Source organism: Nonomuraea jabiensis, assembly GCF_014204795.1.
Lineage (GTDB): Bacteria > Actinomycetota > Actinomycetes > Streptosporangiales > Streptosporangiaceae > Nonomuraea > Nonomuraea jabiensis.
Map to the genome: position 1 here is coordinate 1767169 of NZ_JACHMB010000001.1, position 115049 is coordinate 1882217.

The window sequence follows — 115049 nt, forward strand, 5'->3', positions numbered from 1 at the left end:
CGCCGCGGTCCTGGGGATCAGGCAGGTGACCGTACGAGTCAGATTACATCGGGCGAGAAAGGCCCTTGAAGACGTCGCTTCGCTGACGGCACCCGTGTACGTGGAGGGACAGGCATGAGCAATTTCGAGGAGCGCCTTCTCAGTGCACTCAAGGAAGAGATCGCGACGAGAACGGCGGAGGACGGCGTGACGACGACGGTGACACCGGCCGGGCGGGACCGCTCCCGGCGGCGCTACGTGGGGCTGTCCGCCGCGCTGGCGGGGGTCGCGGCGGCCGCCACCGCGACGGCGGTGGTGCTGTCCGGGCTGGGCGGCAGCCCGGCGTACGCGGTGACCGAGGGGGACGACGGGGTGATCACCGTGCGGATCAACAGGTTCAACGACCCCGAGGGGCTGCAGGCCGACCTGGCCGAGGCGGGGATCACGGCGATCGTCGACTACCTGCCCGAGGGGCAGACCTGCAAGGAGCCGCGTGGCGCGAACGGGAACGGGAACGATCCGTGGGGATTCTCTTTGAACTTCGAGCGGTCGAGCAACGTGACCTCGTTCTTCTTCGAGAAGGGAAGGGTGCCGAAGGGTTCGACGCTGGTGATGGCCGTCTCGAAGAGCAAGGCCGGTGACGACCAGCCGCCGTTCGGGATGTCGCTCACCGTGGTGAAGGGGCCGGTCGCGCCCTGCGAGCCGATCGCGATGCCCGCCCCCGGCACCCAGGACGGCGGGGGCGGCTTCCACACCAGCACCGGGGACGAGGGCCAGGGTCCCAGCAACGACTCGGCGACCGAGTAACCGGGCCCCGGCCAGGCTGGGGACCTCCCGGAGGCCGCCCGGCCGCTTGAGGCCCGGCGGCCCTCCCGAGCAGACGGGGTCGCCGGGCCTTCAGGCGCGTGTCACGGGCCCGGGCTGGAGAACACCAGGACGGACGCCGTGAACCCGTGCACGTGGTTGTGGCCGGCCACCGGCCCGACCTCGCCGGCGGCGAAGAAGCCTGCCATGCCGATGGGCCCCAGCGTGTCACGCAGGGCGACCGGGTCGTGGTCGGCCGTGCCGAACATGGCCGAGCCCCGCCCGTTGCACGAGAACAGCAGCGCCCCGTCCACCTTGCCGAGCTGCTCCCGGTGGGCGTCCAGCAGGTCGTACAGGTCCTCGTCGGCGGTGGCCGCGTCGCGTACCTGGAAGCGCACGGTCCTGCCGATCTCCACGATGTCGCCGATGGCCACGGCCTCGCGTTCGGGATCGATGCCGATGACTCCCCGGATGAGGAAGTCGCCGCGTTCGTGGCGCTCGGCGTACTCGTCCATGGCCACGCCGATCTGCAGGCCGGAGGCCACCAGCTCGCGGTCGTCCTCGTCCAGCTCGCTGACGATGTCCTCCAGCCGGGCCAGCGCGGGCTGCCCGGCCAGCTCCAGCAGCAGGTTGTCCTCCGACGCGGTGACGACCATGCTGGGGCCGATCGGGCGGCAGCCCTGGCTGACGACGGTGCTGATCCTGACCGGGCCGCTGATCAGCACGCCGATCGCGCCCTCGGTGTAGACCTCGCCGTCGGCGAACAGCCGTACGGAGCCCCGTCCCTGCAACCCGTTGGCCAGCCCGCCGATCAACGGCAGGTCGCCGAGCACATCGACCGAGCGCTCGACGAAGGCGTCGGTCGGAAACGTGTACGGGTCGGCCAGCAGGATCGCCACATGGTCGTCGGCGCCCCGCTCGGGCAGCCCGACCACCACGAACCTGTCCTCGGCCGCCAGTGTCTCCAGCTGGAAGGTCGTCAGCCTGGCGCCGTCCAAGGTCGCCGCCCACGCGCTCACCGAGGGCAGCAGCTCGACCCCTTGTCCGTCGCCGATCACCCCCGTGGCGCTGCATCCGACCACGTGCGCGTCGGGCGCGAGCCTCATAGCGGCCTCACCGGCCCGCGCGACGTCCTCGGGATCATCGCCGCAGATGAAGAAACAGACCAGGTCGGCCCGGCCACTGAGCCTCGACAGGGCCTGACCGACGGCGGTCTCCGCGGCCCCCACCAGGTCGGAACCCACGGCGAGGCCGTCGGCGAAGCGGCTAGTCATAACGGCCACGAGTCTCGCCTCCCTCGACATGTCAAAGTTCCCTAGGCCCGATTCTCCCCACTAAAAGGACAAGCACGCGCACGAAACGTCACGCAATGGTCGAGATCCGAAATCTGCGCCAGATGCGAAACTCTCTGCCGCAATGCTCGCGGGGGACGTAGTCTCGATCCCGTGCATCAGCCACGTATTCTCCGCGAGTTGCGAGAGAGCGGCCACGTTCATCGCACCGTCAAAGCCGAAGTCCGGGAGAACCTGCTGGCCAAGCTGCGGGCAGGCGAGCCACGATTCCCCGGCATCGTGGGCTTCGACGACTCCGTCCTGCCGCACCTGGAGCGGGCCCTGCTCGCCGGGCACGACCTGGTCCTCCTCGGTGAGCGCGGCCAGGGCAAGACCCGGCTCATCCGTACCATCACGGGTTTGCTGGACGAATGGACCCCCGTCGTCGAAGGTTGCGAGATCAACGACCATCCGTACGCGCCGGCCTGCACGCGCTGCCAGGCCCTCGCGCGGGAGCTGGGGGACGAGCTGCCGGTCGCGTGGAAGCACCGCGACGAGCGCTACGGCGAGAAGCTCGCCACGCCCGACACCTCCGTGGGCGACCTGATCGGCGACGTCGACCCGATCAAGATCGCCGAGGGGCGCACCCTCGGCGACCCCGAGACCGTCCACTACGGCCTCGTCCCCCGCACCAACCGCGGTGTCTTCTCCGTCAACGAGCTGCCCGACCTGGCCGAACGCATCCAGGTGTCGCTGCTCAACGTGCTGGAGGAGCGCGACATCCAGGTACGCGGCTACAACCTGCGGCTCCCGCTCGACATCCTGCTCATCGCCAGCGCCAACCCCGAGGACTACACCAACAGGGGCCGGATCATCACCCCGCTGAAGGACCGCTTCGGTGCCGAGATCCGCACCCACTACCCGCTGACCGTCGAGGACGAGCTGACGCTCATCCGCCAGGAGTCCGTGCCGGACATCGGGGCCGACGTCCCCGAACACCTGATCGAGGTCATCGCCAGGTTCACCCGGCTGGTACGCGAGTCCACGGCGGTGGACGCCCGTTCCGGCGTGTCGGCGCGCTTCTCGATCGCGGCCGCCGAGACCGCCGCGGCCTCGGCCGTGCGCAGGGCGGCGCTGGCGGGCGAGGAGCAGGCCGTCACGCGCGTGGTCGACCTGGCCTCGGTGGTCCACAGCCTGCGGGGCAAGGTGGAGTTCGAGGTGAGCGAGGAGGGCAGGGAGACCGAGATCCTCGCCCACCTGCTGCGCCGGGCCACGGCGGAGACGTTCAGGACCCGGCTGGGCGGCATGGACCTGTCGGCGATCATCGACAAGTTCTCCGAGGGCACCCAGGTGGAGTCGGGCGAGCTGGTCCCCGCCGGCGAGCTGCTCCACCGGATGGGCCCGGTCACGGGCCTGGCGAAGGTCATGTCCAGGCTCGGCATGGGCGCGGGCGAGGAGTCGCCGGGGCACGCGGCAGCAGCCCTGGAGTTCGCGCTGGAGGGTCTTTACCTCATGCGGCGCCTGTCCAAGGAAGACCTTGACGGGGTGAGCGTCTACCGCACGTGAACATATCGGCGGTCTTCCGCGTCATAGTGGATAGCTGATCACGCCGACCGGGAGACCGCCCATGCGCCTGCTTGCCTGTGCCACCGCTCTTGCCATGGGTGTCCTCGCCGTGCCCGCCTCCGCCGAGGCCACCGCGGCCAAGGTCGTCTACGGGTACGCCTGGGCCGACGGGGCGGGGCACCTGCGGATCGTCCCCAAGTCGGCCACTTTCGTGCGCAAGGGCGAGTTCCGGAGCTACCGGCTCAAGCCGGTGGCCGGGGCCAAGGAGGTGCGGCTCGACTACACCGGCGCCTCCTTCCGCCGGGTCACGGTGGCGTGCGACCTGAAGGAGACCGAGGGCCAGGTGGCCCTCGACGCCAAGGGTCTGGGCCGGACGGCCTGCGAGCCCGGGGACCTGACCGACGGGCTGGCCCGCGGCCCCGTCCCGCTCCGCGTCGAATACCGGGGCACGGAAGCCGTCAGGATCAACGAGTTCCTGGTCACCGAGTGGCCGGGCACGCGTACCGCCCGCGGCACGCTCAAGCGCGTCAACGACACGACGGTCCTGTTCACGACCGGCGGGAAGACGGTCAAGCTCGGGTACACGCACGCCGCCGGCTTCTACCGGACCACCGCGCGCTGCCGGGACGGGTGGCTGGCGGGCAAGCCGGTCAACGCCGACAAGCACGGGCTCGGCAAGAAGTCGTGCACCTCGGTGGACCTGACCAAGGCGCTCAGGGCGGCCGAGCACCCCGTCCTGGTGAAGATCGACTACACGCCCGAGGCCGGGGGCCTCAACGAGGTGTGGGAGGTCTTCGGGGACGCGTAAACGGGCGGATGGGGTTAGCGTGGGTGGGTGATGGCCTTTCGCTATGGTGAGTACCACGACGGCCCCGATCCCCTCGCCCCGCCCTACGACGTGCGGGCGGCCCTCGACGAGATGGGCGACGCGATCCTGTCCGGCTCGACGCCGGTCCACGCCCTGCGCGACCTGCTGAAGCGCGGCCTGCCCGGCGCGCAGGACCGCCGCGGGCTCGACGACATGCTCAGGGAGGTGCGCCGGCGCCGGCGCGACCTGCGCGAGCGCGGGCGGCTCGACGGCACGCTGGAGAAGGCGCGGGCACTGCTCGACAAGGCGATCGGGCAGGAGCGGGCCGAGCTGTTCCCCGACCCGTCCGACGACGCGCGGCTGCGGGAGGCCGAGCTCGACGCGTTGCCGGAGGACACGGCCGGCGCGATCCAGGAGCTGAGCACGTACGAGTGGCGCTCGTCGGCGGCGCGCCAGACGTTCGAGGAGCTGCGCGACCTGCTGCGGCGCGAGGTCCTGGACAGCCAGTTCAGGGGCCTGCGGGACGCCCTGGCCAACCCCGACCCCGAGGCGATGGAACGCGTCCGCCAGATGATGGCGGACCTGAACGACATGCTGGACAAGGACTCCCGCGGCCAGCACACCCAGGCCGATTTTGACGCCTTTATGGGGAAATATGGCGATTTGTTCCCCGAAAAGCCGCGCAACCTGGAGGAGCTCGTCGACATCCTGGCCCGCCGCGCCGCCGCCACGCAGCGCATGCTGGCCTCGATGACCCCGCGCCAGCGCGAGGAGCTCGCCGGCCTGATCAACCAGACCCTCGACCAGGCCGGGCTCTCCGACGAGATGCGCCGCCTCGGCGAGGCCCTCTACGCCCGCCGGCCCGACCTGGCGTGGAACGCCCCCGAACGCCTCACCGGCGAAGAGCCCCTGGGCATGGGCGACGCGGTCACGGCCCTGGAGGAGCTGGCCGACCTCACCCAGCTGGAGACCGCCCTGCGCCAGGACTACCCGGGTGCCAGGCTGGACGACATCGACGAGTCCGCCGTACGCCGCGCGCTCGGCCGCTCGGCCGTGGACGACCTGGAGGCGCTCAAGCGCATCGAGCGCGAGCTGGAGGAGCAGGGCTACCTCCTGCGCCGCCGGGGCAAGCTGGAGCTCACCCCCAAGGCGGTGCGCCGCCTGGGCGAGACGGCGCTGCGCCGCGTGTTCTCCTCCCTCGACGCCGGCCGCCGCGGCGACCACGACCAGCACGACGCGGGCTCGGCCGGGGAGCTGACGGGTTCGACCCGGCCGTGGCGCTTCGGCGACGAGCAGCCCATCGACGTGGTCCGCACGCTGGTGAACGGCGTGCGCAGCGGCGGCGTCGCCGCCCCGGGCACCGCCCGTTCCGGCGGGCGCGTCGCGGTCCGCCTCTCGGTGGACGACTTCGAGGTGGCCGAGACCGAGCGCCGCACCGCCGCGGCCGTCTGCCTCCTGGTGGACCTGTCGTACTCGATGGCCCTGCGGGGCACCTGGGCCGCCGCCAAGCAGACGGCACTGGCGCTCCAGGCCCTGGTCGCGTCCAAGTTCCCGCAGGACGCCGTCCAGATCATTGGCTTCTCCAACTACGCCAGGGTGCTGCAGCCCGACGAGCTGGCGGGCCTCGACTGGGACATGGTCCAGGGCACCAACCTGCACCACGCCCTCCTGATCGCCGGCCGCCACCTCGACCGCCACCCCGACTTCGAGCCGGTCGTGCTGGTGGTCACGGACGGCGAGCCCACGGCCCACCTCATGCGCAACGGCAGGTCGGCGTTCGAGTGGCCGCCGTCACACGAGACGCTGGAGCTCACCCTGGCCGAGGTCGACAAGATGACCCGGCGGCGGGCGACGATCAACGTCTTCATGCTGGCGGCCGACGACCGGCTGAAGGAGTTCGTGGACGAGGTGGCCCGCAGGAACGGCGGCCGCGTCTTCTCGCCGAGCGCCGAGCGCCTGGGCGAGTACGTGGTCAGCGACTTCCTCCGCCTGCGCCGCGCCCGCTGAGTTGTCGGTGCCGGCGCTTCCTCCACCACTGGACCACCCGGATCCTGGCCGACCCCACCGTCTTCGTGCAGGCGGTCCTCGTCGAGGGCGAAGTGGCCGGAAACATCGTGGCCTGGTGGGAGGAGGATCGGCGCTTCATCGGCTACTGGTTCGGCCGCGAGTTCTGGGGCCGCGGCATCGGCACCCGCGCCGCGCGCCGGCGGCCTGATCGCGGCGCTCAGTCACGGCCGGGGCACCCGGCTTGAGCGAGGAGTATGGCAACGGCCGATCGGGCGGTATCTCCCTGTGCTTCTCCCATGCGACTCTGAACCTCGTTGGCGGAGGACGCTATGATCACGCACGCGAAGGAGCCGACAATGACCATCGGATGGGCCGCGCTGTCCCCCGCGGACATGCCGGCGATCGCCGATCTCGCCCGCCGGTGCGTGGCGCACGACGGCGGGCTCCCAGCGACCACGTCCCCGTCCTTCCTGGAGCGCAGGTACGTCGCGGGCACGGTGGTGGGCGCGTTCGCCGACGGGCGTTTGGTGGCCTGCGGGGCCGTGCGCGCCGTGGGCGACGTGTCGGCGGCGACCGGTCTGGTCGACCCGGGACACCGGGGGCAGGGACTGGGGTCGGGCCTCCTGGACCGGCTGATCAGGGAGGCGGGGCCGGTCCGGCTGGAGACCGAGTCGGTGACCCCGGAGGCCCACGCGCTCTTCCTCTCGCGCGGGTTCCGGCAGACGTTCGCCGAGGACGTCTACCGCCGCGACCTGGCCCACCCGCTCCCGGCCGTCCCCCTCCCGCAGGAGCTGAAGATCGAGGAATGGTCGCAGGACACCGAAGGGGCCTTCTACGCGGCCTACTCCGCGTCGTTCGCCGACCGTCCCGGCTTCCCCGGCTGGTCGCGGGAGGAGTGGGTCGACTGGCTGGTCGACGACGAGTTCCTGCCGGGCTGTTCGCTGGTGGCGCGCGCAGCGGGCGGGGCCGCCGGCTTCGTGACGTGCGCGGAGGGGTTCCTGATCCAGGTGGGCGCCGTGCCCGGGTGGCGGCGGCGCGGCCTGGCGAGGGCACTGGCGGCCGCCGCGCTCGACCGCATGCGCGCACGCGGGGCGACGGAGGCCTTCCTGGACGTCAACGTCAACAACCCGGCCTCGGCTGCCCTCTTCCGTGGCCTCGGGTTCGAGGTGATCGCCCGCCGGGCCCGCTATGAATGATCCGCCCGCCGGCGAACCTTCGGCACCGGCTGGGCGCGGCGGGCGGCCTCGGCCCCGAGCCGGCGCCTCAGCTGCCTGCCGTGGCCGAGAAAGGAACGGGTCCGCAGGCGGCGGTCCTCGGGCAGGCTCCAGTCGGGCAGCGCGCGGTCGATCGTGACGGTGAGCCGGTCGCCGCCAGGGGCGGTGGCGGTGCCGAGCAGCACGACGTTCTCCTGCCAGCGCATGCCGGGATCGTGCCGGTGGAAGGTCAGGCAGACCGGCCCGGGCACGGCGGCCACGCCGGCGGGCAGGTGCAGCTCGTACCCGGTCGCCATGCGGGAGAAGGCACGCGCGGGCACGGACACCGGCCGGCCGTCCGCCACCGCCGACACGATCGGCCGGCCCAGGTCGCCGGCCCGGCGGGCGTACGGGCGCCAGTCGGCGGGCGGCGCGGAGCGGCCGGGCAGGCGGGGACCCGACGGGGCCGGGTCCGAGGCGGGGGCCGTGGTGCCGGGCGGGCAGGTCCAGGTCAGCGGGTCGCGGGTCAGGTCGCCGCCCGGCCACCAGGCGATCCGCTCAGGGGTCACCTCGATGTAGATCCGCGCGAAGTACCAGGTCAAGCGCTTGGCCAGGAACCACGGCAGTCCCGCGAAGGCGTCCGGGATCTTGGCCTGGGACTCGCGGACGTACCGGTCGGTGTTGGCCTGCAGGTCGGCGTCGCGGACGGTGGCGCGGCCCTGCACCAGCACCACCGGATCGCCCTCGAACAGCAGCGCGACGCGCGGATCGCGGCGCGCCCGCTCGGCTTTGTCGGGATAGGTCAGGCCGGTGCTGACGTCGATGGTGCCGCGGGGCCCGGTGTACGGGGTGACGGGCCAGGTGATGGGCCGCCCGTCACGGGTGAGCGAGGTGTAGGCGCACACCACGGAGCTCCGGAACGTCGTGATCGGAAGCGTGAGGGTCATGGCCGCGCACGCTAATGACGGTGTCTTGAGCCGCTCTTGGAGCCGATCTTCCAGAGCCGCCCAAGACCGGGAGGCCACGATGACGGCATCGTGACAAACCAGAAGGAGCCCGACCATGCGCACCGCCTCCCACCCGAACCTGCCCCAGATCACGCTGCCCGGCCAGGCCGCCGCCGCGCCGGGGCCGCTCGACATGACCAACATGTACCTGGCGCACTACGGCTTCCGCCGCGACCTCGGCCACCTGATCACCGCGATCGGCCGGGTCCGCCTCGGCGACCGCCGGCGCATCACCGCCCTGCGCGAGCACCACGCGTGGGTGCTGTTCGTGCTGCACCATCACCACACCGCCGAGGACGAGACGGTCTGGCCGCGGCTGCGGGAGCGGGCGCCGCAGGCCATCGGCACGATCGACGCGCTGGAGGCCGAGCACGAGGCCTGCGACCGCTGGATCCGCGAGAGCACCGACGCCTTCCAGGCGTTCGACGCCGGCCCGTCCGAGGAGCGGCGCGAGCGGCTCATGGCCGCCCTGCGCGCGCTGGCCGACACCCTCGGCGCGCACCTGGCACACGAGGAGACCGACGGGATCCCGCTGATGATGGCCTACATCACGCCGGAGGAGGACGCGGAGGGGCACAAGGCGATCATGAAGCAGTACGGCCTCCGCAAGCTGATCACGCTGCTCGGCTGGATCACGTCCGAGCTGCCCGCCGAGGTCGAGGCCCACCTGCGCAGGACCTCGCCCAGGCCGCTGCTGCTGCTCAACACGCTGGCCGGCGGCCGCTACCGGCGGCGCGCGGCCTACCTGTGGGGCTGAGCCAGCCTACCTGTGAGGCTGAGCCAGCTCCCGCTCCACGCGTTCGGCGTGCTCGGCGTGCCGCCGCGCCGCCTCGGCGTCGCCCAGCGCCCCGGCCAGCTGCGCCAGCGAACGGCTGACCGGCCACATCAGCATGCTCAGCCCGGCGATCCCCATGCGGTCGCCGTACGCGGACGCCTCCTCGTACAGGTCGGCGCAGGCCCGCCGGTCGCCCAGCCCCGCCCAGACCTCGCAGCGGACGACCAGCCAGAACAGGTAGACGAACGTGCGCGGGATCGGTGGTTGCCGCTCCCACGGCCCGAGCACCTGCCGCGCCTCCTCCAGCCGGCCGCTGACCATCAGGTAGTGGGCGAGCCCGTCCCGGTTGAACTGGTCGAGCTGGTCGTGCGAGATGTCCCCCGGCGGCGGCACCGCGTCCGCCGCCCCGCGGCGCAGGCGCATGAGCGCGACCTGGTACGTGGCGCCGGCCGTGGTGGACTCCACGCCCCACATCGAGGTGGCGTGCTGCTCGGCGGCGGTGTCCGCGAGCAGCGACTCGGCCGCCTCCAGGTCGCCGCGGTTGGCGAGGAGGCCCAGCCGCAGCCAGGCCAGGATGATGCGCAGGTACGGCATGTGCGTACGCCCGATCAGCCGCTCCGCCTCGGCCAGCACGTCCAGGGCCTCCGGCACCCGGCACAGCTCCAGCAGCGTGCCGCCCTGGCAGGTGAGCCCGATCGTGCGCAGCTCGTCGTCGCCCGCCTCCAGCCCGGCGCGAGCCATCTCCTCCCCTGCCTCCAGCCGCTGACGCACCGAGTCCGGGTCGAGCATCGCGTAGTAGCGGGCGAACAGCACCCGGCCCAGCAGCGTCGCGTCGTTCTCCCGGCGGGCCAGCCGCGCCGCCTCGGCGCTCCACCGGTCCCGTTCCGCAGGCTCGCAGCCCGGCTGGTAGTACGCCTGGAGCGCCAGGCAGGCCAGCACCCGGGCCCGGGCCGACGGCTCCAGCCCCTCGTCGGCGGCCAGCTCCCTCAGGTCGGCCAGAAGATCGGCGTCGTAGTCGCCGTAGACCTTCCAGGGTTGCAGGATGCGTCCGCCGTACCCGGTGGCGGCCTCGATCCAGCGCCGCCGGTCGCCCTCCTGCTTGGCCAGGCGGCGGATCCGCGTCAGCTCGGCCTCCTGGCCCACCGAGTCGCCCGCCCCGAACCTGGCCTCGGCCAGCGCGAACAGCAGGTCCATCCGCTCGGCCGGGCCCAGCTCGGGGTCGTCCTCGGCCAGCCGGTCGGCCCGCTCCAGCAGCTCGACGGCCACGTCGTACGCGCGCAGCCGTTTGGCCTCCTCGGCCGCCCGCCACGCCGCCCGCCAGGCCCGCGCGGTGTGGCCCGCGGGAATCGCCTGGAACCAATGGTGGGCGGCGGTGGCCAGCCGGTCGGAGGCCGAGCCGCCGGTACGTGACTCGATCGCGGCGGCCACGGCGGCGTGCAGCCGGGCCCGCCGCAGCACCGGCACCACCTCGGTGAGCGCCTCCTGCACCAGCGCGTGCACGAACCGGAACCGGCCCGGCCGCCCCTCCGTGACCAGGGCGGCGGCCATGGCCGGCTCCAGCCGGTCCAGCGCCGCGTCCAGGTCGAGCCCGGCGGCCTCGGCCACGATCGTCACGTCGAACTCCCGCCCGGCCACCGCCGCCACCCGCAACAGCTCGGCGGACGGCTCGGGCAGCCGGTTCACCCGGCCGAGCACGACGTCCCGCACGCCCAGCGGCAGCGTGCCGCGGCCCGGCGAGCCGGCTTCGAGGTAACGCATCAGCTCCGCGACGAAGAACGGATTGCCGTTCGTGCGGTCCCTGAGCTCCCACACGTCCGTACCCGCCGGGGTCAGCTCGGCCAGGTCGGACGCCGAAAGGCCGGACAACGGCAGCCGCACCGCCTGCCGTCGCGACAGCGCCTCGAACGCCTCGGCCAGCGCGCCCTCCGGCGGCGGCCAGTCGCGAGCCGTGCCCACCACGGCCAGCCGGCCGTCCAGCACGTACTCGGCCAGGTAGCTCAGCAGCCGCAGCGAGGACCGGTCCGCCCAGTGCAGGTCGTCCAGCACCACCAGCACCGGCCGCTGGCCGGCGGTCAGCGCCCGTGCCGCCGCTCCGTAGGTCCGGAACCTCGCTCCCTCGGGGTCGCTCCCGGTCGCGGAGCCGACTCCGGGCAGGTTCGCGCGCACGTCGGCGGGCAGTGGCGGCAGCGTGTCGGCCAGCCGCTCCAGCACCGTCACCCACGGCCAGAACGCCGGCGCGCCCTCCGTCGCCGCGCACCGCCCCACCGCGACCGTGAAACCCCTGGCACGGGCCCGGCTCACCAGCTCCTCGGCCAGCCGCGTCTTGCCGATCCCCGGCTCCCCGGTGATCAGCGAGAACCCCGTCCGCCCCGCCGCCGCCGCTTCCAGCAGCCCGTCCAGCGCGGCCAGCTCCTCCTGCCGGCCGGTGATCCCCCGCTCGGCCACCTGCGGCTCGGGCGGCGGTGGCGGCCGGTGCGGGAACAGCGCGGGCGACTGGTCAAGAATGTCGCGTTCCAGCGCGCGCAACTCCTCGCCCGGATCGATGCCGAGCTCCTCGGCCAGGATCCGGCGGGCCGTGCGCAGCGTCTCCAGGGCCTCCCCCTGGCGTCCACTCCGGTACAGCGCCAGCGCCCGCAGCGCCCACAGCCGTTCGCGCAGGGGGTGCTCGCAGGTCAGGGCCTCCAGCTCGCCCAGCAACTCGCCGTGGCGGTCCTGCCGGATGACCGCGCTCACCCGCAGCTCGCGGGCCCGCTCCCGGGCCTCGGTGAGCCGCGCCCGGACGGCCGTCACATACGCCTGATCGTCCAGTTCCTGGTACGGCTCGCCGCGCCACAACGCCAGCGCCTCACCCGCCAGCCGCTCCGCCTCGGCGGGCTCGGCCGCCTGCTCGGCCTGCCCGACCAGGCGCAGGAACCGCGTCGAGTCCACCTGCTCCGGCTCGATCGCCAGCGTGTAACCCACCGGCCCGAACGTCAGCAACCGGCTCTGCTCCCTGGCCCGGCGACCGGGCTCCAGCAGGCGACGCAGGTTGGACACGTACGAGTGCAGCGACGCCATCGCCTCGGCCGGCGGCTCCTCGCCCCACAACCGGTCGATCAACGCACTCGGGGCCACCGGCCGGCCCTCCGCCAGCACCAGCGCGCTCATTAGCGCCCGCATCTTCAGCGAGCCGATCTGACAGAACCGCCCGTCGTCGCCGACGACCTCCAGCGGGCCCAGCACCCGGATGTCCACAGCCCTACCACTCTCACGAAGTCGCCTGATCTTACGACAAAGGGGGCTGGTGTGGTTGGTTCACCATGGCACGGCGGTCGGCTCGGGTGGCGGCCGGCCCGGCCCTGCCGGAAGTCGATCTCCGCTGTTTCCGCAAGGCGCTGGGCCAGGGACCGCACATCACCTGTTCCGCATCACGGGCCTCTAGTCTCGCGCAACCCCGTCTGGCCAGATCACGGTCACTTTCAGCCCGCGCGCACGCGCCTCAGCCACCACCTCGGCGGTCCCCCCGGATCCGGTGCCCGGCTGCCCATCCCATACGGCCACCATCTCATCCACAGAAGAGAGCATGGCCTCGTTGGCAGCCTCGTACGCCGCACGGCCGGCACGATCGAAATCCATGACACGCACGGCTTTGGCCGCCGCCGGCAGCGCGTCGAACTGTTCTGCGTGGTCCGGCTTGACCTTCACCTGCCGGTAATCACGAGAGGGCAGCACGACCTCCAGGACGGGGCGAGGGACATCGAGCAAGTCAGCCCAGGCTGCGGTGCGGGGCTTCAGCCATGCCATGGGATGCCCTGTTGTGCCCGGAGAAACGGCCGAGCACGGGTATCGTCAGCGGCAGGTCTTTTCATAGGCCAGTTCTGGGATGTGTTGTCGCCACTCGGCAGGGGACAGGCCGCCGTCCCGGTGACAGATCACGGCGGTGGCGGTGCCGGGATCGACGGTGATCTCACGTAAGGACCCGTCGGCGGATGAGACGAGCAGGGCGGTCCGGCTGAACGCCACGGCCGGTACCGACGGGGTGTAGTAGCTGATCGGTGCGGCCATCCGCTGATATCCCCGCCAGTCCCACAGCTGGATGCCAAGATCGCCTTCGTCGGCGACGGTCGCGAGTAGTTCGCCCGGCGGGTAAGGGACAAGAGCATTGATCGATGCAGTGTGTACGGTCTGCGGCGGGGCCAGGCGCCTGCGCAGCTCCCTGTCCCAGAACGTCAAATGCCCATCCCTGTCGCCGATCGCGGCCGTGTTCTCGATGAAGAGAATCTCTCCCTCGGCGCGGGCGTCCGATGGGTGCTGAAGTACCTCTCCGGTGGCCGTATCGACCAGGATGCGCCCTTTGCTGGATCTGTCCACGAACAACCGGCGTCCATCCGGCTCGAAGATCAGCGCCCCTGATCCCGCACCGGGGACGGTGCGGATCCACTTCCTGGCTTCCACGTCCCACAGTTCCAGGCCGTCGAGATCCAGGCCGTCGAGCGCCTCTTCGTTGTCCGGGTGCGCGCTGAGGGGGACGATCGCGACGGTTCTGCCGTCGGGGGAGAAGGCCACGCGCAAGACTCCGACGGCTGTCCCGCTCCGGACACGCAATGCGCCGACGTTGCGGCCGTTCGTGGTGTCCCACAAGGTCACCACGGGAGACCAGGGGTGGGTGAGCGCAAGCGTGCGCCCATCGGGGCTGAACATCGGGGAGTACGCCGTCTCCGTTGAGTCGTTTCCGGGGAGATCGTCGACGGGTAGCGGGTCGCTCACGGGTCTCCTCGCGGCGACATCCCAAAGGCGCACCTCCGGCCTGCCTTTTCGGCGACCCGCCGTCACCAGGAAGCGGCCGTCCGGGCTGAACACCCGCTTGCCGCTTCCCGGAGCGAGCACCTCCGGACGGGTGTAGGGGGAGATGTCCAGGACGTTCACCGTGCCGAACTGGCCGATCACCCCGAGGACCCGGGCATCCGGCGAGAAGCGGGCATCGGCTCCCACCACGTTGGAGAGAACCGAGGAGCTCATCAGCAGTGTGCCGTCGTCCACCCGCCACAGAAGCACCCACCCCCCACCCCTCGTCCCGGCCAGGAACCGGCCGTCGGGGCTGAACTCCACACGTTCCGCAGGCGGAAGCAGCGGGCTCAGGGCCTCCTTGCCCGAGGAGATATCCCACAGCCGGACACCGTCGCTGGTCGAGACGGCCAGGTGCTTCCCGTCTGGACTGAACACGCCTTCCGTGGCGGTTTGCGGTAGCCGGGTGGCCCGGAGCGGCTTGCGCTTCTCGATGTCCCAGAGCTCCACGGCCCGCCCCGAGCTCGCCCTGCTGCCGGAGGGCGACGGGGTGCCCGTCCGCTCCTTGGCTTTCGCCGGGATGACCAGGGCCAGCCGGCCGTCCGGGCTGATGGCACTGACCGGCTCGTCCAGCACGCGTGTTCGGTCCGCGATGCTCAAGGCTTCGTTCATCCCGTCGCGGACCCCGATGAGAAAGCGCCCGTCCGGGCTGAACTTCGTAGGGGCGAGGTGGGGGAACGCCACGCCGAGGTCCGTCAGGCCGCCGGCGCCGACGGTCCACAGCTGCGCGCTGGTCCCGTCGTCCACCGCCAGCGTACGGCCGTCAGGACTCCACACCACTTCCGAGACAGGTTGGCCCGTCCATCTTGCGCTCGCGACCTCTTTCTTCGTGGCCAGGTCGAGCACGCGCAGGGTGTCCCGCTCAACCGCCGTACCGGGGGTGTAGACGGCCAGCCTGGTGCCGTCCACGCTGAGCCCATGCACCAAGTCCGTCGCGTTGTACGGGGCGGTGAAGACGTCCACCAAGGGCGTCGCCATCGAGTCGATCAGCTCGCTCTTGACCTCGGTGACCTGGGCGATCCGCCAGGCCGCCGCGCTCAATCGGCGGGCCAGCTTCGGGTCGCTCATCCGCAGGGCAGCCGCGCGCCTGGCGACCAGCCGGGCCGTCGCCTCCGCCAGCCGGTCGTCGGCCAGGTCGGCCTGCCGGATGGCGACTCCCGCCGCGACCATGGAGGCGACCAGCAAGACCACCAGAACGGCCGAGACGGCGACCCGCCTCTGGGAGGTGCGCCGGGCCAGTGCCGCGCTCGCGTCAACGAAGCTCCGTTCCAGGGGCGTGAGGTCGTCGCGGTTCGGCGGCTCGATGAACAGCTTGTCGACGACGGCCAGCCGGGTGCCCCGGTAGAGGAGCCCGGTATCCCGGCCATGCGCCTCCCATGCCGTGGCCGCGTCGGTCAGCTGCCGATGCGTGCGCAGGCGATCGCGTCCTTCGTCCACCCATCCACGCAGTCGCGGCCACGACTCGATCAAGGCCTCGTGCGCGAGCTCCACGGTGTCCTGGTGCAGCGTGACCAGCCTGGCCCCGGCCAACTGCTCGATGACCAGCCCGGTGTCCGACTCCTCGTACGGATCCAGCTCCGCCCGCGCGGCGGGGCGGCGGGTGTCCTGGGCCTGCTCGCCCGGCTGGATCAGCCTGAGCAGGACCCGCCGGGCGATGCTCGCCTGCGCCGGCGAGAGGCCGGAATAGAGCTCCTCCGCCGTATGGCTGATCGCCCCGTGGACTCTGCCCACGCTCTCGTAGGCGTCCAAGGTCAGCATCTTCCCCGTACGGCGGCGCCAGACCTCCCGCAGCGCGTGCGACATCAGCGGAAGAGCCCCAGGCTCGTCGGCGACGTCGGCGACGATCTCGGCAGTCAGCGCTCGCTCCACGGTCAAGCCCTCGGCCATGGCCGGCCGGACGATCGCTTCTCTGAGCTCTTCCTGGTTCATCGGCCCCACCAGTAGGTTGGCCTCGCGCAGGGCTGCGGTGAGCTCGCGGTGCTCGGCGCATCTCCCGTAGAAGTCGGCGCGCACCGCTATGACCACTTTCATCTGGCTCTGCGGTTGCCGCGCGTTGAGCAGCAGGTCGATGAACTGCCGCCGCTCGCGCTGGTCCTGGCAGAGCGTGAACACCTCCTCGAACTGGTCGACCACGATCAGCATGTCGGAGTCGCCCTCGCCGGGGCGGAGCCGGTCGGCGTGCAGCATCGGGTGCTCGCCTGGTGTGAGTATCCGGCTCTGCCCGAGGGATTCGCCCGTGGGCGCCGTCTCCCCACGTGCGGCGGGCACGAGCCCGGCGCGCAACAGGGACGACTTGCCGCTGCCCGAAGGGCCGAACACCGCGGCGAAACGATGCCGTCGAAGCAGCTCGCGCAATTCCTCGACGAGGCGATCCCGTCCGAAGAACCGTCCGGAATCGTGCGTGTCATAGGGGGCCAGGCCCAGGTACGGCCCGGCGGCACCGTCATCGTCCACCGTCTCGCGGGCCAATTCATGAGCGACCTGCTGCCAGCGGCGCTCCCATTCGGAGACGTCTCCGCCGCATGTTTCCACGAAAGAGAGGACGACGGGCAGTGAAGCCAGACGCTCACCTGCCGCTGCCTGCGACAGCGTGGTGACCGAATAACCAGCACGCTTGGCCATGGCCCGATAGGTGAGGCCCGCTTCCTGGCGCAGCTTCCGTAACTCGGAGGCAAAGCGTTGCACCGGTCCCGCTGCCGGGTCCACCGGACTTTCACGACGGCCCACCACCGTTACGGGACTCCATTCACTGGACGACGAAGACGGTTCAGACGTGCTCGCTGATTACATCAACTGTTTGCCCTGGCTCGCGATCGCGTGCGTTGCGGGCCTGAATGCCTGTACGCATGAGCGACACACTCATGGCCGTTGGCAAGAGCCCGCCGGAAGGTCGGTCGATATCAGGAGCCGCCGCCACTGGCCGGGGAGGCGCGGAGCGGGATTCATGCGCCGAGAAAGCATTGTTTGCCTGCTCGATGAGGGGTGCCGAACAAACCCGTCGCCACGATCCTGGTGCCACAGGCCTCGGCGGGCAAGCGCCACGGGGGCCGCTTGCCACTGGGAACCGCCGGGACGGCCATCCGGCGTGGGACCTGTCCGGCCTGCTCAGAGATAGGGCTCAGCGACTGCCGGTGATCGCAGCCAGTCTCGCGATCCCGTCCCTGTTGATCGACCACCTGCGAAAGGACATTCATGCGCACGAGCTTCAAGACCGCCGAATTCGGAGGACAGATGAACGACAGAGCAACGCGTCACGGGTGGCGCGGGACGATAAGGCACAACGCCATGAGGCGCAGCATCTCCTTTCTGGGGCTCGTAACCGCCGCGACCGTGGCCTTGGCCACGCTGACCACCACGCCCGCCGTGGCCGCCCCGCCGACCGCCTGCACGAAATATGGCTGCAGCATCGTCTGGGGCTCCGGCTCTGGCCGATGGATAGCTGACGGCGACAAGATGGTGATCTGCGATGGGTACGCCGATGGATATTCGGTCATCGTCAGGGCCGACATCGATCTCAAGCCCCAGCCGGACAAGTGGCACACGAGCGGTGCCGACAAGTGCACCGAGCGTTCTTACGGCAATGTCGCCGAGGGTCTGGACATCGCCTTCTACACCTGCCTGGGAAAGCAGAGCACCAACTACATCCTCCCGGGTTCGTGCAGCCCTGTCGTCGCGCACGGTTCCACCTGACCGGTTGTTCGTCTTGCCCAGGCCGGGCGGACCGCACCCGAATAGCGCTGGCTTTGGCGGGCGGGCGGGAGGGAGGGAGGGAGGGCCCCTGTGTGTCAAGGCGAGCCCCACTTGTCGCTGTACTCCCTGGTTCTGATCCCTGCCCCGGCGACCCGGCGAGACGCTCAAGGCCTGCAAGAGGGTAGGGCGCCGGCTCAGTGTGCGTAGGCCCAAATCGTTCAAGCCGCGCTCACCGCGCTCACCGCGTCTGAACGGCCGTCACGCGCCTTCAGGCCTGTGACGGCCTTCCAGGAAAGAGCGGCACCGTAACGGTCGCCGCCCGATGTCGATGGAGAGATGAGCTGTGGCGGAAGTCCCGGACGAGGGCGACGGGAGCAGGCGGGCTCGGTTGCTCATGGAATCGGTGCATCTCGGGGAGTTGGAGAGCGCGACCGAAGCCCTGAGCGCCGAGCGGGAGGCCATCTCCGTCTACCGACGGCTGGCCGCGGCCTCCCCCGAGCTCTACCTGTCTGAGCTCGCCACCTGCCTGACCTGTCTCGGCGTGACCCTCTCCGAACTCGACCGGCATGGCGAGGCGTTGAACGCCGAACAGGAAGCGGTAGCCGTCTACCGGCGCCTGGCCGCGGCCGCCCCCGACCGTCACCTGGCCGACCTCGCCGATTCCCTCATCAACCTTGGGACGACTCTGGCGAAGCTGGACAGGCCGGCCGACGCCCTGAGCGCCGAGCAGGAAGCGGTAGCCATCTACCGGCGCCTGGCCGCGGCCTCTCCCGACCGTTACCTGGCCGACCTCGCAGAGGTGCTCGCCGACCTCGGCGTGACCCTGACCGAACGCGGCCTGCCGGCCGAAGCACTGCCCCTGGCGGAAGAGGCGGTCACCATTTACCGGAAGCCAGCTACGGCCTCCCCTGAGCGGCACCGCGCCGGCCTCGCCCGTTCCGTGGCCGGCCTCGACGCCGTCATCTCGGCGCTCGGCCGCGACGAGAAAGCACGCCGATCACGGCCGGCGCCTCCGCCGACTGCCGACGATGGCCCCTGAGCAGGTCCGGCACGCCCTGCTCACCGACCGGGGAACCCCGACTTCTTCATCCCGCCTACCCAGGGTCAGCCACTAGTTAGCCTCTGGTCCTTGATCCGACGTAGTACCGAGGCGAACTCGGGCAACGCGATATCGCTGCCGGCTGCGCTGAAGAGCCGTGTGGCCAGATGCTTTTGGGACCATCCGCGTACGCGCCGCTCATGCCTGAGCCGCTCTGCCCAAACAGGGAGCCCCGGGGCGGGCCTGGCTGGCTTATTGGCAGGCGAAGGGCTGATCAGGCGTCCAGCCGAATCTGTGCAAAAAACCTAAGCCGGACGGTGGTCCTCGTCTGGAGCGTGATCAGCAGCGAGGCGCGCCCCTCCCCGGCCTGGATGTTGAGGAGGGGGCGCGTCGCATTGTTCCCCGCCTGTCAGACCGACAACAGCTATGAGACCGCCCGAGGCCGCTATGCCATGGAGGGGGCCGGGTGGACCACTCGGCATGCCGCACCACCATGCAGCAAGGCGATGATCAGCCACTGCTGCTTCCGCGGAATTCTAGGGGCACGAGCCCCCATCCCACCGTTATCCAGAAGGCCAACGAAGTGCCTGCTCAGCCGGTAGGGCGGGCTCCAGCAGGTTGGCCACCCAATCGGTCAACGGGTAGGAGAGCGGGCCTTTCCCACCAGGCCGGCATCGGGTGTGGCGCGTTCAGGGGGCACCATGACCGGACGGTAACCGGCCGACCACCGGGGTCCGGGGGTCGGGAGAACCCCGGCAAGGGGGGCCGGGGAGCTTGGCTCCCCCGAAAGAGGAGCCCGGAGCCGACTCTGCGCGAAGCGCCCCCATGCGGAGGCCCGTGCAGTGGGGCGTCAGGCGTCGATGAGGCGGGTGTAGAAGTCGAGGGCCACGTCGAAGCCGTCGTGGCAGTTGCGGTGGGATCGGTAGCAGGGTCGCCAGGCCGAGCTGGCGCCGATTCCCGCCCTGGCGTCGCTGAGGGCCGAGGGGACGCGTTCCGGTTTGGGGATGAGGCCGTGGCCCAGGTAGCGGATGCCGGTCAGCTCGGTGTGGGCCCCGCGGCCGCCCGAGACGAACGTGCCCAGCCGCCAGCCGCTCTCCTCGTCCCAGACCAGGGCGGTCCCGTCCACGAGCTTCAGCGTCGCGTCACGCGGATCGCAGGGGCCTTCCCACCAGTCCGCCACCTCAGGTCCCAGTACGCCGATGACCTGCCGCACATAGCTGGTCGGCTGCTGCAGCCACTCGTCGGAGTACGGCTTGACATGCCTGATGGCCACGGACGGCACCCCCTTGTGCCCTAACGGTAAGAAAAAATGACAGGGACCAACCATACCCGCGGCGAACTTATTCCGTTGCGCAGCCGTCTAGTCATTACGGACGATATTCGGGTCCGATCCGGGGAAGGAGGGGTGCCCATGATAGCCACGGTTCTGCTCATCGTCCTGATGCTCGTCGCCGTCGCGGCCACAGAAATGATCATGTGGTGCTCCGTGAAGAGCAAAGAGAGTGTCGAGTCCGCCGCCGAGATCACCGGGGACTAGTCTCTCGGGCATGTCGTCCCTGCTTCTCTGGCTGCACATCGCCTTCGCGATCTTCACCATCGGCCCGGTAACCGCCGCGACGATGACCGCGCCGCGCGTCATCCGCAACAAGAACGTACCCGCGCTGCAGATCATCCAGCGCATGACGAGGATCTACAGCCTCGGCGCCCTGGGCGTGTTCGTGTTCGGGGTGGCGCTCGGCGTGGTGCTCGGCGGCGGGCTGCTCGGCAAGTGGTACATGACGGCCTCGATGACGCTGTTCATCGTGGCCGCCGTGCTGCTCGTCATCATCGACCGCGACCTGCGCACCGCCCTGCGGGCGCTCTCCAGCGAGAGCCCCGAGGACGACGCGAAGGTGCAGATCGGGAGGATCGCCGCGATCAGCGGGCTCGTGTCCGTGATCTGGCTGGTGATCCTGTTCCTGATGGTGGTCCCTGGCTGAGGCCACCGGCAACCGCTCGGGCGAACGACTGGCTGAGGTCGGCGGGCGGCCGCTCAGGTGCGCGTCTGGGTGAGATCGGCGGGCAGCCGCTCAGGCGAGCGCCTGGGTGAGGTCGGCGAGCAGGTCGTCGACGGTCTCGATGCCGACCGACAGCCGCACCAGGTCGGCGGGCACCTCCAGCGGCGATCCGGCCGCCGAAGCGTGCGTCATCCTGCCCGGGTGCTCGATCAGCGACTCCACCCCGCCCAGGGACTCCCCCAGCGTGAAGAGCTTCGCCCGGTTGCACACCTCCACGGCCGCCGCCTCGCCCCCGGCGACGCGGAACGACACCATGCCGCCGAACCGCCGCATCTGCTTGGCCGCCACCTCGTGCCCCGAGTGCTCGGGCAGCCCCGGGTAGAGGACCTGGGTCACCCGCGGGTGCGCGAGCAGCAGGTCGACGACGCGTTCGGCGTTGTCGCAGTGGCGGTCCATGCGTACGCCCAGAGTCTTGAGCCCGCGCAGCGTCAGCCACGCGTCGAACGGCCCGGCCACCGCGCCCATCGCGTTCTGGTGGTAGGCCAGCTCCTCCCCCAGCCCGCGGTCGACGGTGACCAGCGCCCCGCCGACCACGTCGGAGTGGCCGCCCACGTACTTGGTGGTCGAGTGCACGACGACGTCGGCCCCCAGCTGGAGCGGCTGCTGCAGGTACGGCGAGGCGAACGTGTTGTCGACGACCAGCAGTGACCCGTTGTCGTGGGCCAGCTGCGCCAGCGCGGCGATGTCGGCGACGCCGAGCAACGGGTTGGTGGGCGTCTCGACCCAGACGACCTTGGTCTTCTGCGTCATCGCCGCGGCGACGGCGTCGAGGTCGTGCAGCGGGACCGGGTCGTAGTGCAGGTCCCAGCGCTGGTGCACCTTGGCGAACAGCCGGTACGTCCCGCCGTACGCGTCGTTCGGGATGATGACGTGATCCTGCGGCTTGCACACCGTGCGCAGCAGGGTGTCCTCGGCGGCCAGCCCCGACGCGAACGCCAGGCCGCGAACCCCGCCCTCCACCGCCGCCAGCGCCTCTTCGAGCGCGGTCCTGGTGGGGTTGGCCGAACGGCTGTACTCGTATCCGGAACGCAGACCGCCCACGCCGTCCTGCTTGTAGGTGGAGGTCGCGTAAATCGGCGGCACCACCGCACCCGTCGTGGGGTCGGGCTCCTGACCAGCGTGGATGGCCAGCGTCTCAAAACCGTTGCTCATACCCGCCACGTTAATGGAAGTCGGCCCGCGATCCGTCCCCTCCGGATCGCGGGCCGCTCGCGGGCACCGTCCCCCAACGGCCCCCGCTATGGCTCGCGCACCATGCCCGCGCGAGCCAGGTCCTCAGGCCGCCTTCGACTCGTGGTCCTCCGAGCGAGGCCGGAGCCGTACGACGTCCGCCTCGATGAACCGGCCGCTGCCGCCCTGCGCGGGCTCCCCGTTGATGCGGGAGAGCAGCACCGGGTCGGCCAGCGCGAGCAGCACCCCCACCAGCAGCCCGACACCCAGCAGCACGAATCCGATGGCAACCATTTCCTTGTCCCCTTCCGACATGTCCCAGCATCGGCGAAGCGCCATGGCTCCCGCCTCCGCTGAAGGACCGGTCTCCGGCCGCCCGTCTCGGCCGAACGGCTGATACGAGATGTCCGACTTCCGGCCTAGGCTCGAAGCCGTGGTGGAGAGCAAGCGCATCGTTTACTGGATCCGGCGGCTGAGCGAGATCGCGATGCTCGGCTGGCTGGGCATGATGCTGCTGCTCGACCTCGTGCTCGCGGGCGTCACCGGAGGCGTCCAGTGGCTCGTGCCGTTCGGCGGCGCGGCCGGCATCGCGGCCGTGGTGCTGCGGCGCCGCTACCGGATCGAGGGGTTCAGCATCATGCTGGCCCTGTCGTTCAGCATGTCGATCGTCATCGGCAGCACCGAGATGAGGGCCGCGCCTGGCATGGCGGAGACGGGATCGCTGCTCATCCTGATCATCGGCGTGCTGCGGCACGTGGAGCCGGTGCGGCGGGCGGCGGTGCTCGCGTGCACGGGCCTGATCGTGCTGCTGGCCGAGGCCGTCGGGCGCGACTACAACAACTCGGGGCTGGCGTTCTCGTTCCTGCTGTTCGCGGGGTGGTCGACGGCGGCCGGGGTCGGCGGTTACCTCCGCTTCCAGCAGGAGCGCCGCACGGAGGCCGTCCATTCGGTACGGCGGGCGGAACGCCTCGAACTCGCCAGGGAGCTGCACGACCTGGTCGCCCACTACATCACGGGCATCGTGGTCCAGGCCCAGGCCGCGCGTACGGTCGCCGAGACCAAGCCGGAGGCGGTGGCGCCCGCGCTCGACGCGATCGCCACGGCCGGGTCGGAGGCGCTGACCTCGATGCGGCGCATGGTCACGGTGCTGCGCACCGAGGACGACGCGGCCCGCAAACCCGGCGTCACGCTGGCCGACCTGCGGATGCTGACCGAGCGGTTCTCCGCCGAAGGGCCCAAGGTGGCGTTCGAGATCGGGCAGGGGCTGGACGATCGCACGCTGCCGCCCGAGGTCATGACGACCCTGCACCGGGTGCTCCAGGAGTCGCTGACCAACATCCGCAAGCACGCCTCCCGTACCGCGTGGGTCGAGGCGGCGCTGCGGCGCTTCGAGAAGGTGGTGGTGCTGCGGGTGCGGAACTTCGGGTCGGGGTCAGATCCGAAGGTGTCGCGCCTCGGCGGCGGGTTCGGGCTGGTCGGGATGGCCGAGCGGGTGGAGGCGCTGGGCGGCAGGCTCTACGCGGGCCCGTCCGCCGAGGGCGCCTGGGAGGTGGTCGCCGAGTTCCCCCTCCCGTAGGGCCTGCTCGAACGCCTCATCGCCCAGAACGGCACGCAGCCTCCCGCTGATCCGCTCCACGTCGAGCCGCTCGCCCACCGGCAGGGGCGCCCCGACCGCCGCCCGCATGGCCGTGGCCGCCCCGATCAGCCTGGCCGCCTCCACGGGGCTGCCCTCCTGGTCGAGCGACAGCGCTCCCGCCAGGCCCTCGAGCGCCAGCGCGACCGCCCGGGGATCGCCGCTCGCCCGCGCGGCCTCGTACCCCTCGCGATGCCTGGCCAGCGCGAGCGCCGCGGCTCCGCGCTGTTCTGCCGCGAAGCCCAGCTCCGCCATGACGAACGCGATCCCGGGCGTCCCCCGCACCTGCCGCAGCCAGTCGAGCAGGGACAGCAGGTACGACTCCGCCTCCTCGTACCTGCCCTGCCGCCGGGCGCTCAGGGCCAGGCCGAGCACGGCGTTCTCCTCGGCGGACTTGTACGACTGCTCGACCGCCAGCCGCCTGGCGCGCTCGTGATGGTCGTCGGCCCGCTCGTAGTCGCCGGACAACATCGCGATCCGCCCCAGCGCGGCCACCCTGAACGACACCTCGAACCCCAGTTCCTCCGCCAGCCGCAGCGCCTCCTCCCGCAGCCGGGAGGCCCTGGCGTAGTCGCCGCGGATCTCCGCCGCCCGGTCGAGCACGTCCATGGCCTCGATCTGGCCCCACTCGTCCCCGAGCTCCCTGAAGATCGCCAGGCCCCGCTCGCCGTCGCGCTCCATCGCCGCCAGGTCGGCCCGGCCGACGGCCAGCTTCCCGCGCAGGCAGAGCGCCGCCGCCACCCCCCACCGATCGCCCAGCTCCCGGTAGGCCGCCAGCGCCCGCTCCGCCGCCACCTCGTGCGCCCGCCGGTCGCCGTAGGCCCACCGGACGTGGCTCAGGAACCAGTCGGCCAGCGCCGCACCCGCCGGGTCGAGCCCGGCCCACCGTACCGCCGAGACCGAGGCCGCCGAGGCCGGCGGGGCCGGCTCGCCGATCAGCAGCTCGATCCCGGCCAGCCAGACCGACGCCCGCGCCGCCTCCGCCCCCGAGGCGGCCTTCGTCCCCAGGCCCGCCGACAGGGCTGCCGACAGGGAGCGGTGGGCCTCGCGCAGGCGCCCGCGCAGGAACCAGTACCAGGCCAGGGCGTTGACCAGGCGCAGCGGCTCCGGTCCCGCGAGGGCGAGCCGGAGGTTGGCGCTCTCGGCGTCGAGCCGGGCGAGCCATTCCCGCTGCCCGGGCCCCTTGAGGTCCGCCCGTTCGGCCAGGGCCGTGTAGTGGCGGGCGTGGCGCTTCCTGATCGCGTCGTACTCGCCCGCCTCCCGCAGCCGCTCCACGCAGTACGCCGTCACGGACTCCAGCAGGCGGTAACGCGGCCCTGCCACGCGTACCACCAGCGACCGGTCCACCAGCCTGGCCACGGTGTCGAGCACGTCCACGCCGGGCTCGGCGCACACCTCCTCGGCCGCGTCCAGCGTGCACCCGTCGGCGTGCACGGCCAGCCGCCGCAGCACCACGCGCTCGGGTTCGCTCAGCAGCTCCCAGCTCCAGTCGATCATCGCCCGGAGCGTGCGCTGCCGTGCCGGGGCGTCCCGCATGCCCGCGCTGAGCAGCCTGAACCGGTCGTCCAGCCGGTCGGCCAGCTCCCGCACCCCGAGGGCGCGCACGCGGGTGGCGGCCAGTTCGAGCGCCAGCGGGATGCCGTCGAGGCGGCGGCAGATGGTGGCCACGGTCTCGCTCGGTGGGACGTTCGCCCGGGCCGTGAAGAGCCGTACGGCCTCGGGTTCGGGCAGGGGCGGCACCACGCGTACGGACTCGCCCGTCACGCCCAGCGGCTCCTGGCTCGTGGCCAGCACGCGCAGCCCGGGGGCGGCGCGCAGGAGGGCGGCGGCCAGCTCGGCCGCCTGTTCCACCAGGTGCTCGCAGTTGTCGAGGAAGAGCAGCAGGCGCTTGCCCGCCAGCGCCCCGGCCAGCCTGGGCGCGAGCGGGCCGGCGGCGTCGTCGCGCACGCCGAGCACGGCCGCGACCGCCTCGGCGGCCTCGGCCGCCCCCGCCAGCTCGGCCAGCCACACCCCGTCGGGGAAGTCCGGCCCCGCGTCGGCGGCGGCGGCCAGGGCGAGCCGGGTCTTGCCGACCCCACCCGGCCCGGTGAGCGTCACCAGGCGGGAGGCGGCCAGCAGCGTACGCACCTCGGCCAGCTCCCCCTCCCGGCCGACCAGGGCGGTGAGCGGCGCCGGCAGGTTGGTGGCCGGCGCCGCCGAGGAGGCGGGCGCCAGGGCGGGGTCCTGGCGCAGGATGGCCTGGTGGAGGCCGGCCAGCGCGGGTGACGGGTCGAGCCCCAGGTCCTCCCCCAGCCGCCTGCGCAGGCTCTCGTAGGCGGCCAGGGCCTCGCTCTGCCGCCCGCCCCGGTACAGCGCCTTCATGTGGGCGGCGACCAGCCGTTCGCGCAGCGGGTGGCGGGCCACCAGGTCGCCCAGGTCCACGGGTTCGCCGAGCTCGAGGCGTACCTCCGCCTGCTCCTCCAGCGCCGTGAGGCGCGTCTCCTCCAGGCGCGCGGCCTCCGGGAGCGCGAAGGCGGCGTCGGCGAAGTCGGCGTACGCGGGCCCGCGCCACAGCGCCAGCGCCTGCTCCAGCTCGGCCGCACGCGCGCGGGGATCGGGGGATCGGCGCTCCACGAGGGAGCGGAACCGCCGGGCGTCGCAGTCGTGGGCGGCCAGCCGGTAGCCGGCGGGCCCGTGCACGACCAGGCCGGGGTCGCCGAGCGCGCGGCGCAGCTGGGAGACGCGGGCCTGGAGGGTGCCGACCGGGTTGCGGCCGGCCGCGGCGCCCCAGAGGTCGTCGATCAGCCGGTCCGCCGAGACCGGCCCGCCCCCGTGCGCCAGCAGGTCGGCCAGGAGCGCGCGTACTTTGGGCTCGGCCACCGGGACGGGCGTGCCGTCCTCGGCCCGGACCTCCAGCGGTCCCAGCACCCCGAATCGCACCACGTCAGTACCCAACCCGTGGCGGGGCCGAAGGATTTCCGTAGCGGCGTGCCCGAGGGTGTCGGGCATGAGTCAAGTGACAGTCGTGGGAATGGGCCCGATGGGCTCGAAGATGGCCGAGACGTTCCTGGCCGCCGGGCACGAGGTGGCGGTCTGGAACCGTACGGCGAGCAAGACCGGACCGCTGGTCGCCCGGGGCGCCAGGCAGGCGGCGAGCGCCGCGGACGGCGACCTGCTGGTGGTCAGCCAGATCAGCTACCAGGCGATGTACGACAGCCTCGGCGACGCCAGGCTGGACGGGAAAGTGGTGGTCAACCTCAGCTCCGACACCCCGGAGGCGCTGCGCAGGGCGGCCAAGTGGGTGGAGGAGCGCGGCGGCACGCTGATCACGGCGGGCATCATGGTGCCGCCGCCGGGGATCGGGCAGCCGGGGGCGTACACCTTCTACAGCGGCCCCAAGGACGTGCTCGACCGGCACGCCGGGACGCTGGAGGCGCTGAGCGAGGTCACCTACGTCGGGGCGGACCAGGCGCTGGCGATGATGTACTACCAGGCCCAGCTCCTGATCTTCTGGTCGAGCCTGACCAGCTTCATGCACGCCATGGCGATGCTGAACACGGCCGGGACCGCGCCCGCGGAGTTCCTGCCGTTCGCCCGGGACCTGTTCACGCAGCTCGGGGGTGAGGGCCCCATGGGGTACGCCAAGATCCTGGCCGAGGAGTTCGCGGCCGGGAAGTATCCGGGCGAGCTGAACTCCCTGCACATGCAGGCCGTCGGCATCGGTCACGCCGTGGAGGCGCTGGCCGAGGCCGGGCTGGAGACCACGGTGCCGGGCGCGCTCAAGGCGCTGTTCGAGCGCGCCGACGCCGAGGGCCGGGGCCACGAGGGGCTCGGCACCGTGATCGAGTCGATCAGAAATCCCTAGTGATTGGCGAGGAAGGCGAGCAGGTCCTGGCGGGTGATCATGCCCGAGGGCTTGCCGTCCTCCAGCACGACGGCCGCATCGGCCTTCTCCAGCGCCTCGACCGCGCGGGCCACAGGTTCGCCGCTACCGATCATGGGTAGTGGCGCCGACATGTGATCGCCGATCGGGTCGTCGGAGGAGAGTCTGCCGTGGTAGAGGGCTTCGAGGAGGTCGCGTTCGACGATGGAGCCGACCACCTCGGCCGCCATGACCGGCGGCTCCTCCTTCATCACCGGGAGCTGGGACACCGAGTATTCCCGCATGATCGAGATGGCCGTGCCCACCGACTCGTGCGGATGCGCGTGCACGAACTCCGGCAGCCCCGCCCCCTTCCGCGCCAGCACGTCGGCGACCAGCCCCTCCTCGGAGGACGTGGTCAGGAAGCCGTAGTCGGCCATCCAGTCGTCGTTGAAGATCTTGGACAGGTAGCCGCGCCCGCCGTCGGGAAGCAGCACGACGATCACGTCGTCGGGCGCGGCCGTGGCCGCCACCCGCAGCGCCGCCACGACCGCCATCCCGCAGGAGCCGCCGACCAGCAGCCCCTCCTCGCGGGCGAGCCTGCGGGTCATGTTGAAGGAGTCCTTGTCGGACACCGCGATGATCTCGTCGCAGATCTTGGTGTCGTACGTGGCGGGCCAGATGTCCTCGCCGACCCCTTCCACCAGGTACGGACGGCCGCTGCCGCCGGAGTAGACCGAACCCTCCGGGTCGGCTCCGATGATCTTCACGCGGCCGCCGGAGACCTCCTTGAGATAGCGGCCGGTGCCGCTGATCGTGCCGCCGGTGCCGATGCCCGCGACGAAGTGCGTGATCCGGCCCTCGGTCTGCTCCCAGATCTCCGGACCCGTCGAGTGGTAGTGGGAGTCGGGGTTGTTGACGTTGGAGTACTGGTCGGGCTTCCAGGCGTTGGGCACCTCGCGGGCCAGCCGGTCGGAGACCGAGTAGTACGAGTCAGGATGGTCGGGCGAGACGGCGGTCGGGCAGACCACGACCTCGGCCCCATATGCCCGCAGGACCGCGATCTTGTCCTGGGCCACCTTGTCCGGCACCACGAACAGGCACCGGTAACCCTTCTGCTGGGCCACGATCGCCAGGCCCACCCCCGTGTTGCCGGAGGTCGGCTCGACGATCACGCCCCCCGGGCGCAGTTCGCCGGACGCCTCCGCGGCCTCGATCATCCGTACGGCGATGCGGTCCTTGACCGAGCCGCCCGGGTTGAAGTACTCGACCTTGGCCAGCACCTGTGCGGACAGGCCCGCGTTGACCTTGTGCAGCCTGACGAGCGGGGTGTTCCCCATGAGATCAACCAGGGAATCGTAAACGCGCACCGAGGTGTTCACCTTCTTTACCGAAGCTTGGTCAGCTTGCCAGTGGCCGAGATCCAGTGGGGGTGGCCGGCACTCGGCTAGTTTTCAAGCAAACGCTACCGCTGAGTTCGACTAGGAGGGCACGCAAGGTGGTCTGGCCAGCTGGTATGGCGCGCGCGGCACGCAAGATCGCCACGGCCGCGGCGTTCGGAGGTGGCGGTCTGACGGCCCTCGGCGTGACGGCGTACGGGCTGCTGGTCGCCGAAGGGCTGCTCGCGCGCAGGGCCATCGGGCAGCCGCACGGCCTGGACGGGCCGCCTTCCGACGGCACGTACGGTGACTTTCCCGGCGAGCCGCTCAAGCTCGCCATGCTCGGCGACTCCACCTCGGTCGGGCTCGGCATGACCGACCCCGCCCAGACCCCCGGCGGGCTGCTCGCGCACGGCCTGGCCTCGGTCGCCGAACGCCCGGTGCGCCTGATCGTCGTCGGCAAGTCGGGCGCGCCCTCGTCCGAACTGGGCGACCAGGTGGACAAGGCCCTGGCCATGGAGACCGACATCGCGGTGATCTTCGTGGGGGCCAACGACATCATCACGCAGACGCCGCCCGCCGTCGCCGTACGCCATCTGGCCAAGGCCGTGCGGCGGCTGCGGGACGCGGGGGTCGAGGTGGTCGTGGGCACGTGTCCCGACCTCGGCACGGTGCGGCCGATCGGGCAGCCGCTGCGCTGGGTGGCGCGGCGGTGGAGCCGCCAGCTCGCCGCGGCGCAGACGGTGGCGGTGGTGGACGCGGGCGGCCGTACGGTGGCGTTCGCCGACCTCCTGGGCCCCGAGTTCGCTACAAATCCGACAGAAATGTTCGGACCGGATCGTTTCCATCCATCTGCCCGAGGTTACGCGCAGGCCGCTAACGCAGTGCTACCGTCAGTGTGCGCTGCGTTGGGGCTGTGGCCTGAGCCGCGTCCCGCACGTGGCGAAGCACTACAACCGATCTACCTTGCGGCGGCTACGGCCGCGGAGGAGCCCGGCACCGAGGTCACCGCGACCCGGGTCGACGGACGGGCGACGGGCCTGCACGGCAAGTGGGCGACGTTGTTCCGCCGGCGGCTCGGCGAGACGTTCAACGACGCACGGCGTCTGACGTCCCGGCTCGGCGAGACGCTCGACGACGCCTGACGTCCCCCGTCAAGGCCCGCCGAGCCGAATGTCGGTTACTCTGCGCGCCTGCGTCGCCACTCCTCGTCCCCTTTGGAGTGGATTGCCCGTGCAGCGACCCCTCTGGAAACCGTCCGTCGCCCTCGCCGGAACCCTCGTCGGCGTCCTGTCCGCGGCCGCCTGCTCCGGCAGCGACGCGGCCACCACCCCGACCTTCCCGACCTGGCAGAACACCCAGGTCAACGCCGTCAGCCGGACGGCGGTGGCGGGCGGGGTCGTCGCCGCCACCTCCATGAAGCCCGACGGCTCGCTGGAGACCGTCGCGCTCGGCCTGCGGGACGGCAAGCGGCTGTGGGCCTACCCGGCCACGATGGCCGGCCGCCTGCCCGGCATGGGCGTCTCGGCCCCGGCGGTCGTCGAGACGTCCCCTGGCCAGGGCGTGGTCGTCGCGCTCGACCCGGCCAAGAGCGGCCGCTGGAACGCCACGCTCATCGCCCGCGACGCCCGCTCGGGGGCACAGAAGTGGACCAGGCCGGTGCACTCGACGTTCGGGCCGCAGCGGTGCGGGCCGTACGTCTGCGTGTCGGAGCACACGGCCCTGACCAAGGCCCGCATGGTGGTGCTCGACCCGTCCACCGGGAAGACCCTGTGGAAGCTGCCGGGGATCTCCGAGGTGGAGTGGTCGGACCCGGGCCGGGTCCTGCTGCTCAGGCTGGCCGCCAACCCCATGATCGAGTCGTACGAGCTCAAGACCGGCAAGCTGCAGTGGCAGCAGCCGATCGAGCAGGCGCTCGGGCCGGGGATCGACATGTCGGGCGGGTGGGCGTTCGGGGCGACCGGCGACAATCTGGTCGGCTACGTCGCCCCCTACACGAACCCCCAGACGAAGAAGGTCTCCACCTTCGGCCTCTTCTCCGTCAAGATCGCCGACGGGACGATCAACTGGATGCGACCCTCGGTCGTACGCGTCTATCCGAGCGGCAGCCCCGGCTACGCCCCCGTCGTACGGCCCGTCGACCGCCAGGGCGCCTACGGCGGCTTCGCCCGGCTGGACTCGGAGAGCGGCCGGGTGGTCGGGCAGGTCACCGCGGCCGACGTGCCCGGGTCCGGCTGGTGGCTGGCCTTCCCCGACCGGATGGACAAGCTCGGCTTCCTCAAGCACGACGCCAAGGGCACGGCGTTCGACCTGGTCTCGGGCAAGCCGGTGCCGGTGGAGGGGCAGGACGGCTGGTCCTTCTGCGTCACCGACCCCAAGCCGCTGCCGCTGCGCGGGCAGGCGCCGGGCTTCTACTCGACGGCGGCCGTCTGCGAGTACGACCTCGCCACCGGCAAGCAGGTCAAGGGCGCGGTCGTGCCGCCCCCCTGGTTCACCGGCAGCCAGGACGGGTGGCGGCTGTGGCGCGACGAGAAGGGGGCTGTCCACGCCATCAACGACCAAACCTCCACCGCGCCAGGTATGTACGGATAGGACCGGAATATAGTTCTATCTGTAGCACCGACAAAGGAGGGGCCATGCCCGAGGCAGTCATCGTCGCGACCGCGCGTTCCCCGATCGGCCGGGCCTTCAAGGGCTCGCTCCGGGACATCCGCCCCGACGACCTGACCGTGCAGATGATCCAGGCGGCGCTGGCCAAGGTGCCCCAGCTCGATCCCTCGTCCATCGACGACATCATGCTGGGGTGCGGGCTGCCCGGGGGCGAGCAGGGGTTCAACATGGCCCGGGTGGTGTCGGTGATGCTCGGGCTGGACAACGTGCCCGGCACGACCGTGACGCGCTACTGCTCCTCGTCGCTGCAGACCACGCGGATGGCCTTCCACGCGATCAAGGCGGGCGAGGGGGACGTGTTCGTGTCGGCCGGGGTGGAGACCGTGTCCCGGTTCGCGAAGGGCAACTCCGACTCGCTGCCCGACACGCACAACCCGGTCTTCCTGGACGCCCTGGCGCGTACCAAGTCCTTCGCCGAAGGCGGGAAGGTGTGGCACGACCCGCGCGAGGACGGCGCCATTCCTGACATCTACATCGCGATGGGGCAGACCGCCGAGAACCTCGCCCAGCTCAAGGGGGTCAGCCGCCAGGAGCAGGACGAGTTCGGGGTGCGCTCGCAGAACCTGGCCGAGAAGGCGCTGGCCGACGGGTTCTGGGCCAAGGACATCACGCCGGTGACGCTGCCGGACGGGACGGTGGTGGAGAAGGACGACGGGCCGCGGGCGGGGACGACGTACGAGAAGGTCGCCACCCTCCAGCCGGTCTTCCGGCCCGACGGGACCGTGACCGCCGGCAACTGCTGCCCGCTGAACGACGGGGCCGCGGCCGTGATCGTGATGAGCGACGTGAAGGCCGCCGAACTCGGGATCACGCCGCTGGCCCGGATCGTCTCGACCGGGGTCACCGGGCTGTCCCCGGAGATCATGGGGCTGGGGCCGGTGGAGGCCTCGAAGCAGGCGCTGGCGCGGGCGGGGATGGCGATCGAGGACGTGGACCTCGTGGAGATCAACGAGGCGTTCGCGGCGCAGGTGATCCCGTCGTATCGGGAGCTGGGGATTCCGCTGGACCGGCTCAACGTCAACGGCGGGGCGATCGCGGTGGGGCACCCGTTCGGGATGACGGGGGCGCGGATCACGTCCACGCTGATCAACAGCCTCCAGCACCACGACAAGAGCATCGGACTGGAAACCATGTGCGTGGGTGGTGGCCAGGGGATGGCGATGATCCTCGAGCGCCTCTGATCCTTCAATCCGTTTTTACGCGGTGCCCGGGCAACCACCCTCCGCACTCCGGCTGAGGGCCCTCCAGGGAAACGGCCGCTGACCCTTCACCGGCTGAGCGCCGCTACGCGAGCCCAAGGTTGCCCGGTCATCACTCCGTCCTGCCCGCGCCCACCTTTGCGCCGAGCAGCGCCCGCACGCGCACCAGCCAGCGCGCCCTGAGCGCCGTCCGCCTTGCGCCGGGCGCCACCGCACCCCACCCCGCCGACCCGGCGCCCAAACGACCCGCCGAGCCCACCACGCGCCCCGGGAGTGGGTCAGCCGTGGGTGTCGGGGCCGGCGTGGTGGGGGGTGATGCGGAGGAGGACGCGGCGGTCGCGAATCATGGCGGCGCGGTAGTCGTCCCAGTCCGGGTGTTCGCCGGAGATGTCGCGATAGTACGAGACCAGGCCCTCCATGGCCTCCGGGAGCGACTGGATGTCGGCCGTGCCGTCCACCTGGATCCATTCGCCGAAGAAGGCGTCCGTGAAGACGCACAGCGAGACGTGCGGGTCGCGGCGGGCGTTGCGGACCTTGGCGGCCGTCTCCCGGGTGCTGATGATGATCTGGCCGCCCGAGACGCCGGCGGTCACCGGGGACATCTGCGGGCGCCCATCGCGATGTCTGGTGAGCAGGACGGCGTGGTGGTGGGTGCGGAGGAAGGCCAGTGCCTTGTCGAGGTCCATCTCCTCATGATGACGCCATGAGGACGCGCCCGCGCTCAGGGCACGGGCGCGAGGATGGATGGGCTTAGATGAAGCCCATACGGTTACGGCGGTGCCGCTCGTGTTCGTGCACGATCGCGGCGGCGTAGCCGTGGGATAGCCCGTGCTCGTCGGCAAGCCAGTTGGCCCGCTCGTCACACCTCAGGAAAGCCGGGCCGTTGTCGATGGCTTGGAACCACTCGGGGAGTTCGCGCCCCGTTATGGACGGGACCCTTGCGATCAGCTTTGTCTGCGTCTCCGGTGAGTGGTTCAAGGACATGGGCACCTCCGCGGATAACGGTCCTTTCGCTCGACACTGCAACACTGACGTCCGAATGGCAACCCCCTAGCCAGGCATCATTTCGTGACGGCACGTAGATTTTCGGTCGCACACGGAGAGGGCCCCGCCTGAACGGCGAGGCCCCCGGGGGTGACGCGGACGTTAACGATCAGTCACTGTTGGTGAAATAGCTGACGAACCGGAGCACCTCGAGGTAGATCCAGACGAGGCTCAGCGTCAGACCGAACGCGCACTGCCACGCGAACTTCTCCGGCGCCCCCTGCCGCACGCCCTGCTCGATCGAGTCGAAGTCGAGCAGCAGGAAGAAGCAGCCGATCAGGATCATGACGATGCTGAACACCCAGCCGATCGGGCTGTCGGTGCGCAGGCCGAGGCCGCCGTCGACGAAGAAGCCGAGGACCAGGTTGACGAGCAGCAGCCCGAGCGCCGCGATGCCGGCCGCGAGGCCGAACTTCACGAGCTTGGGCGTGACGCGGATGATCCGCAACGAGTAGACCGTCAGCACCGCGCCGAACGCGAACGCCGTGCCGAGCACGGCCTGCAGCACGATGCCGCTGATCATGCCCTCGAAGACAGAGCTGATCTTGCCGAGGAACACGCCCTCGGCGACGGCGTACCCCAGGATGAGCGCCGGGTTGGTGCTCTGCGTGAACGAGGCGATCAGCCCGAGGATCAGCGCGACGATCGCGGCGCCAATGGCGATCCCGGGCGGGACGTTGAGGACCCAGGCCGCGGCGGCGGCCGCGACGAGAGCCCCGAGGGTGAGAAACCCGCGCACGACGACGTCGTCTAGCGTCATGGTGCGGTACGCGGGCCGAGTGGGTTGCGCGTACGACGGCGCGTCGTACATGTTCTGCAGCTGGCTGGGGGACGGGGCCGGGCCGGCCCAGCCCGCGGACTGCTGCCGCGACCTGCTGAAGACGGGGTTCTTGCTCTCCATCGATGCCTCCTGTGGCGCCGAGCCTACGGGGCGCGGCGACACCTTGGTCAACTGACGTGTTAGTCGGCAGCTACCCAACGAACATGCCAGGCCGAGAGTTCCCAAGGTCATCGAGCTCGTCCGTCAAGATCATCCCAGCCCCGGCACCAGGGCCTCGGCACGCCCTATTTACTGTGCGTCCACGAGAAAAGACCGGTAGTAATTGCGTAGTCAGGCATTCACAGAAAGAAACGTTCGAGAGAGGTCCGAAGAGGCAGAAAGACAGCCCGTTGTCAATATGGCCGAAGGAGAAAGTAAACGACGCCCACCCGAGCTTACTCGGCCGCTCCGCGTCGGGCTCAACCGGTCCGGCATCGGCGCCCAGAGCCCCGTCCACCAGGGGGGAAGCGCCTGGAGGAGGCGCCTCTGCGTAACAACTCGATATCGGCCGCAACAGGCCCGTCCGACGATCGCGGTAAACCTCCAGGTCAGGGACCCAAAGGCGATGAAGACGGCAAGTGCCCCCGGCGGGATTCGAACCCGCACGTCAACCCTTTTAAGGGGTTTGCCTCTGCCATTGGGCTACGGGGGCGCCGCAATCATACGAAACAGACCATGGTTCAGAGGAGCACAACTTCGCATCAGGCGTCACAACTGTGAAGTCTGCGGTGAAGTGAGAGGGCTCCGGGGACTCTGTCCAAGAAGAGTAGACCGTCCAGATGGTCGAGTTGGTGCTGAATGCAGCGGGCTTCGAAGGCGTCCGCTTCGATGGTGACGGGCTCCCCCGTACCTGGCAAATGCCCACGTACGGTGATACGGGTGGCACGGAGGACATCTGCCGTGAGCCCCGCGATGGACGTGCAGCCCTCGCGGCCCGGGTCCCAGTGGGACGCTCTGGCGAGGCGTGGATTGGCCAGGACGAGCTCTCCGGCCCATGAACGACTCCGGGGGTGGAGTCCGGCGTCAAAGGCGATCAGGCGCCAACTCAGGCCGATCTGGGGGGCGGCCAGCCCGGTCGTGGCGGGCTCCCGGCGGAGGGTGGCCAGGAGATCGGCGGCGGCGGCCACGATCTCGGGGGCGGTGGGGTCGACCGGTTCGGCGGCGGTGGACAGGAGCGGGTGCGGGGCGCCGAGGACCTCGCGGGGGATGCCCATGCGGCCGCCGAGTACGTCACGGCCGCCGGGCGCCCCCCAGGGCACGCCGCCCCACCCGTTCATATGTCCTCCGGCTCGTTCACAGCAGGTCCGGTTCGACGGGGCGGAAGGTGATCTCCGAGTCAAGGCTGGCGCCGACGGCCGCCAGCCTGCGCATGAGCGCCGCCACGTCCACCTCCTTCGGTAGCTCGACGTCCGCGATCAGCACGTAGAGACGGCCGGTGAGCCTGGTGCTCATCCCGGTGATGTTGCCCCGGTCCGCGGCGAGCACGGCGCTGATGGCCGAGATGATCCCGGGCCGGTCGGGCCCGTGCACGGTCAGCACGTAACCGAGACCGCCGCCCTCCTCGCAGAAGTGCCGCTGGGCCTCGATGGCCGAGGCGGTCACCACGAGATCGGGCGCGCACAGATGTTTCAGCAGCTCGGCCGAGTCGAGATCGCCCGACACCAGCAGCATCATCGCCACGTGACCGCCGAGCAAGGTCATCGTCGAGTCCTGGATGTTCGCCCCGCAGTCGGCGAGCGAACCGGTGACCGCGGCGATCACGCCGGGCCGGTCGACGCCGAGCACGGTCACCGCTGAGAGCCCCACCCGTGGCACCCCTTCCGCTTGCGACCAGGGGTGCCGAATACGCCCCGGCGAGGTTCGCCGGGGCGCTTGCCGTTCCTGGGCTAGCGACGGGTCGTCGCGACTGCGGCCCTGAAGTCCTCACGCGGGTGCTCCATCTCACCCAGCGAGATCGTCTCGCGCTTGAAGAACAGGGCCAGGGTCCAATCGACGACGACACGGACCTTGCGGTTCAGCGTCGGCACCCGCGACAGATGGTAGGTCCGGTGCATGAACCACGCAGGGAATCCGCGAAGCTTGACGCCATAGACATTGGCGACACCCTGATGCAGGCCCAAACCGGCAACCGATCCGACATACTTGTGGCGGTATTCGACCAGTTGCTGGCCCCGCAGGTGACGGACGATGTTGTCGGCCAGCACCTTGGCCTGGCGGACGGCGTGCTGGGCGTTCGGGGCGCAGTACTGGCCGGGGTTCGTGACGTCGGGCACCCCCGCGGCGTCGCCCGCCGCGAAGGCGTCGCTCGTGCCGGCGACGGTGAGCATGGCGGTGCACTTGATCCGGCCGCGCTCGTCGAGCGGCAGGTCGCTGTCGTTGACCACGGGGCTGGGCTTGACGCCCGCGGTCCACACGAGGGTCTCCGCGTCGAACTCCGAGCCGTCCGAGAGGATCACGTGCCCGTCGGTGCAGGACTCCAGGCGGGTCTCGAGCTTGACGTCGATGCCGCGCTCGCGCAGCTGCTCCAGGGTCCACCTGCCCATCTCGGGGCCGACCTCGGGCAGCACCCGGTTCGTGGCCTCCACGAGCACCCAGCGAAGGTCCGACGGCTTGATGTTGCGGTAGTAGCGCGTCGAGTCCTTGGCCATGTCCTCCAGCTCCGCGAGCGCCTCGACGCCCGCGAACCCGGCGCCGACCACGACGAACGTGAGCGCCTTGCGCCGCACCTCCGGGTCGTCGGTCGACTCGGCCACGTCGAGCAGGTGCAGCACGCGGTTGCGCAGGGCGATGGCCTCGCCCACGGCTTTGAAGCCGATGCCGATGTCGGTGAGGCCGGGGATCGGCAGCGTGCGCGAGATTGATCCGGCGGCCATCACGATCACGTCGTAGGCCACCTGGCGCGGCGCGCCCTCGGGCGGCTGGAACGTGACGGTGCGCTCGGAGTGGTCGACCTTGGTGACCCTGCCGTTGAGGATGCGCACCTTGGGCAGGATCCGCCGCAGCGGCGCCACCACGTGCCGGGGCGAGAGGTTACCCGCCGCCGCCTCAGGCAAGAAGGGCTGGTAGGTCATGTAGGACTGGGGGTCGATGATCGTGATGCGTGCCTCGCCGCCGCGCAGCTCCCGCTGGAGTCTGCGCTGCAGCCGGAGCGCTGTGTACAGGCCGACGTATCCACCGCCGACGATCAAGATGTGCTTGTTCATCCTGAGGCCCCATCCCTCGTGGAGTGCTTGTGAAAGCATTCACAAGCTTACGTCAAGCGCTCTTGATGAATCCAACCCGGGGGTGGTGGAACGCGTCACACAGCCAGTGACCTGGCCCTGGTGAAGACGTCGTCGAGCATCTGGGCGGTCACGCGGCCGGTGAACGTGTTCTGCTGGCTGGGGTGGTAGCAGCCGATCAGCGTGACGGGGGCGCCGGAGTGGCGGACCTCCACCTCGGCCCCGTGCCCGAACGGCGGCCTGGTGCGCGGCAGCTCGTAGCCGGCGTCCTTGAGCGCGGGCCACACGGCCTGCCAGGCGTACCCGCCGAGCGCCACGACCACCCGTACGTACGGCGCCACCAGCGCCACCTCCCTGGCCATCCACGGGAAGCAGGCGGCCTTCTCCGAGGGCAGCGGCTTGTTAGCGGGCGGCGCGCACCGCACGGAGGCCACCACCCGCGTGTCGATGAGCCGCTGCCCGTCCCCGGCGTGCGTGCTGGTCTCCTGCGTGGCCAGGCCGGTGCGGTGCAGCGAGGCGAACAGCCAGTCGCCGCTGCGGTCGCCGGTGAAGATCCGCCCGGTGCGGTTGCCCCCGTGGGCGGCCGGTGCCAGGCCGACCAGCAGGATCCGCGGGCGCTCGGCGCCCCAGCCGGGCACCGGGCGGCCCCAGTACGTCTCGTCCGCGAACGCGCGCCGCTTCACCTCGGCGACCTGCTCGCGCCACTCCACCAGGCGGGGACAGGCACGGCAGACGGACTGTCCGGCCGTGAGCTCCGCGAGGGTGTCACTGGTGGCGGCGAGGCGGCGCACGTCCGCGGGGTCGAGGGCGACCGGGGTGTCAGCGGTCGCCGGGTCTTCCGGCCAGCCGGTGCCAGGAGGTACGAAGCTCATGACACCGATGGTGCCCGATCATTTGGTGGGCTTCGGACTGGGTGTGGGGGTCGGGGTCGGGCACGCGGACGGCTTCACGGCGTCCTCGGTGTCCATCGTGGTCTCCTCGATCAGCGGCAGCGGGTAGCGGTTGAGTATGGGCTCGCCGCACGACCGGTCGACCGTGTAACCGAAGTCCTGAGGGTTGGTGGTCAGCGGCTTGCCGTCCTGGTCGTAGAGGTAGACGTCGGTCAGCGGGGTGCCGTCCTTGGCATACGGCTTGATGTTGTAGACGTCGTCGTTGGTCGACGCCATGTCCACGGTCATCGGCGGGTACGGGTTCGCCATGGCGACCCGCGCCCCTTCGGCATCGCGCGACGCGGCCTCCACCATCCCGGCGAACAACGTCAGCGCCGCGACCAGGTTGAGCGCCCCCATGAGCGCCGCGGCCAGCCGTCCCCTGTGCCGCCGGCCGATCCAGACCGAGACCCAGACGCCCGCCGCGACCAGGGCCCAGCCGGCCAGGTCGGACGGGACGATGCCGCCCTGGCCGGCCAGCGCCGGCAGCAGCATGGCCAGCAGGTAGCCGCGCAGCACCCACCACCCGGGGCGCAGCTCCGGCAGGAAGCCCACGAAGCCGCGGTACGCCCCCTGGTCCATCAGCCGGGCGTGCGCGCCCAGCGCCCACGCCCGCGGGTCGATGCGTCGCCTGCCGCCGCTCTCGGGGCGGTCTCCGTACGCGGCCGCCAGCTCCTCGGCGTACACCTCGGGCGGGCCCAGCCGGTCCTCCAGCGGCAGCTCCGACTCGGCCGCGATCTCGGCCAGGTGGTCGTCGAGGTCTTCGAGTAACTCGCCCCGCTCGGGATGGTCGGCCAGGGCCTCCCGTACGGCCTGCGCGTACTGTTCGGGGGTCATGCTTGTCCCTCCTTGAGCAGGGCTGCCATGGTCGCCGAGAACGAGGTCCAGGTCTTGGCCGAGGTGGCGTACATGCTCCGGCCGACCTCGTTGAGCCCGTAGTACTTGCGGTGCGGCCCTTCGTCCGAGGCGACCACGTACGACGTCAGCGCCCCGGCCTTGAACAGGCGGCGCAACGTGCCGTAGACCGAGGCGTCGCCCACCTCTTCCAGGCCCGCCTCCCTCAGCCGGCGCACGACGTCGTAGCCGTAGCCGTCGCGCTCGTTGAGCACGGCGAGCACGGCCAGGTCGAGCACGCCCTTGAGGAGCTGGCTGCTATCCACGTAATGCACACTACTGTGCAAAGCACAGTAGTGGCAACGAGAAAACCGGGTGGCCACCCGCGAGGGTCGCCACCCGGTCAGGTCAGCCTAGGCTGCGGCCTACTTGGGCGGGCAGGTCGCCGAGTAGGAGGCGACGCCCGAGGACGCGGAGTTCGGGCTGACGACGACGAGCTCGACGGTGCCCTCCGTCTTGGTGGAGTTCGGCGCTCCGCCGATGCCCCACGTCACGTCGAGGCTGCCGTTGACCGAACGCTCCAGCGTGTTGTGGTCACGGACGCCGTTGACGACCCAGTAGTACTGGACGGTGGTGGGACCGGTGCTGGTCAGCGTGGCCTTGAAGTCCACGCCGGGGCCACGGCCGTCGTTGCACATGTCGAGCCGGGTGCCGGAGACCGAGGCGCTCGAAACCGAGACCTTGGGGGCCGGCGCCGGGGCCGGGTCCTTGCACCAGACCTTGTAGTAGGCCCGGTTGGAGGAGGCACCCTCGGGGCTCAGGATCTCCAGCTGCGCCCAGCCACGCTGGCTGTGACGCGGGGAGATGCCGAAGCCCACCTTGCGCGTGTCGCGGACCCTGACCGTGCCGTAGTCGGCCACTTCACCGTTGAGAATCCAGCGGTAGCGGACCCGCGCCGGGCGGTTGGTCTCGATCAGACCGACGAAGTCGATCTTGTCGCCGGGGGTGCAGACGCCCTCGTACGAGTCGGGGCTGGCCCATGCGCGGGCCGAGACCGACAGGTCGAGCTGCGTACGCGACACCTCCTCCGGCTCCTGGCAGGAGACGGAGAAGTAGCTCTTCTTGGAGGTGACCTTCTTCGGACCGAGGACCTGGACGGCCTCCCAGCCCTTGACGTCCTCCTTGAAGGTGATGGACTGCTTGACGGTCACCGACTTGGTGCCCTTGCCCTTGAGCTTGATCACCTTGACCTTGCCCTTGGACCCGTCGCCGTGGAGCCAGCGGTAGGCCAGCTCTGTCTTGCCCTTGACGGGAACCTTGATCTTGGCCGAGAAGTTGACCTTGACCGGACAGGTTCCCTCGTAGTCGCCCGCGGAGACCGAGGGCGTCGACACCGAGACCTTGGGAGCGGCCTTGGCGGTGGCGGCCGTCGCCGCCTGGGCGGGGCTGGCGACCAGGCCCGCGGCCAGGGCGGCCAGCACCGCGGCGGATGCACCGAACGCCGCCGCCTTACGTGCTAACCCAACAGACTTCATGTGAGAGTGCTCCATTCCTTTGAGGGAAGAGACGCGCTCGGGAACGGTCGCCACGCCGGCACCTTCCGTGCACAGCAATATGGCAAAGCCCCCGTAATGCCCCTTTACCTAAGCACAATACTGATTGCACGCTCAACACGATGCATAGACCGGAAATGTCCGGATTTCTTCAGCTATCGGGCGATAGACCAGGCGATACCGTCAAGGATGTCGTGTTCGCTGACCACGACCTGCGAAAACGCGAAACGACGGACGATCCGGTCAAGAATTAGCGCGCCGGCGCCAATGACGTCGACCCTGCCCGGATGCATGACCGGAACCTCGGCACGCTCACCGTGGGTCATTGCCAGCAGCCGCCGCGTCACCTCATGAACCTGCCCGGCCGAAATCCGCGAGTGGTGAATCCTGGCCGAGTCGTAAGCGGGCAGGTCGAGCACCATCCCCGCGACCGTCGTCACCGAACCCGCCAGCCCCACCAGCGTGCGGGCCCGCCGTACGGGCACCTCCGCCTCGACCCGGTCGAGCGCCGCCTCGATGTCGGCCACCACGGCCTCCAGCGCGGGCGCGGACGGCGGGTCGCCGGCGTCCTTCAGGTGCCGCTCGGTCAGGCGCACGCAGCCGATGTCCACCGACAGGGCCGCCTCGGCGTGCTCCGAGCCGACCACGAACTCGGTGGACCCGCCGCCGATGTCCACCACCAGGTACGGCGGCAGCGGCCCCTGCGGCATCTCGGTCTCCGGCGACAGCCGCAGCAGCCCCTTGGTCGCCCCCACGAACGAGAGCTCGGCCTCCTCGGCCCCCGACACGACCTCAGGCTCCACCCCGAAGATCTCGCGGACCCCGTCCACGAACTCCTGCCTGTTGGCCGCGTCCCGGGTCGCGCTGGTGGCCACCACCCGGGTGCTGACGGCGCCGTGCCGGTCGATCAGCTCCCGGTAGACCCTCATGGCCTTGAACGTGCGCTCCAGGGCGTCAGGGGCCAGCCTGCCGGTCCTGTCGACGCCCTGGCCGAGGCGGACGATCTCCATCCGCCGCTCGACGTCGTCGATGAGGTCGTCGCCCACGTCGGCGATGAGCAGGCGTACGGAATTGGTGCCGCAGTCGACGGCGGCTACACGCATGGTCCGTCACTCCACCAGTCGGGGAGGGCCTCGAGCGCCTCCCTGCCGAACGGGTTGCTGCCGGGCGCCGCCAGCTCGTGCGCGACGAGCGCGTGCAGGCACTTGACCCGCAGCGGCATGCCGCCCGTGCTCTGCATGTCGCGCGGGAGCGGCTCCATGCCCTCCTCCTTCGCCGCCTCGTCGCGCCTGGCGACGTAGTCGTCGTGCGCGGCGCGGTAGGCGGCGGCCAGCTCGGGATCGGTGGCCAGCCGGGCCTGCATCTCCCGCATCAGCCCCGAGCCTTCGAGCGTGCCGATGGCCGAGGCCGCCTTGGGGCAGGTCAGGTAGTAGAGAGTCGGGAAGGGCGAGCCGTCGGGCAGCCTCGGCGCGGTCTCCACCACGTCGGGGTTGCCGCACGGGCAGCGGTGCGCCACCCCGCGCAGCCCCCGGGGCGGCCGCCCGAGCTGCAGTCGCACTGTCTCGACGTCTTTACTGTCCAACACTTTCCTTCCCCGTCACGGCCCGGCGGCCGGTGCCCTTGTCGGCGGCCTCCACCGACTCCCAGAGCGTCTGGTACCACGGCGGCGGCGCGGGCGGCTGCTGCACGGCCGCCGGCTCCTTGATCTGCTGCTGGTCCATCACCACGTAGCACTTCTCGCCGGGCCCGCAGTAGTGCAGCCGCTCCTTGGCCGTCTTCTTGATCCAGTTGGGATCGTCGCTCTGCCGGTCGCGCTCCAGCAGCATCTGCTTCTCCGCCTCGACCCTGGCCTTCTCCGCCCGGTGCTCGGCGATGCTGCGGCGCAGGCTGATGTACTCGCGGACAGGGTAGGCCAGGCTCATCGCGATCGCGCACACCACGACGGCCAGAATGGCGGCCCGCCCGGTCAGTTGCGGCCTCTTGGCCAATTGCTGCACCCCCCTGCTCATGGCCTACGGCGCGAGGCAGCGCGGTCTCCGCCTCGCGCCGTACTCGAAACTAGCGCCGGAAGCGCGGGAAGGCGGCGCGACCCGCGTAGCGGGCGGCGTCGTCGAGGAGCTCCTCGATGCGCAGGAGCTGGTTGTACTTGGCCACCCGGTCCGAACGGGCCGGGGCGCCGGTCTTGATCTGGCCGCAGTTGACCGCGACCGCCAGGTCGGCGATCGTCGTGTCCTCGGTCTCGCCGGAGCGGTGGCTCATCATGCACTTGTAGCCGTTGCGGTGGGCCAGGTCCACGGCGTCGAGGGTCTCCGACAGCGTGCCGATCTGGTTGACCTTGACCAGCAGGGCGTTGGCGGTGCCCTCCTTGATGCCGCGCTCCAGCCGCTCGGGGTTGGTGACGAACAGGTCGTCGCCCACGAGCTGCACCTTGTCGCCGAGCGCCGCGGTGATGGCCTTCCAGCCGGCCCAGTCCTCCTCGTCGAGCGGGTCCTCGATGGAGACGAGCGGGTAGTTGGCGACGAGGTCGGCGTAGAACTCGATCAGCTCCTGCGCCGACAGGCCCTTGCCGTCGATCGTGTAGACGCCGTCCTTGTGGAACTCGGAGGCGGCCACGTCGAGCGCCAGCGCCACGTCCTCGCCCGGCACGTAGCCGGCCCGCTCGATGGCGACCAGGATCAGGTCGAGCGCGTCGCGGTTGGACGGCAGGTTGGGCGCGAAGCCGCCCTCGTCGCCCAGGCCCGTGGCGTAACCCTTCTCCTTGAGCACGCTCTTGAGCGCGTGGTAGACCTCCGTGCCCATGCGCACGGCCTCGCGGAACGTCTCCGCCCCGATCGGCGCGATCATGAACTCCTGGATGTCCACGTTGGTGTCGGCGTGGGCGCCGCCGTTGAGGATGTTCATCATCGGCACGGGCAGCACGTGGGCGTTGGGGCCGCCGACGTAGCGGAAGAGCGGCAGGTCGGCGCTGTCGGCGGCGGCCTTCGCGACGGCCAGCGAGACGCCCAGGATGGCGTTGGCGCCGAGCTTGGCCTTGTTGGGCGTGCGGTCCAGGTCGATCATGATCTGGTCGATGATGCGCTGGTCCTCGGCCTCGATGCCGTTGATCTCCTCGGAGATCTCGTCGGTCACGGCGAGGACGGCCTTCTCCACGCCCTTGCCGCCGTAACGCTTGCCGCCGTCACGCAGCTCGACCGCCTCGAACTGGCCGGTGGACGCCCCGCTCGGCACGGCCGCGCGGCCGGTGCTGCCGTCGTCCAGCACGATCTCGACCTCGACCGTGGGGTTGCCTCGGGAGTCGAGGATCTCGCGGGCGTATACGACCTCGATGGTAGCCACGGGATGCGCTCCTAAGTGAAAGGCGATATGCCATCAGAGCCTATCGGTACGCCCGGACGCCGGGCCGCACGGTCACCGCGTGCCGAAGGGTCAGGCCGACTCCCAGGCACGCACCCGGTCGCGGTACGTCCGGGCGGCCGCCCGCAGCTCGGCCTCGGCGTCGAGACCGGCCTCCGCGGCCCGGCGGACCAGGTCGAACAGCTCCCGGGCCACTCCCTGCCCGACGGCCGCCGCGAGCGCGTCGGGCGCCCCGGCCCGCTCGGCCCGGCGCAGGAGCTGGGCGGCCAGCGACAGCGCGGGCTGCCCCATGGGCACGCCGTCGAGCACCGACTCGCGGCCCTTGGCGGCCCGCTCGGCCGCCTTGATCGCGTCCCAGTTGTCGTTGACCTCGTCGGCGCTCTCCACGCGTACCGAGCCGAAGACGTGCGGGTGACGGCGCACCAGCTTCTCGACGATCCCGGCCGCCACGTCGTCCATGTCGAAGTCCGCGGCCACCCGCGCGTGGAAGACCACCTGCAGCAGCAGGTCGCCCAGCTCCTCACGGAGTGCCGGGTAGTCGCCCTGCTCGATGGTCTCCAGCACCTCGTACGCCTCTTCGAGCAGGTACGGCACCAGCGACTCGTGCGTCTGCTTGCGGTCCCACGGGCACTCGGTCCGCAGCCGGTCCATCACGGCGACCAGGTCGAGCACCCGCGCCCCCGGCAGGTCGTACGAGCCCGGCACCACCTCGATCAGCGGCGGCTCCTCCAGCGCGATCGCGGCGTGCCCCACCGCGCGCATGAACTCCTCGTCCTCCTTCTCGGAAGCCGAGGCGAGCCACACCACGCTCTCGCCGACGGCCCGCGCGGCCAGCCCGCGCGGGTCGGGCTCCACGACCTCGACCGCCACCCCCGCCTCCGCCAGGTAGGGCAGCTGCGGATGCGCGGCGGAGCCGGTCAGCACCGGGCCCGAGCGCAGCGCCTGCCAGGCCTGATGGCTCAGCAGGCCCGGCGGGACCCTGGGCGAGGTGGTGACGACGGTCAGCGGCACGGCTCAGCCCTGCGGCTGCTGCTGCGCCTGCTGCGAGGTGGCCTTGCCGAACCTGCCGGCGTCCACGAACAGCGACGGGTTCTCCTGCGACGGGTTGGTGTTGACCACGCCGAAGCGGGGGTTGAAGGTCGTCTTGATCGAGGCGAAGTCCTTGCGGAGCTTGTCGATCCCACCCTGGCCGGCCTGCTGCTGCAGCTTGGCCATCCCGACCGCCGTGCGCGCGTACTCGCGGGCGTAGCTGGGCGCGACGCCCAGGGCCAGCAGGTTGATCTGGGGCGACTGGTACTGGCCGGGGTCCTGGAGCTTGGCGTCGATCTCCTTGTCGGTCACCTGGACGTTGTTGCGCGCCAGCAGCTGCCTGGCGGCGCTGATGTCGGCCAGCCGCTGGAGCACGTACTGGCTGACCGGCACGCCGAGCGCCGTCTCGTCCAGCTTGTTCTGCTTCAGCGCGGCCCTGTAGGCCTCCGCGTCCCTGTTGAGCTGACCCGTCGAGATGCGCTCCTTGCCCACCACGGCCGCGGCGCCGGCCTGCATGGGGGAGGAGCAGGCGGTCAGCGCGATGCCCACCGCGGCAGCGGCCACAGCCACTCGTATCGACTTCACGTGCGTCCCTTTCCGACCGAAAACCGCCGCTAGCTTACCCGCGCTGGCTCGAGGAACATCGCCTCGACCAGGTCACCGCACCATTTGAGCAGGTCGAGATCCCGGAGCGGCTGCCCGCCGAGCGGCTTCGTCTTGGGTACGGGCACCAGCAGCGTCTCGGCCGCCTGCTTGTATATCGCCTTCTTGTACAGCCGGTCGAGCCGGACCTGCTGCGACTCCTTCAGCCTGGCCGGGCCGAACTTGATGTTCTGGCCCTGCAGCGTCACGTCCGTGAGCCCGGCCTGGCGCGCCTTGATCCGGAACCTGGCGACCTCCAGCAGGTTCTCCACCTCCGCGGGCGGCTTGCCGTAGCGGTCGGTCAGCTCGGCGCGCACCTCGTCGATGTCGGCGGGGGCGGCGATGGCCGCGATCCGCTTGTACGCCTCCAGCCGCAGCCGCTCGGAGGTGACGTAGTCGTGCGGGATGTGGGCGTTGATCGGCAGCTCGACCTTGACGTCCGGCTGCTCCTCGCGCGCCTCGCCGCCATCGAGCTTGGCCTTCTGCTCCTGCACGGCCTCGGCCATCAGCCGCACGTACAGGTCGAAGCCGACGCCCGCGATGAACCCGGACTGCTCGGCCCCCAGCACGTTGCCCGCGCCCCGGATCTCCAGGTCCTTCATGGCGACGTACATGCCCGCGCCCATCTCGGTGTGCTGCGAGATCGTGGCCAGCCGCTCGTGGGCGGTCTCGGTCAGCGGCTTCTCCGGCGGATAGAGGAAGTACGCGTAACCGCGCTCCCGCCCCCGCCCGACGCGCCCGCGGAGCTGGTGGAGCTGCGACAGGCCGTAGTTGTCGGCCCGGTCGACGATCAGCGTGTTGGCGTTGGGCACGTCGAGCCCGGACTCGACGATCGTGGTGGAGACCAGCAGGTCGTACTCGCGCTCCCAGAAACCCACCATGATCTTCTCGAGCTGGTGCTCGTTCATCTGCCCGTGCGCCACCGCGATACGCGCCTCGGGCACCAGCTCGCGCAGCCGCGCGGCCACGCGGTTGATCGAGGCCACCCGGTTGTGCACGAAGAAGATCTGCCCGTCGCGCATCAGCTCGCGCCTGATCGCCGCCCCGATCTGCTTCTCCTCGTACGGCCCCACGAACGTGAGGATCGGGTGCCGCTCCTCCGGCGGCGTGAGGATCGTGGACATCTCGCGGATGCCGGTCAGGCCCATCTCCAGCGTGCGCGGGATCGGCGTGGCCGACATGGCCAGCACGTCGACCTGCGTGCGCAGGTGCTTCATCGCCTCTTTGTGCTCGACGCCGAACCGCTGCTCCTCGTCGATGATGATCAGCCCCAGGTCCTTGAACCGGACCTCGGGGCTGAGCAGCCGGTGGGTGCCGATCACGACGTCGACGGCGCCCGACCTGAGCCCTTCGAGCGTGCCCTTGACCTCGGCGTCGGTCTGGAACCGGGAGACCGGCTTGAGCGTGACGGGGAAGCTGGAGAAGCGCTCGGTGAAGGTGGACATGTGCTGCTGGACCAGCAGCGTCGTCGGCACCAGCACGGCCACCTGCTTGCCGTCCTGCACCGCCTTGAACGCCGCCCGCACCGCGATCTCGGTCTTGCCGTAGCCGACGTCGCCGCAGATCAGCCGGTCCATCGGGACGCCGCGCTCCATGTCGCGCTTGACCTCGTCGATGGCCTCCAGCTGGTCGCCGGTCTCGGCGTACGGGAAGGCGTCCTCCATCTCCCGCTGCCACGGCGTGTCGGCCCCGAACGCGTGGCCCGGCGAGGCCATGCGCGCGGAGTAGAGCCTGATCAGCTCCCCCGCGATCTCCTTGACCGCCTTCTTGGCCCGGGACTTGGCCTTGGCCCAGTCGGCGCCGCCCATGCGGTTGAGCGTGGGCGCCTCGCCGCCGACGTAGCGGGTGACCTCGTCGAGCTGGTCGGTCGGCACGTAGAGCCGGTCGCCCTTGGCGTATTCGATGACCAGGTATTCGCGGGTGGCGCCCTGCACCGTGCGCTGGACCATCTCGACGTAGCGGCCCACGCCGTGCTGCTCGTGCACCACGTGGTCGCCGACCTTGAGCTGGAGCGGGTCGACCATGTTGCGGCGGCGCGAGGGCAGGCGCCGCATGTCCTTGGTGGACGCCTTCTGCCCGACCAGGTCGAGGTGGGTGAGGACGGCCAGGTTGGGCGTGATGAAGCCGTGCTCGATCAGGCCCGTGCTGACGTGGACGACCTTGGGCTCGGGCGCCTTGTCCAGGAACTGCCGCAGCCTGGCGGGCACGTCGACGCCCTTGAGCAGCTCGACCATCCGCTCGGCCGGCCCGTGGCCCTCGCTGAGCAGCACGACGGCCTTGTCGTCGGCCAGCCAGCCCTTGATGTCGGCCAGCGCCTTGGCGGTGTCGCCCCGGTAGGCCTCGGAGTCCTGCGCGTCGAGCTCGACCCCGCCGCCGAACGGCGCCATCGTCCACCACGGCTGGCCCAGCGCGTCGGCGTGGTCGCGGATCTCCTCCAGCGTGCGGAAGGCCGCCGCGCCCAGGTCGATCGGCGCCTCACCGCCGGCCGCCGCGTTGACCCAGGAGGCCTCCAGGAACTCCTGCGAGGTGCGTACGAGCTCCTCGGCCCGCCCCCTGATCCGCTCGGGGTCGCACACGAACACCGCGGACCTGACCGGCAGGTGGTCGAGCAGCAGGTCCATCTCCCCCGCCAGCACGGGCGCGAACGCCTCCATGCCCTCGACCGGCGTGCCCTCGGCGAGCTGGTCGAGCACCTCGGCCAGCGCCGGGTGCTCCTGGGCCAGCTCCGCCGCCCGGGCCCTGACCTCGTCGGTCAGCAGCAGCTCGCGGCACGGCGGCGCGAACAGCCCCTCCTCGGCCGCCTCCAGCGAGCGCTGGTCGGCCACCTTGAACCAGCGGATCTCCTCGACCGTGTCGCCCCAGAACTCCAGCCGCAGCGGGTGCTCCTCGGTCGGCGGGAACACGTCGAGCAGCCCGCCGCGCACGGCCACCTCGCCGCGCTTCTCCACCATGTCGACGCGGTGGTAGCCGTTGGTCACCAGGCGGTCGACGACCTCGTCGAGGTCGGCGTCGTCGCCCGCGCGCAGCCTGATGGGCTCCAGGTCGCCGAGCCCCTTCACGATCGGCTGCAGCAGCGCCCTGATCGGCGCCACGATCACGCTGAGCGGCCCGGCCGCGCTGTCACCCTTGATCGGGTGCGCCAGCCGCCGCAGCACCGCCAGCCGCTGCCCCACGGTGTCGCTGCGCGGCGAGAGCCGCTCGTGCGGCAGCGTCTCCCAGGCCGGGAACACGGCCACCGAGCTGGGCTCGATGAGGCTGGTCAGCGCGGCGGCGAGATCTTCGGCCTCGCGGCCCGTCGCGGTGACCGCCAGCACGGCCCGCTGGTCGTGCGTGGCCAGCGCGGCCACGCCGAACGGCCGCAGCGCGACCGGCGCGATCAGCGCGACGTCGCCGCCCTCTTCGAGAGCGGCGGTCAGTTTCGGGTCGGCGCGAACAAGGTCAAGTAGCCCGGAAAGACTCATCAGATACGCCCACAGCCCCACGACGGCAACACGACTACCCCCGGCCGGGTCAGGTCGCGGGGGTCCTCTCCAAGGGTACTCGCAGGCGCAGCTCAGCCGTCCTCGACTACCCGGCCCGGTAGCCGGGCACGGAGGGCCAGCGGACGGTGAGCACGGTCGAGGCCTCCTCCGCGCGCCACGAGTGGTCGACGCCCTTGCCCCAGACCACGTAGTCACCCGGCTCGGCCAGCAGCACGCTGCGGCCCGGCAGCTCCACCCGGAACCGGCCGCTGATCAGCACCAGCAGGGCCGTGCGCGCCTCCCCCTTGACCCATTCCGCCCGCTCCTCGCCGGGCGCGTGGACACCCCATTTGATCTCCACGTCGTCACTGTGCCTTGGGTCGCCGAGGGGTTTGAAATGACCCAGCAGCCAGCCCCGGTCCATGGCCGCATCCACGCCCGCATTTCCTACGTAAACCTCGCCGTTCACGGGGAAGGATGCTAGCGAGGAAATGGCTCACTGAAACCGTTCGAGTGATTACTGTAGGTGACATGTCTGAGGTGCGATCGGTCGCCCAAAGGGGCGACCTCTTCGGTCAACGGGTCCGCGAGCACTGGTCCGGGCTGCCCGGCAGGCGGCTCGACGTGCTGGTCGCCGGCTGCGCGCACGACGAGCCGCTCGCCCTGGAGGAGATCGAGACGAGGGCCACCGGGGCCGACGAGGAGATCCCCGCGATCAGGGCGGTGCTCGAGGAGCGGGCCGACCTGGTGTCGTGGTCGCTGGGCGACCTGCGCTGCGTGCCGCTGCCGCCCAGGTCGTACGACGTGATCCAGCTGTCCTTCCTGCTGGAGCGCATCAAGCATGCGGAGCTGGTGTTCGACCGGCTGCTGCAGTCCCTGCGCCCGGGCGGCCTGGTGCTGCTGCGGATGCGCGACCGCAAGTCGGCCTACGGGCTGCTCGACCGGATCACTCCGTCGCTGCTGCGCCGCATGTTCTGGCGCATGCTCGTCGCCCCGGGCACCCCGGGCCCGCTGCCCAGCGTCTACGAGCCGCTGGCGTCGAGCGACGGCATCTACGCCTTCTGCCTCAGCCGAGGCCTCATGATCACCGACGACCAGCGGAACACCAGCGGCCCGGCCCGCAGGCGCAGGCTCACCGTCGCCGCGGTCGCGCTGGCCTCCAAGCTGAGCAACGGCCGCTACCCCGCCACCCACGACGAGATCACCATGGTGATCAGGAAGCCGCAGCACCACTTCGCCCGGGTCCTCTAGCGGCACACTTGCATCAATCGGTAGACTCCATCCCTACCAATTCAATCGGAATAGTTGGGATGTTGGAGCCGTGGAGTGGACCCCCGATGCGCGCGAGCTGGCCGACCTCGAGCTGCTGCTCTCCGGCGCCTTCGAGCCGCTGACCGGGTTCCTGGGCCACGATGACCTCCACGCTGTGCACGAGCGGGGCACTCTCGCCGACGGCACGCCGTGGCCCGCGCCCGTCACGCTCCACGTGTCCGCCGATCTCTCGCCCGGCGACGAGGTCACGCTGCTCGACCCCGAGGGCCTGCCGCTGGCCGCCCTCACGGTGGCCGCCCAGGAGCCCGACGGACTGACCTCGGGGCCGGTCAAGGGCCTCGGCACGCCCGAGCACGGCCCGTTCGCGCGCCTGCGGCGCACTCCGGCCGAGGTCAAGGCGGAGCTCGGCGGGCGTCCCGCGCTCGCCGTCACCATGCGGGGGCCTCTCGACGACCTCTCCGAGATCGTCGCCACCGCCAAGGAGCTCGACGCGCTGATCATGCTGCTCCCCCTCTCGTACGGCGAGGCGGGCCCCGCGGTCGTACGCGCCGCGCTGCGGGCCAAGGAGAAGCTGCCCGAGGACACGATCGTCGTCTCCGTGCCCCTGGCGCCCCGCGCGGAGCCCGAGATCGACCTGGAGCTGCGCGAGCACGTCGCCACCGCCTACGGCGCCGCCGAGCACCTGGCCGGCCCCGACCCCGTGCACATCCCCGGCCCGCCGCACCGCCGCGGCCTCGTGGTCTTCTTCACCGGCCTGTCCGGCTCGGGCAAGTCCACGATCGCCCGGGGCCTGCGCGACGCGCTGCTGGAGCTCGGCAGCCGCACGGTGACCTACCTCGACGGCGACGTCGTGCGCCACCTGCTGTCCAAGGGCCTGACGTTCTCCAAGGCCGACCGCGACCTGAACATCCGCCGCATCGGCTTCGTCGCCGCCGAGGCAGCCCGCCACGGCGGCCTGGCCATCTGCGCGCCCATCGCCCCCTACGCGGCCACCCGCGAGGAGGTGCGCGAGATGGTCGAGTCGGTCGGGGCCGACTTCCTGCTCGTGCACGTCGCGACGCCGCTGGAGGAGTGCGAGCGCCGCGACCGCAAGGGCCTGTACGCCAAGGCGCGCGCCGGCCTCATCCCCGAGTTCACCGGCGTCTCCGACCCCTACGAGGAGCCGGACGACGCCGAGCTGGTGATCGACACCACGCACATTTCGATCGACGCGGCCGTCTCCCAGGTCCTGGGGGCGCTGCGGTCTGGAGGCTGGGTTCGTTGATCGACTTCCCCCTGATCCTCGGGTCCTTCGTCGTCGCGATCGTGGTCGGGCTGACCGGGATGGGCGGCGGGGCGCTCATGACGCCGATGATGATGCTGTTCTTCAACGTCCCGCCGCTGGCCGCGGTCTCCAGCGACCTGGTCGCCTCGGCCGTCATGAAGCCGGTCGGCAGCGTCGTGCACCTGCGCCGGGGCACGGTCAACCTGCGCCTGGTCGGCTGGCTGTGCGCGGGCTCGGTGCCGGCCGCCTTCTGCGGGGTGTTCCTGGCCCGCGCGTTCGCGGTCACCGACGCGGTCAAGTACGCGCTCGGGGTGGCGCTCCTGCTGGCCGTGGCCGGCATGGCGCTCAAGAGCTGGCTCGGCGCGCGGGGCGGCACGTCGAGCGCCCACGAGATCGTCGTACGCCCAATTCCGACCCTACTGGTCGGTACGGTCGGCGGACTGGTCGTGGGAGTCTCCTCGGTCGGATCCGGATCGCTGATCATCGTGGCCCTGCTCGTCCTCTACCCGGCGCTCAAGGCCAACCAGCTCGTCGGCACGGACCTCGTCCAGGCCGTGCCGCTGGTGGCCTCCGCCGCGCTCGGGCACCTGCTGTTCGGCGACTTCCAGCTGGACCTCACGCTGTCGCTGCTCGTCGGCTCGATCCCGGGCGTCTACCTCGGCGCCCGGATCTCCTCGCGCGCCCCCGGCGGCCTGATCCGGGCGCTGCTGGCCATCGTCCTGCTCGCCTCCGCGCTCAAGCTGCTCAATGTGAGCAACACCCTCACCGTCTGGGCCCTGGTGGCCGCCACGGTGGTCACGGTCGTGGGATGGCGCGTCAGGGCCGGGGGACGGGTGTCGAGCGGAAGTAAGGATCCCGAGCCAGTTCGGTGAATGCCCGGTCGGCCCCTGTGCCGGTGTCGAAGCTGGTGTCGCCGCGCGGCGCCTGCGGCGAGTCGAAGTACAGCAGCGCCTTGATCTGCGGATATCGCTTGATCTGCCGCCGCACCGACTCGTAGAACGCCCGCTTGAACCCCCGGTCGTCACCCCGCTCGAACACCCCCCACTCGGCCACCATGACCGGCTTGCCCGGGAAGCGTGCCTGCATCCACCGGTAGAACCCCGGCCAGTCCGGATATTCCTTGCGGGTCTTGTTCACCAGCCCCTCGAAGTCCTCGACCCGGCCGTCGGCGTACGGGTCCATGGCCACCCAGTCGACCACGTCGTCACCCGGGTAGAGGTCCTCGAACCACGGCTCGGCCGCCCAGTTGGGCGCCCCCATGTACGTCATGACCATGACGGCGTTCTTCACTCCTTCGGCCCGCAGCCTGGCCACGACGTGCCGGAACATGGCCGCGTAGTCGGTGGCCTGCATGCCCGAGCCCGACGACTCGTCCACGTCGTTCTCGGGCTCGTGGTGGAGGGTGAGGAAGAACCGCTCGGGGAAGGTGCGCCTGAGGTATCCGGCCAGCCGGTCGATCCTGGCGTCGAGCGCCCCGTCGGCGATCTCGGCCCAGGTGTGGTCGAGCGAGGGCTTCCAGTTGACCATGAGCAGCCGGGGCCTGGCCGGGTCGCGGGCCAGCCTGATCTCGGCGGGCGTGGGGAACAGCTCGCTGCCCCGGTGGTAGACGTGCACCACGTCGGCGGCGGCGCCCATGCGCGACTCGGCACTGTGCAGGGCCTGGTCCAGCGGGGCGCCGCTGAAGACCTCCGGCGCCAGGCCCCACCAGGCGCCGCAGGACGGGATGAGCCTGGAGGTGGCCGTGCAGGAGGGCGCGCCCGAGGCTTCCTTGATCGCCACGGGCGCGCGGACGTTGGAGCCCTCCGCCGTGGAGCAGGCGGCCAGCATCGCGGTCGCGGCCAGAATGAGCGCCACGTTGGTGGTGTTATGAGAAATTCCCCGTAGCTGCAAAGCCTTTCAACCCCCTCGTCGAACGACCCCCGACTATCAAACCGGATCGTTGCCAAGCCGTTCCGGGAACTTCAGCAAGTGTGCCGGGTCTCACCAGCTCGCGATGGGTATATGGCTCAAGGAATTTTCCGGACATGTCCTTTTATAAGGCCATTGCCTTGTGCCGTTCTGCAGAAAATCTTGGGTATTAGGCTTGGCTGATAATCGTCCGCCCTATAGTGGGCGCACATCTCGACGCAATTCCAGGAGACCCTCCCCAATGAGCTCCGGCACGGACCTGGACGAGCACCTCTCGCTGTTGCGCAGGCGGTGGCTGCTGCTGGTGGGCTGCGTCGTGTTCGGCGGCACCGCCGGCCTCGCGCTCATGCGGCTCACGCCGCCGTCCTACACCGCGACCACGCAGGTGCTCGTCATGCCGGTCGGCCCCCAGGAGCCGGCCAACCAGGTGACCAGCCGCCAGCGCGAGGCCCTCAACCTCGACACCGAGGCCCAGGTCGCGCAGTCCGCCGTGGTCGCGGCGCGGGCGGCCAGGACGCTGCGGGTCGAGACCCCGGAGCCGGTCGAGGTCTCGGTGCCGCCCAACTCGGCGGTGCTGTGGATCTCGGTGACGGCCGCCGACGCGGGCGTCGCCGCGGCCCAGTCCCGCGCGTACGCCGAGGCGTACCTGGCCAACCGCCGCGAGAGCGCGCTGGCCGGGCTGACCGCCCAGCAGCAGGTGGTGCTGGGCAAGCTCAAGCAGGTCAACACCGCGCTCGGCGCGGTGGTCAAGCAGCTCGCCGGGCTGTCCAAGGGCAGCGCCGAGCACACGATCGCCACCCAGCGGGAGAGCGTGCTCAACCGGCAGGCCGCCGAGCTCGCGCTGAGGTACGACGCGCTCAGGACGGTCGCGGTGACCCCCGGCACCATCATCAGCCAGGCCGCCCCGCCGACCGCGCCCAGCTCGCCCAGCCTGCCCCTCTACCTCGGCACCGGGCTCATGGCGGGCCTGCTCGCCGGCTCGGCCGCCGCCTACGCCCGTGACCGGCTCGACCGGCGGCTGCGCACGGTCGCCGACGTCGAACGGCTGACCGGCCTGCCCGTGCTGGGCGACCTGTCGAGCCCGCGCGAGCCCGGCGTGGCCCACGAGCTGGCCTGCGCCGCGGTGGCCGCCTGTCCCGGCAAGCGGCTGCTGGTCCGGATCCTGCCGCCCGACCTGGAGGAGTCCGCCGACCCGGTGGCCGTCAACATGCCCCTGACCGTGCTCGACGGCTACGACGTACGCGACCTGTCCAGGGCCGACGCGGCGCTGCTGCTGGTCGGGCTCGGCCGGACCACCTCGGTCCACGTCGCCGCCGCCGTACGGCGGCTCGCCAGGCACGACGTACCCGTCATCGGCGTGGTCACGGTCACCGACGCGCTGCCGTCGTTCGTGCCGCTGCTGGAGCCACGCACGCACACCCCGCTCGGCAAGCTCGTCGCCACGGGCGAGCTGGACCTCGGCGAGACCACCCCCATGCCCATGCACCCGCGGCGCCCCGGCCAGCCGACGTGAGAGGGCCGACGTGAGAGGGCCGACGTGAGAGGGCCCGCGTGGCCGATCGCGGCGCTGCTCGTCGGCTATCCGGTGTGGTGGGCGCTGGGGTTCGGCGGGCTGTCGGTGATCGTGGTGGCGGTGCCGATGGCGGTGATCCTGTGGCGGCGCCGGCCGATCAGGGTGCCGCGCGGGTTCGGGCTGTGGCTGCTGCTGATCGCCGGCTACCTGGTGAGCGGGCTCATGCTGGCGGAGATGCCGCCGGGCACGTACGGCGAGATCGGGCCCGGCCGGGTCGTCGGCTACGCCATGCGGCTGGCGCTCTACACCGCCATTCTGATCATGGTGCTCTACCTGGGCAACCTCACCGAGCGCGAGCTGCCGCAGCTGCGCCTGGTGCGGATGCTCGGCGTGCTGTTCGTCACGACGGTCGCGGGCGGGCTGCTCGGCGTGTTCGTCCCGTCGTTCACGTTCACCTCGCCGGTGGAGCTGCTGCTGCCCGACTGGGTGGCCGCCAACTCGTTCGTGCAGAACCTCATCCACCCGACCGCCGCCCAGACGCAGAAGGTGCTGGGCTTCGCCTCCCCCCGGCCGGAGGCGCCGTTCGAGTGGGCCAACGCCTGGGGCAGCAACCTGTCGGTGCTGCTGGTGTGGTTCGTGGTCGGGTGGTGGGTGTACGGGGGGCGGCGGCGCAAGATCTTCGTGGCCGCCGTGGTCGCCCTGGCCGCGATCCCCGTCGTCTACTCGCTCAACCGCGGCCTGTGGATCGGGCTCGGGCTGGCCGTGGCGTACCTGATCGTCCGGGTGCGGGGCCGGACCAGGGTGGCGCTGTGCGGGGCCGTCGCGGTGGCGGCGGTGGCGTTCGCGCTGAGCCCGCTCGCGCCGCTGGTCGCGCAGCGGCTCGACCGGCCGCACTCCAACGACATCAGGGCCTTCACCGTGACGGCCACCGTCGCGGCGGCCGGCCACTCGCCGCTCATCGGGTACGGCAACACGCGCAACGCCCTGGGCAACCATCGCACGATCACCACGGGCCGCACCGAGTGGTGCGAGGGCTGCGGGCACCCGCCGCTGGGCAGCGACGGCCAGCTCTGGCTGCTGATCATCACGCAGGGGTTCACCGGGGCCGTGCTCTACGTGGCGTTCTTCGTGGGCGCGATCCGGCGCCACTGGACCGACCGCAGCCCGATCGGGCTGGCCGGGGTGCTGGTCATGGGGCTGGTGCTGCTCTACATGGTCGTCTACGACGGCCTGGTCACCCCGCTCTGCCTCTATCTCATCTCGTTCGCCCTGCTGTGGCGCAACAGCCGAGGGGAAGTCACGTGAACGACGCCGCCATCCGGCTCGACTATCTCGAGAAGACCGTGCGGCTGCTGTACCCGGGGCCGGGCTCGCCCCGGGCGTACACCGTGCTGCCGCACTCCGCCGTGCCCCGGCGCATGGTGCCACGCCGCTGGTGGCATCCCTGGTCCCCGGTCGTCGTGCCGGGCGAGGGGTCCATCGCCACGTACCTGGGCGAGGTCTTCGGGCGGCCCGTCGAGACCGTCCTGCACGTACGGCCGGCCGCGCGGGCCAACCGCAAGCCCGTCCTGGAGGCCCGCTCGGGCGGGCGGCTGCTGGCGTTCGTGAAGATCGGCGACAGCGCGCGGGCCCGCGCGCTGATCACCGCCGAGGCGGCGGCCCTGCGCAGGCTGGCCGCGCTGGAGCTGGGCACGGTGGTGCCGCCCGCCGTGCTGCACCACGGCAGCTGGCGGGGGCTGGCGGTGCTGGCGCTGTCGCCGCTGCCGGTGCGGCGCGGCCGGGTGCCGCGGCCGCTGCTCGTCGAGGCGGTCAGGGAGATCGCGGCCACCGGCGGGCCGTGCGCGGCCTGGCACGGGGATCTCGCGCCGTGGAACATGTGCCCGTCCCCCGACGGCCGGCTGCTGGTGTGGGACTGGGAGCGGTACGAGCTCGGCGTGCCCTACGGCTTCGACGCCGTGCACCACTTCTTCCAGCGGGCCCTGCGCAGGATGTCCCCGCCGGTCGCGGCGCGGGCGTGCGTGGCGCGGGCCGCCCGCGAGCTGGCGCCCCTCGGGGTGTCGGCGGCGGTGGCCAGGCAGACCGCGCTGCGTTATCTCATCACGCTGGCCGACCGGCACGCCGCCGACGGGCACGCGCCGCTCGGACCGCCGGAGACCTGGCTCAGCCCGGTCGTCGACCACGAGGAGCTGCTCACGTGAAGACCATGAAACGGTCGGTGCTGTCGCTGTCACGGGCCACGGGGAGGATCACGTCGGGGGTGCGGGTGCTGCCGTCGTTCCTGATCGTGGGGGCGCAGCGGTGCGGCACCACCTCGCTGTACCGAGCGCTGGCCCAGCATCCGCTGCTGCTCAAGCCGGTGCTGCACAAGGGGGTCCACTACTTCGACGTCGGCTACGCGCGGGGACTGCACTGGTATCAGGCGCACTTCCCGCTGCGGATGAGCGCCGGGCTGGTCGAGCACCGGTACGGCTCGCGGGCGCTGGCCTTCGAGTCGTCCCCCTATTACCTGTTCCATCCGCTGGCCGGGGAGCGGATCGCGGCCGACCTGCCCGGGGTGCGGCTGATCGTCCTGGTACGCGACCCGGTCGAGCGGGCCTGCTCGGCCCACGCCCACGAGCTGGCCAGGGGCTACGAGACGGAGTCGCTGCTGGAGCGCGCGATCGAGCTGGAGTCCGAGCGGCTGGCGGGGGCCGAGGAGGCGCTGCGCGAGTCGCCCTTCTCCGTGCACCACTCCCACCGCCACCACGCGTACGTGGCCCGCGGGCGCTACGCCGACCAGCTCGACCGGCTGGAGGCTCTGGTCGGCCGCGAGCGGATCCTGGTGCTGGACAGCCATCGGTTCTTCGCCGAGCCGGAGACCGCCTACGACCGGGTCCTGGCGTTCCTGGGCGTGCCGCATCTCGGTTATCCGCGGTTCGAGCGGCACAACGGCCGCCCGCTGCCGCGGCCGGTGCCGCGGGTGCTGGCGCGGAAGCTGCGCGACCACTTCGAGCCGTACGACGCCCGGCTGGTGCGGTGGCTGGACGGTGAGCCCTCGTGGCGGCGATGACCGCGCTCGCGGACCGGCGGCTGCGGCGGGGCGGGATCGCCGGGGTGCTGGGGGCGGGCTGCGGGGCGGTCGCGCAGTTCGTGCTCGTGATGGTCGTGACCAGGGCGTTCAGCCCGGCCGACGCCGGGGCGTTCTTCACGGTCACCGCGATGGCCCTCATGGCGGCGGGGATCGCCAAGCTGGACGCGGGGAACGGGCTGGTGTTCTTCATCGCGCGGGCGAAGACCTACGACTATCTCGGCATATCCGGATATATCCGGGCGGCGCTCGTGCCCTGTGTGGTGGCCTCCTGCCTGGCCGGGGCCGTCCTCTACCCGCGGCTGGGCCCGCTCGCCGCGATCCTGCCCGTCATGGTGGTGGGGGACGTGCTGCTGGCCGCCACCCGGGGGTTCGGGGCCATGCGGCCCACCGTGCTCGTGGACGGGCTGCTGGTGCCGTTCTCGCAGCTCGCGCTGGTCACCATCGCCGCGCTGGCGGGGGCGGTCGCGTGGCTGCCGGTGGCCTGGGGGGCGCCGTACGCGCTGGTGGCGGTCGTCGCCCGGGCGGAGCTGCGGGGGCGGGTGCCGCGGACCGCGTACCTGCCGGGGACGGCTCGCGACCTGTGGCGGCACACGGCTCCCCGGTCGGTCGCGGGGGCGATCCAGGCGGTGTTCCAGCGGCTGGACATCGTGGTCGTCGCGCTGCTCGGCGGGCCCGCGCAGGCCGCCGTCTACACGGCCGCCACCCGGTTCAAGGTGGTCGGGCAGCTCGCGAACCAGGGGCTGGCGCAGGCCGTACAGGCCCGCCTGGTGAGCGCGCTCGCCGACGGCGAGCGGGCGCGGGCCCGCGAGCTGTACCAGACCGCCACGATCTGGCTGGTGCTGCTGACGTGGCCGGTGTGGCTGGCGTACGCGGCGCTGGCGCCGTGGCTGCTGCGGCTCTTCGGCCCCACGTACGGGTCCGCGGTCCCGGTGGCCCTCGTGCTGGCCGGGACGATGATGGTGGCGACGGCCTGCGGGATGGTCGACGTCGTGCTGACGGCCGCCGGCCACACGGGCACGAGCCTGCTCAACCTGGTGGCGGCGGTCACCTGCACGGTGGCGCTGGACGTGGCCCTGATCCCCGTCCACGGCGCGTTCGGGGCGGTCATCGGCTGGTCGGGCGGCGTGCTCGTCAAGAACCTCCTGCCGCTGTGGCAACTGCACCACCGCTACGGCCTCCACCCCTTCGGCCGCCACACCCTGCCTGCTCTGCGAGGGAGCGCCGTTGCCTGGACTGAGGAGCGTCGGGAGCGCAGCGACCAGAGCGACGAGGGAAGGCAACGGACTTGAGCGACCGAGCCGCCTCCACGGAGTGGAGGCCATGGACGCGGAGGGTGGCATGACTGTCTTGGTTACGGGGTTGCCGAGGAGCGGTACGAGCTGGACCGGCAAGATGCTCGCCGCCGGCGGCGACCTGGTCTACGTCAACGAGCCGCTCAACCCGCAGCACCCGCCCGGCCGCTGCCCGGGAGTGCTCAGGGCCACCGTGACCCACCGGTTCCAGTACATCTGCGACGACAACGCCGCCGACTGGCTGCCCGCCTTCCGCGACACGGTGGCCCTGCGCTACCGCTGGCTCGCCGAGCTGCGCGCCAACCGCTCCCCGTACGACCTGGCCCGCCTGCTGCGCTACGGCACCGCCTTCGCCTTCGGCCGCCTGACGGGCCGCCGGGCGCTGCTCGACGACCCGTTCGCGGTGCTGAGCGCGGGCTGGTTCGCCGCTGCCCTGGGCTGCCGGGTGATCGCGCTGGTGCGGGACCCGGTGTCGTTCGTGGCGAGCTGGCAGCGGCTCGGCTGGACGGTCTACTTCCACGAGCTGCTCGAACAGCCGCTCCTCGTCCGCGACCACCCCGAGCTGCTGGAGCTGCGCGCGCTCGTCGGCTCCCAGGACCGGCTCGCCAAGGCGGCCGCGCTGTGGCGGGCGACCCGCGCGATCCTGGAGCGCACGCCCGGCGTCCGCGTCACCTCGTACGAGTCGCTGGCCGCCGACCCGCTGACCGGCTTCCGCGAGCTGTACGCCTACGCCGGCCTGCCATGGACGCCCGCGGCCGAACGCCGCATCACGCGCGCCTGCACGGGCTCCTCCCGGGCGGGCACGGGGTTCGCCTGGTCAGGCCTGTCGCGCACGGCCTACCGCCCCATGGACTCCCGCCGCGCGCTCGACGCCGCCGCCCGGGGGCTCAGCCCGCGGGACGCGGCCCGGGTCCGCGCCCTCACCTCGTGAGGCGGGTGACCAGGCTGCCTCCCAGCAGCCGCAGCGCGAACGGCAGGTCGTCGACCAGATAGCGGCGGGCCAGCCGCCCCGGCTCGCAGCCCAGCCGGTACGCCCACTCCAGCCCGGTCCTGCGCATCCAGCCCGGCGCCCTGGAGACCGTGCCGGCGGCGAACGCGATCGCCGCCCCGCACCCCACGAACCACGCCTCCGGCAGCTCCTCCCGCAGGTCGGCGATGAGCCGGTCCTGCCGGGGGAACCCGAGCCCGACGAACACCACCCTCGGCCGGGACGCGGTCACCATCCTCCGGACGCGCGCGCTCCCCTCGGGGGTGGTGTCGAAGTGGTACGGCGGCGCGTGGACCCCGCAGACCTGCAGCCGGGGATGGCAGCTCGTGAGCTCCTGGGCGGCCCTGCGCGCCACGCCGGGAGGGCCGCCCAGCAGGTAGACGGGCCAGCCCCGGCGGGCGGCGAGCTTGCTGAGCGACCAGATGAGGTCCGCGCCGGTGACCCGCTCGGGCACCGGGGTGCCGAGCAGCCTGGCCGCCCACACCAGCGGCATCCCGTCGGTCACCACCAGCTCGGCGGTGCACACGAGCTCCCGGAGGGCGGGGTCGGTGGCGGCGGCGCGGCAGATGTCGACGTTCGGGGTGACGATCCGGCCGCCCCTGCCGGCCTCCAGCTCGGCCTCCACCCACCGGACCACCTCGTCCTCGGTGAGCGCGTCCACCCCGATCCCGCCGACCCGCACCCGGTCCCACCAGCGGACGGGCGCCGCCACCTGCAGCCCTTCACCGCCGCCTGCCCACACGCCCAGCCGCCCGCGTCCCTGAGGCACGGCACCCGTCGGCGCACCTCCAAGAGCCGGCGGCGGTGGATCGTCGGGGAGGGGGACGGGGGAAGCCGGGATGACGTCCTGGTGCAGGGCCTCCGGGAGGCGCTGGAGCGGGACGTGCGGAGTGGTGGTGGTCTCCGAGCGAGTCAAATGCCGTGCCCCCTACGGTGAAGAGCGGAAAGAACCGCCGGCGCGGAGATGAGGCCGGCCGCCACCGCCAGGGCGATGGGGGCGCGCGGCTCCCCGGCCCGGGCCCCCATGGCGCGCACGGCCCAGCGGACGGCCTCGCGGCGGTGGCCGAGCGCCGCGTGGCCGAAGGCAAGCTGGCCGTAGACCCGTGCCGCGCCGCGCGGGTCCACGGCCAGTTCGGGGTGCCGGGCGAGCATCCAGTCGAGCCCGGCAATACGGTCCGCCCATCGGGCGACATAGTGGGATCCACCCCAGCGCACCCGGACGAGCGGGCGGTCCACATGGGTGATCGGCCGGCGGCGGGCGGCGCGCAGGGCCAGGTCCCAGTCCTCGTTCTGGCCGCCCGGGGCGCTCTCGTCCACCCGCAGCGCGCCGCGCTCGAACAGGAACGTCGACGAGTGGACCATCACCATGCGCGAGCGGACCAGGTCGTCCGCCGTCACCGTGTCGCACCCGGCCAGGCGGGCCACGCGGCGGTGCCCGTATTCGACCTCGATGCCGCAGCTCGCGAACTCGCCGCCGCGCTCGCCGAGCGCCCGCGTCTGGGCGGCGAGCTTGCCGGGCAGCCACACGTCGTCGTCGTCGCAGAAGGCGACGAGGTCGGTGTCGCAGGCCGCGATGCCGGTGTTGCGGGCGCCGGGCAGGCCCGGGGTGCGCGTGTTCGGCAGGACCCGGACGCGTGGGTGACGGGCCGGCGCCTCGATCTCCCCAGGGGCGGCGCCGTCGGCGACCACGACCACGGACAGGCGGCCGGGGTGGTCCTGGGCCAGCGCCGACTCCACCGCCTCGCGCAACTGCGCCGGGCGGTCGCCCCGGGTCGGGATCACGACGCCTACCGAGGGGGTCATGCGAGCCCCCGGTAGCCGTAGCGGGCCCTGAGCGGCCACGTGAGGGCGTCGACCACCCGGCGGTCGCCGTCCCGCAGGCCCGTCACCCACGCGTCGTCCCGGCGCAGCTCGATCCGCCCCACGTGGAAGCGCATCGGGTTGCCGGAGGCGGTGTGGGAGGGCCCGAGCCAGGCGGTGCGGCCGTCCAGGAACGGCAGCTCCGGCTCCGCCAGGCCGAGGCCGAGCGCCAGGGAGCTGAGCGTGGGCCCGGGCGCGGCGAGAAGGTCTTCGTAGCGGACCCTGGTGACGCGCGCCCCGCGCCCCGGCAGGAGCTCGAGCGCGACGTTCTGGGCCGTCCAGTGGACGGCCGTGTGGGCGGGCCGCCACCGGGTCATGGGCCGCCCGTCCTCGGGGCGCCGCACCGTCCTGGCCCAGGAGTGGGCGACGGCGCGCGGGTCCCTGACCACGTGGACGATCCGTACGTCCACCCCGGCGGCCACCAGGCAGCAGGCCAGCGACGCGTGCTTGCTGGAGTCGATCACGACCGGCGCGCCCGCGGCCTCGTACAGGAGCCGGTACGCCTGCACGTACTCGGCCAGGTCGCGATGCGCGATCCGCGCGATCCTGCGCGTGCGGTCGACCCGGCGCCGCAGCGTCAGGACCTTGCCGGCCAGCTCCGGGCTCCATCCGCCGAACGCCCGCTCCCCCACCTGCCGCCAGAAGGGACAGTCGGGAAAGGCCACGCCGCACCCGCACGACTCCCCCGCGAGCACGCCCCGCTCCCAGAGGTGCACGACCTCGCCGAGCGCGACCACGCCCGGCAGCTCACCCAGGAGCCGCTCCAGCAGTGTGGTGCCACTGCGTCCGAGGCCGCCCAGGTAGATGACCCGGGTGGGGCTTTCGCGGTCGGTCACGAAAAAGGGCCTTCACGTCGTGAACACGGAACGCGAAGACCCTATCGCGGAGAGTAATCGGGGGTCGGAGAACCCGGAAAGATCTACCTAACGGGCGTCGATGACCATGCCGGCGCCGACGGTGCCGTTGGTGGCCTCGTCCACGAGGATGAAGCCGCCGGTCATCCGGTTACGCGAGTAGTCGTCCACGAACAGCGGCTGGGTGACCCGCAGCGACACCCGCCCGATCTCGTTGAGGCCGAGGGAGGCGGCCTCCTCGTCGCGGTGCAGGGTGTTGACGTCGAGCCGGTAGTGCAGGTCGCGCACCATGGCGCGGGCCGTACGGGTGGTGTGCTTGATCGTCAGCTTGGAGCGCGGCGTCAGCTTGAGCCCGTCGGCCATCCAGCAGATCATCGCCTCCAGCTCCTGCGCCACCTGCGGCTGGTTGTTGGGCCGGGCGATCATGTCGCCACGCGAGATGTCGAGGTCGTCCTCGAAGCGCAGCGTCACCGACATGGGCGGGAACGCCTCCTCCACCGGCCCGTCGTAGGTGTCGATCGAGGCGATGCGGGTCGTGAGCCCCGAGGGCAGGTGCACCACCTCGTCGCCGGGCTTGAGCACGCCGCCCGCGACCTGGCCCGCGTAGCCGCGGTAGTCGTGGAGGGTCTGGTCGGTGGCCCGCTGCGGGCGGATCACGTACTGGACGGGGAAGCGCACGTCGACCAGGTTGCGGTCGGAGGCGATGTGGACGTTCTCCAGGTGGTGCAGCAGCGACGTGCCGAGGTACCACGGCATGTTCTCGGAGCGCGAGACCACGTTGTCGCCGTTGAGCGCGGAGATCGGGATGAAGGTGAGGTCGGAGACGTTCAGCTTGGACGCGAACGCCGTGAACTCCTCCCTGATCTCCTCGAACCGCTCCTGCGAGTAGCCCACCAGGTCCATCTTGTTGACGGCCAGCACCAGGTGGGGCACCCGCAGCAGCGTGGTCAGGAACGCGTGCCGCCGCGACTGCTCCAGCACGCCCTTGCGGGCGTCGATGAGGATGATCGCCAGGTCGGCCGTGGAGGCGCCGGTGACCATGTTCCGGGTGTACTGGATGTGGCCGGGCGTGTCGGCGATGATGAACTTCCGCCGGGGCGTCGCGAAATAGCGGTACGCCACGTCGATCGTGATGCCCTGCTCCCGCTCGGCCCGCAGGCCGTCGGTCAGCAGCGACAGATCGGTGTATTCGGTGCCCCGGTCGCGCGAGGTGCGCTCGACCGCCTCCAGCTGGTCCTCGAAGATCGCCTTGGAGTCGTAGAGCAATCGTCCGATGAGGGTGGACTTGCCGTCATCGACACTTCCCGCCGTGGCGAAGCGAAGAATGTCCATTAGAAGTAGCCTTCCCTCTTCCTGTCCTCCATCGCGGCCTCGGACGAGCGGTCGTCGGCCCTGGTGGCCCCGCGCTCGGTGATCCGGGTGGCCGCTATCTCCTCGATGATCTCCTCGACCGTGGCGGCCGTCGACTGCACGGCGCCCGTGCACGTCATGTCGCCCACGGTGCGGTAGCGCACCACGGCCTCGAACAGCGGCTCGTCGTCACCCCGCGCCACGACCTCGGAGTCGGGCAGCAGCATGCCGTCGCGCTCGAACACCTTGCGGGTGTGGGCGAAGTAGATGGAGGGGATCTCGATGCCCTCGCGCCTGATGTAGTCCCAGACGTCGAGCTCGGTCCAGTTGGACAGCGGGAAGACGCGGATGTGCTCGCCCTTGCGGATGCGCGAGTTGTAGAGGTTCCACAGCTCGGGGCGCTGGTTCTTCGGGTCCCACTGGCCGAAGTCGTCGCGGAAGGAGAAGACCCGCTCCTTGGCGCGGGCCTTCTCCTCGTCGCGGCGCGCGCCGCCGAAGACCGCGTCGAACTCGTGCTCCTCGATCGCGTCGAGCAGCGTGGTGGTCTGCAGGCGGTTGCGCGAGGCGCGCCGCCCGGTCTCCTCGACCACGCGTCCGGCGTCGATGGAGTCCTGCACGCTGGCCACGATCAGCCGCGCGCCGAGCTCGGCGGAGCGGCGGTCGCGGAAGTCGATGACCTCGTCGAAGTTGTGGCCCGTGTCGACGTGCATGAGCGGGAACGGGATGGCCGCGGGCCAGAACGCCTTCTCCGCGATGCGGAGCATGACGATCGAGTCCTTGCCTCCGGAGAAGAGCAGACAGGGACGCTCGAACTCGGCCGCCACCTCGCGCATGATGTGAATGGCTTCGGCTTCGAGCACGTCGAGCTGCGACGTCGTGTAGTCGCGCTGGAGCATGGGAGCTTCCTCCGGCGGTTTAGCGGTGCAGGTCCCGAATCCCGCTGAGCAGCGATGTCGCTAGCTCAGGTAGGGAAACCAGGATATCCGGTAGTGACGGGTCGGCTTGGTTGTAGGTCAGCTCGGAGCCGTCGATGCGGCTCGCATGGGCTCCGGCGGCCTGGGCGACGGCGACCGGCGCGGCGGAATCCCACTCGTACTGGCCCCCGGCGTGTACGTACGCCTCGACCTCGCCGGTGAGCACCGCCGAGATCTTCGCCCCGGCGGACCCGATGGGGACCAGGTCGGCTCCGACGAGGTAGGCCAGCCTCTGCACGAACTCCGGCGGCCGGGTGCGGCTCACCGCGATGCGGAAGCGCCCCCCGTCGAAGGAGGGCGGCTTGGGCGGCTGCGCGGTGGTCAGCGTGCGGCCCTGGGCGGGCAGCGCCACGGCGCCCGCGGTCAGCGTGCCGCCCTCCCACAGCGCGACGTGCACGGCCCAGTCGGACCTGCCCTCTTCGGAGAATTCGCGGGTGCCGTCGAGCGGGTCCACGATCCACACCCGGGACGCGCCGAGCCGGCGCGGGTCGAGCCGCTCCTCGCGGGTGGCCTCCTCCGACAGCACGCTGTCGCTGGGACGGAGCCTGGCCAGCGACTCCATGAGGAAGACGTGGGAGGCCCGGTCGCCCTCCGCGCGCAGGGCGGAGGAGTCTCCGAACCCGGTGCGCTCGCGAATGCGCAGCAGCCGCTCACCCGCCTCGGTGGCCAGATCGGCGGCAAGTGAGTGGTCGTCGCGAATCGTCATCAATAAGCTCCTTGCCCGCGGGCGACGGCCGACCAAGTCTTCCACAGGATCTGGAGGTCGAGCGTGAGGGACCAGTTCTCCACGTAACGCAGATCGAGGCGCACGGATTCCTCCCACGATAGGTCAGATCTGCCACTGACCTGCCAGAGGCCGGTCATCCCAGGGCGTACGAGGAGCCGTCTGCGCACGTCGTCGCCGTAGCGCGCCACCTCCTCCGGCAGCGGCGGCCGGGGACCGACGAGCGACATGTGGCCGCGCACGACGTTGATCAGCTGCGGCAGCTCGTCCAGCGAGGTGCGGCGCATCCACGTGCCGAGCGGCGTGACCCGGGGATCGTTCCTGATCTTGAAGAGCACGCCGTCGCGGTCGCTGACCAAGGTGATCTTCTGCTGCTCGGAGCCGCGCCGCATGGTGCGGAACTTCAGGATCGTGAACAGCTTCCCGTCCCTGCCGACCCTGGTCTGCCTGAACAGCGCGGGCCCGGGGCTCGTCACGCGTACGGCCACCGCCAGGCCCACCAGCAGCGGCGCGAGCAGCACCAGCAGCGCGGCGGCGACCAGCCGGTCGAAGACGTTCTTGACCAGCTTCCTGGCCCCGCCCAGCTCGGGGTGCTCCACGTGCAGGAGCGGCAGCCCGGCGGCCGGTCTGATCATGGTGCGCGGGCCCGCCACGTCCATCAGCGCCGGGGCGACCACCAGCTCGGTGTGGGTGCGCTCCAGCCGCCAGGCCAGCCGCCGCAGCGCCTGCCCGTCCATCTCGGGACAGGCCAGCACGGCCACGGTGTCGGCGCGGAACTGGTCGACCACGATCGGCACGTCGCTGAGGTCGCCGGCGACCGGCACCTCGCCCACGAAGTCGCCAGGCGCGCCCCCCGGCAGGCAGGCGGCCACGACGTCCATGCCGTGGTAGCGCTCCTTCTGGAACAGCCGCACCAGCTCCTCGACGGACGCCGCGTGCCCGACGGCGACCACCTTGCGCATGCACTCCCCCGCCGCCCTGCGCCGGTGCAGGGAGCGGCGCAGGGCGTACCGCAGGAGCAGCGTGAGCAACGTCACCAGCGGCAGCGCGAGCACGACGTAGCCCCGGGCGACGTCGGTCTTGGTCAGGTACGAGCAGATGGCGGTGCCCGCGGTCAGCGCGACGCCCGACTGCACGACCCGGCGGAACTCCTCGGAGCCGACGCCGAGCATGCGCGGCTCGTAGGCGCGGTTGAGCGCCACCGCGAACGCCCACACCACCGGCAGGGCCAGGCTGACCAGCAGGTACGGCAGCACGTACGGCGTGAGCTCGCCGAAGCGCAGGTAGAAGGCGAGCCCGGAGCCCACCCAGGCCCCGCAGAGGTCGCCCAGCACCGCGCGGAAGCGATAGGAGCGGACCCAGGTGGGCGTGCGCGGGCTGACTCGCCAGGAGGCCACATGGCCCGGTCCGACGACGGCCATGAAGCCCTCACCCCGCACGCATGCCTCCAGGTGACCATTCCTGAACGGACAGTCACAGATGGTAGCTGCGAGAGAGGCAGGGAACCGGCGAACGGACCTATGTGGCGATCAGCGTGGTGGGCCCGAAATATGCAGATCAGACCGGTGGAAGTCGTTCTGGGTGACTTCGAGACCGCGGGACATCAGCGACTCCACGACGTCGGCCGCCCGGTCCACGAGGAAGGGAAGGTCCTTGCGCTCCATGGTGGCGAAGTCCCGCAGCACGAAGGAGGCGGGGTCCATGCGGCCGGGCGGGCGCCCGATTCCAAAGCGGACCCGCAGGTAGTCGCGGGTGCCGAGGACCTTGGTGATCGACTTGAGGCCGTTGTGACCGTTGTCGCCGCCGCCGAGCTTGGCCCTGAGGGCGCCGTACGGCACGTCGAGCTCGTCGTGGACGACGATCAGCCGCTCCGGGCCGATCTTGTAGAAGTCGGAGAGCGCCTTGACGGGCCCGCCGGAGAGGTTCATGTAGGTGAGGGGCTTGGCCAGGATGGCGGTGCTGGTCTCGCAGACCTCAGCCCTGCTCTTGTGCGCCTTGAACCGCCCGCCGGCCCTGGCGGCGAGCTCGTCGAGCACCATGAAGCCCGCGTTGTGCCTGTTGCCCGCGTATTCGGGCCCGGGATTGCCCAGGCCGGCGATCAGCCAGCGATCCATCTGCACCCCTTACAGCGGAACGGGGCGGCTCGAGTCCGGCCGCCCCGTTCACGAATCGGACGCGTTACTCGGCGGCGGGGGCCTCGGCGGTCTCGCCCTCGGCGGCGGCCTCGGCGGCCTCCTCGCCCTCCGCGGGCTCCTCGACCGGCTTGGCGCTCACCTGGAGCACGACGGCCTCGGGGTCGGCGGCCAGCGTGGCGCCCTTCGGCAGCGTGAGCTGCGCGGCGGTGATGGCGGTGCCGACCTCCAGGCCCTCGACGTCGACCTCGACGCCGGTCGGGATGTGGGTGGCCTCGGCCTCGACGGCGATGGAAACGAGCTGCTGGTCGAGCAGGCCGTCGGTGTGGACGTCGCCGACCGTGGTGACCGGGATCTCGACCGTGACCTTCTCGCCGCGCTTGACGAGCAGCAGGTCGACGTGCTCGACGAAGCCCTTGATCGGGTCGCGCTGCACGCCCTTGGGCAGGGCCAGCTCGTCGACGCCCTCACCCTTGAGGCGGATCAGCACGTTGGGCGTGCGGAGCGCGAGGAGCACCTCGTGGCCGGGCAGCGTCAGGTGCTTGGGCTCGATGCCGTGGCCGTAGAGAACGGCGGGCACCTTGTCGGCGCGGCGGATCTTGCGGGCGGCGCCCTTGCCGAACGCGGTGCGGGGCTCGGCGGCGATACGTACTTCGGACATGACATCTCCTAGGGATGCTTGAGATCGTGGGTGTCGGCGCTCCCCCTCACCCGCCCTAGCGGAAGGCGTTACGAGCGCAACCGTCCCAGTCTACTCGGTCAGGTGTCACCCTCGAACAAGCTCGTGACCGAGCCGTCCTGGAAGACCTCGGTGATCGCGCGGGCGATGAGCGGCGCGATCGACAGCACCGTCAGCTTGTCGAACCTGTTGGCCTCGGCCAGCGGCAGCGTGTTGGTGACGATGACCTCGGAGATCCGGGAGTTCTTCAGCCGGTCGACGGCCGGGTCGGAGAAGACCGCGTGGGTGGCGGCGGTGATCACGTTGGTGGCGCCCTGCTCGTAGAGGGCGTCGGCGGCCTTGCAGATGGTGCCCGCGGTGTCGATCATGTCGTCGATCAGCACGCAGGTGCGGCCGCGGACCCGTCCGACGACCTCGCTGACCTTCACCTGGTTGGCCACGTCGAGGTCGCGGCGCTTGTGGATGAACGCCAGCGGCGTGCCGAGCGTGTCGGCCCAGCGCTCCGACAGCCGGACGCGGCCGGTGTCGGGCGAGACGACGGTGGTGTTCTCCAGGTCGAGCTTGTTCTTGAGGTAGCTCTCCAGCACCGGCATCGCGAACAGGTGGTCGACCGGGCCGTCGAAGAAGCCCTGGATCTGCGAGGTGTGCAGGTCGATCGACATCAGCCGGTCGGCGCCCGCGGTCTTGAACATGTCGGCCATCAGCCGGGCCGTGATGGGCTCGCGGCCCCGGCCCTTCTTGTCCTGGCGGGCGTAGCCGTAGAACGGCATGACCACGGTGATGCGCTTGGCGGAGGCCCGCTTCAGCGCGTCGACCATGATCAGCTGTTCCATGATCCACTGGTTGATGGGCGCGGTGTGGCTCTGGATGACGAAGGCGTCGCAGCCGCGTACGGACTCCAGATAGCGGGCGTAGATCTCGCCGTTGGCGAAGTCGATCAGCTTGGTGGGGGTGAGGGAGACGCCGACGTGCTGAGCCACCTCCTCGGCGAGCTCAGGGTAGGCCCGGCCGGAGAAGAGCATGAGGTTCTTCTCGCCCGGCTGTTTGATACTACTCACTTGCCACTCTCCTGCTGCTCTTGCTCGGCCAGCGCCCGCTGGGCGGCCGCGGCCGACTTCGTGCCCGCGCGCCTGCGCAAGACCCATTTCTCGATGTTGCGCTGCCGCGCACGCGCCACGCCGATGGCGCCGGGGGGCACGTCGTCGACGATCACCGAACCCGCCGCCGTGTAGGCCCCGTCATTGACCGTGACCGGGGCGACGAGCATGGTGTCGCAGCCGACGAACACCCCGTCGCGGATGGTCGTCTGGTGCTTGTTGACCCCGTCGTAGTTGACGAAGACGGTGGAGGCGCCGATGTTGACGTCGTCGCCGATCGTGGCGTCTCCCGCGTAGGACAGGTGCGGCACCTTGGAGCGCTCGCCGACCTTGGTGTTCTTCATCTCGACGAACGTGCCGGCCTTGGACTTGCGGCCGAGCACCGTGCCGGGGCGGAGGTAGGCGTAGGGGCCGACGTTGACCTCGGGGCCGATGTCGGCGCTGTCGCAGACGGCGTTGCGGACGACGGCGCCCTCGCCGACGCGGGTGTCGGTCAGCGTGGTGGCGGGGCCGACCTCGGCGCCGGTCTCGATCACGGTGTCGCCGTGGAGCTGGGTGCCGGGGTGGATGACCACGTCGGGCGCGATCCGCACGCCGACATCGATCCAGGTGCTGCCGGGGTCGATGATCGTCACCCCGGCGCGCATGTGGTCCTCGAGCAGGCGCAGGTTGAGCACCTTGCGGGCGGCGGCGAGCTGCACGCGGTCGTTGACGCCCTCGACCTCGACGAAGTCGCCCGCGACGCAGGCGCCGACCCGGTGGCCGTCGCCGCGCAGGATGGCCAGGACGTCGGTGAGGTACTCCTCGCCCTGGGCGTTGTCGGTGGACACGCGCTTGACCGCGTCGGCGAGCAGCGAGCCGTCAAAGGCGTAGATCCCGGAGTTCATCTCCTTGATCGCGCGCTGCTCGGGGCTGGCGTCCTTCTCCTCGACGATCTCCAGCACGGCGCCGCTCTCGTCGCGGATGATCCGCCCGTAGCCGGTCGGATCGGGCACGTTGGCCGTCAGCACGGTGACGGCGTTGCCCTCGGCCTCGTGCCGTTCGAGCAGCTCGGCGAGGGTCCGCGGGCGCATGAGGGGCACGTCCCCGTACGTGACCAGCACTGTGCCGGAGATCACGCCGACCTCTTCGAGCACGGTGCGGACCGCGTGGCCGGTGCCGCGCTGTTCATGCTGGACGACGGCGCGCGCGTCGGGGCTGGTGGCGGCCAGATGGCCGCCGACCCGCTCCAGCGCGTGGCCGATGACGACGATCAGCTGCTCGGGACCGAGGTCCCGGGCGGCTGCGAGCATGTGGTCGACCAGCGCACGGCCACATAGCTCGTGCAGGACTTTGGGGGTCTGGCTCTTCATCCGGGTGCCCTCGCCGGCGGCGAGGACGATGACGGCTGCCGGGCGCGGCACACTCACGGACTGCGGCTCCCTGTGACTGGACGGATCAGGGCAATTGGTACGTCTACCGCACCGCTACCCTCCCGACACCGTGAGGATACCTGGACGCACCCCGAACATTCTCGCCGGGGGAGCAGGTCACAGCTCCCGGAAGAGGACTCGAACCCCTACAAAGTGGACCAAAACCACTTGTCCTGCCGATTAGACGATCCGGGACAGATCGGACACGTGGCGTCCGACACATCCCTACGATACCGATCCCGCACCCCGGCGCGCGCCCGTAATTGCGCCCCACACCCGGCTCCGGCGCGAAGTCCCAGGTAGCGTCAGGTATGCGGCACGCCGACCGTATAACAGACCGACCCAAACGGCGCAAGACACGAACCCCACCCACCTTGCTCTTCAGAGCTTCACGTTCCGCCCATTCACGACTTAGGGCTTCCTTACTTACGCTGACGTAGGTTACGGTGGCGTAGCCAGGACATACATCCTCATACATGCCATTGGAGGTCGTCCATGACCGTTGTCGCCGAGCGTTCCGCCCCGACACCGAAGCCCGAATTCGAGCCCGAGCCCAGGACCAAGGCAGAACTGGTCATCTTCGCACTCGTCGTCGGGCTCCCGCTGATCGCGATCGCGGCCGCGGTCCCGTTCGCCTGGGGATGGGGCCTCGGCTGGTCGGACATCGTCATCTCCTTCGTCTTCTACGTGGCCTCCGGGCTCGGCGTGACCGTGGGGCTGCACCGCTACTTCACCCACGGCTCGTTCAAGGCCAAGCGGCCGCTGAAGATCGCGCTGGGCATCGCGGGCAGCCTGTCGCTGGAGATGTCCGTACTCGACTGGGTGGCCACGCACCGCAAGCACCACAAGTTCTCCGACAAGGAGGGCGACCCGCACTCGCCGTGGCGCTTCGGCCCCGGCTTCAAGTCCCTGGCCAAGGGCCTCCTGTACGCCCACATGGGCTGGCTGTTCGAGAGCGAGCGGACCAACCGGGAGAAGTACGCTCCCGACCTGGTCAAGGACGCCGACGTGATGAAGCTGCACAAGTGGTTCGGCACGATCGCCCTCATCTCCATCGTGCTCCCCGGCGTGATCGGCGGGCTCGTCACCTGGTCCTGGCAGGGCGCGCTGACCGCGCTGTTCTGGGGCTCGCTCGTCCGCATCGGCCTGCTGCACCACGTGACCTGGTCGATCAACTCCATCTGCCACGTCTTCGGCGAGGAGGAGTTCCAGGTGCGTGACAAGTCGCGCAACGTCTGGTGGCTGGCCATCCCGTCGTTCGGCGAGTCCTGGCACAACCTGCACCACTCCGACCCGACCTGCGCCCGGCACGGTGCGCTCAAGGGCCAGATCGACCTGAGCGCCGGCCTCATCCGGATCTTCGAGAAGCTGGGCTGGGTGTACGACGTCCGCTGGCCGACCCCCGAGCGGCTGGCGGCGAAGCGCATTGCCTGACGTCGATCAGCACGTAGATCTGCCGGTGAACGGCCACGCACCCGTGGCCGTCATTATGGAGACCGTGACCGAACCCCCAACTCGCAGGCGCATGTCCGGTAGCGAGCGCAGAGAGCAGCTGATCCGCATCAGCCGCACCCTCTTCGCGGAGAAGGGGTTCGACGGGACCTCTATCGAGGAAATCGCAGCTACCGCACAGGTGTCGAAACCCGTGGTCTACGAGCATTTCGGCGGCAAGGAAGGCGTCTACGCGGTCGTCGTGGACCGCGAGATGCAGAAGCTCCTCACCATGATCACCGAGGCGCTGGCCGCGTCCCATTCACTGATCAAACTGGAGCGGGCCGCGCTGGCGCTGCTCCAGTACATCGAGGAGAGCAGCGAGGGCTTCCGCATCCTGGTGCGCGACTCCCACGCCGCCTCGGGCACCGGCACGTTCGCGAGCCTGATCAGCGAGATCGCCAGCCAGGTCGAGGACGTCCTGGCCGACGAGTTCGCCGCCCGCGGCTACGACCCCAAGCTCGCGCCGATGTACGCCCAGATGCTGGTCGGCATGGTCGCGCTGACCGGGCAGTGGTGGCTCGACGTCCGCAAGCCGGGCCGCGAGGAGGTCGCCGCCCACCTCGTCAACCTGGCCTGGAACGGCCTGACCGGGCTCAACCCCCACCCGGCGATCACCGCCGCGACCCGCGACCAGCCCATCTCCGTCCCCGACCCGACCACCGTCCCCGCCAAGCCGCGCACGAGCGAGAAGGAGCTGCGCGAGCTGGAGAAGGCGCGGGAGAAGGAGCTGAAGGAGGCGGAGAAGGCGCGGGTGCGGGAGTTCAAGGAGGCGGAGAAGGCGCGGGTCCGGGACCTCAAGGAGCGGGAACGACTGCTCAAGGAGGCCGAGAAGGAGCGGGAACGGGTGCTGAAGGAGGCGGAGAAGGCGCGGGAGCGCGAGGAGAAGATCCGCCAGCGCGAGGCCCGCCTCGCCGAACGCGCCGCCCGCCTCGAGCAGACAGACCCCCCGGAGTAACCCCCGACGCCGTACGGTCCGGGGCCGCGGGATGCGAAAGTCGTCGGCGAAAGGGGCGGATGTGCGAAGACGGTCCCGCGGTGCCTTGAACAGGGGGGATGTCTTGAGTGACCATTGGGTGGAGCGTGGTTGACTTTCCGGGATAAGCCGTTGCGACCGCGTTAACGTTCTGTTCAACCAATCGGGGCAATATAGGCGATATGTCCGCGGAACCGTTCCAACCCGCCAACGACCTGCCCCTGCCTCAGGAGCGGTTTCTCAATCGTGAAGAGAGCTGGCTCCAGTTCAACGAGCGCGTCCTCGATCTGGCCGAAGACCCATCGACCCCTCTCCTGGAGCGGGTGCGCTTCCTGGCCATCTTCGCCAGCAACCTCGACGAGTTCTTCCGCGTACGGGTCGCGGGTCTGAAACGGCGCATGGCCACGGGCCTGCTGCTGCGTACCAAGAGCGGGTTGAAGCCCCGCGAGGAGCTGGCCAGGATCGCCACGATCGCCGACGATCTGGCTCGGCGGCACGCCGAGGCCTTCCACCACCACATCTGCCCTCAGCTGGCCAGCGAGGGCATCGAGATCGTCAGGTGGGACGAGCTGGGCCGCGAGGAGCGTACGGAGCTGCGCAAGCTCTTCAGGGAGCGGATCAGGCCCGTGCTGACGCCGCTGGCCGTGGACCCCGCGCACCCCTTCCCCTACATCTCCGGGCTCAGCCTGAACCTCGCGGTCCTGGTGCGGAACCCGGCGACCGACCACACGGTTTTCGCGCGGGTCAAGGTGCCGTCGCAGCTACCGCGGTTCGTGCAGGCCTCGAAGGACCGGTTCGTCCCCCTTGAGGATGTCATCGCGGCCCATCTGGGGCAGCTCTTCAAGGGCATGGAGATCCTCCAGCACCACGTCTTCCGCGTCACCAGGAACGAGGACCTCGACGTCGACGAGGACGTCACCGAGAACCTCATGCAGGCCCTGGAGAAGGAGCTGCTCAAGCGGCGGTTCGGCCCGCCCGTGCGGCTCGAGGTCGAGGACACGATCACCCCGGAGGTGCTGGCGCCGCTGATCGAGGAGCTGGAGCTGGCGCCGCACGAGATCTACCGGCTGCCCGGGCCGCTCGACCTGTCGGGCCTGCACGCCATCGCCGATCTGGACCGGGGCGAGCTGAGCTACCGGCCGTTCGTGCCCGCCGAGGTGATCAGCGCCGAGGACGACCTCTTCTCGATCCTGCGCGAGCGCGACGTGCTGCTGCACCACCCGTACGACTCGTTCGCCACCAGCGTGCAGCGCTTCATCGAGGTGGCCGCGGCCGACCCCAGGGTCCTGGCGATCAAGCAGACCCTCTACCGCACGAGCGGCGAGTCCCCCATCGTGGACGCGCTGATCGACGCGGCCGAGGCGGGCAAGCAGGTCGTCGTGGTCGTGGAGATCAAGGCCCGCTTCGACGAGCACGCCAACATCTCCTGGGCACGCAAGCTGGAGCGGGCCGGCTGCCACGTCGTCTACGGCGTGGTCGGGCTGAAGACCCACTGCAAGCTCGCGCTGGTGGTCCGCCAGGAGGCCTCGGGCGAGCTGCGCCGCTACTGCCACATCGGCACCGGCAACTACAACCCCAAGACCGCCCGGCAGTACGAGGACTTCGGCCTGCTCACGGCCGACCCGCTGGTCGGCGAGGACGTGACGGACCTGTTCATCCATCTGACCGGCTACTCCAACCACTCCGCCTACCGGCGGCTGCTGGTCGCGCCCCACTCGATGCGCAGCGGGCTGCTGGCCAGGATCGAGCGGGAGATCGCCCACCAGGAGGCGGGGCGGCCTGCGCGGATCAGGATCAAGACGAACTCCCTGGTGGACGAGCCGATCATCGACGCCCTCTACCGGGCGTCCAGGGCGGGCGTCCCGGTGGACCTGTGGGTGCGGGGCATCTGCAGCCTCCGCCCCGGCATTCCAGACTTGTCCGAAAATATCCGCGTAAGGTCGGTCTTGGGGCGCTTCCTTGAGCACTCCCGCGTGTACGAGTTCGGCCTGGGCCGCCGGCCCGAGGTCTGGATCGGCAGCGCCGACCTCATGCGCAGGAACCTCGACCGCCGCGTCGAGGCCCTGGTCAAGGTGACCGCACCGCAGCACAAGGCGTACCTCATCGAGCTGATGGACCTGGCCATGGCCGAGACCTCGGACGCGTGGGTGCTGAACTCCGACGGCACGTGGGCCCGCCACCAGGGCGAGGACCTGCAGAGCCATCTCATCGGCATGCGCCGCTGGAGGACCGTTGATGACTGACCCGCTCCGCGCCGCAGGAGCCGTGGTCTGGAGGGGCGAGGAGAGCAGCCCCGAGGTTGCGGTCATCCACCGCCCGACCTATCACGACTGGACCTTCCCCAAGGGCAAGCTGAAGGCCGGCGAGCACGTGATCGCCGCCGCCCTGCGCGAGGTGCGGGAGGAGACCGGGCTGACCGTGCTGCTCGGCCGCGCGCTGCCACCTGTCCACTACCTCAGCTCCGGGCAGCTCAAGCGGGTCGACTACTGGGCCGCGCGGGTGGCGGCCGACGACGGGTTCTCCCCCGGCGAAGAGGTGGACGAGCTGCGCTGGCTGCCCTTGGAGGAGGCCAGGCGGCTGCTGACGTACGAATGGGATGTGGGGCTGCTGCGCGCGCTGAGGGCCGCGCCGCTCGATACCGTGCCCCTCGTCCTCGTACGGCACGGCTCGGCCGGCTCCAGGAACGAGTGGCAGGGCGACGACGAGCAGCGCCCGCTCGACGACGACGGCCGGTCGCAGGCGGCGCACCTGGCCACCGCGCTGCCCGCCTACCGGCCCGAGCTGCTGATCAGCTCCCCCAGTGCCCGATGCGTCCAGACCCTGGAGCCGTACGGGGCCGAGCTCAAGCTGGAGCCCCTCCTCAGCGAGGAGGGGCAGGACCCGCGCAAGACGCCCGCCATGGTCAGGGAGATCACCGTGCCCGCGGCCCTGTGCAGCCACCGCAAGGTGCTCCCCGACCTGATCAGGACGTTGAGCGGAAAGGACGTGCACCTGCGCAAGGGCGCGTTCGCCGTGCTGCAGCGGGCGGGCGGGCAGGTCGTCAGCGTCGAGCGCTACCCGGCCTGACCGCCCGCGCCGCTCACCAGGTGACCGGCAGCTTCGCGAAGCCGTCGGCGATCCTGCCCTCGCTGCGTGGCAGCTCCTCGACGGGTACGGCCGTCCGCAGGGTGGGGAAGCGCTGGAACAGCCGGCTGAACACCGCCACCAGCTCGACCCTGGCCAGGCTGGCGCCGATGCAGAAGCGCGGGCCGTACCCGAAGCTCAGATGCGGGTCGGTCTGCGGACGGCGGATGTCGAACACATCCGGATCCGGATAGATCCGCTCATCCCGGTTGGCCGCGCCCGGGGTGAGCACCACGGCCTCGCCCCGGCGGATCGTGTGGCCGCCGATCTCGATGTCCTCGTGGGCGTACCTGGGCAGGCCGTGCAGGCTCGGCGTGGCCATCCGCAGGATCTCCTCGACCGCGCCGGGCGCCAGCCCCGGGTCGGCGATGAGCAGGTCGCGCTGGCCGGGGTTGGCGAGCAGGAGCAGCACGCCGAAGTCGATGCGGTTGACCGTGGTCTCGTGGCCGGCGAACAGCAGCCCGCCGGCGAGCTCGGCGATACTCCCGTCGTCGTCCAGCTCCTTCGCCAGGTCGGACAGCACGTCCTCGGCCGGCTCGCGCCGCTTGCGCTCGATGAGCCCGGCCATGTACGCGCTCAGCTCGTCGCGCGCCGCCTGGCCCTTCTCCAGGTCCAGCATGTCGCCCAAGCGGAACGACACGCCCCCGAAGTACTCCCTGTCCTCGTACGGCACGCCGAGGAGCCGGCAGATGACCAGCACGGGCAGCGGGAAGGAGAACTCGGCGTGCAGATCGATGGGCGGCGTCAGCTTGGCCAGGTGGTCGAGCCGCTCGTCCACGAGAGTGCCGACGTCGTCGCTGAGCGCCTTCATCCGGCGGGCCGAGAAGGACGGCATGAACAGCCTGCGCATGCGGTCGTGCTCGGCCTTCTCCGTGGCGAAGTCGCCCTGGGGGCCGCCGAGTATGGCCGATCCCGACAGCCTGGCGGCCTTGTCCGGCTCGGGATGCGAACGCCCGAGCCGGGGGTCGTTGAACAGGCTGCGCGCGTCTTCGTAGCCACTGACCAGCCAGACCTCGTCGCCCGTCCGGGTGCGTACCTTCGCGATGCCCGCTTCGGCCCGCAGGTCGCGGTACGCGGCGGGCACCTCCAGCACGCTGCCGCGCTCGAAGGGGATGGTAGGAAGGTTCCTCATAGAACCTTCATAACCGCCCCGACCGTCTCTGCCCAGACTCTGGGGAACTCCGCGTACGCCCGCTCGGCCGCGCTGCGCTCGATGCCGATGAGCACGCCGTACGTGAACGTGTCCTCGCCCGCCTGGCGGGCGCTCTCGGCCTCCTTCGCCAGCGTCTCCTGCGCCACCACGCCGTCCTGGTGCGTTCCCAGGATTTCCTGGACGTTCTCGGAGAGCTTGGCCAGCTTGCCCATGTTCGCGCCGAGGGTGGGTTGGAGCGCTTCGGCGGTGTAGCGAGCGCGTTTGGCGGCCTTGCGCACGTCGTGCATGGCTATTTCACGACGTTCTGGGTCTTCTATGGCCTGAGCGGTTTCGTAGGCCTTCGTCACCCGGTTCCAGCCGGCCGCCGCGATGGTGCTGAGCTTCTCCTGGGCGGGCTTGGCCGCCGCCTTCGCCAGCTTCGGGTGGGAGACGAGCTGATCGAGCGCGTTGAGGAGGATGTAGTAGCGCTCGCCGCTGAGTGTCTCCTTGATGCGACCGTACGCCTCCTGCTCGCGTTCGTGCAGATCCTTGCCGAGCCGGGCCTGGATGGGGCCGTGGACCAGCTCGGGCTCCAGCCTCGCCAGCTCCTTGGCGAACCTGGCCCTGATCACCTCCAGGTCGCGGGCCTCGCCGAGCACGTTGCCCAGCCAGCGCAGCTCGTCCTGCACCTGGGCGGTGTCCGCGACGACGCTCTTGAACGCCTTGAGCGCGCTGCGCATCCTGCGGGCGGCCACGCGCATCTGGTGCACGGCGTCGTCCTCGGCCCTGCGTACGCGGGGATCCTGCGCGAGCAGAGCGTTGACCTGCCCCGCCAGGTAGGCGACGACGATCTCGCCCGCCGTGCCCGGCTCGGTGGGGGCCTTGGGGAGCGGGGTGGGTTCGAGCAGTTTGGCGAGCTTGCTGGTGGCCGCCGAGGGCGTCGCGCCGGCCTTCCTGAGGCGCTTGCCGACCTTGGCGAGGACGGCCTGGCGGTCGGGGGCGAGCAGCTCGGCCTCGACCTCGCGCCACCGTACGACCGTGGGCTCCGCCCCGAACACGGTGCCCTTGACGCGGTCGTCGGCGACCTCCACGAGCTTGACGCCGTCGTCGAGCAGGACGGTCACGCTCCTGCGGGTGTCCAGCTCGGCGACCGGCACGAGCGGGGCGCCGCGGGTGTAGGCGCGGACGAGCTCGGCCAGCTCCTCGGGCACGATCTTGGTGCTGCGGGTGAGGGGGCGGGTGATCTCCTGCCGCACGCCCTTGGCCTTGGGAAGTTTCAGATGCCAGCCGGCGTCGTCGCCGCCTCGTCGCCGCCTGAGCGTGACGCCTCGGGCGGCCAGCCGCAGGTCGGCGGTGTCGTAATAGAGAGCCACCAGCTGAAAGCTCTTCGGCCCTATGACCTCGGCCACACGGCTCAGGTCCGGAATCGCGTAGTCGGGAGGAACGTCAAATTTGTCCTCGATCTCGATGCCCACTACACCTCGCAAGAGTCCGATTTCGGAACATCATGCCACTCTGAGGTGAACATCACACGACCTGCAGGAGCTCGATTCTGTTGCCGACGGGGTCCGAGAGATAGGTCCGCCGGTAGCCGGGGAAGAGCAGGTCGGGCTCCGTGCCGGGGGCGTACACGTCGAGGTCGTCCACCAGGAAGGCGGGATGCGCCTTGCGCGCGGGCCTGAAGTCGTCCTCGATGCCGAGGTGGACCTCCACACCCTCGCCCCTGAACCATACCCCACCGCGTTTGGCCAGCTCCGGCGGCTTGGGGACCTCCCGCAGCCCCAGCACACCCTCGTAGAAACGCCTCAGCTCAGGTTCGCTGCCCCTGGGCGCGGCGAGCTGGACGTGGTGCAGCGCTCTGATCATTTCTGCATCACCACGAAGATCCGCCGGAACGGGAAGGGGGTCCCATAGCTCCTGGCCGGGTACGCCTCGGCGAGCGACGCGGCGAGGTCCTGCTTGAACCGCCGCTGCTCGTCCGGGTCGAGCCGGTCGAAGACCGGGCGCAGGGCGGTGCCGGAGACCCAGTCGAGCACCGGGTTCTCGCCCTGGAGCACGTGCATGTAGGTCGTCTCCCACGCGTCCACCTGCGAACCGCCGTGGTTGAGCAGATCCAGATAGTCGATGGGGTCGTCGACCGGGTGCGCCCGGAGAACGCCGTCGAGCCTGTCGGACCAGGCACGGGAGGCGCACAGCTCGCGGATGGCCACGTGGCTGGGCGCGCTGAAGTTGCCCGGCACCTGGAACGCCAGCCAGCCCCCCGGAGCCAGATCCTCGACCCAGTGCTCCAGCACCTCGCGATGCTCCGGCACCCACTGCAGGACGGCGTTCGAGACGATCACGTCCATCGGCCGGTCGGGCCGCCACGTGGCCACGTCCGCCACCGCGAACCGCACCCTGGACTCCAGCCCGCGGGCCTTGGTGATCATCGCGGGCGAGGAGTCGTAGCCCTCCACGGTCGCGCGGGGCCAGCGATTGGCCAGCTCAACGGTGAGTTCGCCACTGCCGCAGCCCGCGTCCACGACATAATCGGGCTCGACCGCCCCCACCCTGGAGATCAGCTCGATGAACGGCCGCGACCGCTCGTCGGCGTAGACGGCGTACGTTACCGGGTCCCACATATCTCTTGACATGAAGATAATTGATATCGAGAGAGATATCTCGATGTCAAGACAGTACACTCTTGTGTCATGACGGAGGATGCTAGAGACGAGGTCGACCGCCTCGTCGCGGCTTGGCGCGCGGAGCGCCCCGACCTCGACGTCGAGCCGCTCCAGGTGCTCTCTAGGGTGTCACGATTGGCCAAGCATCTCGACCGGGCCAGGCGGGCGGCGTTCGCGGAGCACGACCTGGAGCCCTGGGAGTTCGACGTCCTGACGGCGCTGCGACGGGCCGGCAAGCCGTACGAACTCAGCCCCGGCGCCCTGCTGCGGGCCACGCTCGTCACGTCGGGGACGATGACCAACCGCATCGACCGGCTCGCCCAGGCCGGCCTGGTGCGCCGCCGGCCCGACCCGGAGGACCGGCGTGGCGTCCTGGTGTCCTTGACGGACCCGGGTCTCGCCCGCGTGGACGCTGCCTTTTCTGACTTGTTGCGGCGGGAACACGAACTCCTGTCCGGCCTCGGCCCCGACGATCAGCGCACCCTCTCCAGCCTCCTCCGCACCCTCCTCGCCCCCTTCGACTCCCCCCACTAGCCCGGGGGTGACGCCAAGCCTCACTCACCGAGCCGTCCAGCCACCCAAGCGGTCAGCCACATCACGCAGCAGACGCAAACCCCCCAATCGCCCAGGCGGCATCACCGAGGCGTCCGGCCAAGCCACCCCGCCGCACAAGCCCCGCAGCCTCGCCCACCTCGCGTCACGCCACCTCACGGGACGCGAAGCCTCAGCCACTCAAGCGACCGACCACCCCAAGCGATCGGCCGCCCCAAGCGGTCAGCCACCGCGCCCCAGGGACGCGGGGCCTCAGTCGCCCAAGCGGTCGGCCACCTCCAGCCACTCCGCTTCGATCGCGTCCTTCTGGGTGGTGATCTCGCGCAGCTGGGCGTCGAGGGAGCCCAGCTTCTCGTAGTCGCTGGCCGCATCGGCCATGGCCGCGTGGAGGCGGGACTCCTGGTCGCTCAGCTTGTCGAGCTGGCGTTCCAGGCGGTTGAGCTCCTTGCGCAGCTCGCGCTCCTCCTTGGCCGACAGCCCCGGCAGCCCGCCGTTCGCCTCGTCGGACGTGGACGTACCCGCGACGCCACCCGATGCGGCGGCGGCACTGGGCGTCTGCGCGACCGTGGAGTTGGCCGAGGTGCCGACACGGGCGGTCAGGGCCGTGCCGGCCGCGCGGCGTTCGAGGTATTCGTCCACCCCGCCGGGCAGCAGCGAGAGCTTGCCGTCGCCGAGCAGCGCCACGCAGCGATCGGTCACCCGCTCCAGGAAGTAGCGGTCATGGCTCACCAGGACCAGCGTGCCCGGCCAGGCGTCCAGCAGGTCCTCGAGCTCGTTGAGCGTCTCGATGTCGAGGTCGTTGGTGGGCTCGTCGAGCAGCAGGACGTTGGGGTCGTCCATGAGGAGCCTGAGCAGCTGCAGCCGCCGCCGCTCACCACCGGACAGGTCGCCGACGACCTTCCACTGCGCCTCGCCCCTGAAGCCCAGGCGTTCGAGCAGTTGAGAGGCCGTCCACTCCCGCTTGCCGACCTGGAGGTACTTGCGTACCTCCTCCACCGTCTCCAGCACCCGCCGCGTCGGATCGAGCTCGGCCAGCTCCTGGGACAGGTGCGCGAGGCGTACCGTCTTGCCCTTGATCACGCGCCCGGAGTCGGGCACCACCGTGCCGGCGAGCAGGCGCAGCACCGACGACTTGCCGGAGCCGTTCACCCCGATCAGCCCGATGCGGTCCCCCGGGCCGAACTGCCACGTGAGATCGTCGAGCACCAGCGGCCCGCTGCCCGGCCCGCCGGCGTGCAGGGTGACGTCCTCGAGGTCGTAAACGGTCTTGCCGAGGCGGGCCGCGGCGAACTTCATCAGCTCGACGGTCTCGCGCGGCGGCGGCTCGTTCGCGATCAGGGCCTGGGCGGCCTCGATGCGGAACTTCGGCTTGGACGTGCGGGCAGGCGGACCGCGGCGCAGCCAGGCGATCTCCTTGCGCATGAGGTTCTGGCGGCGCTCCTCGGCGGCCTGCGCGATCCGCGCCCGTTCGGCCTTCGCGAGCACGTAAGCGGCATAGCCGCCCTCGTACCGCTCGACCCGCCCGTCCACGACCTCCCACGTACGGCTCGACACGGCGTCGAGGAACCACCGGTCGTGCGTCACGGCCACCAGCGCGCTCTTCCTGGCCGCCAGATGCCCGGCCAGCCAGGCGATGGCCTCGATGTCCAGGTGGTTCGTGGGCTCGTCGAGCATGATCAGGTCATGGTCGTCGATGAGCAGCCGCGCCAGCGCCGTACGCCTGCGCTCCCCACCGGACAGATCTCCGACCCTGGCGTCGAGGTCGAGATCGCCGATCAGGTTGGTGAGGATCTCGCGTACGCCCTGATCCCCCGCCCACTCGTGCTCGGCCCGCTCGCCGAGGACGATCTCGCGTACGGCGGCGCCGGCGTCGAGGGTGTCCTGCTGCGACAGGAACCCCACGCGCAGGCCCCGGTTGTGCGTGACCCGCCCCTTGTCGGGCCGCACCGCTCCCGCGATCACGGACAGGAGGGTCGTCTTCCCGCCCCCGTTACGCCCGACAACACCGATGCGCTCGCCCGCCTCGACGCCCAGGGATACGTCGCTGAGGAGCGGCTTGGGCCCGTAAGCATGGGAAACCGACTCAAGATTGACCAGATTCATGACCTCCCCAGGGTATCGGCTCCCCGCCCACCCAACGCCCGGCGATTTGCGCGCCTCCGCCCCTCCTCGTGACGCCCAACGGCACACTTGCCCAACCACACGGACGCACGACCGGCTCACAAGCCATACGCCACACGGACGCACGACCGGCTCACAAGCCATACGCCACACGGACGCACGACCGGCTCACAAGCCATACGCCACACGGACGCACGACCGGCTCACGAGCCATACGCCACGTGGAAGGACTCTTGCTTGCGCATGAGGATCTGGGGCAAATGTCTACGAACTTGACTCTGCGTGGTGATGAGTTGGGCGTTCCCGAGGTCATCTTTCGAGAACCGCATGTCAGGGCGGCGGGCGTGGATAACATCGAGTGTCCTTGACCCCGGCAAGCGATGAGAGTGGCAGAAGATCGATGAGTTCGGTGACCGTACGTGTGCCTGCGAAGGTCAACGTACAGCTTTCTGTCGGCCCGCTCAGGGAAGATGGCTACCACGACCTGGTCAACGTCTTCCACGCGGTATCGATCTTCGATGAGGTGGTGGCCAAGGAGTCCGAGTCGATCACCGTGGCGGTGAACGGGAAATGGTCCGACCAGGTGCCGACCGACGAGAGCAACCTGGCGATGAGGGCCGCCCGGGCGCTTGCCAAGCATGCGGGTCGCACCTACGGCGCCGACCTGATCATCCAGAAGGACATCCCCGTGGCGGGCGGGATGGCGGGCGGCAGCGCCGACGCGGCCGGCGCGCTGGTGGCCTGCAACGAGCTGTGGGGTCTGGGGCTGCCGTTCGAAGACCTCATGGAGATCGCCGGAGACCTCGGCAGCGACGTCCCGTTCTCCCTGCTCGGGGGCACGGCGGTCGGCACCGGTCGCGGTGAGCAGCTGAGCGAGGTGCCGACCGGGGGCACGTTCCATTGGGTGTTCGCGCTGGCCGAAGGTGGGCTCTCCACGCCCAGCGTCTACGCCGAGTGCGACCGTCTCAGGGCGGCCGAAGGGGCCGAGGTGCCCTGGCCTCAGCTGAACGACTCCCTGATGGAGGCGCTGGGCACCGGCGACGCGTACTCCCTGGGCGCCCATCTGAGCAACGACCTCCAGTCGGCCGCGCTCAGCCTGAGGCCGGAACTCGCGCCGACGCTGGACGCCGGCCGCCAGCACGGGGCCCTGGGGGCGATCGTCTCGGGGTCGGGTCCGACGTGCGCCTTCCTGGCCATCGACGCCCTTCACGCCCGCGACCTCGCCCTCAGCCTGACCACTACCGGCGCCGCGCACACGGCCGTAGCCGCCCACGGCCCGGTCCAGGGTGCCACCCTGGTCTGATTCCTGTCCTCCCGCGTAGTGTCGGCGCCCACTGTCTCGTCCAGGACACCGCCCTGACCGGGGCCTATCACGGGATGGTGCTGCGGGCGCTCACCGGGGAAGGGCCCGAGGGGGCTGGTGGCGCGGGAGCCGGTGGCGCCTGGGCGGATCGTGCTTATGGGAGTGCGGGACCTCGATTCAGGTGAGGCCGCCTTTGTCGAGGAGCACGGGGTCCGGCATCTTCCGGTGGTGGACGGCGCGGGGCTGGTCGCGGCGATCGAGGGCTGTGGTGCTGGGACGCTCAGGGTGACGGCATTGAGGGGCGGGGAGCCTGTGGTCTACGTTCATTTGAAGCGCTCCCCACGACTAAGGTCAGGGGATTTCAGCCAGCTCGGGGCTCGCCGTAGCGTGGCCCTGAGCTGCTGTTGCTTGGCGGTTCGCCTTCCGGCCCACACGGTTGCGTGGTTTGCGCGCCCCAGCCCGCACACCCGGTCTGGGTCGTGCGTGCTCCGCCCTCCCGGCGGTGAGGATGTTCTTGGCGGCGTTCACGTCGGCGTGCTCGGTATGTCCGCACGAGGTACACCGGAAGACCGCTTGGCTCTGGCGGGACTTCCGATCCACCATCATGCACACGTTGCACGTCTGGCTGGTGTACGCCGGGTTCACGGTGATCACGCAGGTGCCCGTGTAACGGGCCTTGCTGCGGGTGGCCAACTCGATCCGGTGCCAGCCTTTGTCCAGGATGGACCGGTTCAGGCCGGACTTGCTCGCAGCCCCGTTGGCCAGGAACGCACCCTGCTGTCCGGGGTCCGGCTTGGGCGCCACGGCGGCGGTCATGTTCTTGGTCGCCAGGGCCTCGAACACGACCAGCTCGAAACTCGTGGCCAGGGTGTGGGCGGTCTTGGTGGCGAAGTCAGCGCGGCGACGCCGCACCTTCGCCAGCGCCTTGCCGAGCTTACCGGCGGCGTGCCTGCGCCGGGTAGAGCCCTTACGGGTGCGGGCCAGGCGACGCTGGAGCGTGGCGGCGTGTTCGACCTCCCGCTCGCGGGCGAACACCTGGTGGTGGAAGATGCCGTCCGAGCGGGTGACGACCTTGGCCACACCTCGGTCGATACCGACCGCGCTGCCCGCCTTGTCGTGCCGCTCCGGCGTTACCACGCCGTCTTCAACGAGGAAACTGACATACCAGTGCGTGCCGTCCCGGCTGACAGTGGCGTTCTTGACCCTGCCGCCGAGCGGGCGGGTGATGCGGAAGCGGACCCAGCCGAGCTTGGGAAGTTTCGCCCGTGCCCAGCGCCGGTTGAGCCGCTCGATGGCGATCTTGGCGCCCTCGGGGAACCGGAACGACGGCCGCGTCCTGGCCTTGGATCTCCAGCGGACCTTCCAGGTCCCGTGCCGACTACACGCCCGGTCCAGATCGAGGAGCGTCTGCTGAAGGCAGTGGCCGGGCACCTCTGTCAGCCACGGAAATTCCTGCTTGGCTTCGGCGAGCTGGCGGGCCTGCTCGTGGTAACCGATCCACGCGTCCCGACGGCGGTAGGCGCGGCGCTGCTCCAGGGCGGTGTTCCACACACTGCGGCAGACGCCGCCGATCCGCTCGGCGAACTCTGCCTGACCAGGGGCCAGGTCCAAGCGGTACTTACGTCCGGTCAGCATCCGCGATCACCGGTTCCCTGGTTCTCGACGTACCGCTTGACCACATCCAAAGGCGCCCGCCCACGGTGGCCACGAAGCAAGAGTTGATCCACAGCATCGGAAGTTTCAACATCAAGCTCGGGAACTCCTGACGCAGGACGCGGGAAGAGCGGCCTTTGGTGGCCTTGACCAGCTTGTGGATCTCGGACTGCGGGTCCGCCTCGACCAGCAGGTGAACGTGGTCGGGCATGACCTCCATCTCCATCAGACATGCCCCCCTTCTCCTCGATCACCTCGCTGATCAGCTCTTTCAGTCGTGCCTCGATCCGTCCGTCCGGCACCCGCCCGCGGTATTTGGGCACCACATCATGTGAAAGGCGCACTGGCGATGTTGCTGTTCGTGCGTAACTGTTGACGCAAGGTCACAGCCACCTGGATCAATATACGGAGTTGATCTATCTACCGCTCAAAGATTCGGACAGAAGGGCTTACCCCCATGGCTGAAGCCAGGGGTCCGCGCCCTAGATCTCCGATCGATCTCGATGCGCTAGATCCTCTGGTCTTCCGGAGTGTGGGTGTCCTACGCCGGGTGGGCTGCAGTTTGATCAGTTGCTCGCGCTCGTCGCCGCTGTTGCCGAGCGGTTCGAGGTGGCGGGGTTGGGGCTCACGGAGTACGAGCTGGCCAGGCAGGAAGATCAGGAGTTGCTCTCCGGGCTGGTCGGAGAGCTGGTGAAGGTCTGTGCTCAGCCTGGCCGTACGACGCCGCGGTAGACGGAACGGAAGTACGGCGAGGCCAGGAAGTTGGTCTTTCTGACCACGTCGCCGGTTCTGGGGGCGTGGATCATGAGGCCGTCCCGGAGGAACAGGGCCACGTGGGTCGGGTCGCCCGTGCCGCCGCCGAAGAAGAGCAGGTCGCCTGTACGTCTCGCACGGAACGGGATCCTGCGGCCCTGGCGGAACTGGGCGCCGGTGTAGTGGGCGAGGGTGATGCCGGCCTTCGACCAGGCGTAGAGGGTCAGGCCGCTGCAGTCGAAGCCTCTTGTGCCGGCGCCCCTTCCAATGCCGATGGTGGGGCCTTTCGCTGAGCCGCCGCCCCAGGAGAAGGAGACTCCCAATTGGTCCAGGGCGGCTGAGGCGGCGATCTGGCCTCTTGTGAGGGTGGTGATCCTGCGGCCGGGGGTGTGTAGGAGTGAGTCGAACCGATCGAGTCTGGTTGTGGGATTCGTGGTGCTCGCTGCTGAGGTGCGTTGAAGGGGCTCGGCTTCGGGGTTGATGGTCAGGGTTCTGGGTTGGGGTGGGGTCGCCATGGCATGGGCGGAGGTTGGGAGGGTGGTCAGGGTCTTGGGTTGGGGCCGGGTCGCCGTGGTTTGGGTGAAGGTTGGGAGGGTGGCCAGGGCCCTGCGTTGGGGCCGGGTCGCTGCGGCTTGGGCGGAGGTCGGGAGGGGGGTCAGGACTGTGATGAGCCCGCCGAAGAGGATGCCGCCGAGGGTGAGCCTGAGGAAGGTGGGGAGGGTGATCATGGTGGCCTCCTGACCGGGTGGTGGTTGTGGAGGCCAGGATTATTCGGTGGCGGGAGGTGGGGTTGGGCCGAACGCGGTTCTGTGGAAAGCGGGAGACTGGGTGGTTTGGGCTGTGGACAAGGACCGTTGAGCCGGCGCGGGGGCACGCCCGGAGGGGGCGGCGTCCGGCACGACCGGAAGCGGGCGACCGGGGTCCGGAAGGGCTGGTTGGGCGTCGGCCTGGAAGGGTGAGTTGGGGTATCGGCCGAGAGGTGGATCGGGGTGCCGGACGGAAGGCCGACGGAAGGGTGAGTTGGAGTGCCGGCCGGGAGGGAGCTGCTGGCCGGGGAGGGTTCGGACACGGGCCGGGAGGGCTGCTTGGGGCCGACCAGGAGGGGGCACCGGCCAGGGTGGGTCCGCGCCGACGGGGAGAGTGGGCGCAGGACGGAAGCGTGGGTTAGGGCGCCGGACGGAAGCGTGGGTTAGGGCGCCAGTAGGGAAGGGGCGGGGCGGAGCACCCCCGGAGGGCTGGTTGGGTGCCGACCGGGAGGGTGGGGCAGGGCACTTAGCCGGAACGGTTAGTTGGGGTGCCGGTTCGGGGGGTGGGCTGGGTGGGGGCTCGGATGGACGGCTCGGGGTGGACAGCTCGGGGTGGACGGCTCGGGGTGGGGTCAGGGCTTTTGTTCGGCTATGCGGGCGAAGGATGTGATGTCCAGTTGCTCGCCGCGGGCCGAGGGGTCCACGCCGGCCGCCCTCAGTGCCTCCTCCGCCTGGGCCGCGCTGCCCGCCCAACCCGCCAGGGCCGCGCGTAGGGTCTTTCTGCGCTGGGCGAAGGCGGCGTCCACCACCGCGAAGACCTCCTCGCGTGACGCGCTCGTCGTGGGGGGCTCGCGGCGGACCAAGGACACGAGGCCGGAATCGACGTTGGGGACGGGCCAGAAGACGGTACGGCCGACCGGGCCGGCGCGGCGTACGTCCGCGTACCAGGCGGCCTTGACCGACGGCACCCCGTACACCTTCGAGCCGGGGCCGGCGGCGAGGCGGTCGGCGACCTCCGATTGGACCATGACCAGGCCCTTGCGCAGGGACGGCAGGACCTCGAGAAGGTGGAGCACCACCGGGACGGCCACGTTGTAGGGGAGGTTGGCGACGAGGGCGGTGGGGGTGAATCCGGACAGATCGTCCGGGGTGATCTTCATGGCGTCCGCGTGCACGACCGTGAGCTTGTCGAGCCCGCCGCGGTCTGCCACCGTGAGGGGGAGCTGGCCCGCCAGCACCGGGTCGATCTCGACCGCCACCACGTGCGCGGCGGAGGGCAGGAGGGCGAGGGTGAGCGAGCCGAGGCCCGGCCCCACCTCGATGACCACGTCGTTCTCCGAAAGATCGGCCACGCGGACGATGCGCCGGACGGTCCCTGCGTCGATCACGAAGTTCTGGCCTAGCTTCTTTGTCGGACGAAGATCTAGCTTGTCCGCCAAAATACGTATTTCTGCAGGGCCCAACAGCCTCATCATCCAACCAGTCTCTCGCATCGAAGAACCATCGATGGCGCTTGGGGAGACCAAAGGAGAGGATGGCGTGGAACAGGAAGGGACGTCCCTCATGGAGCCAACGGGCGCCGCGCCGCTCCGCCCGACGGACTTGCGGGAAATCGGACCGTACCGGCTGCTGGGCCGGCTCGGCGAGGGCGGGATGGGGACCGTGTTCCTCGCGCGGGCACCGACGGGTCGATTCGTCGCGCTCAAGGTCGTCAAGGCGGAGTTCGCCAACCAGGAGGGGTTCGCGGCCAGGTTCCATGCGGAGGTCGAGAACGCTCGCCGGGTGGCGTCGTTCTGCACTGCCCAGGTGCTGGACAACGGCAACACCGGGGACGGACGTCCGTACATGGTGACCGAGTACATCGCGGGCACCCCGCTCTCGGATCAGATCGCGAAATACGGCGCTCTGGAACCCGGGCCGCTGCACGGCGTCGCGCTGGGGGTCGCGGCGGCGCTGGCGGCGATCCACGTGGCCGGGCTCGTGCACAGAGACCTGAAACCGGCGAACGTGATCCTGTCGTTGTCGGGGCCCAGGGTGATCGACTTCGGCATCGCCAGGGCGCTCGACCGGGAGACCGGGTTCACGCTCTCCGGCGAACTGCTGGGCAGCCCCGGATGGTGGGCCCCTGAGCAGGTGCGGGGCGAGGTGGTCAGCCCGGCGGCCGACATCTTCGCCTGGGGCTGCCTGGTGGCGTACGCGGGCAACGGGCGGCACCCGTTCGGCCGCGGCGACCCCATCACGCTGGCCACGCGCGTGCTGAACGCCCCGCCCGACCTGGGCGTGCTGCCCGCGCCGCTCAACGAGTTAGTACGGCGGGCCACCTCCATGGACCCCACCGCCCGCCCGTCGGCGCAGGATCTCCTGATCGCCCTGGTGGGAGGCAGTACGCCGGCGCGCCCCGCCGATCCGCCCACCTTGGTCGCGACCGAGATGCTCAACGAATGGCAGCCGCCGCAGAATGTCGTGGATGAGCCGGATATCACGGCTACTTTTACGACACCGCCGCCGAGCGATGCCACCGGTAGAAGCTCCAGTGTCCCGGCCAACCCGAGTATCCCTGGCGTCTCCAGTGTCTCGGAGGCTCCCAGCGTGACGGGGCCTCCCGGTGTGCCGGGCGGTGCTGCCGGTGCTCCCAGCGTGCCGGGATCGTTCGGGAACGCGGGCGCGCCCCCTCAACCGTCCGTCGAGGAGCTGGCGCGCAGGGAGGAAGAAGCCGCCAAGGAAGAGTTCGCGCGCTGGGAGGCGCAGGCGCGGCAGCGGGAGCAGGCTCAGGCCGAAGCCCTGGCCAAGAAGAAGGAGGAGCAGGCGCGCTCGGGCGGGCCGGACCCCCTGGTGCAGCTCCGCCAAGGCAGCCTGCCCGGCACCGACACCCGGCCGCCCGGGACCCTGGCCGGCGTCGACGAACCCGACACTCTCGGCGGCTCCCGGACGAAGGGTACCCGGTGGCTCATCGCCGCCGCGGCCGCCGTGCTGGCCATCGTCGTGACGGTGGCCGTACTGATCGTCAACTCCGCCCGCAACACGGTCACCACCGCCACCCCCGGCACCCCGTCCCAGACGGCCGGCACCGCCGGCCCGAACGACGTGGGCCGCCGCTTCGCGCTGGGCGCCAACTTCGACGACCCCGTCGCGATCGTCGCGTCGGCGCCGGAGTGCGGGCTGAAGGAGTACGAGGGCAAGACCGCGACCCAGGGCCAGCTCTGCGTGATCCGCTGGACGATGCTCAACCCCGGCGGTGAGCGCAGGCAGCTGATCCAGCCCGTCGTCACCATGGTCGACGACCGGGGCGGCGAACACGACCCGGCCGCCCTCACCCTGCCCCCGGCCATCCTGCCGGGCGCGCGGGTGGACAGCGCGTTCGTGTTCGACCTGGCCATGTACCGCAAACCCGTGAAGCTGACGGCGACCATGCTCGAGAACGGCAAGCAGATCGAGGTCGCGCTGTGATGATCCGATCCGCGCTCATCGCGCTCATGCTCGCGGCGGGGACACCGCTCATGCACTCCGGCGCGGCGGCCTGCGCCGGAGCCGCCGACTTCGACGGTGACGGCGTGGACGACGTCGCCGTGGGCGACCCGTTCGCGGACGACCAGAAGGGCTCGGTGAGCGTGCTGTCGGGCGACAAGGTCGTCCCCGTCACCGTCCCGGACCTGGCCAGGGGCGACGCCTTCGGCTGGTCCGTACGGCTGGCCAAGGTCGACGCCGACGCCTGCGCCGACCTGGTGATCGGCGCGCCGTACGCGGACGTGGACGGCACCGAGGACGCCGGCGCCGCGTACGTCGTCTACGGCGGCGGCGCCACGCCTCCCCAGCGGCTGACCGCGGCCCAGCCCCAGCGGTTCGCGCACTTCGGCTGGTCGCTGGCCGCGCGCGGCGACCTGCTGGCGATCAGCGCGCCGTACGAGGACGAGGGACGGCTCCCGGACGCGGGCGCGATCTACGTGCGCAAGGGCGCCGGCCAGCTGCGCAGGATCAGCCAGGAGTCCGACGACGTGCGGGGCAACAGCGAGGTCGGCGACCAGTTCGGCTGGTCGATGGCGTTCGGGCCGAAGAACGAGCTGGTCGTCGGCGTCCCGTACGAGAACGACGACGGCGCCGGCCGCCAGGTGGAGACCGGCAAGATCGACTCGGGGTCGGTGGTCTTCATCGACGACGTGCTGGCACCCAAGATCACGTCGTTCAAGCTGGACTCGCCGACGGACGTCTCCGGCGACAGGTTCGGCTACTCGGTGGCGTACGGCGAGGGCGCCGGGTACGCGGTGAGCTCCCCCGGCCCCGGTTACGTGCAGCTGCTCGACCCCGGCAGGAAACCGACGCGGAGGGTGACGCAGGGGGGCAAGCAGGCGTTCGGGTTCTCGATGGCGGCGTCGGCGGACGGCAGGCTGGCCATCGGCGCCCCGTACGGGGGCGGTGTCCGGGTGGTCTCCTGGAAGAACGCGGCCGAGGACCGGCGGCTGGCGACCACCGACGGGCTGTTCGGATGGTCGGTGGCGTTCAGCGGCAACAAGCTGTACGTGGGACAGCCGGACGCGCGGCCGTCCGGGAAGGTGGGGGTGGCCGGGCGGAACGCCGAGACGCTCCAGCCGATCCAGCCGCCCGAGGGCGCGGACTTCGGGGTGTCCCTATCGGGATGACCCCACCGGGTCGAAGAGGCGGTCGGCGCAGTTCGGCCACTGGGTCTGCCAGCGGCTGCCCATCTGCTGGTAGAGGACCTGCGCCCGGTACGTCTGCTCCTCCGCCGGCCACGTGCTGGGTATCCCCATCCCGCCCACGGCCTGCCACACGGGCAGGCTGAACTGGTACATCCCGTAGTACGGCCCGTCCGGGTTGTATGCCTGCGGGTCGCCCAGGGCGGCGCATTCGGCCAGGGCCTGCCAGTTGAGCCGTAGCACCTCCGGGCGGATCGGTATGGTGCGGGGTGGTGTGACCGTGATGACCGTCCCGTCCTTGGGGAAGCTGCCGAGCGGCGGGTTCACCACGTAGCCGCGGCGCAGCGGGATGCGCTTCTGCCTGAGCACCTCGCGTACCGTCCTGGCGGTGGTGCGGGAGGTGATCCGGTTCGTGCCCGCGACCACGTACACCTTGCGCCTGGTGTAGACGGTCAGCTCCATCCCCGACAGCGGCACCGCGTCGTCCGGCGGCGCGGAGAGCTTGCCGGCGGCCGGGGTGAGGTCGAGTTCGGCGAGGGCGTCGCCGACGTTCGTGGCGGTGACCAGGTGCCTGCTGGTGCGGCCGTCCAGGGTCAGGGTGATCGGGCGGGCGTGGCGTACCTCGATGGTGGATCCGTCGGTGACGTCCTCGTGGGCGGGAGGGCGTACGAGGTCGCCGTACCCCACCGAGACCCCGGCCTCGGCGAGCACGTCGTGCACGGTCCCCGCGAACGCGCGGACCTGCGACTGCCTGCCGTCGACGATCAAGACGACCTCTTTGACCAGGGACGACACCGCCACGAGCGCCCCCAGCGCCACCATGCCCGCCAGGCACACGACCGGCGTCCACGGTGAACGCCACGGGATCGGGGGACGAGGCGCGCGCCTCTTACCTCGCACGAACCACCTCCGGTAACGGTCAGTGACCGCCCGAACGTTAGCGTCGCGCCCGTCCCCGCAGCCGCGGGTTCATCAAAAGATGGTCACCACTCGCCGAAGACCATGACTCCGTTGGCACTGATCGCCTCGCACAACTGATCCGGATGGACCCCTTTGACCTCCGCCAGGCAGCGCAAAGTGAGTGGTATGAGGTAGGGGGCGTTGGGCTTGCCGCGGTGCGGGACCGGCGGCAGGTAGGGGGCGTCGGTTTCGACGAGCATGAGCTCCTGCGGTGCGGTCTGGGCGGCCTCGCGGAGGTAGGCGGCGTTCTTGTACGTCACAGGCCCGGAAAAAGACATGAAATATCCGGCTTCGACACACTTTTTAGCCATTTCGGCGTCGCCCGAGAAGCTGTGGAAGACGACCTTGTCCGGCGCGCCCTCCTCGGCCAGCACCCTCAGCACGTCTTCATGCGCGTCGCGGTCGTGGATGACCAGGGCCTTGCCGGTGCGCTTGGCGATCTCGATGTGCGCGCGGAAGCTCGCGTGCTGATCTTCCTTGCTCGCCCAGTCCCGGAAGTAGTCGAGCCCGGTCTCCCCCACCGCCCGCACCTCCGGCCGCCGCGCGAGGCTCTCGATCTCGGCCAGGACCTCCGCGGTGGCCTCGTGGGCCTCGTTGGGGTGGATGGCCACCCCGGCGTACACGCCCTCCTGCTCGGCCGCCACCTCGGCGTTCCACCTGGAGGACCTCAGGTCGTAGCCGATGGTGACCAGCCGCGTCACGCCGACCGCCCTGGAGTCCTCCAGGATGCTCCGAACGCTGGCCTCCGACGCCTGCGCGGCCTGCGCCACCGGATCGCCGGACGACGCCTGCCTGTTGCCGACCATGATGTCAAGATGGCAGTGGCTGTCGAACACCGGTGCGGAAAGCGGCTCGGGAGCGGCGGGAAGCTTGGTCACGAGTTCTAAAGTAGCGTCCATGCGGTTCGGCATCCTCGGCAGCACCACGGCCTGGCGCGCGGACGGGGGCGAGGTGCCGCTCGGCGGTCCCGCACGGCGGGCGCTGCTGGCGCTGCTGCTGCTCCGCCCCGGTGAGGTGGTCAGCCGGGATCGGCTCGTCGACGTCCTCTACGGGGATCGGGGCCGCGGTGACGCGGTGCACGCGCTGCACTCGCAGGTGTCCCGGCTGCGGCGGGACGGGGTCGCGATCGAGCTGACCGAGCTCGGCTACCGGCTGCTCGCCGCGCCCGACGACATCGACGCCCACCGTTTCCTGCGCCTCGCCGACGAGGGCCGGGACGCCTTCGAGGGCGGCGGGGACCCCGTCCGGGCCGCCGGGCTGCTGCGGGAGGCTCTGGCGCTGTGGCGGGGGGCGGCGGTCGCGGACCTGGACCCCGAGCACGGGGCCTTCCTGGAGGAGCGGCGGCTGGCCGCGCTCGAAGACCGGATCGAGGCCGACCTGCGGCGCGGCGCCCACCGGGAGGTCGTGGCGGAGCTGCGCGAGCTGATCGAGCGGCACCCGCTGCGGGAACGGCTGCGCGGCCAGCTCATGCGTGCCCTCCAGGCGGACGGGCGGCCCGCCGAGGCGCTGGTGGTGTTCGAGGACGGCCGGCGGCTGCTGGCGGACGAGCTGGGCGCGGATCCGTCGTCCGAGCTGGCCGACCTGCACGGCCGCCTGCTGCGCGGGGATGCCGATCCTGGCGCGCCGGTGCGGCGGGCGTTGCCCGCCAGGCTGACGAGCTTCGTCGGACGGGACGCCGACGTGGCGGCGGTGTCCGCGCTGCTCGGCTCCGCACGCCTGGTGACGCTGCTGGGGCCGGGCGGCGCGGGCAAGACCCGGCTGGCGGTCGAGGTCGCCCGGTCGATCGGCGAGCCACCCCAGGGCGGCAACCGGGAGCCGGCCGAGGTGGTGCTGGTCGAGCTGGCCTCAGTGCGTGCCGTCGCGTCGGGGACGAGCACGGCGGGTCCCGGTGCGGCGGGTCCCGGTGCGGCGGGGGCGGGCTCGGCGGGGGTCGGGGGCGGGGTGGAGCTGGCGCAGGTGGTGCTCGGTGTGCTCGGTGTGCGGGAGAGCGGCCTGCTGGGCGGTCGTGCCCTCGGCCCGGCGGAGCGGGCCGCGCCGGTGGACCGGCTGGTCGCGGCGCTGGCCGGGCGCCCGCTGCTGCTGGTCCTCGACAACTGCGAGCACGTCGTCCACGAAGCCGCCCAGCTCGCCGAACGCCTGCTCTCCGCCTGCCCCGCCCTCCGCGTCCTGGCCACCAGCCGCGAGCCGCTGGCCGTCACGGCCGAGCACCTCTGGCCGGTGCACCCGCTCGCCCCCGCCGACGCCGTCCGGCTCTTCACCGACCGGGCCGCCGCCGCGTGCCCGGGCTTCACTCCGGACGAATCGGTCGAGCGGATCTGCGCGGCGCTCGACGGGCTCCCGCTGGCCATCGAGCTGGCCGCCGCCCGCATGCGTACGCACGAGGCCCACGAGCTGGCCGTACGGCTGGCGGACCAGGACCGCTTCAGCCTGCTCTCACGCGGCAGCCGTACGGCCGACCCCCGGCACCGGACCCTGCGCGCGGTCGTCGCCTGGAGCTGGGAGCTGCTCACCGACCGGGAGAAGGCCATGGCCAGGCGCCTGACCGTCTTCTCCGGCGGTGCCACGGCCCGGGCCGCCGCCGAGGTGTGCGGGCTGCCGGACGCCGAGGACCTGCTGGACTCCCTGGCCGACAAATCGCTCCTCCAGGCGGGCGGCGGCCGCTATCGCATGCTGGAGACCATCCGCGCGTTCTGCGCCGAGCAGCTGGCCGGCGAGGCGCACACCGTACGGAGGGCCCACGCCGCTTACTTCCTCGACCTGGCCGAACGGTCGGACCCGCATCTGCGCGGCGCCGGGCAGCTCCACCACCTCGACCTGCTCGCCGCCGAGCACGACAACCTGCAGGCGGCGCTGCGCTGGGCGGTGGAGTCCGGGGAGGTGGCGCTCGGCATGCGGCTGCTGGCGGCCCAGTCGTCGTACCTGTGGATGCGCGGCATGCGCGCCGCCGCGACCGCCCCGGCGGTGGCGCTGCTGGAGGCGGCGGGTCCCGCGCCGGATCCGGAGCTGGGCGAGGCGTACGTGCTGTGCCTGCTGTCCGCGCTGGCCGGGAGCACCGGCAGGGACGCCTGGGAGAGCCACAAGAGCTGGGCCGAGACGATGGTCACCGCGGGTTCCGGTGCGCGGCGCTACCCGCTCGTCACGTTCCTGTGGCCGATGATCACGGCGGGTTCGATCGATCCGACGGTGGCGCTCACGGTGCTGCGGCGGGCCGCGCGGGACGGGGACCCGTGGGAGCAGGCGATAGCCCGGTTCATCTGGGCCTATCCGCAGATGACCGCCGGGGAGTTCGCCTCGGCGGAGGCCGATCTGACGGCGGCGCTCGGCCAGTTCAGGGTGCTCGGCGACCGCTGGGGCATGGCGCTGGCCCTGGACGGGCTGTCGTGGCTGGCCGGCACCTGCGGCGACGACGCCACGGCCGTGGCGCGCGTGGAGGAGGCGATCGTGCTGGCCGAGCAGCTCGGGGCCGAGGAGGACCTGCCCGACCTGTTGTGCAACCGGGGCGATCACCGTATCGGGACCGACCCGGCCGGGGCGCGGGCCGACTACGAGCGGGCCGCCGAGCTGGCGGGGCGGGCGGGCCTGCCGACGTACCTGGCCGCCGCCCTGCGCGGGCTCGGTGACGTGGCCTTCGCGGAAGGCGATCCGGCCCGGGCCCGGGAGCTGTACGAGCGGGCGCTGCGGCAGTCGGACCCCGCATGGGTCAAGTCGGCGGGGAACCAGGCCCGGCTCCACGTCGGTCTGGGCCGGGTGGCCGAGGCCGAAGGGGATCGGAAGGCGGCCAGAGAGTCCTACGAGCGGGCGGTGGCGGGCGCGGTCGAGTCGGGCGCGCTGCCCGAGACCGCCCGGGCGTTCGAGGCGCTGGCCGCGCTGGCGTTCGATGACGACGGCGCCGAGCGGGCGGCCACGCTGCTGGGGGCCGCCGTCGTCATGCGGGGGATCGAGCTGCCCCGGGAGCCCGAGGTCGCGGGGCGGGTGCGGGCGGCGCTGGGCGAGCCGGCCTACACGCGGGCGCGGCGGGCGGGGACGCGGCTCTCGCACCGGGAGGCGCTGGCGCTCGCCGGGGTGCCCGACGAGGTCGTCGACCGCTCACCGCTGAGCGCCATCGCCGCCGTCACCGATCAGCAGGGCCCCTGGTGAGAGCCCAGTGAGGGCGCGGTGAGGGTGCGGTGAGGCCGGGGCGGCAGGGTCGCGGGCATGGACATCCTGATCTCCGGCGCGAGCGTCGCCGGCCCCGCGCTCGCCCTCTGGCTCACCCGGTACGGCCACCGCGCCACCGTCGTCGAACGTGCCCCCGCCCTCCGTGACGGCGGCTACGCCGTGGACTTCCGCGGCGAGGCGCACCTGACCGTTCTGCGCAGGATGGGCATCCTGGACGCCGTCGAACGCCACCAGACCCACATGGGCGCCATGTGGAACGTCAACGAGGCCGGGAAGAAGATCGTGGCCATGCCCGCCGACCTGTTCGCGGGCGACGTCGAGATCCTCCGCGGCGACCTGGCCCGCATCCTGTACGACGCCACCGAGCCCACCACCGAGTACGTCTTCGGCGACTCCATCACGGCCGTCGACCAGGACGCGGACGGGGTGACGGTCTCCTTCGAGCGGAGCCCGGCCAGGCGCTTCGACCTCGTGGTGGGCGCGGACGGCCTGCACTCCAACGTGCGCTCCCTGGCCTTCGGTCCCGAGGAGGACTACCTGTCCTACCTGGGCCTCTACGCGGCGGTGTTCCCGATCGACAACTACCTGGGGCTCGACCACACCGGCCTCACCTACAACCCGCCGGGCAAGATGGTCGCGATCCACAGCGCCCGGGGGAACACCGAGGCCAGGGCGGTGTTCTGGTTCGGCTCGCCGCCGCTCGACCACGACCGGCACGACGTCGACCGCCAGCGGGAGCTCCTGGAGCGGGCGTACGAGGGCGTCGGCTGGGAGGTCCCGGAGCTGATGCGCAGGATGCGGCTGACCGACGACCTCTACTTCGACTCGATCAGCCAGATCCGCCTGGACTCCTGGTCACGCGGCCGGGTGGTGCTGCTCGGCGACGCCGCGTGCTGCGCCTCCCCGCTGTCCGGCATGGGCACCGGGCTGGCGGTGGTGAGCGCGTACGTGCTGGCGGGCGAGCTGGCGAGCGAACTGGCTGGGGCAGGCGGGGACCACCGGGCCGCCTTCGCCCGCTACGAGCGGGAGGTGCGGGCCTACGCCGAGGGCTGCCAGCGGTCGGCCGTGGGCGTCAGCAGGTTCATGGTGCCGGAGAACAGGTTCATGGCCTGGTTCATGAACCAGAACTACCGGCTCCTGCCGTATCTGCCGTGGAAGGGGCTGATGGCGAAGTCGGTCAGGAAGACCGCCAGCGCCATCAGCCTCAAGGACTATGGAGCCTACGAGGTCACTCGCCCAGCCGGGCCAGCTCCTCGTCCACGACCTTCGGGTCGAGCTTCTTGAACAGCGGCACGGGCGGCGCGAGCGGCGTGCCCGGCTTGATCGGCCGGTGCTCCCACCGGGCCGCTCCGTCGTACTCGCCGGTGATCACCGGGTAGGGGGTGCCGCCGTCCTCGTCGACCTCGCGGATCTCCGGCATGCCGGACCACACGCCCTCGCCGCCGAGCATGCTGAAGACCTTGTTGGACGAGCTGGGCAGGAACGGCGTGAGCATCGTCTTGGCGTCGTCGACGACCTGGAGCGCGACGTGCAGGATCGACTTCTGCCGCTCCGGGTCCTCCTTGAGCTTCCACGGCTCCTGCTCGGCCAGGTATTTGTTGGCCTCGCGGACCACGTCGAACGCCTCGTTGATCGCGTTCTTGAAGCGCGACCTGCTCAGCTCCTCGCCCACCGGCGCGAACGCCTTGCGCGAGCGCTCCAGCAGGGCCCGGTCGGCGTCGGTGAGGTCGCCCGGCTCGGGCACGGCCCCGAAGTTCTTCGCCGCCATCGAGATCGACCGGTTGACGAGGTTTCCCCAGGCCGCGACCAGCTCGCCGTTGTTGCGGTTGACGAACTCCTGCCAGGTGAAATCGGTGTCCTGGTTTTCCGGTCCGGCCACCGCGATGTAGTAGCGCAGGGCGTCGGCGTCGTAACGCGCCAGGAAATCTCTTACGTAAATTACTACTTGCCTGGAGGAGGAGAACTTCTTGCCCTCCATGGTCAGGAACTCGCTGGAGACCACCTCGGACGGCACTTCGAGCGCGCCGAGCGAGCCCGCGGTGCCGGCGCGGTCGCCGCGCCCGCTGTAGCCGAACAGCATCGCCGGCCAGATCTCGGCGTGGAAGACGATGTTGTCCTTGCCCATGAAGTAGTAGCCGCGGGCGTCGGGGTTCTGCCACCACTCGCGCCACGCGTCGGGGTCGCCGGAGCGCCTGGCCCACTCGATGGACGCCGACAGGTAGCCGATCACCGCGTCGAACCACACATAGAGCCGCTTGTTGGGCTGGTCGCGCCAGCCGTCGAGCGGGATCGGCACGCCCCAGTCGAGGTCGCGGCTGATCGCCCGCGGCTGCAGGTCGCCGAGCAGGTTGAGCGCGAACTTCAGCACGTTGGGCCGCCACTCGCCCTGCTTGGACTGCAGGTAGGAGCCGAGGACCTCGGTGAAGGCGGGCAGGTCGAGCATGAAGTGCTCGGTCTCGACGAACGTGGGCGTCTCGCCGTTGATGCGGCTCTTGGGGTTGATCAGCTGGATCGGGTCGAGCTGGTTGCCGCAGTTGTCGCACTGGTCGCCGCGCGCGCCGTCGTAGCCGCAGATGGGGCAGGTGCCCTCGATGTAGCGGTCGGGCAGCGTGCGGCCGGTCGAGGGGGAGATCGCCCCCATCGTGGTCTTGGGGAAGATATAGCCGTTGTCGTAGAGGCCCTTGAAGATCTCTTGTGTGACGGCGTAGTGGTTTTTCGTCGTGGTCCTGGTGAACAGGTCGTAGGAGAGCCCGAGGCCGGTGAGGTCCTCGGCGATGACGCGGTTGTAGCGGTCGGCCAGCTCCCTGGCGGTCACGCCTTCCTTGTCGGCCTGCACCTGGATGGGCGTGCCGTGCTCGTCGGTGCCTGACACCATCAGCACCTTGTTGCCCGCCATCCGCTGGTAGCGGCTGAAGACGTCGGACGGCACGCCGAACCCGGAGACGTGCCCGATGTGGCGGGGGCCGTTCGCGTACGGCCACGCTACGGCGGTCAAGATGTGCTGGGACATAGTCCTTAGCCTACGGGGCTCCCTGTCCGTCTCGGACCGAATCCCCCGTGTCGGCGGGGCCCGTCCGGACCCCGCCGCCGGGAACGGCTATCGCTTGGACTCCTCCAGGGAAACCGCCTCCGCGGCCTCCTCGGCGGCCTTGGCGGCCACGTCGATGGAGCTCTCGCGCGTGCGGCGGATGCCGAGGATGCTGACGAACAGCGCCGCGAAGATCGTCTGGAAGCTCATGATCAGGGCGGTCGCGGAGGGCACGACGATGCGCAGGGACTCGCGCGGGTCGAGCTCGCCGAAGCTGCGCACCTGCCAGTGGACCAGCGACATCACCAGGCCGACCAGACCGGCCAGCGCGAGCAGGCCGCCGACCACGAGCCCCTTCTCCAGGCTCACGATGTCGATCAGCCGCCGGATGCGCGGCGACTCGGGCAGGAAGCCCTCCTCGGCCGCGTAGACCTTGGTGAACACGGCGAACAGGGCCGCCTGGAAGCCGATCACGACCAGGGCGGACGACCCGACGAGGGTGTCGACGTCGAAGGCCAGCTCCCCGATCTCCACCGGGCCGAACGTCAGCGCCGTCCCGGCGACGAGGCCGATGATCATCATCAGCACGCCGGGGTAGAAGAACAGCCACTTGGGGCTGTAGAGCAGCAGGAAGCGCAGGTGGCGCCAGCCGTCGCGCCAGGAGCGCAGGTGCGGCGGGCGGGAGCGGCCGTCGGGCGAGAGCGTGGTGGGCACCTCGCGCACGTCGAGGCCCGACAGCGTGGAGCGGACCACCATCTCGGAGGCGAACTCCATGCCGCCCGTCTGCAGCTGCAACTTGAGGATCGAGTCGCGCCGGAACCCGCGCAGCCCGCAGTGGAAGTCACCGATGGCCGAGGGGAAGAACAGCCGGCCGATGAACGACAGCACCGGGTTGCCGAGGTAGCGGTGGAGCGGGGGCATGGCGCCCGGGGCGATGCCGCCCTTGAAGCGGTTTCCCATCACCAGGTCGGCGCCGTCACGCAGCTGCTCCACGAACGGCAGCAGCGCGGTGAAGTCATAGGAGTCGTCGGCGTCGCCCATGATGACGTATTTGCCGCGAGCTGCCCTGATCCCGCCCATGAGGGCGTTGCCATAGCCCTTCTCGTCGACGTGGACCACGCGGGCTCCGGCGTCGCGGGCGAGCTGTTGCGAGCCGTCCGTGCTGCCGTTGTCGGCGATCAGGACCTCGCCCTCGATGCCGTGCTCCTCCATGCACGCCAGCGCCTTGCGTACACAGACTTCCACGGTCTCCGCCTCATTGAGGCAGGGCATGACCACCGTCAGTTCCACGTGTCTACCCTTCAGTTAAGACTCTTCCAGTGAACCATCATGCCCTGTGCCCAACCGTGCTCGGGTCAAGACCCAAAAACGACTGGCATTCTTTACAGCATGGTGAGCGTCGCGGAGATTACCCCTGTGGACCACTCCGCTCCTGGCCGGGCAGCGCGTTGGCTGTCATTCTTGCGCCGGCATCGAGTGTTCGCCGCGGTTTTCGGCGTAGGCGCCGTGCTGCGGCTCATCACCATGCTCGGCTACGGCCCGGCCATGTGGTTCAACGACTCCTACGAGTACGTCTCGGTGGCGCTGCACCCGCGGCCGCACCCGATCAGGCCCGACGGCTACAGCTTCTGGCTGATGATGCTCAAGCCGTTCCACAGCTTCGCACTGGTGATCTTCACCCAGCACCTGATGGGCCTGGCCACGGCCTGCCTGATCTACGCGTTGCTGCGGATCAAGTTCCGGCTGCCGAAGTGGGGCGCCACGCTGGCGGCGGCGCCGGTGCTGCTGGACGCGTACCAGATCCAGCTCGAGCAGCTGGTGATGTCCGACAGCATGTTCACGCTGCTCGTGGTGGGCGTCATCACGCTGGTGCTGTGGAAGCGGCGGCTGTCGTGGCGGGCGGGCGCGGTCGTCGGCCTGCTGCTGGCGGTGACGTGGCTGACCCGCTCGATCGGCCTGCCGATCCTGGCGCTGGTGGTGCTCTACCTGCTGGTCAAGCGGACCGGCTGGCGCCCGGTCGTCGCCGTCATCACGGCCTGCGCGGTGCCGGTGATGGCGTACATGGGCTGGTTCGCCTCCGCGTACGGCAAGTTCGCGATGACCAACAGCGACGGTCTCATCCTCTACATGCGCACGGCCATCTTCGCCGACTGCAACAAGATGAAGATCGACAAGTACAAGGAGGTCCAGCTCCTCCTGCTGTGCATCAACGACCCGGTCAGCCAGCGCAAGGACTACGCGCAGTGGTACCTGTGGGGCCAGGGCAACGGCGACGGCACGGGCACCGGCGAGGTGCTGCACCGGTGGGGCATCAACAAGAAGTGGAGCGAGATCACCAACGACGCGGCCAGCGCGTTCGCCACGCGGGCGATCCTGTCGCAGCCCGGCGACTACCTCAAGGTGGTCACGCGTGACTTCTTCCGCTCCTTCCACTGGAGCCGGCCGATGTTCCCCGACCCGTCCACGTACGGCATGTACGAGTTCAAGCCGTACGTCGAGCCGGACGAGAGCGGCCAGCCCAAGCGGCTGCCGAGGTGGTCGTCGTACGCGGGCGGCCGCACCGACACCGACGCGTTCAGCTACGAGCAGGGCCCGCCGGAGACCCGCATCGTGCACCCGTGGGCCGACATCATGAGCGGCTACCAGAAGGTGTTCTACCTGCGCGGCATCATGCTCGGCGGCATCCTGCTGATCGGCCTGTACGGCGTCGCGGTCAGGTGGCGCAAGTTCGGCGGCCCGGTGGTGCTGCCGTGGCTCGGCGCGGTGGGGCTGCTGCTGGCCCCGGCGGCGACGGCGGAGTTCGACTACCGGTACGTGCTCCCGGCCGTCCCGCTGGCCTGCGTCGCCGCGGCGATCACGCTGCGCCGCGGCGTCACTTGGGCGCGGCGGTCACCCAAGAACGCATCAGCATCCGAGCCCACCAGTCTGCGTGTGTGATCGTCTCGGCGGTCAGCACCGGATAGAGCCACCAGAAGTTGATCAGCACGACGAGCGCGAACGCCCCCACCACCGCGGCCCCGGCCGCCCGTCGCGGCGACGGGGCGTCCTGCCTGCCCAGCGCCAGCCCCGCCACCAGCACGAGCGCCAGCACCATGAACGGCACGACGGGGATCATGTAGAACAGGTACATCGTCCGGTTGTCGGCGAGGGCGTAGTAGAACCACGGCAGCCAGCCGGCCGCGACGCCCAGCAGCACCGCCCCCGCCCGCCAGTCGCGCGTGGCCACGTACCACGCGACGAGGCCGACCAGCGCCAGCACGGCGGCGTACCACAGGGCCGGGGTGCCGACCCCGAGCACGGCCTGTGAGCACTTGTCGGCCCCGCAGGCCGACGGCGGGAGGTCCGACGGGTAGTGGAACGAGACCGGCCTGATCAGCAGCGGCCACTGCCACGGCTCCGACATGTACGGGTGGTATTCGTGCAGGTTGCTGTGGTAGCCCAGCACCTGCAGCTGGTATTGCAGCCACGACCGCACCGAGTCGACCACGAAGAACACGGGCCCGGACGAGGTGGCCTGCGCCCAGTTGCGCCCCCAGCCGCCGGAGGTGGCGAACCACCCGGTCCACGACGCCAGGAAGGTGAGCGCGGGCACGAGCGCCATGGCCGCGAACGCGCCCGGCAGGTCGTACGAGAACGCCCCCCGGTACGGCTGCCGCACCCCCAGCGCCCGCCTGGCCCCCAGGTCCCACATGAGGCTCATGACCGCGAACGCGATCAGGAAGAAGATCCCCGACCACTTCACCGCGCACGCCGCCCCCAGGCAGAGCCCGGCCGCGAGCCGCCACGGCCGCGGTCCCAGCCCTCTGACAGGCCCGCGCTCGTGCCGGTCGGCCAGCCGTTGCCGCGCCCAGTCCCGGTCGGTCACCAGGCAGGCGAACCCGGCCAGCACCCAGAACATCAGGAAGATGTCCAGCAGCGCCGTGCGCGAGAGCACCAGGTGCAGGCCGTCGAGCGAGAGCAGCAGCCCGGCCAGGCAGCCCAGCAGCGTCGACCGCGTCATCCTGCGCGCCACCCTGGCCATGACCAGGATGGACAGCGTGCCGATCAGCGCGGCGGCGAAGCGCCAGCCGAACGGGTCCATCCCGAACAGCCACTCCCCCACGCCGATCATCCACTTGCCCAGCGGCGGGTGGGCCACGAACGAGGCGCAGTCGTCGGGCTGCGGGCACTGTTTGAAGATGTCCAGGTTGCCGGTGATGAGGCGTTTGTCGGCGATCGGGTCCTTAGCGTCGCCGAGCATGGTCCGCTCGACGCCGTGCGTGATCAGCGAGTACGCGTCCTTGGCGTAGTACGTCTCGTCGAAGACGACGGCCTTGGGCTCGTCGAGCCTGATGAACCGCAGGAGGCCGCCGAACAGCGCGACCAGGATCGGCCCGGCCCAGCCCAGCGTGGGTGTCCCCGGCATCGGCGGGACCAGTCGCTGAGCGGAAACCCCCCAGTTCCTCACGATGCGCACCCTATGGCGTAGGGGATCTCCTGTGAACCAGGTCATACAGCTCGCGTTTGGGGATGCCCGCCTGCTTGGCCACCTCGGCGACGGCGAGCCTGCGCTGGACGCCCTCGGCGACCCTGCGGTCCACCTCGGCGACCAGCTCGTCCAGGTCCGGCTCGCCCTCCCCCGGCGCATATCCGGCGACCACGAGCGTGATCTCGCCCTTGACGTCCTTCGCCGCCCATTCGGCCAGCTCGCCGAGCCCGCCCCGGCGGATCTCCTCGTACGTCTTGGTCAGCTCGCGGCACACGGCGGCCTGCCGGTCGGGGCCGAACGCCTCGGCCATGGCCTCAAGGGAGCTCGCCAGCCGGCGCGGCGACTCGAAGAAGACCATCGTGCGCTCCTCGGCCGCCAGGGCGGCCAGGCGGCGGGCCCGCTCGCCGGGCTTGCGCGGCGGGAAGCCCTCGAAGCAGAACCGGTCGCTGGCCAGCCCGGACACGGCCAGCGCGGTCGTGACGGCGCTCGGCCCCGGCAGCGCGGTGACCGTGATGCCCTCGTCGATCGCCAGGCGCGTCAGGCGGTAGCCGGGGTCGGAGACGCCCGGCATGCCCGCGTCCGTGATGACCACGACCGTGCGGCCCTCTTTCAGGGTCTCCAGGAGCTCCTTGGCCCGGGCCGCCTCGTTCTGGTCGTAATAGGACACCACCCGGCCCTCGATCTCCACGCCCAGCTCGGTCGCGAGCCTGCGCAGGCGCCTGGTGTCCTCGGCGGCCACCACGTCGGCGCTCTCCAGCACCTCGCGCAGCCGCGGCGAGACGTCACCCGCCTGGCCGATGGGGGCGCCTGCCAGCACCAACCTGCCGTCTCCAGTCACCTGACCATTGTGGCAGGGCATCCCAAATAACCGTGTTTCTGCGTTTGCGATCGGCTTGGGGCCCGTACGATGTCCGAATGGCGGTGACCGATTCCCCATACCAGGCCAACGAGAGCTCGGAGGTCGGCGACAGCCTTCCCAAGACGATGTCCGTACGCGAACGGCTCGTGCCTCCCATGCACGGCAGCATCCTGTGGGGCTGGATCGGCCCGCTGCTGGTCACCCTTTTCGGCGCCATCCTGCGCTTCATCAACCTGGGCCACCCCAAGGCGGTGGTGTTCGACGAGACGTACTACATGAAGGACGCGTTCTCGCTGATCACCTGGGGTGTCGAGCGGACCACCATCAAGGACGCCGACAAGGCGATCATCGCCGGAAAGACCGACATCTGGCAGTCGTGCACGCCCGAGACCCTCGACAAGTGCGCCTCCTACGTCGTCCACCCGCCGCTGGGCAAGTGGATGATCGGCGCGGGCGAGTGGCTGTTCGGGCTCAACCCGTTCGGCTGGCGCTTCGCCGCCGCGCTGATCGGGTCGCTGTCGATCCTCATCCTGGCCAGGGTGGCCCGCAGGATGACGCGGTCGACGCTGCTGGGCTGCTTCGCCGGCCTGCTGCTGGCCCTCGACGGCCTGCACTACGTGCTCTCGCGCACGGCGCTGCTGGACATCTTCCTGATGTTCTGGGTGCTGGCCGCGTTCGCCTGCCTGGTGGTCGATCGCGACCAGGCCCGCGAGCGGCTCGCGACCTGGTACGAGAGCTCGCCGCTGTCGCCGCACGGCCCCTCGCTGGGGATCAGGTGGTGGCGGATCGCCGCCGGGGTCTGCCTGGCCTTGGCGATGTCGGTCAAGTGGTCGGGGCTGGCGTTCGCCGTGGCGTTCGCGATCATGTCCGTGATGTGGGACTTCGGCGCCCGGCGGGCCGTGGGGCTGCGGCATCCGTACGTCGGGGCGTTCAACAAGGACGTGCCGCAGGCGTTCCTGGCGTTCGCCGTGGTGCCGTTCGTCACCTACATGGCCACCTGGGTCGGCTGGTTCGCCAACGCGACCGGCTACGGCCGCAACTGGGCCCAGGCCACCTCCGCGGACAACCCGCTCTTCTTCCTCTTCGACTCGATGCGGTCGTGGATCAAGTACCAGTGGCAGGTCTACACCTTCCACAGCGGGCTGGAGACCTCGCACCCGTACATGTCGGAGCCCTGGCAGTGGCCGCTGCTGCTGCGCCCGGTCGCCTTCTACTACGAGGGCAGGCAGAACGCGTGCGGCGTCAAGGACTGCTCCGAGGCCGTGCTGGGCGTGGGCACGCCGGTGATCTGGTTCGGGGCGGTGGCCGCGCTGGTGGCCCTGATCGCGTGGTACGTCTCCTCGCGCGACTGGCGGGCGGGGGCCGTGCTGCTGTCGTACGCCATGGGTCTGGTGCCGTGGATCTACTTCGCCGTCGCCGACAACCGTACGATGTTCCTGTTCTACGCCATCCCGATGGTGCCGTTCATGGTGCTGGCCATCACGCTGTGCGCCGGGCTGCTGATCGGGTCGTCGAAACCGACGATCACGGGGGCGATGCCGGTACGGCGCACCGTCGGGGCCGCCGTGGTCGGCGCGTTCACGCTGCTCGCGCTCATCAACTTCTGGTGGCTGCACCCGATCCTGTCCGCCGAACTCATCCCGTACACCGAGTGGAAGGCTCGCATGTTGTTCGAGAAGCGGTGGATATGATCTGCTTACCGTCCGCCCAATAGTGGTTTCTTAGGGTTATCGCTGTGCAAGACCCAATACGCACCGGATTCGGCCATCGTCAGGCCCGGGGTCGATACGGCAAACTTCGAGGCATGAGTGCACCGGATGTCACCGCCCTGCTCGCCGAGTTGGAGCGCTCTCAGCCGGAGTTGGCCGAGGAGGCCAGGACCGCCGTCGAATGGCTGACGGGCGGGGAGCCGCTGGAAACGGTGACCCAGCTCGACGTCTGCGAGTTCCTCTGGTACACCCTGCCGATCAAAGTAGGGCCGCTCAAGCCTGGAGGCGACCACGAACGGCTGGCACGTTCGCTCGGGCGGCTGCTCCAGCTCGGCGGGATGGAGCGCTATGCCGCTCTGTGCGTGTCACCCACGACCCTCCAGATCCTCCGTACCTACGCCCGCGAGGGCGAGGACGCCGGCACCAGCGCCTACCAGCAGGCGCTCGAGGCCACGGGCGTGCTCCCGCCCGACGTCCCCGAACTGCAGTGGAGCATGATCATGGGGCCCGAGGAGCTGGGTGCGCACCTCGCCTGCTCCGCCGCCCTGGAGCTGGCGATCGTCGCCGGTGAGACCGTCGACCGCATCGCCCTGACCCGCCGCTGGCTCACCGAGCCCCGCTCCGATCTGGGCGGCGACAGCTGGCTCAACCGGGTCCACGGCGAACGCCTCAACCGCTGGGTGCTGGGGCGCGGCCCGGCCAGGCGCGAGCTGGCCCAGCCGTTCGAGGTGCGCCTGCACGCGCCCATCACCCCGCAGCCCCTGCCCCCGTTGCACCGCCTCCTCACCCTGGCCGCCTCGGAGGAGAGCCTGCCGCTGCGGCTGGCGCCCTCGCCCGAGGCGCTCAGGCTGCGCGAGCTGGCCGAGCGGGAGCTCGGCGCCATCAGCCGCGACGGCGCGAAACTGGCCATCACCGACTACGGCCGGCGGCTGCTCAAGTCCAAGTCGGCCATGTGGTCGGCGGTCACGAAGCTGCTGCTGGCCAGGGGGAAGCACGAGTTCGAGGTGTCGGCGCGGGAGGCCGCGCTGATGCTGCTGGCCGACGGCACGCTGATGTCACCCGCCGAGTTGCGCGAGCGGGTGGCGGAAGTGGTCGGCGGCGAGGGCTGGCATCCCACCACGACCGTGAAGGACGTCGCCGCGCCGGTGGCCGACCTGATCTCGCAGCTCACCGCCCTGGGGCTGGCCTTCAGCGACGAGCTGGTGGTGCGGATGGACCGCTCCGGCCAGTTCGCCGCCCTGGCGGCCCTGCGCGCCCACGCCCTGCGACCGAGGAAGTACGTCAACCCAAGCTGACGAACGTGCTCAGCCCAGCGGCACGCGGCCCACGGCCTGCTTGAACTCGGGACATTCCACGAGCGGGTCGTGGTCGCAGGTCACCGCGTGCCGCAGGCTGTCGCGCAGCCGGGTGAGCTGCGCGACCCGCTCGGACACCTCGCGCTCCTTGGCCGCCATGCGCTCGCGCAGCCTCGCGTCGGACGGCCTGGCCCGCAGGAACTCGGCGATCTCCGACAGCGTGAACCCCGCGTCACGGGCGCACGTGATCAGCGCCAGGCGCTCCAGCGTCTCGGGACGGTACGCGCGGCGCAGGCCGTTGCGCCCTTCCGCCTGGATGAGCCCCTTGCGCTCGTAGAACCGCAGCGCCGACGCGGCCAGCCCGCTCTGCCTGGCCACCTCGCCTATGTCGATCAACGTGTCTTCCACGACCTGGCTCCTTGACTTGAACCGCGCTTCAAGTCGCAGTCTAGTGCGCATGCGAATTCACCACCTGAACCTCGGCTCCATGCGAGAGATCGAATCCCCGGCCGGGCAGCCGGCGGCGCCCGCCGTGTGCCACGCGCTGCTGGTCGAGACGCCCGCCTCCGGGCTCGTCCTGGTCGAGGCCGGGCTGGGCCTCGACGACGTGGCCAAGCCCCAGGAGATGCTGGAGCGCGAGTGGGCGGAGCTCGTCGAGCCGCTGCTCTCGCCCGACGAGACCGCAGTGCGGCAGGTCGCCGCGCTCGGTTACGACCCGCTCGACGTACGGCACATCGTGCTGACCCACCTGGACGTGGACCACAGCGGCGGCCTGCCCGACTTCCCGCACGCCCAGGTGCATGTCATGGCGGCCGAACTGGAGGACGCCCTCGCCCAGGCCCCCAACCGCCGCTACCGCCCGGGCCACTGGGCCCACTCCCCCAATTGGGTGACTTATCCGGATAAGGGCACCCGCTGGCTGGGCGTGGACGGGGTGCGGCCGCTGGCGGGGCTGGGCGAGGACTTCCTGCTCGTGCCGCTGGACGGGCACACCCGCGGGCACGCCGGAGTGGCGGTCAACGACGGCGAGCGCTGGCTGCTGCACGCCGGAGACGCGTACTTCTACCACGGCGAACTGGACCGCGAGCCCCAGCCGCACCCGCTGATGGACCTCGTGCAGGTCAGCGCCCAGGTCGACGCCGAGCGCCGCCTGTCGAGCCAGGAGCGCCTGCGCTCGCTCGTACACGACCACGGCGTCACAGTCTTCTCCGCGCATGACCCGTGGGAACTGTCCCATTACATACGGTAGTTACCATTGGTCTCATGGAGTTGTTCCCAGCCATGCCGCTCGCGGAGTGGGCGGAGGTCAAGGAGACCTTTCACAGGTTCGCGCAGATCGTGGGGAAGATCCGGTTGTCGTCGAGCAACCGGCGCAATCACTGGTGGCAGGTGCCCTTCCATCCGACCGGGCGCGGGCTCACCACCCGGCCGATGGGCGGGCTGGGCGAGCAGCCGCTGTTCAGCATCGACTTCGACCTGGTGCGCCACCGGCTGGTGGTGGACGTGCTCGACGGGCGCAGCGCCGAGTTCAGCCTGATCGGGCGGTCGGTGGCGTCGTTCCACGACCGGCTCTTCGAGACGCTCGCGGGGCTGGGGATCCGGCCGGAGATCTGGGCCGTGCCGTTCGACCTGGGCGACGACACGCCGTTCGCCGACGACACCCTGCACGCCCGGTACGACCCCGTCCTGATCAACCGCTACTGGCGGATCCTGTCGCAGGTGGCGCAGCTCCTCGACCGCTTCGCCGCGGACTTCGCCGGCAAGACCTCGCCGGTGCACCACTTCTGGCACACGTTCGACATCGCCGTGACCCGCTTCACCGGGCGGGTGGTCCGGGTCTCGCCCGACGCCGACCCGGTCACGCGGGAGGCGTACAGCTGGGAGGTCATCAGCTCGGGGTTCTGGTTCGGCGACAAGGAGCGGCCGTGGCCGGCGTTCTACTCCTACACCGCGCCGGAGCCCCAGGGCCTGGAACGCGAGCCGCTGCGGCCCATCGAGGCCGAGTGGCTGGCCGCACGGGGCAGCCACCTGGCCGTCCTCCGGTACGACGACGTGCGCGCGATGGGTGACCCGGTCGCGTCCGTGCTGGAGTTCCTGGACAGCGCCTACCGGGCGGGGGCCCGGCTGACCGGGCTCGACACGGAGGCGCTGAGCTCCCCCGGGGGCGTCACGGACCCGTACTACGAGAAGTACTGAGCGGAAAGTATTGAGCGCCCGCCCTCCGGGGAGGGCGGGCGCTCAACGTATGGCAACCGGTGTGCAGGTCGCCTCTCGGCGAAAGGCACAACGCGGCTCCAGCCGAACGGTATTCCGCGAAGGCAATAGGTGAGGCCCGGGGACACTGGACACACCGGCCACGATCTATGTAACCACACCCACCCCCCGAACATTCCCCACCCCGACACGAATTTCCGGCCACCACGAGATGACGACCGGCCCAGGGCCGCTAGGAGCGGGCGGGAGCCGTCAGGGCGGTGTCGCGCATGGCGAGGAGGGCCGCGAACGCCAGCACCCCCGCCACCCCGCCGATCCACGCCACCGTCCAGCATGCTCAGGAAGGCGCAGCCGAGCAGCGCGTACGTCACCGCCGTGCGGCTGCGCGCCGGGAGGTCCTCGTAGAGGTCCGTCACCCGGCCTCGCCGCCCTTCAGCGCGCCGTGCAGGAACAGGTGGACCAGCTCCTGAGAGGTGAGCGGGGACGAGCCGCCCCGCCCGGACGCCAGGATCAGGAACTGGAACGCCTCGGCCAGCCGCTCCGGGGGCAGCCTGAGGTCGTCGCGTTCGGGCTCGAACAGCCCGGTCAGCACGTCGCGGGTGGCCGCCATCGACGCCTCCCGCCCCGACAGGGCCTGCGCCCCTCCCCGCGGCCCCTCGGCCGGGCCACGCCCCTCTCCGGAGGCGTCGGAGGGCGTGCCCAGGAGGCGGGGGTCGCGGCGGAGGCCGCCCGAGGCGGCCAGGGCACCGGCGACGGCGCCCATCCGGGCCAGGTAGCCGCGCAGCGCCTCCGCGGCCTCGATCAGCCGCTCCTCCAGCGGCACGTCCAGCGCGATCGCCGCCACGTGCGCGAGCGTGTCGTCGGGCCGCGCCGCCTCCGCCATGCAGGCGGCGAGCAGGGTCTCCTTGTCGCCGAAGGCCCGGAAGATGGTGCCTTCGCCGATGCCCGCGGCGCGGGCGACCTGGCCGGTGGTCACGGAGGTGCCGTACTCCACCACCAGCGGGAGCGCCGCCCTGACGATCATCTCGCGGCGCTGTTCAGGACTCATCGCCGGCGCGCGTCGCCGGCCCGTCTCGTTCGTCATGGCCATCACGGTACGGAGTGAGTACTCACTCCGTCAATGGAATATAGGGTGACCGGCTATGGCGACACTCCTGGCTTTCCACGCGCATCCGGACGACGAGGTGCTCCTGACCGGCGGAACGCTCGCCCGCGCCGCCGCCGAGGGCCACCGCGTGATCGTCGTGGTCGCGACCGACGGCGTCATGAAGTCCGTCGCGGAGGGCGGCACGACCAGGATGGACGAGCTGCGCGCCGCCGCCGCCGAGCTGGGCGTGGCGCGCGTCGAGCACCTGGGCTACGCCGACAGCGGGCACGGCAAGGACCTGTACCCCGACCCGCCGGACCGGATGCGGTTCGTACGCGCGAGCACGGAGGAGGCCGCGGCCAGGCTCGCCGCGATCCTGCGCGAGGAGAAGGTGGACCTCCTGCTCAGCTACGACCCCAACGGCGGCTACGGCCACCGCGACCACGTCAAGGTGCACGAGGTCGGCAAGCGGGCCGCCGCGCTGGCCGGGGTGCCCCGCGTGCTGGAGGCCACGGTCCCGCGTGACGCCGCCGTCCGGCTGCTGCGCCTGGTCCGCCTGCTGCGGATCCCGCTCCGCTACGACGAGCGCGAGCTGGCGAAGGCGTACAGCCCCGGCAAGGCCATCACCCACCGGATCGACGTGCGCCGCTACGCCGGGCGGAAGCAGCGGGCGCTGGCCGCCCACCGCTCCCAGATCAGCGGCGGCGGCCGGCTGTCCGCCGTCGCGAGAGTGCTCGTGCGGCTCCCGGCGCCCGTGTTCGGCCTGCTGCTCGGCCGCGAATGGTACGTCGAGGCGAAGACCCGCTAGAGCCGCGCCGCCCGGCCACGCAGGTAACGCTGCTGCGGGAAGCTGGTCGTACGCCTGGCCGCCTCCTCGTAGGAGTCGCGGGCGGCCGCGTGGTCGCCCGCCAGCTCCAGCAGGTGCCCGCGGACCGCGTGCAGCCGGTGGTCGTCCGAGAGGTGCTCCTGGAGGGGTTCGAGCAGGCGGAGTCCCGCGAGTGGGCCGCGGGCCATGGCCACGGCGACGGCGTGGTTGAGTGCCACCATGGGGTTGCCGGCGATGCGCATCAGCAGCTCGTACAGCGCGACGATCTGCGGCCAGTCGGTCTCCTCCGCGCTCGGCGCCTCGTCATGCACGGCCGCGATCGCCGCCTGGAGCTGGTACGGGCCCGGCGTGCCGCGGGAGAGCGCCCGAGTGACCAGGTCGACGCCCTCGGCGATGTGGCCGGAGTGCCACTTGGCGCGGTCCTGCTCGGCCATCGGGATCAGCGCGCCGTCGGGGCCCGTACGCGCCGGTCGCCGCGCGTCGGTGAGCAGCATGAGCGCGAGCAGCCCCGCCACCTCGGGGTCGTCGGGCAGCAGCCGGCGCACCATGCGGGCCAGCCGGATCGCCTCGTCGGTCAGCTCCGCGCGCACCAGGTCGGGCCCGGACGTGCCGGCGTACCCCTCGTTGAAGATCAGGTAGAGCACGTGCAGCACCACGCCGAGGCGCTCGGCCCGCTCCTCCGCCCTGGGCAGCCCGAACGGCAGGCCGCTGTCCTTGACGCGCTGCTTGGCCCGCGTGATGCGGCGCGTCATCGTGCCCTCGGGCACCAGGAACGCGCGGGCGATCTCCGCCGTCGTCAGGCCGCCGACCGCGCGCAGGGTGAGCGCGATCTGCGAGGCCGGCGACAGCGACGGGTGGCAGCACATGAACAGCAGGATGAGCGTGTCGTCCGCCCCGGAGACCGGCTGGTCGGCGGCGGGCGCCAGCCAGTCCTCCGGCAGCGTCCAGGCCGCCACGGCGTCCTCGCGGCGCAGGCGCGCCTGCTCGCTGCGCAGCAGGTCGGTCAGCCGGCGCGCGGCGACGGTGATCAGCCACGCCCGCGGATCGTCCGGTACGCCCTCCTTCGGCCACTGCACCGCGGCCGCCAGCAGCGCC

Annotated in this window: 99 protein-coding genes, 2 tRNA genes and 2 pseudogenes (2 of these 103 only partly in view); 43 read left to right on the forward strand and 60 right to left on the reverse strand. The window is 70.8% G+C overall.

The window, feature by feature from the left end; all coding sequences use genetic code 11:
• Positions 1-118: the 3' portion of an RNA polymerase sigma factor gene (locus HD596_RS07580; protein ID WP_185068587.1), read on the forward strand. It extends 431 nt beyond the left edge of the window; only the last 118 of its 549 coding nucleotides appear in the window; its start codon lies beyond the left edge, outside the window; the stop codon is at positions 116-118.
• Positions 115-786, forward strand: coding sequence for a hypothetical protein (locus HD596_RS07585; RefSeq protein ID WP_185068588.1), 672 nt, complete (start codon positions 115-117; stop codon positions 784-786). Before HD596_RS07580 ends, HD596_RS07585 begins: the two co-directional genes overlap by 4 nt.
• Positions 787-887: 101 nt before the next feature.
• On the opposite strand, the gene HD596_RS07590 is transcribed toward HD596_RS07585, so the two are convergent.
• Positions 888-2057 (reverse strand): FIST signal transduction protein, encoded by a 1170-nt coding sequence (locus HD596_RS07590; RefSeq protein ID WP_185078341.1) that lies wholly within the window; start codon positions 2055-2057, stop codon positions 888-890.
• A 171-nt stretch (positions 2058-2228) separates the two neighbouring features.
• On the opposite strand from HD596_RS07590, the gene HD596_RS07595 reads away from it, so the two are divergent.
• The 5 genes from HD596_RS07595 to HD596_RS07615 all read left to right on the forward strand — a co-directional run bounded on the left by HD596_RS07595 (position 2229) and on the right by HD596_RS07615 (position 7631).
• The gene (locus HD596_RS07595; RefSeq protein ID WP_185068589.1) at positions 2229-3620 is read left to right on the forward strand and encodes a sigma 54-interacting transcriptional regulator; all 1392 of its coding nucleotides are present in this window, start codon (positions 2229-2231) and stop codon (positions 3618-3620) included.
• Between the two features lie 94 nt (positions 3621-3714).
• The gene (locus HD596_RS07600) at positions 3715-4428 is read left to right on the forward strand and encodes a hypothetical protein (RefSeq protein WP_185068590.1); all 714 of its coding nucleotides are present in this window, start codon (positions 3715-3717) and stop codon (positions 4426-4428) included.
• Between the two features lie 30 nt (positions 4429-4458).
• A complete protein-coding gene (locus HD596_RS07605; RefSeq protein WP_185068591.1) occupies positions 4459-6435 on the forward strand; it encodes a vWA domain-containing protein in 1977 nt (658 codons plus the stop codon).
• Positions 6436-6500: 65 nt separating this feature from the next.
• A complete protein-coding gene (locus tag HD596_RS60245) occupies positions 6501-6680 on the forward strand; it encodes a GNAT family N-acetyltransferase (protein ID WP_221519219.1) in 180 nt (59 codons plus the stop codon).
• A 111-nt stretch (positions 6681-6791) separates the two neighbouring features.
• Positions 6792-7631: a GNAT family N-acetyltransferase gene (locus HD596_RS07615; RefSeq protein ID WP_185068592.1), complete on the forward strand. Its 840-nt coding sequence runs from the start codon at positions 6792-6794 to the stop codon at positions 7629-7631.
• Here the strand turns inward: HD596_RS07615 and HD596_RS07620 are convergent.
• Positions 7622-8575: a pyridoxamine 5'-phosphate oxidase family protein gene (locus HD596_RS07620; protein WP_185068593.1), complete on the reverse strand. Its 954-nt coding sequence runs from the start codon at positions 8573-8575 to the stop codon at positions 7622-7624. The genes HD596_RS07615 and HD596_RS07620 overlap by 10 nt on opposite strands.
• A gap of 115 nt (positions 8576-8690) precedes the next feature.
• On the opposite strand from HD596_RS07620, the gene HD596_RS07625 reads away from it, so the two are divergent.
• Positions 8691-9392 (forward strand): hemerythrin domain-containing protein, encoded by a 702-nt coding sequence (locus HD596_RS07625; RefSeq protein ID WP_185068594.1) that lies wholly within the window; start codon positions 8691-8693, stop codon positions 9390-9392.
• A 6-nt stretch (positions 9393-9398) separates the two neighbouring features.
• Here HD596_RS07625 and HD596_RS07630 read toward each other — a convergent pair whose 3' ends face one another.
• The 3 genes from HD596_RS07630 to HD596_RS07640 all read right to left on the reverse strand — a co-directional run bounded on the left by HD596_RS07630 (position 9399) and on the right by HD596_RS07640 (position 16964).
• Positions 9399-12644 carry an ATP-binding protein gene (locus HD596_RS07630; protein WP_185068595.1) on the reverse strand — a complete coding sequence of 1082 codons (3246 nt, stop codon included), beginning with the start codon at positions 12642-12644 and terminating at the stop codon, positions 9399-9401.
• A gap of 183 nt (positions 12645-12827) precedes the next feature.
• Positions 12828-13193: a hypothetical protein gene (locus HD596_RS07635; RefSeq protein ID WP_221519220.1), complete on the reverse strand. Its 366-nt coding sequence runs from the start codon at positions 13191-13193 to the stop codon at positions 12828-12830.
• Positions 13194-13238: 45 nt separating this feature from the next.
• Positions 13239-16964 carry an nSTAND1 domain-containing NTPase gene (locus HD596_RS07640; RefSeq protein WP_313043158.1) on the reverse strand — a complete coding sequence of 1242 codons (3726 nt, stop codon included), beginning with the start codon at positions 16962-16964 and terminating at the stop codon, positions 13239-13241.
• Between the two features lie 462 nt (positions 16965-17426).
• Between HD596_RS07640 and HD596_RS07645 the strand changes: the two genes are divergently transcribed.
• The gene (locus HD596_RS07645) at positions 17427-17924 is read left to right on the forward strand and encodes a hypothetical protein (protein WP_185068597.1); all 498 of its coding nucleotides are present in this window, start codon (positions 17427-17429) and stop codon (positions 17922-17924) included.
• Between the two features lie 403 nt (positions 17925-18327).
• Positions 18328-18963, forward strand: a complete 636-nt coding sequence (locus tag HD596_RS07650; RefSeq protein WP_185068598.1) for a tetratricopeptide repeat protein — start codon at positions 18328-18330, stop codon at positions 18961-18963.
• Positions 18964-19813: 850 nt separating this feature from the next.
• Here the strand turns inward: HD596_RS07650 and HD596_RS07655 are convergent.
• The gene (locus HD596_RS07655) at positions 19814-20236 is read right to left on the reverse strand and encodes a DUF6292 family protein (protein ID WP_313043159.1); all 423 of its coding nucleotides are present in this window, start codon (positions 20234-20236) and stop codon (positions 19814-19816) included.
• A gap of 138 nt (positions 20237-20374) precedes the next feature.
• Here HD596_RS07655 and HD596_RS63585 point away from each other — a divergent pair, with 138 nt between their 5' ends.
• Both HD596_RS63585 and HD596_RS07660 read left to right on the forward strand, forming a co-directional pair.
• Complete coding sequence (locus tag HD596_RS63585; protein ID WP_281398171.1) at positions 20375-20500, forward strand: hypothetical protein; 126 nt, start codon at positions 20375-20377, stop codon at positions 20498-20500.
• A 10-nt stretch (positions 20501-20510) separates the two neighbouring features.
• Complete coding sequence (locus tag HD596_RS07660) at positions 20511-20942, forward strand: hypothetical protein (protein WP_185068600.1); 432 nt, start codon at positions 20511-20513, stop codon at positions 20940-20942.
• 90 nt (positions 20943-21032) lie between these two features.
• On the opposite strand, the gene HD596_RS07665 is transcribed toward HD596_RS07660, so the two are convergent.
• Both HD596_RS07665 and HD596_RS07670 read right to left on the reverse strand, forming a co-directional pair.
• Positions 21033-22172, reverse strand: a complete 1140-nt coding sequence (locus HD596_RS07665; protein WP_185068601.1) for a cystathionine gamma-synthase — start codon at positions 22170-22172, stop codon at positions 21033-21035.
• A 123-nt stretch (positions 22173-22295) separates the two neighbouring features.
• On the reverse strand, positions 22296-22484 hold the full coding sequence (locus HD596_RS07670) for a hypothetical protein (RefSeq protein WP_185068602.1): 189 nt from the start codon (positions 22482-22484) through the stop codon (positions 22296-22298).
• Positions 22485-22893: 409 nt separating this feature from the next.
• Here HD596_RS07670 and HD596_RS65560 point away from each other — a divergent pair.
• Positions 22894-23700 (forward strand): annotated as a pseudogene (locus HD596_RS65560) (sensor histidine kinase); the annotation flags it as partial.
• Here the strand turns inward: HD596_RS65560 and HD596_RS07675 are convergent.
• Complete coding sequence (locus HD596_RS07675; protein ID WP_313043163.1) at positions 23623-26745, reverse strand: ATP-binding protein; 3123 nt, start codon at positions 26743-26745, stop codon at positions 23623-23625. The pseudogene HD596_RS65560 and the gene HD596_RS07675 overlap by 78 nt on opposite strands.
• Before the next feature lie 64 nt (positions 26746-26809).
• Here HD596_RS07675 and HD596_RS07680 point away from each other — a divergent pair, with 64 nt between their 5' ends.
• The gene (locus HD596_RS07680) at positions 26810-27667 is read left to right on the forward strand and encodes an NAD(P)-dependent oxidoreductase (protein ID WP_185068603.1); all 858 of its coding nucleotides are present in this window, start codon (positions 26810-26812) and stop codon (positions 27665-27667) included.
• On the opposite strand, the gene HD596_RS07685 is transcribed toward HD596_RS07680, so the two are convergent.
• Entirely contained in the window at positions 27664-29034 is a 1371-nt protein-coding gene (locus HD596_RS07685) for a cystathionine beta-synthase (RefSeq protein ID WP_185068604.1), read from the reverse strand. The genes HD596_RS07680 and HD596_RS07685 overlap by 4 nt on opposite strands.
• A gap of 146 nt (positions 29035-29180) precedes the next feature.
• Between HD596_RS07685 and HD596_RS07690 the strand changes: the two genes are divergently transcribed.
• The 3 genes from HD596_RS07690 (at position 29181) to HD596_RS07700 (ending at position 32894) form a co-directional block, all read left to right on the forward strand.
• A complete protein-coding gene (locus tag HD596_RS07690) occupies positions 29181-30188 on the forward strand; it encodes an SGNH/GDSL hydrolase family protein (protein ID WP_185068605.1) in 1008 nt (335 codons plus the stop codon).
• Between the two features lie 88 nt (positions 30189-30276).
• A complete protein-coding gene (locus HD596_RS07695) occupies positions 30277-31635 on the forward strand; it encodes an outer membrane protein assembly factor BamB family protein (protein ID WP_313043164.1) in 1359 nt (452 codons plus the stop codon).
• Positions 31636-31679: 44 nt separating this feature from the next.
• Positions 31680-32894 carry an acetyl-CoA C-acetyltransferase gene (locus tag HD596_RS07700; protein ID WP_185068607.1) on the forward strand — a complete coding sequence of 405 codons (1215 nt, stop codon included), beginning with the start codon at positions 31680-31682 and terminating at the stop codon, positions 32892-32894.
• Between the two features lie 296 nt (positions 32895-33190).
• On the opposite strand, the gene HD596_RS07705 is transcribed toward HD596_RS07700, so the two are convergent.
• The 19 genes from HD596_RS07705 to HD596_RS07795 form a co-directional block, all read right to left on the reverse strand.
• On the reverse strand, positions 33191-33598 hold the full coding sequence (locus HD596_RS07705; protein ID WP_185068608.1) for a PPOX class F420-dependent oxidoreductase: 408 nt from the start codon (positions 33596-33598) through the stop codon (positions 33191-33193).
• A 64-nt stretch (positions 33599-33662) separates the two neighbouring features.
• Positions 33663-33896, reverse strand: coding sequence for a DUF4287 domain-containing protein (locus HD596_RS07710; protein ID WP_185068609.1), 234 nt, complete (start codon positions 33894-33896; stop codon positions 33663-33665).
• Between the two features lie 169 nt (positions 33897-34065).
• Positions 34066-34857: a Bax inhibitor-1/YccA family protein gene (locus tag HD596_RS07715; RefSeq protein WP_185068610.1), complete on the reverse strand. Its 792-nt coding sequence runs from the start codon at positions 34855-34857 to the stop codon at positions 34066-34068.
• Positions 34858-35355: 498 nt separating this feature from the next.
• Positions 35356-35428: transfer RNA gene (locus tag HD596_RS07720), tRNA-Leu, on the reverse strand.
• Between the two features lie 49 nt (positions 35429-35477).
• Complete coding sequence (locus HD596_RS07725) at positions 35478-36053, reverse strand: peptide deformylase (RefSeq protein WP_185068611.1); 576 nt, start codon at positions 36051-36053, stop codon at positions 35478-35480.
• 16 nt (positions 36054-36069) lie between these two features.
• Positions 36070-36582 (reverse strand): glycine cleavage system transcriptional repressor, encoded by a 513-nt coding sequence (locus HD596_RS07730; RefSeq protein ID WP_185068612.1) that lies wholly within the window; start codon positions 36580-36582, stop codon positions 36070-36072.
• 80 nt (positions 36583-36662) lie between these two features.
• On the reverse strand, positions 36663-37979 hold the full coding sequence (locus tag HD596_RS07735) for an NAD(P)/FAD-dependent oxidoreductase (protein WP_185068613.1): 1317 nt from the start codon (positions 37977-37979) through the stop codon (positions 36663-36665).
• 95 nt (positions 37980-38074) lie between these two features.
• Complete coding sequence (locus tag HD596_RS07740; RefSeq protein WP_185068614.1) at positions 38075-38869, reverse strand: uracil-DNA glycosylase; 795 nt, start codon at positions 38867-38869, stop codon at positions 38075-38077.
• Between the two features lie 18 nt (positions 38870-38887).
• The gene (locus HD596_RS07745) at positions 38888-39763 is read right to left on the reverse strand and encodes a DUF1700 domain-containing protein (RefSeq protein ID WP_185068615.1); all 876 of its coding nucleotides are present in this window, start codon (positions 39761-39763) and stop codon (positions 38888-38890) included.
• On the reverse strand, positions 39760-40086 hold the full coding sequence (locus HD596_RS07750) for a PadR family transcriptional regulator (protein ID WP_185068616.1): 327 nt from the start codon (positions 40084-40086) through the stop codon (positions 39760-39762). Before HD596_RS07750 ends, HD596_RS07745 begins: the two co-directional genes overlap by 4 nt.
• Before the next feature lie 99 nt (positions 40087-40185).
• Positions 40186-41295 (reverse strand): hypothetical protein, encoded by a 1110-nt coding sequence (locus HD596_RS07755; protein WP_185068617.1) that lies wholly within the window; start codon positions 41293-41295, stop codon positions 40186-40188.
• Between the two features lie 173 nt (positions 41296-41468).
• Positions 41469-42416 carry a Ppx/GppA phosphatase family protein gene (locus HD596_RS07760; protein WP_185068618.1) on the reverse strand — a complete coding sequence of 316 codons (948 nt, stop codon included), beginning with the start codon at positions 42414-42416 and terminating at the stop codon, positions 41469-41471.
• Entirely contained in the window at positions 42407-42895 is a 489-nt protein-coding gene (locus tag HD596_RS07765) for a DUF501 domain-containing protein (RefSeq protein ID WP_185078343.1), read from the reverse strand. The genes HD596_RS07760 and HD596_RS07765 overlap by 10 nt, the downstream gene beginning before the upstream one ends.
• Positions 42885-43301: an FtsB family cell division protein gene (locus tag HD596_RS07770; protein WP_185068619.1), complete on the reverse strand. Its 417-nt coding sequence runs from the start codon at positions 43299-43301 to the stop codon at positions 42885-42887. The genes HD596_RS07765 and HD596_RS07770 overlap by 11 nt, the downstream gene beginning before the upstream one ends.
• A gap of 70 nt (positions 43302-43371) precedes the next feature.
• Entirely contained in the window at positions 43372-44649 is a 1278-nt protein-coding gene (gene eno, locus HD596_RS07775; RefSeq protein ID WP_185068620.1) for a phosphopyruvate hydratase, read from the reverse strand.
• 90 nt (positions 44650-44739) lie between these two features.
• Complete coding sequence (locus HD596_RS07780) at positions 44740-45678, reverse strand: nucleoside triphosphate pyrophosphohydrolase (protein ID WP_185068621.1); 939 nt, start codon at positions 45676-45678, stop codon at positions 44740-44742.
• A 3-nt stretch (positions 45679-45681) separates the two neighbouring features.
• Complete coding sequence (locus tag HD596_RS07785) at positions 45682-46281, reverse strand: SurA N-terminal domain-containing protein (RefSeq protein ID WP_185068622.1); 600 nt, start codon at positions 46279-46281, stop codon at positions 45682-45684.
• Positions 46282-46310: 29 nt separating this feature from the next.
• Positions 46311-49799 (reverse strand): transcription-repair coupling factor, encoded by a 3489-nt coding sequence (gene mfd / locus HD596_RS07790; protein WP_185068623.1) that lies wholly within the window; start codon positions 49797-49799, stop codon positions 46311-46313.
• 106 nt (positions 49800-49905) lie between these two features.
• On the reverse strand, positions 49906-50223 hold the full coding sequence (locus HD596_RS07795; RefSeq protein ID WP_221520285.1) for a signal peptidase I: 318 nt from the start codon (positions 50221-50223) through the stop codon (positions 49906-49908).
• A gap of 107 nt (positions 50224-50330) precedes the next feature.
• Here HD596_RS07795 and HD596_RS07800 point away from each other — a divergent pair, with 107 nt between their 5' ends.
• The 3 genes from HD596_RS07800 (at position 50331) to HD596_RS07810 (ending at position 53207) form a co-directional block, all read left to right on the forward strand.
• On the forward strand, positions 50331-51050 hold the full coding sequence (locus tag HD596_RS07800) for a class I SAM-dependent methyltransferase (protein ID WP_185068625.1): 720 nt from the start codon (positions 50331-50333) through the stop codon (positions 51048-51050).
• Positions 51051-51120: 70 nt separating this feature from the next.
• Positions 51121-52335, forward strand: a complete 1215-nt coding sequence (cysC, locus tag HD596_RS07805) for an adenylyl-sulfate kinase (protein ID WP_185068626.1) — start codon at positions 51121-51123, stop codon at positions 52333-52335.
• On the forward strand, positions 52332-53207 hold the full coding sequence (locus HD596_RS07810; protein WP_246554203.1) for a sulfite exporter TauE/SafE family protein: 876 nt from the start codon (positions 52332-52334) through the stop codon (positions 53205-53207). The genes cysC and HD596_RS07810 overlap by 4 nt, the downstream gene beginning before the upstream one ends.
• Here HD596_RS07810 and HD596_RS07815 read toward each other — a convergent pair.
• Positions 53152-54189, reverse strand: coding sequence for a glycoside hydrolase family 26 protein (locus HD596_RS07815; RefSeq protein WP_313043178.1), 1038 nt, complete (start codon positions 54187-54189; stop codon positions 53152-53154). The two genes, HD596_RS07810 and HD596_RS07815, sit on opposite strands and share 56 nt — an antisense overlap.
• Positions 54190-54484: 295 nt before the next feature.
• Here HD596_RS07815 and HD596_RS07820 point away from each other — a divergent pair, with 295 nt between their 5' ends.
• Genes HD596_RS07820 through HD596_RS07845 form a run of 6 tightly spaced genes read left to right on the forward strand, consistent with a single transcriptional unit; the run spans position 54485 to position 61049 of the window.
• Positions 54485-55756, forward strand: a complete 1272-nt coding sequence (locus HD596_RS07820) for a Wzz/FepE/Etk N-terminal domain-containing protein (RefSeq protein ID WP_185068627.1) — start codon at positions 54485-54487, stop codon at positions 55754-55756.
• 24 nt (positions 55757-55780) lie between these two features.
• Positions 55781-57061, forward strand: a complete 1281-nt coding sequence (locus tag HD596_RS07825) for a hypothetical protein (protein ID WP_185068628.1) — start codon at positions 55781-55783, stop codon at positions 57059-57061.
• Positions 57058-57954 (forward strand): hypothetical protein, encoded by an 897-nt coding sequence (locus tag HD596_RS07830; RefSeq protein ID WP_185068629.1) that lies wholly within the window; start codon positions 57058-57060, stop codon positions 57952-57954. Before HD596_RS07825 ends, HD596_RS07830 begins: the two co-directional genes overlap by 4 nt.
• A 5-nt stretch (positions 57955-57959) precedes the next feature.
• The gene (locus HD596_RS07835; protein ID WP_185078346.1) at positions 57960-58805 is read left to right on the forward strand and encodes a sulfotransferase domain-containing protein; all 846 of its coding nucleotides are present in this window, start codon (positions 57960-57962) and stop codon (positions 58803-58805) included.
• Complete coding sequence (locus HD596_RS07840; RefSeq protein ID WP_185068630.1) at positions 58802-60115, forward strand: lipopolysaccharide biosynthesis protein; 1314 nt, start codon at positions 58802-58804, stop codon at positions 60113-60115. Before HD596_RS07835 ends, HD596_RS07840 begins: the two co-directional genes overlap by 4 nt.
• Positions 60116-60164: 49 nt before the next feature.
• Positions 60165-61049, forward strand: a complete 885-nt coding sequence (locus tag HD596_RS07845) for a sulfotransferase (RefSeq protein ID WP_185068631.1) — start codon at positions 60165-60167, stop codon at positions 61047-61049.
• Here the strand turns inward: HD596_RS07845 and HD596_RS07850 are convergent.
• The 12 genes from HD596_RS07850 to HD596_RS07905 all read right to left on the reverse strand — a co-directional run bounded on the left by HD596_RS07850 (position 61039) and on the right by HD596_RS07905 (position 72383).
• A complete protein-coding gene (locus HD596_RS07850; RefSeq protein ID WP_313043180.1) occupies positions 61039-61875 on the reverse strand; it encodes a WecB/TagA/CpsF family glycosyltransferase in 837 nt (278 codons plus the stop codon). The genes HD596_RS07845 and HD596_RS07850 overlap by 11 nt on opposite strands.
• Positions 61876-62018: 143 nt before the next feature.
• A complete protein-coding gene (locus HD596_RS07855) occupies positions 62019-62909 on the reverse strand; it encodes a glycosyltransferase family 2 protein (protein ID WP_185068632.1) in 891 nt (296 codons plus the stop codon).
• Positions 62906-63802 (reverse strand): sulfotransferase family protein, encoded by an 897-nt coding sequence (locus tag HD596_RS07860; RefSeq protein ID WP_185068633.1) that lies wholly within the window; start codon positions 63800-63802, stop codon positions 62906-62908. The genes HD596_RS07855 and HD596_RS07860 overlap by 4 nt, the downstream gene beginning before the upstream one ends.
• An 87-nt stretch (positions 63803-63889) precedes the next feature.
• A complete protein-coding gene (gene cysN / locus HD596_RS07865; protein ID WP_185068634.1) occupies positions 63890-65152 on the reverse strand; it encodes a sulfate adenylyltransferase subunit CysN in 1263 nt (420 codons plus the stop codon).
• The gene (cysD, locus tag HD596_RS07870) at positions 65152-66066 is read right to left on the reverse strand and encodes a sulfate adenylyltransferase subunit CysD (RefSeq protein WP_185068635.1); all 915 of its coding nucleotides are present in this window, start codon (positions 66064-66066) and stop codon (positions 65152-65154) included. Before cysD ends, cysN begins: the two co-directional genes overlap by 1 nt.
• Before the next feature lie 19 nt (positions 66067-66085).
• On the reverse strand, positions 66086-66850 hold the full coding sequence (locus HD596_RS07875) for a 3'(2'),5'-bisphosphate nucleotidase CysQ (protein WP_185068636.1): 765 nt from the start codon (positions 66848-66850) through the stop codon (positions 66086-66088).
• Positions 66850-68289 (reverse strand): sugar transferase, encoded by a 1440-nt coding sequence (locus tag HD596_RS07880; protein ID WP_185068637.1) that lies wholly within the window; start codon positions 68287-68289, stop codon positions 66850-66852. Before HD596_RS07880 ends, HD596_RS07875 begins: the two co-directional genes overlap by 1 nt.
• 108 nt (positions 68290-68397) lie before the next feature.
• Entirely contained in the window at positions 68398-68982 is a 585-nt protein-coding gene (gene pth, locus HD596_RS07885) for an aminoacyl-tRNA hydrolase (RefSeq protein ID WP_185068638.1), read from the reverse strand.
• Between the two features lie 64 nt (positions 68983-69046).
• Positions 69047-69661: a 50S ribosomal protein L25/general stress protein Ctc gene (locus HD596_RS07890; protein ID WP_185068639.1), complete on the reverse strand. Its 615-nt coding sequence runs from the start codon at positions 69659-69661 to the stop codon at positions 69047-69049.
• Positions 69662-69759: 98 nt separating this feature from the next.
• Positions 69760-70737, reverse strand: a complete 978-nt coding sequence (locus HD596_RS07895) for a ribose-phosphate diphosphokinase (RefSeq protein WP_185068640.1) — start codon at positions 70735-70737, stop codon at positions 69760-69762.
• The gene (gene glmU / locus HD596_RS07900) at positions 70734-72185 is read right to left on the reverse strand and encodes a bifunctional UDP-N-acetylglucosamine diphosphorylase/glucosamine-1-phosphate N-acetyltransferase GlmU (protein WP_185068641.1); all 1452 of its coding nucleotides are present in this window, start codon (positions 72183-72185) and stop codon (positions 70734-70736) included. The genes HD596_RS07895 and glmU overlap by 4 nt, the downstream gene beginning before the upstream one ends.
• Before the next feature lie 126 nt (positions 72186-72311).
• A tRNA-Gln gene (locus HD596_RS07905) sits at positions 72312-72383 on the reverse strand.
• A gap of 300 nt (positions 72384-72683) precedes the next feature.
• Between HD596_RS07905 and HD596_RS07910 the strand changes: the two genes are divergently transcribed.
• The 4 genes from HD596_RS07910 (at position 72684) to HD596_RS07925 (ending at position 77721) form a co-directional block, all read left to right on the forward strand.
• Positions 72684-73622, forward strand: coding sequence for an acyl-CoA desaturase (locus tag HD596_RS07910; RefSeq protein WP_185068642.1), 939 nt, complete (start codon positions 72684-72686; stop codon positions 73620-73622).
• A 55-nt stretch (positions 73623-73677) separates the two neighbouring features.
• Positions 73678-74637: a TetR/AcrR family transcriptional regulator gene (locus HD596_RS07915; protein ID WP_185078348.1), complete on the forward strand. Its 960-nt coding sequence runs from the start codon at positions 73678-73680 to the stop codon at positions 74635-74637.
• Positions 74638-74837: 200 nt separating this feature from the next.
• Complete coding sequence (locus HD596_RS07920) at positions 74838-76898, forward strand: RNA degradosome polyphosphate kinase (RefSeq protein WP_185068643.1); 2061 nt, start codon at positions 74838-74840, stop codon at positions 76896-76898.
• Positions 76891-77721 (forward strand): NUDIX hydrolase, encoded by an 831-nt coding sequence (locus tag HD596_RS07925; protein ID WP_185068644.1) that lies wholly within the window; start codon positions 76891-76893, stop codon positions 77719-77721. Before HD596_RS07920 ends, HD596_RS07925 begins: the two co-directional genes overlap by 8 nt.
• A gap of 13 nt (positions 77722-77734) precedes the next feature.
• Here HD596_RS07925 and HD596_RS07930 read toward each other — a convergent pair whose 3' ends face one another.
• Genes HD596_RS07930 through HD596_RS07945 form a run of 4 tightly spaced genes read right to left on the reverse strand, consistent with a single transcriptional unit; the run spans position 77735 to position 81531 of the window.
• Positions 77735-78910, reverse strand: a complete 1176-nt coding sequence (locus tag HD596_RS07930; RefSeq protein WP_185068645.1) for a cytochrome P450 — start codon at positions 78908-78910, stop codon at positions 77735-77737.
• Entirely contained in the window at positions 78907-80397 is a 1491-nt protein-coding gene (locus tag HD596_RS07935) for a CYTH and CHAD domain-containing protein (protein ID WP_221519224.1), read from the reverse strand. The genes HD596_RS07930 and HD596_RS07935 overlap by 4 nt, the downstream gene beginning before the upstream one ends.
• 40 nt (positions 80398-80437) lie before the next feature.
• The gene (locus tag HD596_RS07940; protein ID WP_185068646.1) at positions 80438-80776 is read right to left on the reverse strand and encodes a VOC family protein; all 339 of its coding nucleotides are present in this window, start codon (positions 80774-80776) and stop codon (positions 80438-80440) included.
• Complete coding sequence (locus HD596_RS07945; protein WP_185068647.1) at positions 80773-81531, reverse strand: trans-aconitate 2-methyltransferase; 759 nt, start codon at positions 81529-81531, stop codon at positions 80773-80775. Before HD596_RS07945 ends, HD596_RS07940 begins: the two co-directional genes overlap by 4 nt.
• 69 nt (positions 81532-81600) lie before the next feature.
• Here HD596_RS07945 and HD596_RS07950 point away from each other — a divergent pair, with 69 nt between their 5' ends.
• On the forward strand, positions 81601-82107 hold the full coding sequence (locus tag HD596_RS07950; RefSeq protein WP_185068648.1) for a MarR family winged helix-turn-helix transcriptional regulator: 507 nt from the start codon (positions 81601-81603) through the stop codon (positions 82105-82107).
• Between the two features lie 270 nt (positions 82108-82377).
• Here HD596_RS07950 and HD596_RS07955 read toward each other — a convergent pair whose 3' ends face one another.
• Positions 82378-84228, reverse strand: a complete 1851-nt coding sequence (locus HD596_RS07955) for an ABC-F family ATP-binding cassette domain-containing protein (RefSeq protein WP_185068649.1) — start codon at positions 84226-84228, stop codon at positions 82378-82380.
• A gap of 418 nt (positions 84229-84646) precedes the next feature.
• Between HD596_RS07955 and HD596_RS07960 the strand changes: the two genes are divergently transcribed.
• Positions 84647-85549 carry a 4-(cytidine 5'-diphospho)-2-C-methyl-D-erythritol kinase gene (locus HD596_RS07960; RefSeq protein ID WP_185068650.1) on the forward strand — a complete coding sequence of 301 codons (903 nt, stop codon included), beginning with the start codon at positions 84647-84649 and terminating at the stop codon, positions 85547-85549.
• A gap of 351 nt (positions 85550-85900) precedes the next feature.
• Here HD596_RS07960 and HD596_RS07965 read toward each other — a convergent pair whose 3' ends face one another.
• On the reverse strand, positions 85901-87184 hold the full coding sequence (locus tag HD596_RS07965; protein ID WP_185068651.1) for an RNA-guided endonuclease InsQ/TnpB family protein: 1284 nt from the start codon (positions 87182-87184) through the stop codon (positions 85901-85903).
• Positions 87178-87533, reverse strand: a pseudogene (tnpA, locus tag HD596_RS07970) (IS200/IS605 family transposase). Before tnpA ends, HD596_RS07965 begins: the two are co-directional and overlap by 7 nt.
• Before the next feature lie 239 nt (positions 87534-87772).
• Between tnpA and HD596_RS07975 the strand changes: the two are divergent.
• Positions 87773-87934: a hypothetical protein gene (locus HD596_RS07975; protein WP_185068652.1), complete on the forward strand. Its 162-nt coding sequence runs from the start codon at positions 87773-87775 to the stop codon at positions 87932-87934.
• Here HD596_RS07975 and HD596_RS07980 read toward each other — a convergent pair.
• Together HD596_RS07980 and rsmA are read right to left on the reverse strand one after the other, a co-directional pair.
• Positions 87907-88278 (reverse strand): NlpC/P60 family protein, encoded by a 372-nt coding sequence (locus HD596_RS07980; protein WP_185068653.1) that lies wholly within the window; start codon positions 88276-88278, stop codon positions 87907-87909. The genes HD596_RS07975 and HD596_RS07980 overlap by 28 nt on opposite strands.
• A 1055-nt stretch (positions 88279-89333) precedes the next feature.
• Positions 89334-90194, reverse strand: coding sequence for a 16S rRNA (adenine(1518)-N(6)/adenine(1519)-N(6))-dimethyltransferase RsmA (gene rsmA, locus HD596_RS07985; protein WP_185068654.1), 861 nt, complete (start codon positions 90192-90194; stop codon positions 89334-89336).
• Between the two features lie 46 nt (positions 90195-90240).
• On the opposite strand from rsmA, the gene HD596_RS61425 reads away from it, so the two are divergent.
• The gene (locus HD596_RS61425) at positions 90241-92148 is read left to right on the forward strand and encodes a serine/threonine protein kinase (RefSeq protein ID WP_313043198.1); all 1908 of its coding nucleotides are present in this window, start codon (positions 90241-90243) and stop codon (positions 92146-92148) included.
• A complete protein-coding gene (locus HD596_RS07995; RefSeq protein ID WP_185068655.1) occupies positions 92148-93335 on the forward strand; it encodes an FG-GAP repeat protein in 1188 nt (395 codons plus the stop codon). Before HD596_RS61425 ends, HD596_RS07995 begins: the two co-directional genes overlap by 1 nt.
• Here HD596_RS07995 and HD596_RS63595 read toward each other — a convergent pair.
• Positions 93324-94250: a resuscitation-promoting factor gene (locus HD596_RS63595; RefSeq protein WP_185068656.1), complete on the reverse strand. Its 927-nt coding sequence runs from the start codon at positions 94248-94250 to the stop codon at positions 93324-93326. The genes HD596_RS07995 and HD596_RS63595 overlap by 12 nt on opposite strands.
• Positions 94251-94333: 83 nt before the next feature.
• Positions 94334-95188 carry a TatD family hydrolase gene (locus HD596_RS08005; protein ID WP_376775825.1) on the reverse strand — a complete coding sequence of 285 codons (855 nt, stop codon included), beginning with the start codon at positions 95186-95188 and terminating at the stop codon, positions 94334-94336.
• Positions 95189-95207: 19 nt separating this feature from the next.
• On the opposite strand from HD596_RS08005, the gene HD596_RS08010 reads away from it, so the two are divergent.
• Complete coding sequence (locus HD596_RS08010; RefSeq protein WP_185068658.1) at positions 95208-98447, forward strand: AfsR/SARP family transcriptional regulator; 3240 nt, start codon at positions 95208-95210, stop codon at positions 98445-98447.
• A gap of 57 nt (positions 98448-98504) precedes the next feature.
• Positions 98505-99752 carry an FAD-dependent monooxygenase gene (locus HD596_RS08015; protein WP_185068659.1) on the forward strand — a complete coding sequence of 416 codons (1248 nt, stop codon included), beginning with the start codon at positions 98505-98507 and terminating at the stop codon, positions 99750-99752.
• Here HD596_RS08015 and metG read toward each other — a convergent pair.
• Positions 99697-101478 carry a methionine--tRNA ligase gene (gene metG / locus HD596_RS08020; RefSeq protein WP_185068660.1) on the reverse strand — a complete coding sequence of 594 codons (1782 nt, stop codon included), beginning with the start codon at positions 101476-101478 and terminating at the stop codon, positions 99697-99699. The two genes, HD596_RS08015 and metG, sit on opposite strands and share 56 nt — an antisense overlap.
• An 87-nt stretch (positions 101479-101565) precedes the next feature.
• Positions 101566-102786, reverse strand: a complete 1221-nt coding sequence (locus tag HD596_RS08025; RefSeq protein ID WP_185068661.1) for a glycosyltransferase family 2 protein — start codon at positions 102784-102786, stop codon at positions 101566-101568.
• 171 nt (positions 102787-102957) lie between these two features.
• Between HD596_RS08025 and HD596_RS08030 the strand changes: the two genes are divergently transcribed.
• Entirely contained in the window at positions 102958-104433 is a 1476-nt protein-coding gene (locus tag HD596_RS08030) for a hypothetical protein (protein WP_246554206.1), read from the forward strand.
• Here the strand turns inward: HD596_RS08030 and HD596_RS08035 are convergent.
• Entirely contained in the window at positions 104369-105943 is a 1575-nt protein-coding gene (locus HD596_RS08035; protein ID WP_313043205.1) for a dolichyl-phosphate-mannose--protein mannosyltransferase, read from the reverse strand. The two genes, HD596_RS08030 and HD596_RS08035, sit on opposite strands and share 65 nt — an antisense overlap.
• Before the next feature lie 10 nt (positions 105944-105953).
• The gene (gene rsmI / locus HD596_RS08040) at positions 105954-106823 is read right to left on the reverse strand and encodes a 16S rRNA (cytidine(1402)-2'-O)-methyltransferase (RefSeq protein WP_185068663.1); all 870 of its coding nucleotides are present in this window, start codon (positions 106821-106823) and stop codon (positions 105954-105956) included.
• Between the two features lie 56 nt (positions 106824-106879).
• On the opposite strand from rsmI, the gene HD596_RS08045 reads away from it, so the two are divergent.
• Together HD596_RS08045 and HD596_RS08050 are read left to right on the forward strand one after the other, a co-directional pair.
• Positions 106880-108514, forward strand: a complete 1635-nt coding sequence (locus tag HD596_RS08045; protein ID WP_185068664.1) for a dolichyl-phosphate-mannose--protein mannosyltransferase — start codon at positions 106880-106882, stop codon at positions 108512-108514.
• Between the two features lie 113 nt (positions 108515-108627).
• Positions 108628-109827 carry a hypothetical protein gene (locus tag HD596_RS08050; RefSeq protein ID WP_185068665.1) on the forward strand — a complete coding sequence of 400 codons (1200 nt, stop codon included), beginning with the start codon at positions 108628-108630 and terminating at the stop codon, positions 109825-109827.
• Positions 109828-109836: 9 nt separating this feature from the next.
• Here the strand turns inward: HD596_RS08050 and HD596_RS08055 are convergent, their stop codons facing one another.
• A complete protein-coding gene (locus HD596_RS08055) occupies positions 109837-110235 on the reverse strand; it encodes a MerR family transcriptional regulator (protein ID WP_313043208.1) in 399 nt (132 codons plus the stop codon).
• Positions 110236-110314: 79 nt separating this feature from the next.
• Here HD596_RS08055 and HD596_RS08060 point away from each other — a divergent pair, with 79 nt between their 5' ends.
• Positions 110315-111076 carry an MBL fold metallo-hydrolase gene (locus tag HD596_RS08060; RefSeq protein ID WP_246554212.1) on the forward strand — a complete coding sequence of 254 codons (762 nt, stop codon included), beginning with the start codon at positions 110315-110317 and terminating at the stop codon, positions 111074-111076.
• 14 nt (positions 111077-111090) lie between these two features.
• A complete protein-coding gene (locus tag HD596_RS08065) occupies positions 111091-112023 on the forward strand; it encodes a DUF5996 family protein (protein ID WP_185068668.1) in 933 nt (310 codons plus the stop codon).
• A gap of 430 nt (positions 112024-112453) precedes the next feature.
• Here HD596_RS08065 and HD596_RS08070 read toward each other — a convergent pair whose 3' ends face one another.
• Positions 112454-113125, reverse strand: coding sequence for a TetR/AcrR family transcriptional regulator (locus HD596_RS08070; RefSeq protein WP_246554214.1), 672 nt, complete (start codon positions 113123-113125; stop codon positions 112454-112456).
• A gap of 58 nt (positions 113126-113183) precedes the next feature.
• On the opposite strand from HD596_RS08070, the gene HD596_RS08075 reads away from it, so the two are divergent.
• Positions 113184-113936 (forward strand): PIG-L deacetylase family protein, encoded by a 753-nt coding sequence (locus tag HD596_RS08075; protein ID WP_185068669.1) that lies wholly within the window; start codon positions 113184-113186, stop codon positions 113934-113936.
• On the opposite strand, the gene HD596_RS08080 is transcribed toward HD596_RS08075, so the two are convergent.
• Positions 113933-115049, reverse strand: the 3' portion of a protein-coding gene (locus HD596_RS08080; RefSeq protein ID WP_313043209.1) for a sigma-70 family RNA polymerase sigma factor. Its footprint extends 98 nt past the window's final position; 1117 of the gene's 1215 nt are visible here — the last part of the coding sequence; its start codon lies off the right edge, out of view — the gene reads right to left on this strand; its stop codon occupies positions 113933-113935. The two genes, HD596_RS08075 and HD596_RS08080, sit on opposite strands and share 4 nt — an antisense overlap.

Bases quoted from the DNA above. Each gene is read 5' to 3' on its own strand.
- HD596_RS07585 (WP_185068588.1), top strand. From the start codon at position 115: ATGAGCAATTTCGAGGAGCGCCTTCTCAGTGCACTCAAGGAAGAGATC.
- HD596_RS07590 (WP_185078341.1), bottom strand. From the start codon at position 2,057: ATGACTAGCCGCTTCGCCGACGGCCTCGCCGTGGGTTCCGACCTGGTG.
- HD596_RS07600 (WP_185068590.1), top strand. From the start codon at position 3,715: ATGGGTGTCCTCGCCGTGCCCGCCTCCGCCGAGGCCACCGCGGCCAAG.
- HD596_RS07605 (WP_185068591.1), top strand. From the start codon at position 4,459: ATGGCCTTTCGCTATGGTGAGTACCACGACGGCCCCGATCCCCTCGCC.
- HD596_RS07615 (WP_185068592.1), top strand. From the start codon at position 6,792: ATGACCATCGGATGGGCCGCGCTGTCCCCCGCGGACATGCCGGCGATC.
- HD596_RS07620 (WP_185068593.1), bottom strand. From the start codon at position 8,575: ATGACCCTCACGCTTCCGATCACGACGTTCCGGAGCTCCGTGGTGTGC.
- HD596_RS07625 (WP_185068594.1), top strand. From the start codon at position 8,691: ATGCGCACCGCCTCCCACCCGAACCTGCCCCAGATCACGCTGCCCGGC.
- HD596_RS07635 (WP_221519220.1), bottom strand. From the start codon at position 13,193: ATGGCATGGCTGAAGCCCCGCACCGCAGCCTGGGCTGACTTGCTCGAT.
- HD596_RS07645 (WP_185068597.1), top strand. From the start codon at position 17,427: ATGCGCACGAGCTTCAAGACCGCCGAATTCGGAGGACAGATGAACGAC.
- HD596_RS63585 (WP_281398171.1), top strand. From the start codon at position 20,375: ATGATAGCCACGGTTCTGCTCATCGTCCTGATGCTCGTCGCCGTCGCG.
- HD596_RS07660 (WP_185068600.1), top strand. From the start codon at position 20,511: ATGTCGTCCCTGCTTCTCTGGCTGCACATCGCCTTCGCGATCTTCACC.
- HD596_RS07665 (WP_185068601.1), bottom strand. From the start codon at position 22,172: ATGAGCAACGGTTTTGAGACGCTGGCCATCCACGCTGGTCAGGAGCCC.
- HD596_RS07670 (WP_185068602.1), bottom strand. From the start codon at position 22,484: ATGGTTGCCATCGGATTCGTGCTGCTGGGTGTCGGGCTGCTGGTGGGG.
- HD596_RS07680 (WP_185068603.1), top strand. From the start codon at position 26,810: ATGAGTCAAGTGACAGTCGTGGGAATGGGCCCGATGGGCTCGAAGATG.
- HD596_RS07690 (WP_185068605.1), top strand. From the start codon at position 29,181: ATGGCGCGCGCGGCACGCAAGATCGCCACGGCCGCGGCGTTCGGAGGT.
- HD596_RS07700 (WP_185068607.1), top strand. From the start codon at position 31,680: ATGCCCGAGGCAGTCATCGTCGCGACCGCGCGTTCCCCGATCGGCCGG.
- HD596_RS07705 (WP_185068608.1), bottom strand. From the start codon at position 33,598: ATGGACCTCGACAAGGCACTGGCCTTCCTCCGCACCCACCACCACGCC.
- HD596_RS07710 (WP_185068609.1), bottom strand. From the start codon at position 33,896: ATGTCCTTGAACCACTCACCGGAGACGCAGACAAAGCTGATCGCAAGG.
- HD596_RS07715 (WP_185068610.1), bottom strand. From the start codon at position 34,857: ATGGAGAGCAAGAACCCCGTCTTCAGCAGGTCGCGGCAGCAGTCCGCG.
- HD596_RS07725 (WP_185068611.1), bottom strand. From the start codon at position 36,053: ATGAACGGGTGGGGCGGCGTGCCCTGGGGGGCGCCCGGCGGCCGTGAC.
- HD596_RS07735 (WP_185068613.1), bottom strand. From the start codon at position 37,979: ATGAACAAGCACATCTTGATCGTCGGCGGTGGATACGTCGGCCTGTAC.
- HD596_RS07740 (WP_185068614.1), bottom strand. From the start codon at position 38,869: ATGAGCTTCGTACCTCCTGGCACCGGCTGGCCGGAAGACCCGGCGACC.
- HD596_RS07745 (WP_185068615.1), bottom strand. From the start codon at position 39,763: ATGACCCCCGAACAGTACGCGCAGGCCGTACGGGAGGCCCTGGCCGAC.
- HD596_RS07755 (WP_185068617.1), bottom strand. From the start codon at position 41,295: ATGAAGTCTGTTGGGTTAGCACGTAAGGCGGCGGCGTTCGGTGCATCC.
- HD596_RS07760 (WP_185068618.1), bottom strand. From the start codon at position 42,416: ATGCGTGTAGCCGCCGTCGACTGCGGCACCAATTCCGTACGCCTGCTC.
- mfd (WP_185068623.1), bottom strand. From the start codon at position 49,799: ATGAGTCTTTCCGGGCTACTTGACCTTGTTCGCGCCGACCCGAAACTG.
- HD596_RS07795 (WP_221520285.1), bottom strand. From the start codon at position 50,223: ATGGACCGGGGCTGGCTGCTGGGTCATTTCAAACCCCTCGGCGACCCA.
- HD596_RS07800 (WP_185068625.1), top strand. From the start codon at position 50,331: ATGTCTGAGGTGCGATCGGTCGCCCAAAGGGGCGACCTCTTCGGTCAA.
- HD596_RS07820 (WP_185068627.1), top strand. From the start codon at position 54,485: ATGAGCTCCGGCACGGACCTGGACGAGCACCTCTCGCTGTTGCGCAGG.
- HD596_RS07835 (WP_185078346.1), top strand. From the start codon at position 57,960: ATGAAACGGTCGGTGCTGTCGCTGTCACGGGCCACGGGGAGGATCACG.
- HD596_RS07840 (WP_185068630.1), top strand. From the start codon at position 58,802: ATGACCGCGCTCGCGGACCGGCGGCTGCGGCGGGGCGGGATCGCCGGG.
- HD596_RS07845 (WP_185068631.1), top strand. From the start codon at position 60,165: ATGACTGTCTTGGTTACGGGGTTGCCGAGGAGCGGTACGAGCTGGACC.
- HD596_RS07855 (WP_185068632.1), bottom strand. From the start codon at position 62,909: ATGACCCCCTCGGTAGGCGTCGTGATCCCGACCCGGGGCGACCGCCCG.
- cysN (WP_185068634.1), bottom strand. From the start codon at position 65,152: ATGGACATTCTTCGCTTCGCCACGGCGGGAAGTGTCGATGACGGCAAG.
- cysD (WP_185068635.1), bottom strand. From the start codon at position 66,066: ATGCTCCAGCGCGACTACACGACGTCGCAGCTCGACGTGCTCGAAGCC.
- HD596_RS07875 (WP_185068636.1), bottom strand. From the start codon at position 66,850: ATGACGATTCGCGACGACCACTCACTTGCCGCCGATCTGGCCACCGAG.
- HD596_RS07880 (WP_185068637.1), bottom strand. From the start codon at position 68,289: ATGGCCGTCGTCGGACCGGGCCATGTGGCCTCCTGGCGAGTCAGCCCG.
- pth (WP_185068638.1), bottom strand. From the start codon at position 68,982: ATGGATCGCTGGCTGATCGCCGGCCTGGGCAATCCCGGGCCCGAATAC.
- HD596_RS07890 (WP_185068639.1), bottom strand. From the start codon at position 69,661: ATGTCCGAAGTACGTATCGCCGCCGAGCCCCGCACCGCGTTCGGCAAG.
- HD596_RS07910 (WP_185068642.1), top strand. From the start codon at position 72,684: ATGACCGTTGTCGCCGAGCGTTCCGCCCCGACACCGAAGCCCGAATTC.
- HD596_RS07915 (WP_185078348.1), top strand. From the start codon at position 73,678: ATGGAGACCGTGACCGAACCCCCAACTCGCAGGCGCATGTCCGGTAGC.
- HD596_RS07920 (WP_185068643.1), top strand. From the start codon at position 74,838: ATGTCCGCGGAACCGTTCCAACCCGCCAACGACCTGCCCCTGCCTCAG.
- HD596_RS07925 (WP_185068644.1), top strand. From the start codon at position 76,891: ATGACTGACCCGCTCCGCGCCGCAGGAGCCGTGGTCTGGAGGGGCGAG.
- HD596_RS07930 (WP_185068645.1), bottom strand. From the start codon at position 78,910: ATGAGGAACCTTCCTACCATCCCCTTCGAGCGCGGCAGCGTGCTGGAG.
- HD596_RS07940 (WP_185068646.1), bottom strand. From the start codon at position 80,776: ATGATCAGAGCGCTGCACCACGTCCAGCTCGCCGCGCCCAGGGGCAGC.
- HD596_RS07945 (WP_185068647.1), bottom strand. From the start codon at position 81,531: ATGTGGGACCCGGTAACGTACGCCGTCTACGCCGACGAGCGGTCGCGG.
- HD596_RS07950 (WP_185068648.1), top strand. From the start codon at position 81,601: ATGACGGAGGATGCTAGAGACGAGGTCGACCGCCTCGTCGCGGCTTGG.
- HD596_RS07955 (WP_185068649.1), bottom strand. From the start codon at position 84,228: ATGAATCTGGTCAATCTTGAGTCGGTTTCCCATGCTTACGGGCCCAAG.
- HD596_RS07960 (WP_185068650.1), top strand. From the start codon at position 84,647: ATGAGTTCGGTGACCGTACGTGTGCCTGCGAAGGTCAACGTACAGCTT.
- HD596_RS07965 (WP_185068651.1), bottom strand. From the start codon at position 87,184: ATGCTGACCGGACGTAAGTACCGCTTGGACCTGGCCCCTGGTCAGGCA.
- rsmA (WP_185068654.1), bottom strand. From the start codon at position 90,194: ATGCGAGAGACTGGTTGGATGATGAGGCTGTTGGGCCCTGCAGAAATA.
- HD596_RS07995 (WP_185068655.1), top strand. From the start codon at position 92,148: ATGATCCGATCCGCGCTCATCGCGCTCATGCTCGCGGCGGGGACACCG.
- HD596_RS08010 (WP_185068658.1), top strand. From the start codon at position 95,208: ATGCGGTTCGGCATCCTCGGCAGCACCACGGCCTGGCGCGCGGACGGG.
- HD596_RS08015 (WP_185068659.1), top strand. From the start codon at position 98,505: ATGGACATCCTGATCTCCGGCGCGAGCGTCGCCGGCCCCGCGCTCGCC.
- metG (WP_185068660.1), bottom strand. From the start codon at position 101,478: ATGTCCCAGCACATCTTGACCGCCGTAGCGTGGCCGTACGCGAACGGC.
- rsmI (WP_185068663.1), bottom strand. From the start codon at position 106,823: ATGCCCTGCCACAATGGTCAGGTGACTGGAGACGGCAGGTTGGTGCTG.
- HD596_RS08045 (WP_185068664.1), top strand. From the start codon at position 106,880: ATGGCGGTGACCGATTCCCCATACCAGGCCAACGAGAGCTCGGAGGTC.
- HD596_RS08050 (WP_185068665.1), top strand. From the start codon at position 108,628: ATGAGTGCACCGGATGTCACCGCCCTGCTCGCCGAGTTGGAGCGCTCT.
- HD596_RS08060 (WP_246554212.1), top strand. From the start codon at position 110,315: ATGCGAGAGATCGAATCCCCGGCCGGGCAGCCGGCGGCGCCCGCCGTG.
- HD596_RS08065 (WP_185068668.1), top strand. From the start codon at position 111,091: ATGGAGTTGTTCCCAGCCATGCCGCTCGCGGAGTGGGCGGAGGTCAAG.
- HD596_RS08070 (WP_246554214.1), bottom strand. From the start codon at position 113,125: ATGACGAACGAGACGGGCCGGCGACGCGCGCCGGCGATGAGTCCTGAA.
- HD596_RS08075 (WP_185068669.1), top strand. From the start codon at position 113,184: ATGGCGACACTCCTGGCTTTCCACGCGCATCCGGACGACGAGGTGCTC.